This is a genomic window from Microbulbifer sp. A4B17 (genome assembly GCF_003076275.1).
Taxonomy (GTDB): domain Bacteria; phylum Pseudomonadota; class Gammaproteobacteria; order Pseudomonadales; family Cellvibrionaceae; genus Microbulbifer.
Genome location: NZ_CP029064.1, coordinates 4,865,172 through 4,980,514 on the forward strand (window position 1 = coordinate 4,865,172; position 115,343 = coordinate 4,980,514).

A 115,343-nucleotide genomic window follows, 5' to 3' on the forward strand; every position below is an offset into this window, starting at 1 on the left:
AACTCGTCTGGTCGATCACCCCAAACATCAACTCTGCGCACACCGGAAATCAGGTTGAGCTTATCGCGCAAATCCAGGGTGGTTTCCTTGAGCTGACGCTCAGAGACTGGCCCACCGATGGCGATCATCATTAACTCGGCGTTAGCTTCAATCAAGCGAATAATGGGACGCTCAATACCGTCGGGAAAGGTATTGATACTATCTACCTGAACCTTAATATCGTTGAGCAATCGCAACTCGTCGTAGCCATCCATCGCCTGGATTTCAATAGAGGCACTACCTCGTCGGGAAGCGGAGTTTACTTCCTTAATACCCTTTACTTCGGAGATAGCCTCCTCAACCCGAACGGTTACCTGCTGCTCCACCTCTGCCGGACCGGCGCCGGGGTAAGAGATATTAACCTCTACAATCCCCAACTGCAGCGTGGGAAACACCTCCCGGTCGATACTCATAAGGCCAAAGATTCCGCCGATGATTATCATAATCATCAGCAGATTTGCGGCTTTACTGTTGCGCGCAAACCACGGGATGATTCCGCTCATTACTTGCCTCCCAGGGAAGCATTGCTAACACCGCCGGCATCACCAGCAGCGGATACTGCAGAAGGCTCTGCGGAATCCTCCGAGAGACTCCCCAGGCCCGCTGGCCGCTCATTGAGGGGGTTAGCGGTGAGTATCATACCCTCACGGGAGTAGCCCAAGCTTGAAACAATCACTCGGTCACCCATAGCGATATCACCGCGGAGCCAGATTCTGTCACCTATGGTTTGTAACAGCTCAACAGTTTTGTAGATCAGCTGACTCTCGGCATTCAGCACCAACAGGTGATCCCCTTCATGCAGTGCCTGACGGGGCAACTCCACAACATCATCAAAGGTTCTGCCGGCAATATCTGCCTCAACAAACAGGCCATTCATCAGCGGCACATCCCCTTCATAGGGCTTCTGTACCTGGGCAACAGCAAAAATAAAGCGACTGTTGGGATCGATACTGGCTTCAGTTCGCACCAATTGCGCACGCCACTCGTGTTCACGTCCAGCCACAACAGCTTTCAGACGCACAGCGGGACCATTCTCAATAGTTTTACCCAGGGGAAGATCGAGCAACGCCAGCTGCTGATCGGTCAGAGGGAGACGGACTTCAGCGATACCGGTGCTGTGAATTTTTGCCAGAGGGGTACCGGGGGTAATGTACTGTCCCAGGTCGACAAAAGTCTCAACTACACGACCTGCAAAAGGGGCTTTGAGTGATGTGCGTTCCAAATCCAATTTTGCCTGGTCGCGGTCAGCCCTTGCTGCTTCCACTGCAGCCTGGGCAGCTTCGAGATGGGGTTTGCGCAGGAACAGGGCATTGGCAGCTTCAGATCCCAGGTCACGCCACTCGCGCTTAGCTTGCTTGGCATGGCCCTGCTCCTGAGCCAGGGCGGACTTGGCATTTGCCAGTTGCGATTCCGCGCGAGTGACCTGGTAGCGATAGTCTGCTTGCTCGAGCTGCAATAAACGGGCGTCTTTATTGAAGAAGCCGCCGGGAACAAATGCCTCATCGACGCTTTCGATCACACCGCCGACTCGCGCAATCACATCGATTTCATGGCGGGCATGAACGGTTCCCTGGCTAGGTACCAACAGTGTCTGGCGACTGGGTTCTATATAGAGAACATCGGCCATTGGCGGTACCACCACCTCTGGCGGTTTTTCCTCCGGCTTCGGTTTCAATACAACCACCGCAGCAATAACAGCCACCCCGACTAACAATACAATGAATAACAGCTTGTTTTTACTCGAGACTTTCACAGGTACCCTCTACCCCGTTCCCTGACCTGAATTGGTCAAATTTTAGTTAGCACGCATTCTACTGAAGTTCGACGCACATAAGAGGCAATTTGGATGCAGACTGCCGCACAAGTTTGTGTCCTGCCGCAAACCTTCCTCGCTGCGCTCGGGTAACGCATAATGCCGACCCAAAATTACTCCTGTAAGGGCCCTCTCGTTTACCCGCCAAATACCACGGAAACTGAAAGGCTACTTACTGGTCCAACATCGCCCTTAACGGTACGAAATTTCCCGGAAAACGGATGTAAACATCAAATGCTGGATATCAACGTTCGCATCGCCGAAGAACTCAATGTCAGACCACAACAGGTTACCGCCGCAGTATCCCTGCTCGATGAAGGAGCCACAGTCCCATTTATTGCGCGCTACCGGAAAGAAGTGACAGGGGCCCTGGACGACACCCAGCTGCGCACCTTGGAAGACCGACTGCGCTATCTGCGCGAACTGGAAGAGCGCCGCGCTGCCATCCTGAAAAGCATCGATGAGCAGGGCAAGCTGACTCCAGAGTTGTCACAACAAATTAACAGTGCCGACACCAAGAATCGCCTCGAAGACCTCTACCTCCCCTACAAACCCAAGCGCCGCACCAAAGGGCAAATCGCCATCGAGGCTGGCCTGGAACCGCTGGCCGATGCACTGATCAACACCCCCTCCCTCGACCCCGCAGCTGAAGCAGAGCAATACCTCAACACCGACAACGAAGACGCCACCCTTCACGTCAAAGACATCAAAGCCGCTCTGGATGGAGCCAAATTTATCCTGATGGAACGTTTTGCCGAAGACGCCGAGCTGCTGGGCAAGCTGCGTGAATTCCTCAAGCGCGACGGACAGGTGAAATCCAAACTGCTCGAAGGCAAAGAAGAAGAAGGGGCCAAGTTCCGCGACTATTTTGAATACGCCGAAGACTGGTCCAAGGTGCCCTCCCACCGTGCACTGGCTATTTTCCGCGGCCGCAACGAAGGCGTACTCGCTATCAGTGTGGGCCTCGCCGAAGAAGAGGGGACCTCCCCAACCTCCAGCCATCCCTGCGAAGCCATGATCGCCCGCCATGTGGATATCACCGATGAAGGTCGCCCTGCAGACAAATGGCTCGGCGAAGTAGTGCGCTGGACCTGGCGAATCAAGCTGCTGACCGCACTGGAAACTGACCTGATGGGTGAGCTGCGCGAGAAAGCAGAGGAGGAGGCCATCAAGGTATTCTCCCGCAACTTGAAAGATCTGCTGCTGGCAGCTCCGGCTGGGCAAAAAGCCACCATCGGCCTCGACCCGGGCCTGCGCACCGGGGTCAAAGTCGCCGTGGTGGATGCCACCGGCAAGATACTCGATCACACCGCTATCTTCCCCAACCCGCCACAGAATCGTCACCAGGAGTCTGCAGCGGTTATTGCCGCCCTGTGCAATAAATACAATGTGGGCCTGATCGCCATTGGCAACGGCACCGCCAGCCGCGAAACCGACAAATTCGTCGGGGAAACCATTAAGCAATATAAGCTGACGGCTCAAAAAGTTGTGGTTAACGAAGCCGGTGCTTCCGTTTACTCCGCCTCTGAATTCGCTGCGCGGGAATTCCCGGATCTTGACGTGACTATCCGTGGAGCCATCTCCATCGCCCGCCGTCTGCAGGACCCGCTGGCAGAGTTGGTGAAAATCGAACCCAAATCCATTGGTGTTGGCCAGTATCAGCACGACGTTTCCCAGACTCAGCTGGCTCGTTCACTGGACGCCGTAGTCGAGGACTGTGTAAACGGTGTCGGCGCTGAGCTGAACTCCGCCTCTGCACCGCTGCTGGCTCGGGTTTCCGGCCTGACTGCATCTATTGCCAACAATATCGTCAGCTACCGCGACCAGAACGGCGCATTCAAAAATCGCAAGCAGCTAATGGAAGTTCCGCGTTTGGGCCCCAAGGCATTCGAACAGGCCGCCGGCTTCCTGCGTATTAATAATGGTGAAAATCCGCTGGATAAATCCGGGGTACACCCCGAGTCCTATATCGTGGTTAAACGCATTGCCGAGAAAAATAGCCGTGAAATTAACAGCCTCATCGGCGACTCCGGCTTCCTGCGCCGACTGAATCCGGCAGACTATACCGACGAAAAATTCGGTGTACCTACCGTTACCGATATTATTGCCGAACTGGAAAAGCCCGGCCGCGACCCGCGCCCGGAATTCCGCACGGCGAAATTTGAAGAGGGCGTAGAGGAAATCAAAGACCTGCGCCCGGCAATGGTACTCGAGGGGACCGTCACCAACGTTACCAACTTCGGTGCCTTTGTGGATATCGGTGTTCACCAGGATGGCCTGGTACATATCTCTGCACTCTCAGAGAAGTTCGTTAAAGACCCTCACGAAGTCGTAAAAGCCGGTGATATTGTCAAAGTTAAAGTGATGGAAGTGGACGTTGCCCGCAAACGTATCGGCCTTTCCATGCGTTTATCTGACGAGCCCGGTGAGCAGGGTAGTGGCGGTATTAAAAAAGGTGACCAGCGCGAAAACCGCCAAGCCCAGCGCTACAACAAACAGCAGGGCAACCGCTCCCAGAAAGGGGGCCAAGGTAATGGCCGTGGCAGCATGGGCGATATTTTGATGGCGGCGATGAAGAATAAAAAATAACCGATAAAAAGGGCGGCTAAGTGGCCGCCCTTTTTATATATCTTTGACAACCCCTATTGTCACCTTATTCAATTACAAATTCTCCGGGCAACTCGCTAGTAAAGAATAGCGCTTCTCCGCTTGTAGGGTGAGAAAAATTCAATTCGCTGGCATGTAATAATAGCCTCGAAGCTCCCTTCAACGCATCGGGGTGGGCATAAAAGGGGTCTCCCAGTATCGGATGTCCTATTGCCTGCATATGCACACGGAGTTGGTGGGAGCGTCCAGTAACTGGCATAAGTCGAATTAAACTACTGTTTTCAGAGCTGGAGACTCTCTCCCAACGAGTCAGGGATGGCTTGCCCTCGGAAAAATCCACTTTTTGCCTTGGCCTATTTGGCCAGTCACAAATAAGCGGTAAATCCACTTCACCACTTACATTTTCAGGCACACCCCATACTCGCGCATAGTAGATTTTCTCAACTTCACGATTTTGAAATAAAATACTCAGCGCCTTGTGCACCTCGGCACTGCGCGCCATTACGATTAGTCCTGAAGTATCCATGTCCAATCGATGGACAGTTAATGCATCTGGATATAGTGATTGCGCTCGACTAGCTAAGCTGTCTTTATGATCAGCGCTTCTTCCCGGAACACTGAGAAGCCCGCTAGGTTTTTCTAAAACCAGTAGTGCTTCATCCTCATACAGTATTGAGAGGAATGGTTTCAGGGGGGGATTATAATTCCGCACTTATACCAACCTACCGGAATTTAAAAATATTTCAGATGGCCCAGAAGAGATGTTAAATCTCCAGCCAGTAAACTCTGAACAAACGATATGAAAATTTCAGACAATGTTTCATAAACAGAAAACTCGAAAGCAATAGCTTTCGAGTTTTCAATTAAAGCTTGAGGCTTTTCAAAATCTTAGTAACGATTGCATCCTGATTCATTGTGTAAAAATGTAAACCCGGCGCCCCCCCTTCTAATAAGGTCTCGCAGAGGTCGGTAACAACCTCTAATCCAAGCTTTCGAATGTCTTCAGGATTACGGAAGCTTTCCATGCGCTTAACCAACCACCTCGGAATTTCCGCACCACAATTGCGAGAGAAACGCACAAGGTTGGCAAAATTAGCTATCGGCATAATGCCTGGATAAATGGGCGCATCGATACCCGCCTTTTCACACTGATCAATAAAGTAGAAATAGGAATCTGGGTTATAGAAATATTGAGTCAGTGCGCTATTAGCACCTGCCTCAAATTTACCTTTTAAATACCGAATATCATCATCGTAGCTATTCGACTCCGGGTGGATCTCTGGATAGGCAGCTACTTCAAGATGAAATTGATCGCCGGTATGTCGTCGAATAAAGGCGACTAATTCATTCGCATAAACCAGTTGCGCCACTGCACCCATGCCCGATGGCATATCACCGCGCAGTGCAACTATTCGATTAATTCCCGCCTCTTTATATTCATTTAACAAACCCAGTATTGTCTCTTCATTATCACCGCCGAACGATAAATGAGGGGCAATTGAAATACCATCCCGTCGCATATTGGTCACAATACTCGACGTTGTCTCTCTTGTGGTACCACCGGCACCATAAGTTACAGAGAAGAATTCAGGGTTAAATGCCTGCAGCGCTTCACGAGTTTTATATAGTTTCTCGCGACCCTCTGGCGTTTTGGGAGGGAAAAATTCGAAACTTATGCGAATGGAGTCTTTCATTATATTTCTCCAACCCCGCACAATTCAGGTGCCGGCCATGCCGACACCTTTTAGTTAGGGGTGATTAGTACTTATAACTTTCAGGTTTGAACGGACCTTCAACTGAAACACCGATATAGTTAGCTTGCTGCTCGGTCATACGGGTAATAACACCACTAAAACCCTCAACCATATAGCGTGCAACTTCTTCATCCAGGTGCTTGGGCAGTACTTTTACATACAGCGCTGAAGTTTTTTGATCTGCTGGTAAGTCAGCAAACTTTTCTTTGAACAAATGGATCTGGGCGAGAACCTGGTTGGCAAAAGAGCCATCCATAATGCGGCTCGGGTGGCCAGTAGCGTTGCCAAGGTTTACCAGGCGGCCTTCAGACAGCAGCAGCAAGTGATCATTGGTTTCGCTATTGCGAACCACCTTATGTACCTGCGGCTTAACTTCCTGCCACTCCCAGTTTTCACGCATAAAGGCGGTGTCGATTTCATTATCGAAGTGACCAATATTACAAACCACCGCACCACTCTTCAGGGCGGAAAGCATGTGGGCATCGCAAACATTCACATTACCGGTTGTAGTAACGATCAGGTCTGTATTGGCCAGCAGCTGTTTGTTAATACCCTCAGCAGTACCGGTATTAACACCGTCGATATAGGGGGAAACCAGCTCGAAGCCGTCCATACAAGCCTGCATCGCACAGATCGGGTCCACTTCAGAAACCCGTACGATCATGCCTTCCTGGCGCAGGGATGCTGCAGAACCTTTACCTACGTCGCCGTAACCAATAACCAGCGCTCGCTTACCAGAGAGCAGGTGGTCAGTGGCGCGCTTGATGGCGTCGTTAAGGCTGTGGCGACAGCCGTATTTGTTGTCGTTCTTGCTCTTGGTCACAGCGTCATTAACGTTGATCGCAGGAATCTTCAGGGTGCCTTCGCGCAGCATATCCTGCAGGCGGTGTACGCCGGTGGTGGTCTCTTCACTCACACCGTGGCAAGCATCGAGAAGTTGCGGGTATTCGCGGTGCAGCAACTCGGTGAGGTCGCCACCGTCATCCAAAATAATATTGGGTTGCCAGCCTGCAACATCGGCACCAATAGTGCGCTCAAGGCACCACTCGTACTCTTCTTCAGTTTCACCTTTCCAGGCAAATACAGGGATTCCGCGCGCAGCAATGGCGGCAGCGGCGTGATCCTGGGTGGAGAAAATATTACAGGAGGACCAGCGAACTTCAGCACCCAGTGCGACCAGGGTTTCGATCAGCACCGCAGTCTGGATCGTCATATGGATACAGCCCATGATACGGGCACCCGCCAGCGGCTGCTCTGCACGATATTTCTCACGCAGAGTCATCAGCGCCGGCATTTCACCTTCTGCAATTTCAATTTCACGGCGCCCCCACTCGGCCAGGGAAATATCCGCGATTTTGTAATCTTTAAATTCAGTGCTCATTTGATTCATCGTTTTTGAGTCCAAAAATTATCTGCTTGCCGAGTGGTACCCAGCATATTTTGTGTGCCCGCGCTTTTGGCGCAGGCATGAATATTTATTTCTGAAACTTAGAGGCCGGCTTGGGAGCAAAGCTCATCCGCTTTATCGGTTTTCTCCCATGGGAAAGCAGTAAAGCTCTCACTGCGTTCCTGACCGTTGCTGTCGACCCAGTTGTAAGTGTGGGTAAACGGGTCGCGACCAAAGTGACCGTAAGCTGCGGTCAACTGATACATCGGGTGCAGCAGGTCGAGGGATTTGGAGATGGCGTAAGGGCGCAGGTCAAAGTTTTCGCGTACCAGCTCTACCAGCTTATCCTCTGGTACCAAACCGGTTCCAAAAGTATTAATTGCTACGGAAGTCGGCTCGGCGACACCGATGGCGTAGGAAACCTGAATCTCACAGCGCTTGGCCAGGCCTGCCGCGACAATGTTCTTAGCCACATAGCGACCCGCATAAGCGGCAGAGCGGTCAACCTTGGAGGGGTCCTTACCGGAAAATGCACCGCCGCCATGGCGAGCAGAGCCACCGTAAGTGTCAACGATAATCTTGCGCCCGGTGAGACCGCAGTCTCCAACGGGCCCACCAATAACAAAGTTGCCCGTCGGATTGATATGGAACTTGGTGTCTTTATGCAGCCATTCCAGCGGCAAGGTGTTGTGAACAATCAACTCCATCACTGCATCGCGCAGATCTTTTTGGCTGACATCCGGGTTGTGCTGAGTTGAAAGAACAACCGCATCGATCGCACAGGGGCGACCTTGTTCGTCGTAACGGAAGGTCAGCTGGCTTTTTGCATCGGGACGCAACCAGGGGAGCAGGCCGGATTTACGCACTTCAGCCTGACGCTCAACCAGACGGTGGGAATAGTAGATCGGCGCAGGCATAAAGGTGGGGGTTTCATTGGTCGCATAACCAAACATTAACCCCTGATCCCCAGCACCCTGATCTTCCGGCTTAGCACGGTCTACACCCTGTGCGATATCCACAGATTGTTTACCAATCACATTGATAACACCGCAAGTATCTCCGTCGTAGCCCACATCGGAAGAGGTATAGCCGATATCGGTAATAACTTTGCGCACCAGCTCTTCCAGATCAACCCAGGCAGAGGTGGAAATCTCGCCGGCAATAACAGCAATACCGGTTTTCACCAGGGTTTCACAGGCAACCCGCGCCTGCTTGTCACGGGCCAGTAGAGCATCCAATACAGCATCGGAAATCTGGTCGGCAATTTTATCCGGGTGTCCCTCAGATACGGATTCTGAGGTAAACAGTCTGTATTCACTCATTTTGAGGTCTCCATTGTCCCGCCGCAGCGGTTGAATATCTTTTAACTTCAGGCTGTGCCTGACAAACCCCCGTCAGGGCTTAATAAACTCTCTTATCTGAATCTGAAAGCCGTTGCGCAGGGCACTATAAATACTGCGCCCATCTTGCAGGCCGGCAGTCGCGGCCCAGTCACTCAACTGCTCTGGAGCAAAACCCAGCCATAAATCTCCGCAGGCCTCTCTGGCCCAATCCTGGCTGTGTTCTTGCAATTCTGCGATTAAAAGCTGCCCGCCCTTTTTTAGGGCGCCGTGCAAATCGTGAAAAATTTGTGCCGGGTCAGGAGTGTGGTGCAGCACCATGTTCACCACGATGGTGTCGGCACTGGCCGGCCGCGCTGCAGCTGCGCGAGTATCGCTACAGACAAACTCGATATTTTTAATACCCTGTTCATCGGCAAAAGATTGGGCCCGCTCCAACATTGCAGAAGACAGATCCAGTGCTGTCACTGTCGCGAAACGCTGGGCCAACTCCTGTAGAAATTCACCTTCTCCAGGACCAACTTCCAAGGCATGACGACCAGGTTTGAGCAGCTGGGCCACCTGTGGTCCGTATACGTCATAGCTGGCAATCAATTCCTGCTGCTCGCGAAAGCGGTTGCCGTAATCGGCAAAGAAACGTCGCGATGCTTCCGCTCTCTCTTCAGAAATCCGGGATACCGCCTGCACACGCACATCGGCCAGAGGCAAATGATCCAGGTTTGTAAAAAGCTGTGCCAGCAGTGGAGTAGCTGCAGTGCGCCGGTAGAAAAGGTTATTACCTTCGCGGTGCTTGTTTACCAGACCTGCCTGGGCGAGCACTTTCAAGTGATGACTCAAGGCAGGTTGGCGCAAATCAAAGATTCGGCACAGCTCTAAAACACTGTAAGAGTCCTGGCTGAGCAGGCGCAATATTTCGAGCCGCAGGGGATCTCCGGCGGCTTTCAGGGTCAAGGCCAGCTGAGGAATTGCCTCGGCTGGGCTCAGTTCGGGAGCTGGCTCATTTTCAGACATGGGACGAAGTCTAGCAGGGGAGCACACCTATATCAAAATGTTTTGATATAGCTTTATTAAATATTTTTGATATAGATGTTAATGGCGCCGCCTGATGCATAGAATTGGAAGTTTGTTGCTGCACTCAACAACAAATCCCCCACCAAAGCTTTGCGCAGGGCCGCCCTTTACGGGAAAATACGCCACCATTTTCGTTGTTGCGGGAATCTGCCGGCAGAGCAGCGCCGCACCCTAGCTAAGAAACCAGAGAGCTCTTCTTATGTCTTCTACTCCCTCTCGCACTGAAAAGGCCAACGCCATTCGCGCCCTGTCTATGGACGCGGTCCAGAAAGCCAAAAGTGGCCACCCCGGTGCGCCCATGGGTATGGCGGATATCGCCGAGGTGCTGTGGAATGACTACTTAAAGCACAACCCAGCCAACCCCAACTGGGCCGATCGCGACCGCTTTGTACTGTCCAACGGTCACGGCTCCATGCTGCTTTATTCCCTGCTGCACCTGTCCGGCTATGACCTGCCGATAGAAGAGCTGCAGAACTTCCGCCAACTGCATTCCAAAACTCCGGGCCATCCCGAATACGGTTATGCCCCTGGTGTAGAGACCACCACCGGCCCACTGGGCCAGGGCATCACCAACGCTGTTGGTATGGCAATGGCAGAAAAGATAATGGGTGCCCAGTTCAATCGCCCTGGCTACGAGCTGGTAGACCATCACACCTATGTATTCCTGGGCGATGGCTGCCTGATGGAAGGTATCTCCCACGAAGCCTGCTCCCTGGCCGGTACCCTGGGCCTGGGCAAGCTGGTCGCCTTCTATGACGACAACGGCATCTCCATCGATGGTGAAGTGGAAGGCTGGTTCACCGACGACACTCCCAAGCGCTTTGAATCCTACGGCTGGCACGTAATTCCCAATGTGGATGGCCACGATTCCGCCGCTATCAAAGCCGCTATTGAAGAAGCTCGCTCTGTTACCGATAAGCCCACCATTATCTGCTGCAAAACCGTGATCGGCTTCGGCTCCCCGAACAAACAGGGGCGCGAAGAGTGTCACGGTGCACCGCTGGGTGACGAAGAGATCGCCCTGGTTCGCGAAACCCTCGGTTGGGCCCACGGCCCATTTGAAATCCCCGAAGATATCTACGCTGGCTGGGATGCCAAAGCCAAAGGTGAAGCCCAGGAAGACGAATGGAAAGATATCCTCGCCGATTACCGCGAAGAATTCCCGGAGCTGGCAGCTGAATTTGAGCGCCGTATGAGCGGTGAACTGCCCGCAGACTTCCTCAGCAAAGCAGATGAGTACATCAAAGCCTGCCAGGAAAATGCAGAGAAGATCGCCTCCCGCAAAGCCAGCCAAAACGCACTGAACGCCTACGGCCCGCTGCTGCCCGAATTCCTCGGCGGCTCTGCCGACCTGGCCGGCTCCAACCTCACTATCTGGTCAGGCTCCAAAGGCATCAGCGCCGAAGATGCCTCCGGCAACTACATCTATTACGGTGTGCGCGAATTCGGTATGAGCGCCATTATGAATGGTATCGCTCTGCACGGTGGTTTCGTGCCCTACGGTGCTACCTTCCTGATGTTTATGGAATACGCCCGCAACGCTGTGCGCATGGCCGCACTGATGAAGCAGCGCGTGATCTTTGTCTACACTCACGACTCTATTGGCCTGGGCGAAGACGGCCCAACTCACCAGCCGGTGGAACAGCTCAGCGCCTTACGCGCCACTCCGAACCTGCACACATGGCGCCCCTGTGACGCCACTGAATCCGCAGTGAGCTGGAAGATGGCTATAGCGCGCAAAGAAGGCCCCAGCACCATGGTCTTTAGCCGTCAGGGCCTGGCTCCTCAAGATCGCGACAGCGCACAGCTGGCTCAGATTGAGCGCGGTGGATACGTACTATCCGACTGCGAAGGTACTCCTGAAGCCATTATTATTGCCACTGGCTCCGAGGTAGAGCTGGCGATGGCAGCCCAGGAAAAACTGGTTGGCAAGAAAGTTCGCGTTGTTTCCATGCCCTGTGCCGAGTTGTTTATGGAGCAGGAAGAAGCTTATCGCGAGTCCGTACTGCCTTCTTCTGTACGTGCACGAGTAGCGGTAGAAGCGAGCCACAAAGACTACTGGTATAAGTTTGTCGGTTTCGATGGCGCTATTATCGGTATGGAAACCTTTGGCGAATCTGCCCCTGCCGGCGACTTGATGCGCTACTTTGGTTTCACTGTGGACAATGTGGCTGAAGCGGTAGAAAAACTGCTGAAGTAATACTGTTCTCTCCACCGAATATCGTTTAGGTATCAACCCCGTGCGGCTCTGGCTCGGCGCCGCGCGGGGACCCTTAGCTGACATTTTCTCCTGCCTAAAGTTGTGCTATGACCACTAGAATTGCCATCAATGGCTACGGCCGTATCGGCCGCTCCGTTTTACGCGCACTCTATGAGTCTGGCGCCCGCGATAGCTTACAAATAGTCGCCATCAATGAACTGGCTGACTGCGACACCATTGCACACCTGACAAAGTATGATTCTGTCCACGGCCGCTTCTCAGGCGAAGTTTCCGTGCATAAAGATGTCCTTGTGGTTAACGGAGATTCTATTGCCGTAACTCATTGCGAGCGGTTAGAAGATCTGGATTGGCGACGGGATCAGGTAGATATCGTACTGGAATGCACCGGCAGCTTTAAGCAACGGCAGGGCGCTGAGTTACACCTTGCCGCAGGAGCCAAGAAAGTATTATTTTCCCAACCCGCCAGCCGCGATGTGGATGCCACCGTCGTGTATGGGGTAAACGACCATATTTTAACGGGCAAGGAGCGTATTATTTCGGCAGCCTCCTGTACCACTAATTGCAGTGTGCCAGTTATCGCCGCCCTGGATAAAGCCTTCGGTATTGAAGCTGGAGTCATTACCACCATCCATTCAGCAATGAACGATCAACCGGTAAGTGATGCCTATCATCATACTGATTTAAGAAAAACACGTTCAGCAATAACCTCTGTTATCCCGGTTGATACTGCTTTAGCACGAGGTATTGAGAGAATACTTCCCCACCTGTTTGGAAAGTTTGAAGCACAAGCCCTTCGTGTACCCACCGTCAATGTTTCCGCTATTGATTTATCCGTCTCCCTAAGCAAAGCGGTAAGCCAGGAAGAAGTTAACTTCGTACTTAAAACTGCTTCCGAAAAGGAATTTAACGGTGTGCTTGGCTTTACCCGAGAACCTCTCGCATCCTGTGACTTTAATCACGACCCCCGTTCCGGCGTCATTGATGCAGGCCAAACTCGTGTAGCGGGTGATCGATTAGCCAAGATTTTGATTTGGTTTGATAATGAGTGGGGATTTGCCAATAGGATGTTGGATGTGGCGAGACTGCTTTCTCACTAAAGGCAATAATATAGTATTTGGGGAATATCTAATTCCCACCAGATTAGAGCGCAATAAAATCAGCCCTAGAGGTGGCAGCGCAAATAGATACCACCTCATTATTTTCTTACATACAATTTTATTTAAAGGGCTTTATATTCCTGGAACCTCAAATGGTCTTTCGGATATTTTTTCCATTTTTGAGTTATAAATATAAGCATTTTCTACCGGCAGCTGCCCAGTTATACTTGACATATCAGAAAAGTGTTTTAAGGTTTTTTTCATATAAAACCTATTTTCACCATCAACACGATAGAGATTCCACTTATACTCTCTAGCGAGCTGACATCCTGAAATAGTGCCAGGATCCCATAAGCCTGGAATACAGTCCTCTGATTCCTGAGAGTAATGTCTAATAGTTAACTCACCACTTTCATCCAGTCTCCAAAGGCCAGGGGTTAGATTAATCTCGCTGTTGTCAAACTGTCCATCAAGATTTAAATCCAATCCACGCACTGTATTTACTGATCCATCGGTATCTAATTCAACCCAGTAATGGTCCAATACGGTTGAGAAAGACCAGCTAGGATTAGGGATATAATACATCCCAGGTATTTCCTGTCCTTTCCAACCATCTAGTTCTTGACCAAAGAAAGAGCTGAGCTTTGTTAGTCTTATTTCATAGGACTCATCCATAACAAAGACTCGATTATAATCATCAGACTTATAATCCAAAAAAGTATAAGCAAAGCTTTTATTATTTGTGACTTCAACCCTAAGTTGATTATGATCATTTACAAACCAAATTCCTGCCAACTCGGTTTCAAATGAACTTCCATCGGTGTAGATTTCAGGAACAATAATGTCAACCTTTCCACCATTTTCGTAGTCACCATAAAAACGCATTTCCAACACCATTACAGCATTAACTGGCGATAACTCTTCACCGGGGTCGACAATGTCACTAACTGTTGATGCAATAGGCAAACTATATGTTTTTCCCAACTCAATAGCATTGGATACAGCTAATTCCGCGGAAGATCTCACTGCGAAACTCATTAAAGTTTGTTCTATGAATTGACTACCTTGATACTCTCCACCAGGGTAGTGCTCATATTGAACCGAATTGAGAATAACAGAATCGACAGAAGCCGTATTTGAAACCCAATTTAATTTAGTAATTCTGATGTGAGTTTCTACGAAGGCTAAATCATACTCGTTATAATAATAACCTGTAACTAGATCCGCCCCTTCAATAATAAGTCCTTCATCGGATTGTGACCAAGTAATCACCGCACTATCCATAGCACCAATCACTTCTCCTGTGCCATCAGCCTGAAGTGTTAATCTCAAATTATCCCCAACAAGATAATAAGTGTCTTCAATGTCGGATAGAATCGATGGTGAAGCACTAACAAGATTTTGGTTCTTGGAAATAGAAGTTTTCGTTGATTCAAATTCTTCCAAAAAGTTTTCTTTAATTTGTGAAATATATAAAGCCATCAGGCTAAAGTTTGTGGCCAACTCATATACATCATCAAATTCATCAGGTACGCCAAATCTAGCTTCCTGGGGATTATTGATCAATAGACTAATATATGCAGCTATATCAAATACTGTGTAGGGGTTTACCTGTTGGTATGCTGCCTCATACTGAGAGTCAGACATTAACGCACCATTATTTTCAACCTCTAACAGAGCAGATAGTGCCGTAGAAATACTCGTGATATTTACGTTCAGCAGTTCAGAGCGGACTAATATTCCATCGTCTCCGGATTTCTCTAAAAGATCTTGAAATGAGCCTAGGGTGCTAACGAGTTTTACACCGCTACCAGTAGGAAAGTTTGCCTCTGCCTGTACAAAAGAGTCAACTTCTAACTCATGGACTTCCAATTCTACGATATAGTTTCCATACATATCCAATTCAGCATTAAAAACTTCATTCTCAACTCGGAATATCACTTCCACGCCACTATAGTTGCCAGCCTCAATATAACCTTGAACAGTTAAACTTTTTGTGACTTCAGGGTGGGCATCATCCGTCTCTTTTTTATTATTAGACGACTCTCCACTGCAAGCGGATATACATTGAAAAAAAACCAAAAGAAACAGTTTAGAAAATAGATTAATATACATCTTAGTACTTGATTAACTGGAAAGAAATCAAAAGAATGATAAAGAAACAATAATCGTTATACACATTTTTAGAAAAGTTGGCAGCATATTATATATTGCAAAAAACCAACCAATCTACTCCAAATGAAAAGCAAGTCACCAAACGATAAATATCGTTGCGCCTAAATAAAATAGAAGCTTAGATTAATTTTGATCAGTAGATTTACTGAATCTGCTACATCATCTAAAGCATACACTCCATAACCAATATAAATAACATTTAAATTATTTATTTAGATCGAAGCAGGGTTCTTATCAAGAGTTTTATGGCGGGCAAATAGAATTTCAATTCAGGAAAAATTTATACCTTAAAAATTAGAAAAAGATTCAATCAATAAAAAGCGGTATTTTTAATACCGCTTTACCAAGAAAAACAACTGGTTTATACAGCTTGTTAGAAAATTTAGATTATTCTTCTGGCGCATTCACAGGTCTTTCTGAAACTTTAGATAAGCCGACATGATAAAGTCTACCAGAGCTGAGTATATGACCATTAATTTCCACATCCTCATTATCACTATCAAAATAATAATCACTAAAAAGATTCAGGTGATAGCTAAACCAATATTTATTAGTTTGATCTACTTGATAAAGGTCCCAATCACGCTCAAGATAAAGAGCACAATCCGCATCATATGCAGGATCCCAAGAATCAGGCATGCAATAACCGTCTTCAGACCTGTAGAATCTAATAGACAAATTACCATTATTTTTTATCTGCCAGAGTCCCTCTCTCTCCTGATATTCATTTCTCTCAATAGAGCCATTGCCATCTAAATCATCAACATAAATTGTTGAAACAATACCATCTGTCGAAAAATCAAAAAAATACTTATATAGCGGAGTTAAAAACTCCTGTGGATATACATAGACACCAGCGATATCTCTTTCATACCAATTTGTGGCATCTTTCAAGAGGATAGTTGATACTGCAGAAGAATTTAATCCATCAGAGGTTTCCTCTTCAACAAACACTTCAAGAACCTCGTCATTATTTAATTTTAATAATGAATAGACTAACATTTCATCTTCAGATAAGTTCACCACAAGCCGGTGTGAGTCATCAATTTTCCAAGTCGCTGAAAGATCGTTTTCTATTAATTCTCCATTTCCTGAAATAGCAGGAAGTTTAATATTTACCGTGCCCCCACTTTCAAACTCACCAAGAAAACTCATCTTTAGTGAAGATATCTCAAAATTGGAATAAGTGCCCTCAATTGGATTTATTACCTCTCCATCCCTATTAGGAATAGGCATACTATATGATTTTCCAATCACCAGTACATCTCTTGGATCTAACAGACCGGATGGACGAACACTATTCGTAGCGAAAAATCCTATTTCCAATGTGTCAGGCAAGCCGCTATAGTCTGGATATTTAATAGTATCAGTAAATTCAATTACCAACATTCCTTGATTTTTATCATCAAGCATCCAGAGCATTCGATTAAGTACTTTTTCTTTATCTACATAGTAATACTCACCATCAACCTCCATGTAATAACTTTCAATTATAGGTTCTTCAAGCTCTAGAGAAATTCCTTCGGGTGCTTTAGACCAAGTTAAATTTATGAGACCACTATCCGTTAGATATTCACCAGTTCCGTTTGAATATAAAGTTATTCTGTCACCTTCGGATAGAAGGTAATAGGTTCCTTCAGTTTCATTAAATCCATTCGTTGAAATGCTAAAAAGATCTGGAATTTGACCCATATCATTTTGTACTTCATTAAATAGATCTTCCATCGTTGTGGAAAATAAATTTACATACTCAGAAGAAAGATCATAATCTGATGCAAATAGATAAGTATTTTCTACCTCTTCAGGTATTGATATTCCCTTGTCTGAGTAATCGATAAAGATTTTTATTGCTGTAGCCACAGAGAAAGTTCTTTCGGCATCTACCAATTTTAAAGCTTTTTCCCACTCTTCAAAAGATTTACCTATAAAATCATTTTCCGCTTCTAATATCGCAGAAACAGCTGTTGATACGCTGCTAATATTTACGGAATAACTCTCTGAAGACTCAAGGACACCATCATCTCCTGCGTATTTGATCAAGGAGCTGAAAGGCCCCAACGTACTGGCAAACTTAATTTTGCTGTTATCTTGAGAGGTGGCAACTATTTTCACCACATCTTCATATTGAGTTTCATCCAAATCAATTTGTACAGAATAAGTACCATCAGGACTGGAGTTAGTCAAAACCAGAGAATCACCGGCAAATACTTGTATTATTGCATTTGTCGTGGGGCCATCAATTAGCCTCCCCTGTACAGAGAGAGAAATTATATCTGGCTCTGGTAGTACATTAGTGCCGCTACCTTTATTTCCCCCACTTCCTCCGCTACACCCAACCAACAAACCTATAACGCAAGCCCCTAAAAGCATTGATAATCCGTATCTATACATTCTTCCTCACACCTTTACATTACTTAACAAAACTGAATAACTATAATTTTTTTAACAAAAAAAATCCATTTTCATCATAATTAGTAAGTGAGCACGATCGACAAAAAGGATAAACATGACAAAATATTAAATTAATTCTTTTGCATGCTTCCTAACACTGTAATAATCAGGTAACGTAAAATAAAAACAGAAAAGATTAAATTGTAGGCAAAGAAAAAAGCATCAACTATCTAATAAAAGATAATATAAGTTATAATACAGACAGCAAACTATTAGTTATTTATAATCTGAAGAGCAATTCGATAGACCAAACAACAATTTATATATTAATTTCATCTTAATATATCATCCTGCATACAGACTTCGACATCAAAATTAATTTCTTTTTCGGGATTATTATTTTCCTGCCTATATTCAGTAGCCAGCCTCAACAAACTCTGCTCTCTATCTTCCTTGTTAAGTTCACCCAATCTCTCAGCTGCATTATAAAAATCCTCCCAACCATTACTATCAAGATAAAGTTGGCGAAAAGCAGGAACCAAAGATTCATACTCAGCAGCTAGTGCCAAAGTAGCATTATTAGTTTTCTCTATATAAGCCTGGTAGCGTGCCGGGTAAGACCACTCTGCTGCCATACGCCAATAACAACGTCTTAACCGGCTTAGAACTTCTTCTTTCTGTTGGCGCTTTTCTTCGTCCGGTAAATTGGACTGATAAACTGGCTGAAGCTCCTTGCGTGTCGCCGTCATTAATTGTCGTACAGCTAATGCTTGTGCTTTGGTTTCCTCAGCTGAACTCGAGAGCCCCTGGCTACGAAGCCAATCTGGCAAGGCAATTTCAGAAACCGCTGTAGCAAAACTTTCATTGAAACGTGTGTCACCCGCTACATAGACTCTTCTATGTGCCAATTCATGGAATAAAAGCCCGGCCAATCTCTCCGGTGTCCAATTCACAAAACTTGATAGTACAGGGTCATTAAACCAACCCAAGGTGCTATAGGCAGGTACCGCCCCCAGATAGACATCATAACCCTGATTGCGCAGGCTATTGGCCTTGGCAATGGCCGCTGATTTTCGGAAGTAACCCCTGTAACTGGCACAACCGGCTATGGGATAGCACCAGCGTTTTGGACTGAGGGAAAATTCTGGCGCAGCCAAGACATTCCATATCGGATAATCATCCTCAAGCTGAACATAGGAGCTGTAAGCTTCTCCCACTGGCAACTTTAACTCCTCTGCTGCATAAGCGCGTATTTCCTGGACAAGCTGTAACTGCTTTTGCAACTGGTCGCTGGCATTGCCATTCTGGATCAGCTCCTCAATTGGCTGGCGAGAGGAAAGTATACGGAATTGACCGGTTGCCGCTTGAAAGTAGTAGCCCGCAGTCTCACAACCATAGAGAACCAACAATACGATCGCGAGCAGCCAAATCCGGGGGCGCGCCAAAAACCTGAGGTCAGAGATACTGATATACACTCTTTTGCCTATTAGTATTTTTCCTAGAGAAACCCATCAGTCAAACTTTTCCATGCCTCAAGGGTCATTCCATGACACCAGTTGCAGCCGTTTTGACAATATTTGCGCTGGTGTTAGGCACTATTGCCTGGTTACGGTTGATATTTATTGGTTTTAACCGCGATGCCTTATCGGGGTTGATCGCTCTATTCTTGCCACCTTTGGCACTATTACTGCTTCTGCCCGATAGACGTGAAAATAGCGACCTCTACCTAGTATGTGGGGCAGCCTTGCTATGTCTTCTAGCTGCTCTGATACTCCGTTGACCGGGCCGCCAGAGCTACAAAAACTCGACCCTGCTTGATTTAGGTCAAGAAATTTCCATTACAGCTCCATAAACTGCATAGGTGAAGCATTGGCCTATCTGGAGAGAAAAATGGATGCTTTAATTGACCTGTTCACTAGCTTTTCTGGCCTTCTCAGCTTGGCCGTAATTGCCTTTATATTCCTGATGGCAGCGTTTTTCGTTCGCCTGGTTCGCAACAATGTTGAAAAAGCCGTTGCAGAACAGGATCGTATTGCCGCTCAGGCAACCGGTACCGATAAATAACCAAACGCCCATCATTGTTGAAAGTATTCAGGTTCAGCGTAGTTTAGTGTTTATATATCGCTTTGGTGTCTATTAGCAGGCTTTCTGCAGCTACCAGGTTGAGACCAACCTTACAACGTTAGCGGAAATTAGCGGGGTATGGGGCATAAAGCTTCTGGCAGGCCCACTCAGACAGGAGAAGTTCGGGTATTGAACTACTGAGAGAGTATTGCGCCGACCTATTTAGACAGCGCTCTCAAGTGAGGGAGCGCTGCTGTAATTTTCTAATATTGATGCAAAGTTAAGCACAGAAAACACAGCAGTACCTTCTTTAAATTCAGGTAGCGGGCTTATCTTTGGGTGTAGATTTCATCCAGCGCCCAAATATGATACCGATCTCGAACAATAACCACATAGGTAGAGCTAATAGAGATTGGGAAATCACATCCGGCGGTGTCAGCAACATGCCGACCAAAAAGCACCCTACGATCACATAGGGGCGCTTACTTGCCAGAGTCTTGGCATCCACCACCCCACTCCAGATCAGTAAGACTGTCGCAATGGGGATTTCAAAAGCAAAACCAAATGCAAAGAACAACTTCAGTACAAGATCCAGGTAACTGCGCATATCCGGCATAACCTTGATATCCGCATGAGCAGAGCCTACAAAGAAATCAAACAAGACCGGAAAAATAACATAATAGGCAAATGCAATGCCGATATAGAAAAGTGCAACACTACTTACTAGCAATGGAATTGCTATGCGTTTTTCATTTTTATACAACCCAGGGGCAATAAATGCCCAGGCTTGATAGAGCACATACGGAATTGCGATAAAAAATGAAACGATAAAAGTCGTCTTAAACGGGGTAATAAAAGTGGATGTTACCTCTGTAGCAATCATCCCTGCATCACCGGCTAAACGCTCCTGTAGTGGATCGGCAATAAAATTATAAATTTCAGAGGCAAACGGCATCAGGCAGGCAAAAATAACTACAACAACCAAAACAATTCGCAATAGACGATCGCGCAGTTCGATCAGGTGGTCGATAAAAGGCTGATGTTTATCTTGGGACTGATCGCTCATGGTTGGTTATCTTTTTCCTGCTGCGATACTTGTTTGTTGTCTTGCTCTTCTTCGTCTACATCGATATTTTCCGGGTGATCCGGATTTAAGTCGGGGTCCCCAAAATCATGCCAATGTTCCGGATATTCGGGGTCCTGCTGTTCCTCGGCAGTTTCATCCTGCTCTGGCAGATAGTCTTCCTGCTCTGCACGGGGGTGAGCGGGCTCCTCTATTGCTTTATCTGACTTCTGTGCCTCCAGCTGACTCTGTCCAGCAACCTTTTTTTCCACCGGCGTCTCTGCCGCTGTGGCTTGAGTTTTCTCCGGCTGGTTAAGGGCACTGTTAACTTCCTTATTGGCTTCGTTAAAGGTTTTCTCCATCTCTCGGCGACTCTCCTCAATCTCACGCATAATGCGCTCATTGTGAAGTTCGCGCCGAATATCATCGGCTCCAACCTCTCGCTCCAGTTCCTCCCGGGCACTGTGCAGGGTACGCTTCAAGCTGGACCACCAGCGGGAGGTGGTGCGCACAGCATCCGGAAGTCGCTCAGGGCCGACCACCAACAGGGCCACTACAGCAACCACCAATAGTTCCAAAAAGCCAATATCAAACACAGAGGGACACTCGCCTTAGCCGTTGCCGATTACTTGTCCTGGGACTGCTTATCTTTATCTTTGACCGTGCTGTCCTGGCCGGGCTTTTCTTCTTCATCGTGCTTGAGGCGCTCGACATCTTTGTCTTCATCCGTATCCTTCGACTTGTCTTCGTCCTTAACCGCCTTGCGAAAGCCCTTAATCGCTCCGCCCAAATCACCGCCAAGATTCTTAAGACGCTTGGTTCCAAACAACAGAAGGATAATCACCAGAACAATCAACAACTGCCAAATTCCAATATTACCCATATCTTTTATCTCCATTTCATCGAATATCAAAGCCAACTTCTTCGGGAAGCCCTGGCCACTAGAACAATATCTTAACTCTTGATATTCCCTCCCCGACTCAACAGTTCTCAGGAAGAGAAAATATCTTCACTTATTTTGACCGCGCGGCTTTCTCATCCAGCCCAGACAAGCCAAAACGGCGCCCGAGTTCGAGAACGACATCCTGAGAATCGGCACCCAAATGAGAGAGCATTACCAAAGAGTGGAACCACAGATCTGCTGTCTCGGCAATCAGATCTCGATTATCACCGCTGCTCTGTGCGTCTTTTGCTGCAAGAATAGCTTCAGTGGCCTCTTCGCCCACTTTTTCTAAAATCTTATTCAGACCCTTACTATGTAAACTGGCCACATAGGATTCGGATGTATCACTGCTATTTTTACGACTTTCCAATACCGCATCGAGCTGTTGCAGCACATCTTTCATAATTGCTTCACTTATAAATGGACTTCGGGTCCTGAATCACCGGCTGATTCACCTGCCACTCTTCATCTTGAAGGAGGTGATAGAAACAACTACTGCGCCCGGTATGACAGGCGATTCCACCTTCCTGCTCGACCAACATTAATACGGTGTCACCGTCACAATCCAGGCGCAATTCACGCACCTTCTGCAGGAAACCAGAGGTTTCTCCCTTGCGCCACAGGCCCTTACGGGATCGGGACCAGTAGACTGCGTAACCCTCACTGGCAGTGAGCGCCAGTGATTCGCGGTTCATCCAGGCCATCATCAACACGCGGCCGCTTTTGAAGTCCTGGGCAATCGCGGGTACCAGGCCATCATTGTTCCAGCTGACCTTATCGAGAAAGCCGACCTTTTCTTGAGTCTGAGTCAATGTCTAACAATCCTTAGAAGTTCCAGTGTAGGCAGAAGCATCCTAGGGCCACAGCAGTAGCACTATCGCAGCAATGCCCAATAACCAACCGGAGGGCGGCAACTGAGTCAGCCATTCCGGTTTACTGACGGCGATGGCGCCTACGCCCAACACAACACCAACGACCCGCCGAATATATTGGCGCAGGCCACGGCGTTGCGAGCCCGCCAGCTGTTCGCCAATTATCTCTAACTGGGGCGCCAGTTCCCGTGACTGCTCAAGTGCTGAGTACACCAGCTGTGGCATCTGCGGGAATTTCTCAAGCCACTCCGGACCGTAGCGCTTTATCTCACCCACAATTGTTTTGGGGTGGATTCGATCACGCATCCAGCGCTCTAAAAATGGATGAGCAGTCTTCCACAGATCCAGCTGCGGATAAAGCTGTCGACCCAAGCCTTCGATATTCAACAGGGTCTTCTGTAACAGTACCAGCTGTGGCTGCACCACCATATCGAAACGGCGTGCTGTCTGGAACAAACTGATCAGAACCCGGGCGAAGGAGATCTCTCCCAGAGGTTTTTCAAAAATAGGCTCGCATACCGAGCGAATGGCGGATTCAAATGCGTTAATTGGCGTATCAGGCCGAACCCAACCACTTTGCACGTGCAGCTCCGCCACCATACGGTAATCGCGGCGAAACATCGCCAGGAGATTGCGCGCCAAATAGTATTGGTCTTCCCGCGTCAGGCTACCGACGATTGCGGTATCAATCGCAATATATTGCGGGCGTTGCGGGTGCTCCCTGGAGACAAAAATGTTGCCCGGGTGCATATCCGCATGGAAGAAGTTGTACTCGAATACCTGCTTAAAGAAGATCTCAACACCGCGCTCAGCCAGCAGCTGCATATTGGTGTCCTGGGCGCGAAGCTGGGCCAGGTCGGTGACGGGGATACCGTCGATGCGCTCCAACACCAGGACATTTTCGCGGGTGTAATCCCAGTGCACTTCGGGGATATACAACAGCGGGGAGTTGGTAAAGTTGCGGCGGAGCTGGGTGCCGTTGGCCGCTTCACGAGTTAGGTCCAATTCACCTTCAATCGTGTGCCGATAGTCCTCAACCACCTCCACCGGGCGCATGCGGCGCCCTTCGGGCACAAAGCGTTCAATTCCACGAGCGATCACCCCCAGGAGCTTCAAGTCTTCCTGGATTACCTCATCAATGCCCGGGCGCAGTACTTTGACGACTACCGATTCGCCGCTCTTTAATTCAGCCGCATGCACCTGTGCAACTGAAGCCGCTGCCAGTGGCTGCTGATCAAATTTGGCGAAGACCTCATCCACCTTGGCACCAAGGGCTTCTTCGATCAGAGCCGTGCACTGGTCACTGGGGAAGGGCGGCACCTTGTCCTGTAAATAATCTAACTGCTCGACAATATCTGGCGGTAGCAGGTCGGGACGAGTGGAGAGAAGTTGGCCGAATTTAACGAAAATGGGGCCCAGCTCTTCCAAGGCTCGGCGCAGCCTTTCGCCCCGTGGCATCTTGGACTGCGGCAGCAACTTCACCGGAAGCAGTAATCCCCGCAACCACAGTGGGCGCTCCTCGGCTGGCAATAATTGATCGAGACGATAGCGCAGAAAAACCCGCGCAATTGTGAGACTTCGACGAACTGGCAAAACTACTCGGCCTCCCTGCGGGAAAACTTTTCTTCCAGCAAGCGTACGCGCGCCTCGAGCCGTTCAGCAGCTAGAGAGGCCTCGGCCAGGTCTTCGACAAATGCCTCAAACTGGGCCTGGGGCGGAGTCAGCTGCCACTCCTCACTGATAGCCTCTGCCGCCACTTCAGGCGCCCGATTCAGGTTGCCTCCCAACCAGCGGGCAGCATCGCGCAGGACATTGCCAATTGAGTGGGCGGGAATATCGCCAACCACTTGTGCCAACGGCGCTTCCCAATCGATATCCAGGTCACTCAAGATCCATTGCAGTTCTGCCAGCAGGGCACTGGAACCGCTCACTGACACCCCCAGTCCGGCAGGAGTTGCATCCGGGTCTTTGATCAGGCGTACAAAAGACAGCGCTGAGCCGCTCAACTGGGTGGTAACTTCCCCCTCCCAGTGCTGGCGCACCCGCACCTGGTCACCCTCAATACACAGGCAAAACTGTAGTTGCGGGGCGGTTAAATTCAGCGCCATGATTTTTCCATCCAGTGCGGAAAGGCGCTCGCGTGTCGCCGGGTCATACTGGAGAGCAGCATTAATTGTGGTTTCCAGCGCGGCATCAAAGCCCGCGCGAAAAGTGGGGTCGCTCATGGCGGTTTACGGCCTCGTGCCTGCGCTCAGAGAAAAAATAGGCTTATGCAGTTTTTCAGGGCTTGATGCCCCGATGCAAAGCGACAATTCCGCCGGTCATGTTGTGGAATTCACAATCGACAAAACCGGCATCCGCCATCATCCCCTTGAGGGTTTCCTGATCTGGATGCATGCGGATACTCTCCGCCAGGTAGCGATAGCTGTCCGCATCATTGGCAACCAGCTTGCCCATAAATGGCAACAGGCGGAAAGAGTACTGATCGTAGACTTTCTCCAACAGCTTCGACTGGGGCTTGGAAAACTCCAGCACTAACAGTCGGCCACCGGGTTTCAACACGCGCAACATGGAGCGCAGTGCCAGGTCCTTATCGGTGACATTGCGCAGGCCGAAAGCGATCGTGATGCAATCAAAGGTATTGTCCGGGAAGGGCAGGTACTGGGCATCCGCCTGCACCGGCACCACGTTGCCGGCGATTCCCCGATCGAGCAGGCGATCGCGACCCACTCTCAACATAGATTCGTTGATGTCCGCCAATACTACCTGGCCGCTGGCACCCACAATGCGGGAGAAGCGCGCGGTGAGGTCACCGGTACCCCCGGCGATATCGAGAATACTTTGGCCCCGTCGGGCCCCGGACAATTCGATAGTGAAGCGCTTCCAGAGGCGATGAACACCTCCAGACATCAAGTCGTTCATTACATCGTAACGGGCTGCTACAGAGTGGAACACTTCTGCCACACGACCGGCCTTTTCTTCCACCGGCACTTCCTGGTAGCCGAAGTGGGTGGTCTTGCGATCCTTCATGCTATGCCTGCTGAGCGAAAACTTTAAAAGGCCATTGTACATTGCCGGAGCCAGTGGGGCACCGCTTGAAATCAAGCAGAGCGGAAACCACTAAAATTTAGTGGGATCACCCGGGACTGTTCTATGAGCTATCAATTCCAATGTGACTCTCCTTTTCCCGAGCAAATCAAATCTATCGCCCAGGCAGAAGTAACGGCGGCAAACGGATACTTGCTCCGCAACGGAGGGGAAACTGCCGTCCACGAACTGCGCAAACGCTGCAAGAAAATTCGCGCGCTACTGCGCCTGGTCCGTAAGCCAATCGGTAGCGCTTTTCAGCATGAAAATAGCCACTATCAAAATTTGGCAAGCACTCTGGCCCACACCCGAGACCTCACTGCCCTGCGTGTCGCTTTATTGAGCTTGGCGCCACCACATCATTTTCACAGGTTACACCACCTGCTGAACGAACTGATCCAGTCAGAGCAAAACCACTCAGCGGTAAAGGTGGCATTGAGGCTCCTCGAAAAAGGACAGGGGCGAATCCCATCATGGCCCCTCGAAAACCTCGATTGGAGTGATGCGGAACAGGGTTACCTGTACGGCTACCGTAAAGCTTTAAACGCATGGCACAAAGTGCGCAGGCACAAAAATGCGGATCGCCTGCATCTGCTGCGTAAAAGAGCCAAGGATCACTGGTACCAGAGCCGTTTATTAAAGAGGCGCTACCCACTTACCCTGGGCGAGCGATGCAAATCATTAAAGGCGTTGGGGCAGGCGCTGGGTGACTGGCGTGATCTACACCTGCTGGCACGGCTGGTAATCGTTCAGGGGGATAAACTGCAAAGTGAATTCGGCACAGTGTTAAAAATTATCCGGCACCGGCAAACCTTGCTAATGAAAGAGATCGAAGCGCTCTGTGAGGCGCTTTTCTCCAAGCCACATTTCAAATTTTGACTGAAAGAGATGAACGGTGTGGCTGAATAATTTCACCCACACCGACAGCAACGCTTACTGCTCCAATAATCCACCAGCACGCGCCATTACATGGAACAGGAAATTCTGCTCGTTAGTGCCGCTCACCAGGTGCGCACCCGGTCCGCGCGCCCAAACACCCACATCTTCACCGGCGTGGGACTCACTGCTCATGGGAATCAGGGCATCCTGCTGGTAATCCAGTGCGGCAGTGTCTGTGCTGACCAGGCTCGGACGTGCTCCGCTGTCACCGGCGCTGTAGCCCGGGCCATTGGCATAGCTCAGAGTGGTGTAGGGCAGTCCATCTTCGGCCAGGGCATGGGAGGTTTCCGCTTCGCCACTACCGTCATTGCCAATCACTTTACCGAGAATCGGGTTACCGCGGGTGGGGTAGCCGGCGATAGTCATCACGTGGCTGTGATCCGCAGTAACAACAATCAGGGTATCTTCTGCACTGGTATTATCCATGGCGTACTGGATCGCTTCGGCAAATTCCACCGCATCGGTCAGCGCGCGATAGGCGTTGCCGGCGTGGTGACCGTGGTCGATACGACCCGATTCCACCATCAGGAAGTAGCCGTCCTCATTTTTCTGCAGCATCTCGAGACCTTTGGCGGTCATCTCTGACAGGGAGGGCTCACCGGCTTTATCGTCCTCGCGAACGGCTTCATATTCCATGTGTGAGGAATTAAACAGACCGAACAGCTTGTCGGTTGCGGAGGCATCTACGGCTTCAAAAGCGGTGGTGTCTTCAACGTAAGCAATATTGTTTACACCGTCGTCGTAACGGACCTTCCATTCATCCACCAGGTTGCGCCCATCTTCACGGCGCCCCGCTTCACCTTCAATATCGGTAATATCGGTGGGCAGGAAGTTGCGACGACCACCGCCCATCACCACATCGATACCATCACCGGCTTCAAACTCTATCAGTTGAGCGGCGATATCGGTGCAGCCATCCGGGGCTGCTTCCTCCCAGCCGCGCTCAGGCACCTTGGCATAAGTAGCCGCCGGGGTAGCGTGGGTGATACGCGCGGTGCTAATAATACCGGTGCTCTTGCCCAGGTCTTCAGCCAGCTCAATTGCCGTCGTCAGCGGGTACTCGAGGCTGGCAGCACAATCGCCGCGCGCAACATTTTCGGCAACGCTCAATACACCGGCCTTGGTTTTAACACCGGTTACCAGTGCAGTCATGGTGCCGGCAGAATCCGGGGTCTGCTGGTTGGTGTTGTAAGTTTTGACCAGACCGGCAAACGGCATTTTCTCAAAGCTCAGCTGGTATTCCTCACCGTCGAGGCCCTGCTGCTGACCTGCCAGGATACGGGCGGCGGTCACTGTGGAGATACCCATACCATCGCCAACGAACAGGATAATGTTCTTGGCGGCACCGGGGGTGTTATTGATTTCTACAGCGCTCGCTTCTTCGATCGCCTGCTGGGCTTCCTGGAACCAGCTACTGTTGCTCTGAGCAGAGGAAACACCGACATGCTCCTCCTCGGGTAATTCCACTACGTCGTCAGAGTTTGAGTTGTCGTCGCTACAGGCGGTGGCCAGTAGGGCGACAGAGAAAGCCAGTACTGTTTTCTTAAAATGTCTCATGGTGAATTACCCCCAGTTATTCTTCTGTCAGCGACAGGTCGGTCGCAGCAGTCATCACGTGGAAGACTGCACTCTGCTCCAGGCTACCTTGTACCCGCTCGGCGCCGGCGCCGATAGCGTGTAAGCTGATATCCTCGCCTGCATGGCTCTCAGACTCCAGGTGCACCATTGCTTCCTGGTGGAAGCCCGGCGCTTCGGTATCCACGCCGGAGAGATCCTTACGTCCGGTATCGGCGGCGATATCGTAGCGCTCATCCGCGTCGGTATTTTCACCTAAATCGGCATAACCCAGGCCATTGGCATAGCTCAGGGTGGTGTAAGGTTTACCGTCCGCGGCAAGACCTTCTTCCGCTTCTGCGGCACCGCTGCTGTCATTCTCAACCACTTTACCGAGTATCGGGTTACCGCGAGTCGGATAGCCGGCGATAGTCATCACATGGCTGTGGTCGGCGGTCACCAGGATTAAAGTATCTTCAAGATCCACTTTATCCAAAGCAACCTGTACCGCATCCGCAAAGGCAATGGCATCGTGCAAAGCGTTGTAGGCATTGCCGGCGTGGTGGCCGTGGTCGATACGCCCGGACTCTACCATCAGGAAGTAGCCATCGCTGTCTTTTTCCAACAGCTCGATGGCGGTATCGGTCATCTCGGCAATGCTCGGCTCATCGCTGTCCTTGGCGATGCGATCCGCATCGTAACTCATGTGGCTGCTGGTGAAGAGCCCCAATAATTTATCAGTGGAGGCAATATCGACGCCCTCCAGCTCGGAGCCACTCTCCACGTACACAGCAGTCTGCTCACCGTCATAGCGCTCCAGCCATTCACTGGTCAGGTCGCGGCCGTCTTCTCGCTTGCCATCGTTGTCGGTGGTAACAAAGTTGCGGCGGCCACCGCCGAGCATGACATCGATACCGTCGCCGGCAGACATCTCAACCATCTGCGAGGCGATATCGGAACAATCACCCTCGGCGGAATACTCCCAGTTGCGCTCCGGGCTGCGCGAGTAAGTAGCTGCGGGCGTGGCGTGGGTCAGTCGCGCAGTGGAAACAATACCGGTGGCCTTGCCACGGCTCTCCACCATTTCCAGAAAGGTATTTAATTCCTTACCCTCGGTGCTGGCGCAATCAGCTCGCAGTGCATCGCCGTCGATATTAATTACACCGGCGCGGGTTTTTACACCGGTCATCATGGCGGTCATGGTACCGGCAGAATCCGGGGTCTGCTGATTGGTGTTGTAGGTTTTGATCAGTGCGGTATACGGAAACTCTTCAAAAGAGAGCGCATTTTCTTCGCCGCTCTCACCGACTAGCTGGCCTTCAAGGATACGGGCGGCAGTTAAAGTGGAAATACCCATTCCATCGCCGACAAACAGAATCACATTCTTCGCAGTTTTTTCCTCGCGGGAAAGCGAAGCACGCTCTTCCAATCTGTCAGCACTTTCCGTGTACCAGGCACTGTTGGTTTGGTAGTCGGGCAGGGTTGCCGCTGAAACAGCGGAAGCGAGAGGAATCAGACAAAAGGCGCTGAGTGCGCGGACAATTGTTTTTGCCACGGGGACCTCCGGGACTCGTTAATTTGGCGAGCATTAGAGTCCCGAAATATGACAAAAGAATTACGCGCCGGTTAAGTTGTTAAAATCTTTAACTACCAAGTCGCCAGATATCAATGAAATACTAAAAATCGACGACATTTGGCGCAGATGTACCAAAAATAAATTGTTTAAACGACAAGTTATGGTTAGAAGTGGAGGAGGGAGGTACCGCCCCTGAGGAGCGGTTTTCATTACCGATCAATTTGCCACTAGCCGATAAACTTCACCACACTCTCATCCGGGTCGCGGCCCTGGCCAGCATCGCGCAGACGCTGGAGGTAAGCCTCCCAGTTAGCAGCGTAGTTTTCAGCTAAGTCGTGCAAATACTCCCAGGTAAAAATACCGGTGTCGTGGCCATCGTCGAAATCGATTTTTAGTGCATAGCGGCCAGCCGCCTCCACCGTATCAATACCCACATGCATTTTGCCACTGACCAGCACCGGTTCGCTGGCACCGTGGCCACGCACCTCAGCGCTGGGGGAGTAGACGCGCAGATACTCTGCCGGCAAGGTAAATTCAACATCGCCAAATACCAGGTGCAGACTTTTCTCTGCGCGATTTAGTCGGATTTTTTGCGGTTTCATTGATCTACAAGATAAAGCGCGACAGGTCTTCGTTCTGGCTCAACTCGCCCAGATGGCTGTCCACATAGGCGGCATCAATGTTCAGCGAAGTATTGCCATCGCCCGCATCAAAGGAAATTTCCTCCAGCAAGCGCTCCAGTACCGTATGCAGTCGGCGCGCACCGATATTCTCGGTGCGCTCATTCACCTCGAAGGCCACTTCCGCGATGCGGCGAATACCGTCTTCACTAAATTGCAGTTCCAACCCCTCTGTGGCCAGCAATGCTTTTTGCTGCTCGGTAAGGGAAGCGGATGGCTCGGTGAGGATGCGCTCGAAATCTGCGGAGCTCAGCGAATTCAATTCCACGCGAATGGGCAGACGACCCTGCAACTCGGGAATCAGGTCCGAGGGCTTGGACAGGTGGAAAGCGCCGGAGGCAATAAACAGGATATGATCGGTTTTGATCATGCCGTACTTGGTATTAACCGTGCTGCCTTCAATCAGTGGCAGCAGGTCGCGCTGTACCCCTTCGCGGGAAACATCGGCACCGCCGCTCTCCTGGCGCTTGGCAACCTTATCGATTTCATCGATAAATACGATGCCATTTTGCTCAGCAGCGCTGATCGCACGGGTCTTAACGTCTTCGTCATTGACCAGCTTGGCCGCTTCCTCGTCGGTAAGCTGTTTGAGGGCCTGTTTCACCGGCAGCTTGCTCTTGCGGGTCTTGCCCTGGGACATATTCGAGAACATGCCCTGAAGCTGGTTAGTCATCTCCTCCATGCCGGGAGGGGCCATAATCTCAACGCCCATGGGCGCAGCGGCCAGATCCACCTCAACCTCTTTGTCATCGAGATCACCTTCCCGCAACTTCTTGCGGAACAGCTGGCGAGTACTGGAATCCTTATCGGTGGGCTCGGTGGAGCGCGCCGGTGGCAGCAGGGCATCAAGGATGCGCTCTTCTGCGGCGTCCATGGCGCGCTGTTCAACACCAGCCATGGCCTGCTCGCGTTCCTGCTTCACTGCCATCTCAACAAGATCGCGGACAATAGACTCTACATCCCGACCGACATAGCCCACTTCGGTAAATTTAGTCGCCTCTACCTTGATAAAGGGCGCGTTCGCCAGTTTGGCCAGGCGGCGGGCAATTTCCGTCTTGCCCACGCCGGTAGGGCCGATCATCAAAATATTTTTTGGCGTGATCTCGGCACGCAGGTCTTCACTAACCTGCATACGGCGCCAGCGGTTGCGCAGCGCAATGGCTACCGCACGCTTGGCCTCCTGCTGGCCGACAATATGGCGGTCGAGTTCGTGGACAATTTCTCTGGGTGTCATCTGGGACATACAAATTCCTGCAAAAATTCTTGCGGGGGCTTAAACAGCCCGCCAGCCGGTCACTCTAGGGTGTACCCGGTAATCAATAAGCCAGTTCTTCAATGGTGTGGTTCTGGTTGGTGTACACACAGATATCACCGGCGATCTTCAGTCCCTGCTCCACAATAGAGCGGGCATCCATATCGGTATTGTCCAGCAGCGCGCGGGCTGCCGACTGGGCGAAGGGGCCACCGGAACCGATAGCAATCAGGTCGTCTTCCGGCTGAATCACGTCGCCATTACCGGTCACAATCAAACTGGCAGTGGAATCGGCAACCGCCAGCAGGGCCTCCAAGCGGCGCAGGGCGCGGTCGGTACGCCAATCTTTGGCCAACTCCACAGCGGCGCGGGTCAGCTGGCCACCGTGGGCCTCAAGCTTGGCTTCAAAACGTTCGAACAGGGTGAAAGCGTCTGCAGTACCACCGGCAAAACCGGCAATAACCTTATCTTTGTACAGGCGACGCACCTTGCGCGCATTGCCTTTCATAACGGTGTTGCCCATGGACACCTGGCCGTCGCCGCCAATCACAACTTTGCCGTTGCGGCGACAGGATAAAATAGTAGTTCCGCGATACTGTTCCAATGGAGACCTCTCGGATTGCGCGTGTACTCTGGCAGCGGGCATCGAAGTGCCCGCGCCGGGGAATTGTCTTCAGACTAGGTAAGTGAGGACGGTGCGCGCCGATTTCAATAAGAGAGGTCACAATTACTGAGTGGGGCAACACACCTTAATAAACGGAATTGATGGTCACTGGGTCGCCGGGCGTTTTAGCACCAGCGGCATCAGGCGATGCTCAGCCAATGTTTGGCGCGCTTTGGCCATCCGGGAGCGGTTGCTGTAAGGGCCCACCAATACCCGGTGCCAGGTACCCCGGTTATCGGTGGCCGATTCCACTTTGACATCCAGGTTGGCCAGGGTCAGCTCAACGCGCAGGCGCTCCGCTTCAGAGGCATCGCGAAACGATGCCGCCTGCAGGATATATACCTGTGCCGGGGTGCTGCGATCGGGTTCCGATGAGCTACTGCTCTGGGAATTGTTGGTGGAGTCACTGCGGCGCGCCGGCTGTGCCACTTTGGGCGGGGGTACCGTGACTTCGTTTTCTTTTAATTTTGTATAAAAGTCAAAACGCGGTTGAGGCGATGTTTCCTCTCGCTGCTGCACCGCCTTTGGCTTAATACTGCTTATTGCCCGGCTGTCCTTGTCCATGCCCTGGAGAAACAGTACGGCCACCGCAAAGCCACCGACAAAATTCCCCAGGACAAACCAAACCCATGCGGGTTTGCCTGCGGCTTTTTTACTGCGGCGATTACTGGTGCGACGGCTCATCGAAAATTTCTTCCCTGCAAGGTTTTAACGGTTTGTGAATTGTACCGCCAATTTAGTGCCAGGCGCGTAACCCAGCGCATATTCACGATAATTCCTGCGCATCCATATCCACAGCCCAGCGCAGGCGGCGATTTTTATTGCCCTCCGCCCAGGCACACACTCGCGCCAGCAGCGGCTGTAGGTGGGCTCGGTTTTGTGCGGTGACCTGAATATAAAACCGGAAGCGCCCGGATTTACGTTCCAGTAGTGCCGGCACCGGCCCCAGATATTGGATCTGTGGCGATGGGGGTGCCAGGGACTGCATAAAGAGTCGCGCATTTTGTAAAAACTCTTCGGCCCAACCGGGCTCTTCACACTCCGCTCTCACCAGCGCCATAGCACTCGCAGGGGGCAACTGTGCAACCGTGCGATCCCTCAGCAACTGGCGCGCAAAAGCGCCATAACCTTTTTCCAGCAGCAATTGTAAAAGCGGGTGCTCGGGAAAGCGGCTCTGAACCAATACCCGCCCACTGAGACTGCCGCGCCCCGCACGACCCGCCACCTGTTCCAATAACTGGCCGGTACGCTCTGGCGCGCGAAAGTCTGCACTGAACAAGCCGCCATCGGCATCCTGGATTACTACCAAAGTGACCTTGGGCAAATGGTGCCCCTTGGCCAGCATCTGGGTTCCCAACAACAGGCAGGGCTCCCCCTCCCGCGCCGGTGCTAACAATTTATCCAGCGCCTGTTTGCTCGCCGTGGTATCCCGGTCCACACGTATCACCGGGTAGTCGGCAAAGCGACGGGCCAACAGTTCCTCGCTGCGTTCCGTGCCAGCACCCAGGGCCGAGATCGAACGGCTGTGACATTGTGGACAGCTATCAACTAGCGGGCGGCGGTAATCGCAGTGATGGCAGCGCAACTGGCGTTGCCGCCGGTGCATAGTCAGCTTGCTCGAGCAGTGCGGGCAATCCGCCAGCCAGCCGCAATCATCACAAGTCAGCGCGGGGGCAAAGCCGCGCCGGTTGATAAACACCAGGGCCTGCTCACCTCGCGCAAGTGTATCGCCGATATGGCGCAGCACCTGGGGAGAAAATCCCTCTTCCAAAGGCTCCCGCAGTGTCGGTACTACGTGAATTTGCGGCGGCTTGGCATCACCGGCGCGATAGCGCATACGCAGGTGTTGATAGCGCCCATTCAGAGCGTTGTGCAAGGTTTCCAGAGAGGGCGTGGCCGAACCCAAAACCACCGGTACATTATTGTTCCGGCCCAAAACCACAGCCAAGTCCCGGGCCGAATAGCGCACACCGTCCTGCTGTTTAAAAGAGGCATCGTGCTCTTCATCGACAATCACAACGCCGAGCCTGGGCAGGGGAGTCATAATGGCTGAGCGGGTGCCGATCACAATATCTGCCTGCCCGCCCGCGGCCGCCAACCAGGATTGAGCGCGCTCACCGTCGGCCAAGCCAGAGTGCAGCGCTGCAATACTGTGCTTGGGAAATCGTGCGGCAATACGCCTCAGCGTTTGCGGCGTAAGTCCAATCTCCGGCACCAGTAACAATGCCTGGCGACCGCTATCCAGAACCCGCTGCATCAGGCGCAAATAAACTTCGGTCTTGCCACTGCCGGTGGTGCCCTCCAGTAGTGAGGCAGAAAAGCCGCTGCAATCGATACTGTCGAGCACCTGTTGCTGTTCGCTGTTCAGCTCCGGAGCCGGTGTACTCTCTGCTGCGGGTAGCGGCGCAGGTACGGTAGGGCCTGGAATCCACTCCACCAGGCCGCGATCCTGTAGGGCGCGGATCACGGGGGTATTGTGGCCGAGGGTCTTAAGGTGGGTTCGGCTCTGCTTGCCATCACTCAACAGCAACTGGAATAGAGCCTGCTGCTTGGGGGCGCGCGCCAGTGCAGTTTCCGGTAAGCCCTTTCCCTCTGTCGTGAGCTGAAGCCACTGCTCCGCCCAATGATCAGACGGCTTGCCTTTGCGCAGTGCCACGGGCAGGGCAGCGGCGTAGACCTCGCCGAGGGGCGCCTGGTAATAGTCGGCAATCCAGGACAGCAGCTTGCGGCTGCCATCACCAAACAGAACCTCCGAATCCACCAGTTCCAGCGCTGGCTTCAAACTGCTGTGCGGCGACTCCTGCACTATATCCAACAGTACTGCCACTAACTTGCGCCCGGCAAAGGGCACCCAGAGGCGCTGGCCGGGCCGCAGTGACTCCGGCGACAGTCCCTCTGGCGGCAAATAGTCAAACAAGCGCCTCAGGGGCACGGGCACTGCCAGCCTTAAAATGACTCTTTGTTGGACTGACTCCTGCACCTGGCCCCCACTCACTCAAACAAAAGGCGCTAGTGTAATGGCAGATGTGGCAAGTTGCAGGGCTTCGTCGGGGATAATGACTGTTAAGGAGCCTCTGAATAACTCCGTGATACCTCTGGCATGCAGAGCGGTCCACAATCAAGGCGCGGCTTCGCAGGAATGTCTAGACCTTTCAAGAAGTCGCAACGCGGAGTGTGAATCGCTCTGCAAGCCCCGAAGGGCGGGCCTTGAAGGCCACAGCTGCTGCGTTGCAGCTCTTGCCAAGGGCTACGGCCATTCGCGGCGAGCTGCGCCTAACATCTGCAGCCTTCAAGACCCGCAGAGGCATTACGGAGTTATTCAGAGGCTCCTTAAGGCCGAATTGGCGACTTAGGCGTCACAGAGGAATTAGTGAGGTCAATTGTTATCAAAGCTGTTGTGCAATGCTAACAAGTGGCCATCCTCAGTTATTTCACCACCCAATTGTGCTTGAACCGCGACATTAATCTGATAGTATGCGCCGACTTTTTAAACAGCCTGGAACCATACTGGTTCCTGCACCAATGACGATGCCGTGCTCGGCAAAAGATCGAGTGGCGGTTTCGAAAAGAGGCAATCATGAAAGCAGATATCCATCCTAACTACACCGACATCTCCGCTACCTGTTCCTGCGGCAATGTTGTAAAAACCCGCTCCACTCTGGGCAAAGACCTGCAAATCGACGTTTGCTCCCAGTGCCACCCTTTCTACACTGGCAAGCAGAAGCAGGCTACCACTGGTGGTCGTGTTGACCGTTTCAAGAAGCGTTTCGGCAGCCGTATCGGCAAATAATCCGGGCTCTTCGCTCGAGTGGGCCCGCCGCTTGTGGCAGGGTCCATTCCAAAAAGGCATCTCGCGCTGCGATGGTGCCTTTTTTGTATCTACTCATTCCCCACCATATCCAGCAGCCGCAAGCGTCTGTGTGCAAAATCAAAATCGACTTGAATCGCTTAACCTAACCGCTATTAGCGACAATTTTATCCTTATAAATCAAAATATTGCGGCTATTTATCCCGAAAATCATCAATAGGCACGATAAAAATAGAAGTCCGTAACATATACTGCAGAATTTCACGCTTGTAGCGCCAAGCTTCCCTCGGTTATTCTCTGGCCCCCGCAGTAACCGGGATAACACTTAAGTGTTGCCCACAGTATTCGAGAGAAAAGCCCCCAAATGACGGATTCATTGCGCCAGGCAGCGCTCGATTACCACGCGCTCCCCAGTCCCGGCAAACTTTCAGTAGAACTGACGACCCCTGCCGAAACCCAGGAAGACCTGTCCCTGGCTTACAGTCCCGGCGTCGCCGAACCAGTGCGAGAAATCGCCAAGGACCCAGAAGCAGCCTATCGATACACCGGCAAAGGTAATCTGGTAGCAGTCATCTCCAATGGCAGTGCCATTCTCGGTCTCGGCAATCTGGGCCCGCTGGCCTCAAAACCCGTGATGGAAGGCAAGTCACTGCTGTTTAAACGCTTTGCCGATATCAACTCAGTAGATATCGAAGTTGATGCCAGCAGCCCGGAGCAGTTTATTCAGACCGTGGCCTCAATCGCCAACACCTTCGGCGGTATCAACCTCGAAGATATTAAGGCGCCAGAGTGCTTCCATATTGAAGAGACCCTAATCGAGCGCTGCCCGGTACCAGTTTTTCACGACGATCAGCACGGCACCGCCATTGTGACCGTTGCCGGTATGCTCAATGCTCTGGAAATTCAGGGTAAGAAAATTAGTGAAGTGCATATGGTCTGCCTGGGCGCAGGTGCCGCTGCGACCGCCTGCTGCAAACTGCTGCTGGCTGCCGGAGCGCGCAAAGAGCAGATCACTATGCTCGACAGCCGTGGGGTTATCCACTCGGGGCGAACGGATATCAACGCCTACAAAGGTGAGTGGGCGCGGGATACCGATATGCGCACCCTCGACGATGCCATCGCCGGTGCGGATGTATTCCTCGGGGTATCCGGCCCGGACCTGCTCTCCGCCGAGCAGCTACAGCGCATGGCCCCAAAACCGGTGGTCTTCGCCTGCTCTAACCCCAACCCGGAGATTAAACCCGAGCTGGCTCACAGTGTGCGCGACGACCTGATTATGGCCACAGGCCGTTCCGACTACCCAAACCAGGTTAACAACGTGCTCTGCTTCCCGTTTATTTTCCGGGGTGCCCTGGATGTTCGCGCTGCGCGCATTAATGAAGAGATGAAGCTGGCAGCGATCGAGGCGATCCGCAAAATTGCCCACCTGCCGGTACCGGATTCAGTGCGCGAAGGTTATGGCGGTATCGAGCTCAGCTTCGGGCCCAACTATATCCTGCCCAAGCCAACCGACCCGCGTTTACTGCCTGAGGTGGCTTCGGCCGTAGCTCGAGCAGCCGTAGACAGTGGCTGTGCGCGCCTGCCCTACCCGGACAACTATCCCCTGGAAACCCTGTAAAGATCACAGATTTCCTCACTTAACCCGTTAGAGCAGGCATTTACCGCTTTCGCTCTAACGGAGTTCTTGAGCCATAAAGCCCCCGTCGCTAAACTGCCTTTCTGTCACAGCATCAAAGTTGCCCAACATAATGAGTCATGTGTACGTGCTGACCAATCAGCACCAGCAGTTCCTGAGCAAAAGCGGCGAATGGACCGATGGCCGCGAACCGAACAAACTGTTTCGCAGCGAGCACAAAGATGTCGCTATCAACCAGATGTTCGAGGCCAATACTCGCAATGTGAGCCTACGCATTGAATTGTTGCTTTGCGAGCTCAGCATTAAGGGGCAGCCCCAGATTCCCGAGGAGGCTCTGGCTTCAACTGAAGATGACCAGGGTGACCCTGAAATCGCCCCCTCAACACCCGAGGAAATGCCGGAACAGGCCACCCCGGAGCTGGAACCCCAGCCTGCACCTGAGATCGCGCCAGAAGAAGCGCCTGAGGTTGCCCCGGAACCAGCGCCCGCTGAAACGCCCGCACAGCCCGACGAAAATAAATCTGAATCCGCCGCCTGAGCGCCAGACCATTCAGCACCGGCACAGAGAGTCGCCCGAAATGGCAGCGATAAAGAAGCGTTCCGGTAGTACCAAGGAGATTCGAGTGCCTATTTCCCACCTGGCCGCACTATCGCAAGCCAAACCAGCCCAACTGCTCAAAGGCATTCTTCGCGGCGTCGAGAAGGAAAGCCTGCGCGTCGCTCCCGATGGCACCCTTGCACAAACGCCGCATGCGACAGCATTGGGCTCCGCACTGACTCACGAGAGTATTACCACCGACTTCTCTGAGGCACTGCTGGAATTTATTACGCCCCCGGTGGCAACTCCAGAAGAAGCTCTACAGGTCCTGGACCGCATCCACCGCTATACCTACAACCAAATCGGGGATGAGCGTCTCTGGGTCAACAGCATGCCCTGTGCGATTGGGGCAGATAAAGACATCCCTGTAGCCCGCTATGGGAGCTCCCACAGCGGCACCATGAAAACTATTTACCGCCTGGGTCTCGGACTGCGCTACGGCCGCGCCATGCAGACCATTGCCGGTATCCATTACAACTTTTCGCTACCCGAGGAGTTCTGGCTGTGGCTGCATGAAATCGAAGGCAGCAGTGAGGATTTAAAGAGCTTTAAAACCCGTCGCTACTTCGACCTGATTCGTAACTTCCGCCGCAATTACTGGTTACTGATTTATCTGTTTGGCGCCGCGCCTGCGGTGTGCGCCTCGTTTGTCGAAGGACGCGAGCACAAACTGCAAGCCTTTAACGGCGACGGCCATACCTTACACGTACCTCATGCCACCTCCCTGCGGATGGGCGACCTGGGTTATAACAGCAACGTGCAACAATCACTGGTGGTTTGCTACAACGACCTGCGCAGCTATTTATCGACGCTCTGTTCAGCGATCAGCAGCTCTTACGGCCCCTATCAGGAAATGGGGGTTAAAAATGAAGGCGGCGACTATCAGCAATTGTCGACAGGCGTACTGCAGATCGAGAATGAGTTTTACTCACCGATTCGTCCCAAGAACCCCGCCAAACGGGGGGAAACAGCGCTGTCCGCCCTGGATAATCGCGGTGTCGAATATGTTGAGGTGCGCTGTCTCGACCTGAACCCCTTCGCCCCCCTGGGAATCGACGCCCAGCAGATGCGTTTTCTCGATAGCTTCCTGTTGCACTGCCTACTCACTGACAGCCCCAAAACCAGTGACGCTGATTACCGCAGTACCCAGGAAAACCAGCAGCGTATCGTATACCGGGGCCACGAGCCGGAACTGACACTGCTCGACAACGGTGGCGAGCGAAAGCTGAACGACTGGGCCACCCAGTTATTGGGCGAAGTCGACTCAGTGGCAGAATTGCTGGATAGCGCCTGGGGAGGCTCGCAGTACCGCAGCTCGGTGGGTGTGCAGAAGGCTAAGGTGAAAGGGGATATCCTCACACCGGCACAGCAGATTCTGGCAGAGATGCGCGAACAAAATATCACCTTTTCCCAGTGGGCTATGGATAAAGCCGAGCAGCATCGTCGCTACTTCCTGGAGCGTCCCCTGGATAGCGACTCTCTACAGGATTTTCTACACCAGGCGGAAACTTCACTGCTTAAGCAAAAAGAAGTTGAAGCGCAGGACAGCGGCACTTTTGAGACCTTTCTGAGTCGTTACTATGCCCAGTACAACTGCTGCCAGGACTAGCGGCTGATACAGTGCCGCAAAAAGAGGCCTGAGCGAGGCTTATGAACTATCTGGCACACCTGTTACTGTCCGGGTCCAATCCGCGCTGGCGGCTGGGCGGGCTTTTGGGAGACTTTGTCAAAGGCCCCCTGGGCGACAGTTGGCCGACGGATATTGAGCGTGGCATTCGCCTGCACCGTCGCATTGATGCCATCACTGATACGCACCCCGCCTATCGGGATGCTCTGGCACAATTGGACCCGCGCTGGCGCCGCTATGCCGGGATTGCGTTGGATATTTGGTTCGATCACCTGTTGGCACAAAACTGGCAGCAGTGGCATTCCGAAGCTCTGGACGATTTCTGCCGCACCTGTTGGAAAGACTTTCATTCCGACAGCCGGTATATTCCGCCCCGCGCAAAGGCATTTATTGAGCGCGCCGAGCAAATTAAACTGCTGCAAAGTTACCGCGAGGAACGGGTAATCGAGCTGACCCTGGAGCGGGTTGGGCAGAGGCTGCGCCGCCCGGTAGCGCTGCAGGAATTGCTGCCGGAACTTATTGCCGGGCGGAACAATCTGGAAAGCAATTTCAATAAACTATTAACCGACTTGAATCTCGAAGCGAACCGCTTTCGACAGCACTATTCAGGATCCGAATTACCATGACCCTACCCAACCCGCGCATCACTTTTCTTCTGGTATTTCTAATGGTGGCCTTTTTACTCGGCGCCGCCTTTTATCTCGAGTACGTGCAAGGCCTGGAGCCCTGCAAGCTGTGTATTACCCAGCGGGTAATGCTGTTGGGTGTCGGAGTGGTTTCGCTGATCGCATTCCTGCACAACCCGGCAACTATCGGCCGGAGGGTATACGGCCTGCTGGTATCCTTATGGGCAATGGGCGGCCTCTACTTTGCCGGTCGACAACTCTGGCTGCAAAGCCTGCCGGAAGACCAGGTGCCGGCCTGCGGTCCGAGCGTCAGTTATATGATTGAAGTGTTCCCTATGGCCGATGTACTCAAGGCACTGCTGAGCGGCGATGGCAATTGCGCCGAAGTACAGTGGACAATGATGGGCCTGAGTATCCCCGGTTGGGCCGCTATTGGTTTTGCCGGCCTGATCCTGTTCGGCGGCTGGCAAGCATTTCGCAAGGGCTAACAATCTCCGGCGGCTTTAGTGGCCGCCGCTCCCTCCATGTCAAAATCCACACTGCGCAAAATATCTCACTGGCTGGGCGGGGCTGCCATTCTGGTTGCCGGTAGCTGGCTGGGAAATCTCACCAGCTCAAGCCTGTCGCTGCCCATTCCAGGGTCTGTCGTGGGAATGCTGGTATTGCTGTTGATCCTCGTACTTTATGGCGGGGTTCCCACCGGTCTTTCCAGAGTCAGCTCACAACTGCTTTACCTGTTGCCCCTGCTGTTACTGCCGGCGGCTGTCGGAGTATTTTTTTTTCAGGGCCTGACCCTGTCAGACTGGCTCGCTCTGATCGCCGCTATTTTTATCGGCACACTGGTCAGTATTGCTATCTGCGCACTACTACTTAAAAAAATGCTGATTGGTTCCGGGGGTGGAGAGGATGAGTGAGCTCCTGGAGAGCCCGGTCTTTGTATTGCCCTTAAATGTCACGGCTTTTCTTATCGCAGTTACCCTTTACCGGCGCTACCAGACTGTACTGCTACACCCCATCATCAGCGCCAGTATTCTGGTCACAATAACACTGAGTGTTCTCCGGATTCCCTATGGGAGTTACCGGGACTCCAGCACAGTGCTGTACAGCTTGCTGGGACCCGCTGTCGTTGCCCTGGCCGTCCCCCTCAAACAAAACCTGGTAATTATCCGCAAAGCCGGCTGGCCACTGCTTGTGACTATTTTTGTCGGCGCAACCCTGGCTCCTATCATAGCGGTGCTAATCGCACTGGCGCTCGGCGCAGGCAAGTCGGTGTTACTGGCGCTGAGCGGCAAATCTATTACCACACCCATCGCACTGGCCCTGGCGGAGACAATCCACGCTTCTCTCAGCCTTACTGCGGCCATTGTGGTTTTAACCGGGGTTGTCGGAGCTATCGCTGGCCCATTTTTAATGAGTCGTCTCAATATTCACGATGAGCGCATTGTCGGTATCGTACTCGGCATCAATGCCCACGCGGTAGGAACGGCGCGGGCATTAGAAATCAGTGCCTTATGCGGCGCCTGTGCAGCGTTGGCGATGGGTACCTGCGGTGCGCTCACAGCACTGATTTTGCCGCTCATTATCAGTGGATAAAACACCTCTAATTTCCTCCACAAGAGATCGCCGCAAGCATCGTTGTATTATGGCGTAGATCACACTCTGCACCTTGCCGTCGGCGGGGGAATCTCCTATCTTCTTAGGGCCTTCTGGATCAGCAATAAAGCTGGCTATCACGGCAACAGTAACCAAAGGATTCCTGGAGATGCTGGAAAATTGTAAATCTGCGCGCGAGCGCTGGGGTGGCGTCAGTGAAATCATTGACCGCTGGCTACAGTCCCGACAAATCCTGCTGGTGAGTTACTACCATCTATCAGAAAAAAAAGAGTTTAACGAAGGTGACTCGGAGACCGAGAACGGTGTGCGTCATCTTTGCCAGTTACTCGTAGACTACGTCTCTGCAGGACACTTTGAGGTATACGAACAGCTGATACTGGAAGGCCAGGCTTTTGACGATAAGCAGGGGCTGCAACAGGCGCGGGAACTCTATCGGGATATTGATGTGACCACTGATGTCGCAGTCGATTTCAATGATAAGTACCAGGAAACCGACGATCTATCCAGCCTGAATCCGGATTTGTCACAGCTGGGGGAAGCATTGGAAACCCGCTTTAGTTCCGAAGATCGAATGATCGCACTTTTGCACACGGCCCATAAAAACCAGCTGGTCTAAAAAACTGAATTCATCACTATAAAGGCGATGGGAAGCCAGCGCCTTTAATCGAATATTTTTGCTGTTGATTTTTCACCCTGAAAAATAAAGGCGCCCATTGGGCGCCTTTATTGAATCCAAAAGAGTAAATTTAATTACTCACTTTTGGGCTCTTCTTTTTTCTCTTCTTTTTTCTCGGCGCCATCTTCCTTGCCAACATTAGCTTTATGCAGCTCCACTTCAAAAATCAACGTTGCGTTAGGACCGATCTTACCGCCTGCACCACCCGGGCCATATGCCAGCTCGGAAGGAATGTAAAGCTCCCACTTGGAACCTTCTTTCATCAGTTGCAACGCTTCGGTCCAACCCTTGATAACACCATTAACCGGGAACTGAACCGGCTCCCCACGGGCGTAGGAACTATCAAATTCTTCACCATTGATCAGGGTACCTTTGTAGTCCACCTCAACAGTGCTGTTTTCACTGGGCTTAGTGCCGGAACCTTCAGTAATCACTTTGTACTGCAGGCCAGAGTCTGTAGTAATAACGCCTTCTTTCTTGGCGTTCTCTTCGAGGAAAGTTTTACCTTCCTGCAGATTTTTGTCAGCGGTCTCTTTAAACTCTTTTTCCTGCTCGGCCAGCATCTCCTGCTGTTTCTTCTGCATTTGCTCCTGGAAGGCGGCAATAGTTTGCTGCTTTTCTTCATCAGACAAACGGGATTCACGACCGCTGGAAACATCGTTGAGAGCCATCAACACCACTTGAGGATCCAGCTTCACATCTTGAGCCTCAAGGCGCTTAGCCATATCTTCGGCAATGATGTAGCTGACCTTCTTCTCCTGGGTGTCCAGGGAAACTTCTTTTTCCTGCTTAGATCCCTGTTCGTTACAGCCGGTCAGCGCCAGGCCAAGGGCAATTGCTGCAGCCAAAGGGTATTTATTCATGGGTGTTGTCTCTTTGTCCGTATTGCGTTGAATGATTCGCGCTTGACCCTGGGTCAATGCCTGCGGCGGCTTCTCAAGTAATCCTGATTACGGCCTTAGCCTCCAGGCGCACCTTTTCCGCCAGTCCGCTCAAGTCTAACCCAAGGCGACTGCAAGTGCATACCGATGACGCGCACACTGTGCAGGACACCACATTCCCCCACAAGGTTCCAGAGACAAGCGAGAAAAAAATATCAGTACAGCACTGTTTTCACTGCTTACGGCATACATTTTTTTTAAAAACAGCGCTATTATCGACCCGTCGCCGGTTATTGTTCCGGACTGTTTGATGTGCTTTTCAGTTTTGGAACAATTTACAGTGTTCAGATCCCCGATTTAAATATGTCGTTTTCATATAGATCTGATCCGTACACTGTCCGGATGTTCCAATTGATAATAAACGTCAGGACATTTACTCATGGCTGCCAAACAAAGAGCTGTCAATCCGGTCGCAGAACTGGAAGCACAAATTTCCAAGCTAACCATCAAGCTGGACAAAGCCCGCAACAAGAAAGTTACCGATACCGGCAAAAGTGTTTTAAAAGCCGGAAAAGCACTAACCTCTGCAAAAGATAAATTGGCCAAAGCTAAAGCCAAGCTTGTAGACGCTAGAACTGCAGCCAAGGCACGAAAGACAGCTGCAACCAAGAAACGTGTTGAAACGGCCAAAGCCAATGTAGAAAAACACAACGAAGCTCTCCAGCAAGCCAAGGCTATACACGCCGAAGCAAAGAGTGCCGAGACTCAGGCAAAGGCCGAGTTGAAGGCTGCCGAGACAGTACGCAAGGCTGGGATGAAAGCAGAAAAGCTCTTAAACAAAACCAAACCGAAACCCCGTAAAGCGGCCAGCACCAAGAAAGCGGCAACTGCTAAGACCACCGCAGCCAAGAGCCGCACTAAAGCGAGTGCCGCAAGTGCTGCAAAAACCACAAAAAAGACCGCAGTAAAAAAATCCACTGAAAAGAGAACCAGTGCCAAGAAGGCGCCGGCAAAAACCGCCACTGCCGCCAAAACTGTAAAGAAAGCACCTGCTAAGAAGGCTTCCTCAGCAGAGAAGAAAACCCCCGCAAAGAAAGCTCCTACGAAGAAGGCTGCTAGCGCTGAAAAGAAAACCCCGGCAAAAAAAGCTCCAGCTAAAACCGCTGCAGCCAAGAAGCCAGCGGCCAGCAAGCCCAACGCAGAAGCCAAGCCTGCAGTAGCAGCTGTAAAACCAAAAGCAGAAGCTCCGAAGATTGAGGCCACTAAGCCTGAGGCCACCCAAAAACCCAACGACGATTCAAAAGCAGTGGCCCAGGCCAAGCAGCAAAAGCCGGTGGAAACTCCGCCTGCTGCAGCGACGATTACTCCCAGTACTCCCGCAAACAGCCTGTTTTCTTCGGAGCAACCTAGCGGCGAATAGTCCCAGGCAGCGGGGCTCGGAACAACCGATCCCGCTGTAATACTGACAACTTGGTTTTCGCTAATTGAACCTTGTGCTTTTCACGACTGTATAACTGGCGACATCAGAAAAGTACAGCAAGTCCAGTACGTATGGCAGCGGCTTAGCCTGCTGCCCCCCTGTGAGCCAAGTAGTTTTCGATCAGGCCCACCCAACGGGCCTGATCTTTTTGCAACAAGCCATACTGCTGGGATGCAAGCTCCAGCGCAGAGCGATCCCCCGGCCAGTCCTCAGCATAAATTTTCCATAGGGCAGCCAACTGCATTTGTTCCAGTTTCAACTCATAGCGTTTACACAGTGCATAAGCCCTTTGAGTATGGGGACGCAAACGCCCCAGCCAACGACGCAGGTGTCTCACACTGCTAATCATTCGCCTGCGCGGTGCAATTCCTCGATCTGCAACTCTCCAACCCTCCTCACTGATCTCCTTGCCACAAACGGTTGTATAACTCGCCCACAACAGAAGACACACATCAGCGCCATTTCTGTCCTGGCAGTCGAGCAGGAATTGCTCGACATCCTGATAGGCATAAAAGTCCAAGCTGAACTGCCAGAGGGGGTTTTCCTTGGGGGAAGATGGAGGTGAAGTATTTGTCACGTTAGAATCCCGACCCTTTGCTGATCGGCATAGTACCCCAGTCTCTGTGGAGTCCGGGTCTGTTCAATAGCCTAGCATTCATCGGCCTGTTCATAAGAGGTTTTTCCAGTGATCAATTTACAAGGGGTTTCCCTGCACCGTGGTGAGCGCGACCTACTGGACAGCGCAGATTGCAGAATCTTCCCCGGCCACAAAGTGGGAATTATCGGTGCCAACGGCTGTGGCAAGTCAACTCTGTTCAAATTATTACTCGGTCAGCTGGAGACCGACGCCGGGCGGGTCGACCTGCCCAGTACCTGGCGTATCTCCCATATGGCCCAGGAGGTAGAAGCCAGCGAGCAGTCGGCCCTGGATTACGTTTTGGACGGCGATAGCGAGCTACGTCTTTTACAAAAGCAACTGGCGGAAGCCGAGGCCAGCAGTAATACCGACGGTCACAAGCTGGCGGAGCTGCACGAGCGCATGGCCAGCATCGACGGCTACAGTGGCCCAGCACGCGCCGCACAGCTCCTCGATGGACTGGGCTTCTCCCATGCAGAACAACAGCGCCCCGTGCGCAGCTTTTCCGGTGGCTGGCGTATTCGTCTCAACCTCGGCCGCGCTCTGATGTGCCCTGCAGATCTTATGTTATTGGATGAGCCCACCAACCACTTGGACCTGGATGCCACCCTTTGGCTGGAGCAGTGGCTGCAACGCTTTCCCGGCACCCTGCTGATTATTTCCCACGACCGGGATTTCTTGGATGCGGTAGTCGACGGCATTGTCAGCTTTGAACAGCAAAAACTGGTCTTGTACAGTGGCAACTACAGTGCCTTCGAGCGCGCCCGTGCCGAGCGCCTGGCCCAGCAACAAATACAGTTTGAAAAGCAGCAGGCTGAACGCGCGCATATGGAAGATTTTGTGCGACGCTTTCGCGCCAAGGCGAGCAAGGCCAAGCAGGCACAGAGCCGTCTGAAAGCCCTGGACCGAATGGCTCTGATAGCCCCGGCCCATGTGGACTCTCCCTTTCACTTTACTTTGCCGTCCTCAGATAAAACCTCTAATCCGTTAATCGACCTGCGCGAGGCAGATATCGGCTATACCGACAGGGTGGTGGTGAAGGATGTCCAGCTGGGCATTCAACCGGGGCGCCGTATCGGCTTGCTCGGGCCAAATGGTGCGGGCAAATCCTCCCTGATCAAAACCCTGGCCGGCACACTGGCGCCCCTCAGCGGGGAACGTCAATGTGGCGAGCATCTGGCCATCGGCTATTTTGCCCAGCACCAACTGGAGGCACTGGACAGTAACGGCTCACCCTTACTGCACCTGCAAAGATTGAGCCCGGATGCCTCGGAACAATCACTTCGGGATTTTCTCGGCGGCTACGGTTTTATCGGCGACCGGGTATTCGAAATAGTAGGCGGCTTCTCCGGGGGCGAAAAAGCCCGCTTGGCCCTGGCGCTGCTGGCCTGGCAAAAGCCCAACCTGTTACTTCTCGACGAGCCGACAAACCACTTGGATTTGGAAATGCGCCACGCCCTGACCCTGGCATTGGCAGAATTTCCCGGCGCCGTCATATTGGTTTCCCACGATCGCCACTTACTGGCCAATACCGCCGACGAATTTATCCTGGTAGCCGATGGCCGGGCCGAACCCTATAGTGGCGATCTGGACGACTACAAACAGTGGCTGCTCGGTTTTAACCGGGATAAGAAACGCAAGGAGGAAAAGTCTTCTACGGTTTCTGGCTCTGAAGAAAAAGCCCCAGAGGATAAGAAAACCCAAAGACGCGCCGCCGCCGCACTGCGCGAGCAACTGAAGCCCCTGACCAACAAGCTCAAGAATATAGAGCGACAGATGGCTGCGGCAGAAAAGGCATTGGCTGCGGTACAGGAAAAACTTGCCGATGAGGCACTTTACAGTGGCGGCCAGCAGGAAGAAATAGCACGACTTAACAGGCAGCAATCGGAGCAGCAGGAGTTAATGGAAGAACTGGAAATGGACTGGCTGGAGATTTCTGAAACGTTGGAGGATATTCGCAGCGAGTAACTTTATGGAGTACCACCCAACATAAAGCATTCAGGTGGGCGGTAGAGCTTTTCGGCCGCCCACTGAAAAACTCGGTTCGTTTACCCTTTAACGAATACAACCGTATTCATCCACCGCAATACCAATCGGTGTATTTGGACATTGATCTATATAACTGGGCACCCCATCAAAGTCCGTATCCAACGGGCAGCCATCTAGCTGCACATCAATTCCCACAGGGGTTTGCGGGCATTGATCAGTGGCATCGATAATGCCATCCGCATCTTCGTCATACCAAAAATCCGGATATTCAAGCCATTGATAGCCAACCGCCAAACTGGCGAAGCCATCAACACCTCCCTCTTCGACCCCTTGGAAAACCCGAAAATCTGCCCGAGCCTGCCAGCGTGGACCAAGGTGATATTTAATCCCTATTCCCGCATTCACCATAGTTTGCCGGTCGTGCCAATCGCAGTGGTAGGGCGGATAGGGGTAATAGTGGCCGTCTGGGCGATCTTCAGGAACATAGAACTTCTTACGGCAATCCCAAGGGTAGGGATAATATGGGTCGTAAGGATTATCAGGGTCGTAAGTATAATCTGGGTCATCCGGATGCCAGTGTTTTTTGCGGTAGCGCCGATCGTAATTTATACGTAATTCGCCCAGGCCGAATGCGACATAAGGTTGCCAACAAAAGTTACCGCAGAACTGCCCACCAAACTGATACAGCAAATCTAAGCGGTAGTTATATACATCTACCTTCTCAGGGGTATCTGCAACACTCACAACGAAATAATCAACCACTCCCTCCATCGCCCAGTGATTCGTCATATTGAAACCAAAGCCAGCACCGACACCTGAAGTGTTCCGCATTTCAAAACCGCGAAATGGTGTGCCTTGTAGACGGTCGCCATCAAACCAGTGCTTACCGCCATTGACATAGAGGTTCAAGGTTCCAACAAAGTCGGCTCGGGCTTCATAACCGATAAATATTGAGAAAGGCAAAAGACCAATAAACATTGAAAGCAGAGCGCGACGCTTTCTCATCAGAAACACCGAAATTCCTTTTCTAATCAGCCCCCCAATTTTTATTAACATCAACTTCAAGAAATTAAAATTCTATCGATTTTATTTTCGTGGCTTTTCCTGAATTTATCGTTGAATTTGTTTTTTAATTACACTTTCACAGCGGTATTAGAATCATAGACTGCTAAAAGGAAAGAATAGTAATAAAGACAGAAGAGATAACCCGTGCTGGCGCCCAATATTGATAGCTATGTAAGGAACTTAGTTCATCCGGAGAATATACAAACCACCTGCTATGTACCCAAAAGCATCCGCGAGTACGCGCATGAGTTTCAAAATAATTCCAGTAGCCAAAGCAGTTGACACCACAAGCGCAGTAATGACGGGTTAACCCGGATTGATCAACTAGTTGTCCAGGCACTACAAACTCAGTCAGATGACTATGGGGGAATTACGCGCGTAGCCAAAACCCTGGTAGAAAACCTGTATGCCTGGCTTACTGGCTTTGATCCCTCCAATCCCACCAAGCAACTGAACCCAAAGGGAATATCGCGCCGCAAGAACGCAATCTTAGCTCTGCTGGATGGCGCCTACTGCTGGTACCGCCAAGCCAGTAAGGCCTTCAACTCTGAGAGGTGAGCGATATCCTATATCGAGAATCAAATAGATGTACCCTTTTCACTCTTTAACTATCGCTTTAGCCACAGCGGGTTTAATCTTCACACCGTCACCACACTCCTCTATCGGGGTGACACCCGCTCTCCACAGGTGTTGCGTCAAGCCGGGGGGGTCTTCCCTTGGATGAATCAAAACGGCCGATTTGATCCCCACCTGGGCACTGGTGCTTCCAAGCAGGTTATTTCAACGACGACCAATTTACAGAAAGTGGTGGATTTTGCCTGGCACGACAAGGTCTATTGCCCCGTCAAGTTTCACTACATACACGATACAGATGATGGAGATTTAGCGGTTACTGGCTTCATCTATGAAATCGATAAAAGAAACCACCAGTGTGTGGAAGTTGCCTCAGTTCCCCAGAGGCGTGAAGCGGCATTTATGGCAATACCCAATCAATATATTCGCCGTTTCCGCATGCGTTACTACGCAGGTAAACAAAGCACAATCGAGTTGTCAGACTGGATGAATTACGACGACAACACCATCCGTAACCTGAATGTTTTTGAGGACAAACGCCGCTGTGAAGCTGCCAGGAAAAACTGGAATACAGTTTTTTAACTGGGGCCTTGGCTTATTGTTGTCCATTGGTGCTGCTATAGCACCAATGGACATCGTCGACGTCAGTATGAGTTATTCGCCCTTTGACTCTTCTGCGGGATGAGTATCATCGTCTGAAGTGCTAAGCGGCTGAGCCTCACCTGGCAACCGGCTGTATACCAGGTCCCAAACACCGTGTCCCAATCTCTGCCCCCGACGTTCAAACTTGGTCTCTGGGCGCCACTCTGGCCGGGCAACGTAATCACCATCACTGGAGGTATTTTCTAACAGGTTTTCCCCCTGCAATACTTCCAGCATATGCTCGGCGTAATTTTCCCAATCTGTCGCCATATGCACAAGACCGCCAGTTTTTAACTTGCTGCAAATCAGGCGAACAAATTCCGGCTGCACTATCCGGCGCTTGTGGTGCTTCTTCTTGTGCCAGGGGTCAGGGAAGTACAGCTGGAAACGATCCAGGCTTCCATCGGCAATACAATCATTTAGGACATCGACCGCATCGGCCATATAAACACGCAGGTTTCTGATACCTGCCTTGCCGACATTATTGATCAACCGGCCAACGCCCGGTGGGTGTACTTCAATACCAATAAAATCCTTATCTGGCTCGGCTTCAGCCATGGCCAGCAGGGAATCCCCCATACCGAAACCGATCTCTAACGCCAGTGGCGCCGCCTCGCGGCCAAAGACCTGTTGGCGATCCAGAGGCCCATCAAATAGGGAGAGCCCATACTGCCCCCAATAATTGTCAAAGGCATTGCGCTGCCCCTCTGTCATTCGCCCCGCGCGAATCACATAGCTGCGGATAGATTTCTTCTTAAATTCTGTGCGGTAGGGAAAATCTTCCGCAGATTCGTCTTGCATTGTTCGCGACCTCTTATGCGAAACGGTTTATATCTTGATGTTCTGTTCGGGCTCGGTATCAGAGTGTAAGCCCAGTAAAAGTGGCTACTTAGAGAAATTAAATGCGGCAAAAAACAGGACTACCCAACCGGCAATCATCATCAACCCGCCGAGAGGGGTGATTGGACCTAACCATCGGGGGCCTCCTAGTGCCAGGGCATAGAGACTGCCGGAGAAGAAGATAATGCCGAGAGTAAAAAGAGCACCGCTCAGGGTCAGCGATAAACGGTTTCCCCAATTTTGCATTAGTAGAACCACACCAAACAGCGCCAGGACATGGATCATCTGGTACTGGACTCCGGTTTTATAGGCCTCTAACAGGTTCTCTGCCACCTTACCGCGCAGGCCGTGAGCCCCAAACGCCCCCAGAGCCACGCCACTGGCGCCAAAGAGTGCACACAACAGCAGATAGAGTTTTGCCATTACCTTCCCTTTTTGTTTTACCCAGTAGTGACAGGTATGTCTGTAACAGGCGGGACAAAAAAAACCGCGCTACTGCGCGGTTTTCTACCCGTGTACCAGAACGCCGATTTAGGCTTCCATAGCAACACGCACTTTTTTCATGGCATTTTTTTCCAGCTGGCGAATTCGCTCAGCGGAAACACCGTACTTATCAGCCAACTCATGCAATGTGGATTTCTCCTCACTGAGCCAGCGGGCCTGAATAATATCGCGGCTGCGATCATCCAGTTGTGCCATGGCACTGGCCAGGCTGGTCAAGTTGGTTTCCTGCCAGTTATCCCGCTCAAGCTGAGCAGCCGGATCAAAACTGCGGTCTTCCAGGTAGTGAGCCGGTGCCTGCCAAGCAGTATCGTCATCGTCATCGACGCCCGCATCAAAAGCTGCATCATGTGCAGCCAGGCGGCCTTCCATTTCATGGACCTGGGTGACATCTACATTCAGGTCTTTGGCGACTGCTTTAGCTTCAGCATTGGTCAACCAGGCGAGTTTTTTCTTCTGACCGCGCAGATTGAAGAATAATTTGCGCTGCGCCTTGGTGGTGGCAATTTTGACAATACGCCAGTTGCGCAGAATAAATTCGTGGATTTCAGCTTTAATCCAATGTACCGCAAAGGATACCAGGCGCACTCCCTTTTCGGGGTTGAAGCGTTTGACGGCCTTCATCAAACCGACATTACCTTCCTGAATCAGGTCGGCTTCATTGAGCCCATAGCCGGAATAAGATTTGGCGATATGCACTACAAAGCGCAGGTGTGACATGACCAGCTGGCGTGCAGCATCGAGATTTTCGCGGTAATAGAGGTCTTCTGCCAGGTGCTTTTCCTGTTCAGCGGTCAGTACGTCAAAACCGCTGACGGTCTGGATATAAGCTCCCAGGTTGGCGCCCGGAGACAGCGTATGCACTGGCTGTAGGCTGGTTCCCATTCAGGTCTCTCCTGTCATTATTAGTCGGCCGATCCTACCGGCCGCTGCCGGCGGATACTGTATCCGGCGACAAGCTGGACTCAGTGTAGCACTTGCACGGGCAGATAAGAAAGCCCGCCAACAACTACCGTATTCTGTTGTATTTCGCGGGATTAGAGGGGCTTTTTACGCCTCAGGTTCCCTTTGTCAGAACACTTTACCCTTCTTGATCAGACTCACTGGTCAGCGGGGTTCTATCTTGCGAGTGTGTCGCGCTACCGCAAGCCAGGCCCCTAACAGGCCCAGCGAGGAGGCCCCCAGCGTTAATTGAAAGAAGTAACTGGCTCCCGGCCCTCTCAATTCAAAGCTGCTGCCATAACTTGATGACAGACTCTCAACTGGCCCAGACAACATAGCCACACCACCTGCCAGCAACAGCCACGCCAACAGCCCGCCAAATAGTCCATAGCAAATGCCACTGTAAAGGAACGGCCGCCGCACAAACGCGTTAGTGCCGCCGACGAGCTTTACTACCAGAATCTCCTCCCGGCGACTTTCGATATGCAGTCGTATGGTATTGATCACCACCAATACCACTCCCAGCGCCAATAACAGGGCTAGACCTGCGGAGAGACGCTGTCCCAGTTCGGTGATCTGGGCTAGGCGCTGGACCCAGGCGAGATCCAAGACCACTGAATCCGTCAGTGCCTGGGCTCTCAGGTTCTCCACCAAAGCCTGCAGCTTATCGCCGTCCTTCGCATCCCTTGGCCGCAGCAACAGCACTGCCGGCAGGGGATTGGCATCCAGACCAACCAATACATCCCCAAGCCCCGAGGCCTGTTCAAACTCTGCCAGGGCATCTTCCGGGGAGACATAAGTGACCTCCGCGATAGCGGGGTCACTGCGCAATTTGTCGGCCAGGGAATTAACTGCAGCCTGTCTCGCATCTTTGTGCAGAAAAACAGAAATTTGCGGCTGCCCATCCCAACCGGCCACCGCGCGCTGGAAATTCAACAGCCCCAATTGCAATGCCGCCGGCAGGGCCAGGGCAATAGCAATCACCAGCGCCGTCATTGCACTGGCCATGGGTGCGCTAAAAAATCGACTGACAGAGTCGGCGGCCATCTCACGGTGATGCCCCAACCAGCTATTCCATCGATCGCCCAGCCCTGTTTGTGCAACAACAGCGCCGGTGCTGCGCACACGCTTGTCGGCGGCAGGGTTGGCCTGCCGTTGCGCTTTAGCTTGGGTGTACTTCACGGCTCGGAACTCCGTCGTATATCAGTTGGCCAGCCTGTAGGGTCAATACCCGTCGGCGCATCCGTGCAATCAGTTCCAAGTCGTGGCTCGCCACAAGCACCGTAACTCCCACTGCGTTAAAGTCGGCGAATAACTGCATGATTTCCTGAGAGAGTGTTGGGTCCAGGTTGCCGGTGGGCTCATCGGCAACCAATATCGCGGGTTTGTTAACGACTGCGCGGGCAATCCCAACCCGTTGCTGTTCACCGCCGGATAGCACAATGGGGTTCTGATTTTCCTTGTGCAGTAAGCCGACCTTATCCAGCGCCGCGCGCACCCTGCGCCCCACCTCGCGCTTGTTGCAACCGGCCACCGATAAGGGCAGGGCAATGTTGTCAAAAACACTGCGATCGAACAGCAGCTGGTGATTCTGGAAGACGATCCCCAGATTGCGGCGATAGTAGGGAATCTGGCCATTGCGCAGGCGGTTGAGATTCTGTCCGGCGACAAGAATACTGCCTTTAGTGGGGCGTTCAATCGCCGTCAGCAGTCGCAATAAAGTACTTTTACCCGCACCGGAATGGCCGGTGAGGAAAACCATGTCGCCACGGGGGATTTCCAGGCTGACTCGCACCAGGGCATCCTGCCCCGATGCGTAACGCTTGTTCACATTATCGAAAGTGATCACGGTTTCTGTTGTTCTTGTTATTTCCGGGAAGAATTATCAGGCCTTGTCGCGGCCAAACAGGGCGGATACGAACTCACGAGCGTGGAATGGCTGTAGATCTTCCGCCTGCTCACCCACACCGATAAAACGCACCGGGATGCCGAAACGACGGGCCAGAGCAAAGATGACGCCGCCTTTGGCAGTACCATCCAATTTGGTCAGCACCAAGCCGGTAACACCGGCCGCCTCGCGGAACTGAGAGGCCTGGTTAATCGCATTTTGGCCAGTGCCAGCATCCAGTACCAACAGCACTTCGTGGGGGGCGCTGGGGTCCAGTTTGCCCATCACCCGGCGTACTTTGGACAGTTCTTCCATCAAGTTGGATTTCGTGTGCAGGCGCCCGGCGGTATCGGCAATCACCACATCAACACCGCGCGCCTGAGCAGACTGAACCGCATCAAAAATGACTGACGCACTATCGGCGCCAGTATGCTGCGCTACAACCGGTACATCGTGACGCTGCCCCCAAACCTGTAGCTGTTCAACTGCTGCGGCACGGAATGTATCACCGGCTGCCAACATCACCGACTTACCCTCACCGAGGAAGCGGTGGGCCAGCTTGCCGATTGTCGTGGTTTTACCCACACCGTTTACGCCCACTACCAGGATGACGTAAGGCTTTTTGCTGATATCAATTTCCAGGGGAGCATCAACACTATCGAGTAAGTCGGCCAGTTCCTGCTGCAGCGCTTTGTAAAGCGCATCACCGTCGGCCAGCTCCCTGCGGGATACCCGCTCGGTCAGGCGCTCAACGATCTCGCTAGTGGCTTCAACCCCCACATCTGCCATTAACAGCTGTGTCTCGAGTTCTTCCAGCAGATCGTCATCGATCTCCTTGGCACCGAGGAACAGGTTGCCCATCCCCTCAACAAACTGGTTGCTGGTGCGGCTGAGGCCACGGCGAATACGCGCAAAGAAGCCCTCTTTCTTTTTCGCTTCCGGCTTCAGTTGTTCTTTTGCGACAGGTTTTGGTGCGGGCTCAGGCTGAACGGGAGCGGGCTTATCAGCCTCTTCCTGCACAGGCTCTGCAGCGACAGCCACTTCGGGAGCTTCAGCAACAACCTCGGTTTCATCCACCGCATTGGTATGCTGTGCCCAATTGGCATTCTCCCCTGCAGGCTCAGAGGAGGCCTTTGTCTCCTCCAGAGCGGGAGACTCTCCTTGAGCGGACAGTTCTTGAGCCGCTAAGAGTTCCTGCTCAATCGTTGAGGGCTCTTGCTCTATGACTGAGGGCTCAGATGATTCCTCCTCAGACGCAGCTGTGACCTCCGCCTGAGATTGCTGGGGCTCACTTTGTTCGGGCTTGCGCTTCTTTTTTTTGCGCAGGAAGTCAAAAATCATTCGTATGTCCGGATGTACCGCTTGCAGAAAGACGCTAATCTTAGCATCGCTAAGCCCCCAGTAGAGAGTTACCTTGGCCAGAAGTTCATCGCGAAAGCAAAGCTCACAAACCCATTCACAGTTACGCATCATTGGCGGACAGTGGCGCGGGCGAAAATTACAATTTGCCCCAGTGGAGGGTTTAAGGCCTACCGGCGACCGACTGCGGGAGGTCCTATTTAACTGGCTACAGTTTTACCTGCCCGGCTCCCGGTGCCTGGACCTCTTTGCCGGTTCTGGTGCCTTGGGCCTGGAGGCCCTATCCCGAGGCGCTGGCTCGGTGGATTTTGTCGAGCTGAATACTCGCGCCGCCCGAACCCTGACAGAGCAACTGAAACTGTTAAATGCTCCGAAAGCCAAAGTGCACAATTGCAGCGCGGATGAATTCCTCAGAAGCAACGGGAACAGATATGATCTGGTATTTATCGACCCCCCTTTCGCCGATGACCTCTGGCAGGTAACCCTCAGTGCACTGTCCAAGCATCTCGCACCGGACGCATTAATCTATGTGGAAACGCCGCGAGAAACGTTGATTGCAGCAGTACCTGGCTGGGAGCAGGAAAAAGAGAAGCGCGCGGGGCAGGTGTGCATGCGGTTGTTCCGCCGCACCGAGCTCTCCAGTTAAACGGCAAACAGATTCGGTTTTGACCTTAGCCGTAAATTGTTTACCATTCGCATCCCATTCGGCCCGCATTTAAGCCCTGGCGTATGAAAAAAGTCGTCTATCCCGGAACCTTCGATCCCATCACCAATGGTCATTTGGACTTGGTGGAACGCGCATGCCGCCTGTTTGACCACGTTATCGTGGCTGTGGCTGCCAGCAATCGCAAGAACCCCTTGTTCACCCTGGAGGAACGGGTTGAGCTATCACAGAAGGTTCTCGGTCACTTACCTAATGTCGAAGTGATAGGCTTCGATATCCTGCTGGCCGACCTGGTACGCCAGGTGGATGCCTACGGCGTACTGCGCGGTCTGCGCGCGGTGTCCGACTTCGAATACGAGTTCCAGCTGGCCAACATGAACCGGCAGTTAGCGCCGAACATGGAAAGCCTGTTTCTGACACCCGCAGAACACTTGTCCTATATTTCCTCCTCTTTAGTGCGTGAAATTGCCTCACTTGGCGGCGACGTCACTAAGTTTGTTCCATCTGCGGTACAAAGCGCACTGGAAGAGAAATTTCGCTAAGCCGGGATCTGGCTATTTCTGATACACTCGAGCGGATTTATCCACAATCCGCGGAGTGTTACGTGCGCAACCTTCTCTTCGCCTTTACACTGATCCTGAGTCCCGCTTTCGCCTTTGCCGATGAGCCACAGCCGGAGTTCGATACCGGCCGTACAGCCGTTAAGTCCTCAACGGCCAGCTTCTACATGGCAGTCACTGCCAACCCACACGCCAGCCGGGCTGCCGAACAGATACTGGCCCGGGGCGGTAGTGCCGTGGACGCCGCCATTGCCGCACAGATGGTGCTGGGGCTGGTAGAGCCACAATCATCCGGGATTGGCGGCGGAGCATTTATGCTCAGCTATGACGCCGCGGCAAAGAAGCTCAAATACTATGATGGGCGCGAGACGGCCCCTTCCCAGGTGAACGAAAATTACTTTATCCGCGACAACAAGCCGCGTTCATTTTTTGAGGCAGTGATCGGCGGTTATTCGGTAGGCGTTCCCGGTGTCGTGAGAATGCTGGAAATGGCTCACAAACGGGATGGTAAACTGCCCTGGGAGCAGTTATTCCAGCCGGCAATCCACCTGGCCAGATCCGGTTTCCAGATATCACCGCGCCTACACCAGCTGTTGCTGCGTATGCCAAAGGTGGCCGCGCGACCGGAAATTGCCAGTTACTTCTTCAACAATGATGGCAAGCCCTTGCCGGTGGGTCACAAGTTGAAGAACCCGGCTTATGCAGAGACCCTTGAAGCAATTGCACAGGGCGGTGCCGATGCCTTTTATCACGGCGAAATTGCCAGGGCGATCGTCAAAGCTGTGCGCTATGACAATGCCAATCCGGGCCTTCTAAGCCTGGAAGATATGGCCAGCTATCGGGCCAAGGAGCGCCAGCCACTGTGTTCAGAATTCCTCCAGTATCGCGTGTGTGGTGCGGATGCCCCATCGTCCGGCGGCACCACAGTGGGCGGCATCCTAGGCATGCTGCAACAATTCCCTCTACAGCGCTTCGAGCCAGGTAGTGACCTGCTCACCCATTTGTTTATCGAGGCTTCAGAACTGGCTTTTGCTGATCGCAACACCTATTCCGCTGATGCCGACTTTGTCCGCGTACCCAGCAAATCACTGGTTTCCAAGGACTACTTAGCTCGCCGCGCACAGTTGATCGACCCGGATTCCGCCACGACAGCGACCCCGGGTACCCCCGCCGAACTCGGAGTAAAGCGAGTGATGGCCCAGTCGCCAGAACTGCCCAACACCAGTCATTTAGTCATCGTCGACCGCTATGGCAATGGTGTCAGTATGACTACCAGTATTGAAACCGGATTCGGCTCGCGCCTGATGGTGAAGGGGTTCCTGCTCAACAATCAGCTTACCGATTTTTCATTTACTCCGAAAAATAGTAACGGCGAGTGGGTGGCCAATCGCATTCAAGCGCGTAAAAGACCGCGCTCTTCCATGTCTCCGACCATCGTTTTCAACGAGGACGGCAGCATGCGTCTTCTGGTGGGATCTCCCGGTGGCTCTCGTATTATCGACTACACCGCTCGCACCATTCTCTACCATCTGGGCTTAAATATGCCGATTGCCGAGGCGATTTCTGCGGGGAATATCGGCGCTATCGGTAAAAAGGTCGAGTTGGAGCCCGGCTTTTTCAGCCCTGATACTATCGAGAAACTGGAAGCCCGTGGACACGAAGTTGTCGAGCGCGGCCTCAACAGCGGTATCCACGCAATCGCCCTGAAAAACAATAAGCTCTACGGCGGGGCTGATCCTCGCCGTGAGGGCAGTGCGGTGGGCCGCTAAGCGGCCCTCCCTTAAGGCGATTAGCCCGCCAACTCATACTTGCAGACACAAACCACTGATACCCCGCCAACCCTGCCATTAACCAAGCTCACCTTAGTCCATACTTCCTCTGGTTTAATAGATTAAGAGAGCTTGGCAAGTGACACACCCAAAGACTGACTTGGGGGGGCTCAGACTCCTACACAACCCGATAACCAACAAAGGCACAGCCTTCACCGCGGCTGAGCGACAAAAATTTGGCCTGACCGGCTTAATTCCAGATGCTGTTGAAACCATAGAAACCCAAGTAGAGCGGGTGATGATGCAGCTGAGTCACAAGCATTCAGACATCGATCGCTTCGTCTACCTCACCGGGCTGCTGGACACTAATGAAACGCTCTTCTACCGCGTGGTTATGTCCGATCCCGAACGCTTTTTACCTATTATTTATGACCCCACAATTGGTGAGGCCTGCACCAAATTCAGCCACATCATACGCCGGGTAAGGGGCGTTTACCTTTGCACAAGCCACCGGGGCAAAGTTGCAGAATACCTGCGCCACTGGCCGGATCAGGAAATCCGTTTTATCTGCGTGACTAACGGTGGAAGAATTCTGGGGCTGGGCGATATCGGAGCCAATGGTATGGCCATTCCCATTGGCAAATTACAGTTATACACCGTAGCGGCAGCCATACCTCCAAAACATTTATTACCCCTATTTTTAGATGCGGGCACAAATAATCAAGAAATTCTCAATGACCCCCTGTATATCGGTTTACGAGAAAAACGCCCTTCCAGGGAAGTCCTATATCCCTTTGTCGATGAGTTTGTCGCTGCCGTTCAGGAACAATACCCTAACTGTTGCTTGCACTTCGAAGATTGGACCGGCAGCGATGCTGTGCACTTGCTGAAACGCTACCGGGACAAAGTTTGCTGCTATAACGACGATATTCAGGGAACCGCCGGAATAGTGCTCGCAGGTATGCTCAATGCACTAAAAATCAAAGGTAGCTCACTAAAAAATGAGCGGATACTTTTTGCCGGGGCAGGATCGGCAGGCATAGGTATAGCTGACTTGCTGGTTAGCAAAATGGTTGAGGATGGGCTGGATGAAGCAGATGCCCGAACTAGAATCATAATGTTTGATAAAAATGGGCTACTGGTTAAAAACCGATCTGACCTATATGATTTTCAGCAACCCTATGCCCATGATTTCTCCCCTACCGATGAGCTGCTTACTGCAGTAAATTCCCATCAGCCAACCACCCTTATCGGTGTCAGTACCGTCGGCCAGCTATTTACGCAGCAAGTAGTAGAGGCCATGGCGAAATTTAATCAAAAACCCATCATTTTTGCCTTATCCAATCCGACTGAACACGCTGAATGCACAGCGGAGCAAGCCTATCAATGGTCTCAGGGCACAGCTATTTATGCTGCAGGAGTTCAGTTCCCAAATTACAACTTTAAGGGAAAACATTATTTACCTGGACAAGCCAATAATTTCTATATTTTTCCCTCAGTTGCTCTCGCAATTTACGCAACCAAAGCAAAACGAATTCCAGATGAATTATTTATAGAAGCAGCTATTGGTGTTGCAGAGCAGGTCTCAGATGATTTTCTAAATCAAGGCTGCCTATTTCCAGCACAAGCAGACATACTCAAAGTATCGTTGCATACTGCTGCCAGAGTAACTAAAAAAATATTCAAGCTGGGCCTGGCAGAAATACAAGAACCCAACAATATATATGAATTTATTGAACAATTAACTTATAAGGCGGAGTACAAGAATTTTACATAGATACAAAATGTTCATACTTAAGCAAAGCCATTAATTTATTGCTAAAGATATTCTTAATATACCAGCCTGCCTTTATAGTAGGTCTTCAATACTTTAGTTTTATAAATTTCATCTGGATTTATTTTTAATAAATTTCTATCCAAAATGATAAAATCAGCCCACTTTCCCACTTCTAGACTTCCGGTCTCCTTTTCCAAATGATTAGCATACGCTCCTCGAATTGTGAGCATTTGAATCATGGTTTCAACAGGCACTTTATACATGGTTCCAGTATGTATTATAGAAATTGGACCTCGCACTCCATTTAACTTTTCTGCCTGACCATCTAGCCTCCTGTTGCCCGCAAAATATAAAATTTTATTTCTCATTACAGAACTTCCACTTCCTATTAGTTTATCAACATTATAGGTTGGCATCTTATTCTCATAAATAATTGCTGCCGTATTCTCCCGAACTAACAAAGCATCCAGCAAACCTTCAGGGATATTCGATATAATATTACGCAATCCTTGTTGGTCGTTTTTTATTAGCTTATCAAGCTGATCTTTTAATATACCTTCGCTGTAGTCCTCTACAGGAACACTAAAGTGCACCTGGAATTTGTGAGAATTTGCTTGAGAAAATAGATCGGCGAGTATCACAGAGGCATCTTTTAGCGTTAGTCCCAACTGATTTTGGGCTGAATGGCTATTAGTTAAGCCAGTGGCTGGCATCACGATACTAATCGCATTAATTTTAAAGTTATCTGAAGAAATATTATCGGCATAATTTCTGAGCAATTTAAACCGTTCCGGAGATATATCTATAGGGACTCTTACAGATGCCCTAATACGTACATCTAAATCTTTTGAAGACATATATTTTTTATATTCTTGAGTTTTATTTTCAGATTCATAAAAAGGAATATAAACTGTGTATAAAGTTGTAACCCCCCTAGGAATGACAAATTCCTCAAGATCGCCAATATCAAGGTACTCCTCTTTCACCGGCTTTTCCGGTATTAAATTATTAAAAATATTTACTGCTTTTCTGCCCTGGAATAAACCAACAGGTATTCCATCTTCACTTTTCTTTATTAGATTCTCAGTCGAACTCTGTGTATTCATATCTATGCCAGCCGCCGCTATAGCCTCAGAATTGGTCCATACATAAGATTGATCGGCTGAAAACATAATAATTGGAATTAAATCATTAATCTGATCCAGTATTGCTTTATGAGGCTCCCCTGCACCAAATACTTCCATTCGCCAACCACGACCGACGACCATTTGGGCCTCAGGGTTATTGAGAATGTAGTCCTGTATTTTATTTTGATAGCCTTCAATTGATTGAAATGGAAACAAATCCAAACCACTATAATCAGTACTATTTGAAATTGACTGGATGAAACCGGGCAGTACTAACCTTCCTTTCAAATCATTAATCTGAGTTTGTACTCCGATATACTTATTCACTCCATGTTCAGTACCCACATAGACGATACGACCATCGCGAATCGCCATTGCCGAGGCGATACTTCTTGCTGGGTCGACAGTGTAAATATAAGCATTCTTTAAAATAAGCTGGGCGGGTTCAAAGGTGGGAGAACCCGAGAGCACGGTCTTTTCATCCCGCTCACAGGCTATCAGCATCAGGCAGACAACAATACATGCCAAGCGCATAGAATCACCTCTCAGCTTTTCACCACTCATCGCACATAATCTGTTCAAGAGGAGGGTGAAGCCGTTGAAAAACCTGGTTTTGAGAAAAAGTGTAGAAAATCTCGACAATTTTGAATGCCAGTTATCAGTGCCACAACCAGTGATACCCAAATGACCCTCTGGTACAGGGCCCCAGGCCACACTCAAGTAAAACTACAACCAAGTTGGCCAACACCACGGTAAAGAACGAGAGGACAATACACTTTTCCAGAAAGCTGAATTCCCTCGTGATAAAACTCCGCCGCTTAAACCCAAACATCAACGCAACGCCACAGTAAGCCAATATGGCAAAGAAGATTAGCGCGGACCAAGTGTATAAATGCAAACCGAATATCGGGCTGCCGAACCCAGGATCACCCGGCATGATATATAGCAATATCTGCCTTGTTGCAGTACCAAGACCAGCGAGACTAGAGAGAATAGCGACTCCATAGTGCTCTGCACGGGTACTGAAACGCAGATTCATCATCAACCCCACCCCAGTCATAACAAAGGCAAGCCGTTGTAAATGACACAGAGGACAGGGGTGTTGGTGGAGAATCAACTCCAATATGAAGGTAATCCAGAGAACTATGGTCACTGCCAGAAGCACCAGGCTGTCCAGCTTTCGCACCATAAACACCATCATAGGTGATACCCCTAGAAAGACAGGGTGAGTTCTCGTGTCATGTGGTATCCACACCATGCGATGAAGATCACCATGGTCAGCAGCCACCACCCTATCGCAGAGCGACGGCGACCGTTCCAAACGGCCCAAACCGACAGAGTGACCGTGAGAAAAGGCAACATCATGACCACTGAGCAGCTCCTTATCGACAATACGATGATATTAGTATTGCCTAAAGCTGCCCGAAGGATGTGACTTAACGTTGGCAGCTGGAGCAGAAAAAAGTACTTCGCTGGCCCAGCACTATGTCCCGAACCGCTCGACCACAAGAGGGGCAGGGTTCACCTGCTCGCCCATAGACATTGAGCTGCTGGGCGAAATAGCCCGGTTTTCCATCGCCACCAATAAAGTCTCTCAAGGTCGTACCGCCCTGGGCGATCGCCCGGCTCAGAACCTGCTTTATGGACTCTGCCAAGCGCTGGTATCGGGTACGAGAAATAGAGCCCGCCTGCCGATCGGGGCGAATGCCCGCCAGGAACAAGGATTCGCTGGCGTAGATATTACCCACCCCCACAACGATGCGGCCATCCATAATAAGTGTTTTAACCGACTGCTTTCGCTTGCGCGAAGCTTCGAACAAATAGTCACCGCTAAGCTCTTCTGACAGAGGCTCCGGGCCCAGGTGAGTGAGTAAATCGTGGGCTAAAGGATCCGCCGCCGTCCACAGCAGGGCACCAAAACGACGCGGGTCGCGATAGCGCAGTGTGAGGCCGCTATCCATGCGCCAGTCGATATGATCATGCTTTTCCGGTGCCAGTGCGGCCTCAACCATACGCAGGCTGCCAGACATTCCCAGATGCCAGATAGCGCAGCCCTTATCTGTATGCACCAGCAGGTACTTGGCACGGCGCTCCAGCTTCAATATCCGGGCATTGCGGATACGACGCTCAAAATCTGCTTCCACGGGCCAACGCAACCGGTGCTGACGCACCTTTGCGGAGCGAATTTTGTGCCCCTCAAGGTGAGGTTGCAGACCTCTGAGAGTGGTTTCTACTTCCGGGAGCTCTGGCATCGTCTGGAATTACCCTGTGTAAACTGGCTGCTCAATTTCCAATACGCACAAAAAAGCCCGGTTAAGACCGGGCTTTCTGTACAGTAGCGTTAGGCAATTACTTAATTTTGCCTTCCTTGTACATTACATGCTTGCGTACAACGGGATCGTACTTTTTGATCTCCATTTTCTCAGGCATGTTGCGCTTGTTTTTGGTAGTGGTGTAGAAGTGGCCAGTACCGGCGCTGGAATTCAGACGAATCTTCTCACGCATTGCTCTATCTCCAATCTATTAGCTGGGCTACAGCTGTTACACTTTTTCGCCGCGGGCGCGCAGCTCAGTCAGGACAGCGTCGATACCTTTCTTATCGATAACGCGCATGCCTTTCGCGGAAACACGCAGCTTCACAAAACGCTTCTCGGATTCAACCCAGAAACGGTGGCTGTGCAGGTTCGGCACAAAGCGACGCTTGGTGCGGTTCTTAGCGTGGGATACATTGTTTCCGGTGACCGGACGCTTACCGGTTACCTGACATACCTTGGACATCTGTTGGCCTCTTCAAAACGCTTGTGCCCGCATGGCGCCAATCCTGAAGAGGAAAAGGTAGTGCGGGAACATAAAAATCGGGATTCTAATCCGGTTCCTGGATGGCGGCGGAACCTGTGCAGAATCTGGCCCGGCCGCAAAGAGCGGCGTTTTATACCAAAAGAGCCCGTAGGGAGCAAGTTTTGTACAACATTTCAACGCCGAGAAACGATGCCTTCACATCAGGCCCTGCTCAGCAAAGGATAGCGCCTTGCCCTCACCAACGATCAAATGGTCCAAAACCTTGATATCCACTAATTCAAGCGCCTGGGTCAAGCGCTCAGTAATCCAGATATCCGCCTGACTGGGTTCACTGACTCCGGATGGGTGATTGTGCGCCAAGATAACAGCGGCAGCGCCCTTCAACAGCGCCTGCTGGACCACTTCACGGGGATAGACATTCGCAGCGTTTAAAGTGCCCTCAAATAGCTCTTCAAAGGCGATCACCCGGTGCTGGTTATCCAGATAGAGACAGCAGAACACCTCCCTGCGCCGGTGCCTGAGCTGGATCGCCAGGTAATCCCTGACCGCCCCGGGGCTGCACAGGGCGCTGCCGTGCTGTATGGTTTCCGCCAGGTGTCGCTTGGCCATTTCCAAAGCCGCCTGCAACTGGGCAAACTTTGCATCGCCAAGCCCTCGGGCGCGGCAGAAATCCTCTCTTTCGGCCTCCAATAGGGGGCGCAAGCCACCAAAGTCATTAAGAAGCCCCCTGGCAAGATCCACCGCTGAGAGGCCGGGCAGCCCTACACGCAGAAAAATCGCCAACAGCTCTGCATCAGACAGGGCCTCAGCCCCTCGCTGCAATAACTTTTCCCGAGGCCTCTCACCTGCGGGCCAGTCCTTTATCTTCATTTGTAGCCCAGTTAGCCAGTGACTTGTCTATCGCACATCTACTGAACATCTTTTCCATGCTGCACCGGTGAGGCGCTACTGCTGTCTTATAAGAAGCGACGCAGAAATGCTAATCTTACCGGCTCGCACCAAATCGGAAACAGCATTTATGTCCTCTCTGGCCGACAAACGCATACTTTTAGGTATCAGCGGTGGAATTGCCGCCTATAAGAGTGCCGACCTGGTTCGCCGTCTCAAAGAGCGCGGCGCGGATGTCCGGGTGGTAATGAGTGCCGGGGCGCAAGAGTTTGTGCAGCCACTGACTTTCCAGGCGCTATCCGCTAACCCGGTGCATACAGACTTGCTGGACTCCTCGGCTGAGGCAGCCATGGGCCATATCGAACTGGCGAAATGGGCTGACCTCATCCTGATCGCTCCAGCCAGTGCCCAGGTAATGGCAAAGTTGGCTGCCGGTATGGCAGATGACTTGTTGACCACCCTTTGCCTGGCCAGTGAAGCACCTCTGGCCCTGGCCCCGGCGATGAACCAGGCCATGTGGCGGCACGCAGCTACCTCAGCCAATGCACAGACCCTAAAGGAGCGCGGAGTCATATTCTGGGGCCCTAGCGCGGGTAGTCAGGCCTGTGGCGACGTGGGCCCCGGCCGCATGTTGGAACCGGAGAACCTAGCGGAACACACTGAAGCCCTGTTTAACACAAGCCACTCGATGCAGGGCCGCAAGGTAGTAATCACTGCTGGTCCCACCAGGGAAGCCATTGACCCGGTGAGGTTTCTCAGTAACCACAGCTCTGGAAAAATGGGCTTCGCCCTAGCTGCGGCGGCGCAGAGTGCCGGTGCCGAAGTGACCTTGATTGCCGGTCCCGTAAATCTGGATACGCCGCAAAAGGTCAACCGTATCGATGTTATCAGCGCTCAGGACATGTATGAGGCAGCCAAACGTGCCGCCGACCACTGCGATATCTTTATCAGTGCAGCAGCGGTTGCGGATTTCCGCCCAGCCCAGGTCGCTGAGCAAAAAATCAAAAAGAAAGATGGGCAGGATGATGCCGCAATTGCATTGATCAAAAACCCCGATATTGTTGCTGGCATAGCCGCGCGAACTGAACGGCGACCTTTCACCATTGGCTTCGCCGCAGAAACTGAGCAGGTTCTCGCCCATGCTCAAAGCAAGCTGCAGCGGAAAAACCTCGATATGATCATTGCCAATGATGTAAGCCAACCGGACTCAGGATTTAACAGCGATCACAACGCGGTCACTGTGATAGATACCGATGGTCAGAGCCGACTTGCTCCCGCATTAAAGACCGACCTGGCCCGACAACTCATTGAACTCATCGCCTCTAAGGCCCTGTGACAACATTAATTCGCTAAATAGGGATATCTGTGGTCTCCAGCAACAATAAGAAACCGAGCGCTACCATGCACAAAGGTCTGCTATTACCATCGCTATTAATAGTTGTCGCTTGGCTGGGTGGTGCTTATCTATTAATCCAGTATCTTGTGGCGCCACACAATCACTCTCAGGTTGAACTGGCCTCGAAGCAAAAAGCCACCGAGCTAGCTGAGGTGGTGCAATCCTACATTGCAGACTATTCCGAGCGTTTACAGGCCCTCGGAGCAAGAAAGGTCTCTGCAGCTGCGCTGCTAAAATCTGCCAACCTGCCGGAGCAGGTATCCATCCAGTCTTTTTCCTTCGAGCAGGTCCGAGTTGGCTCCGGGCAAAACCCACCCCTTAACTTTGCGCTGGTCGACTTGTTAAAACGCGGTCAGGAAAATCCTGGCCAGCCCGTGGAAGTACTGCGCACTGGTGTAGAGAACAGCTGGCAACTGCACAGTGTCATCAATTTGGAAAATGAGCAACTGCTAGCGACCCAGCCCTTTAGCGTACTGGAAAACACTTTAAAAAAACTGGGGAATCGCAGCGGGCAAATTCAGCTGATGCAGAAATTTCCCGACGCCCACCGACAAATTCTTTGGCGCGCAGGCGAGGGAAGAGGCATTACCGCTGTAGAGCAGCTTGAGGACAGCTACTTAAGTATCCAGTTCAGCCCTTCCAATTACTTTGTCAAACAGCACAGCCTGCCAACTATTTGGGTTTATATTGCCGCTGGCGTTGGGATACTGATAAGCCTCCTCGCCATGCTCAAGTTCCTGCCCCGCAACTCAAGAGCGCCATGGGAGAGAAATAAGGAGACTAGTGGCAATGAGCTGAATAAGGCACATCCGCAAAATTCGGACGAGGGAGCCTCAGAGGTCCCGGGTACAGATTTTCTGCCACAGAGTCTGGCCTCTGCACCCAGTATTTCTGGCTCAGCCCCGGAAGACTCAGAAAGTGAAGAAGAAAATAATGAAGAGAACCTGTCGAAAAGCAAGACTGACAAGTCCAATCTATCACTGGCCGCTGAATATCCTCAGCATGTTTTTCGCGCCTACGATATTCGTGGCATCGCCGGGCAGGAAATTGACGAGCCCTTTGCCTATCAGTTGGGCAGGGCGCTCGGTACCCTGGCGCAGCACGCCGGTGAACACCTCCTGCTAGTTGGTCGGGATGGGCGGAATAGCAGTGAAGCCCTCGGCCAATGTCTGATTGAGGGAATTCTCGATAGTGGCTGTAACTCTATCGATCTAGGCCTGATTCCATCGCCACTTCTCTATTATGCTTGTGCAAAAGGGAAAAACACCAGTAGCGGAGTCATTGTTACCGCCAGCCATAATCCAGCGGAATACAATGGCTTTAAAATCGTACTCAAAGGTCGCGCCCTGGCAGAGGACAAGCTCCAGGGGCTCTACCAACTAATGAAAAAAGGCCCGTTCAAGAGTGGCGAAGGCGCAAACCGGGAACAAGAGATCACCGATAAATATATCGATGAAGTTTTCAATAATGTCGCCCTGGCCGGGCAACCGCACCTGGTTGTCGATGCCGGCAATGGAGCCACCTCCAACCTGGCACCCCGACTCTTTGAGCAGCTGGGTTGTGCAGTAACACCGATTTATTGTGAAGTGGATGGCAACTTCCCCAACCATGCACCGGACCCATCCAGACCGGAGAATCTCAAGGCCCTGATCGATAAAGTACTTGCAACAGGTGCAGACCTGGGCGTGGCCCTGGATGGCGACGGCGATCGTATCACCCTGGTTTCAGGCAGTGGACGCATCGCTTGGGCAGACCAACTGGTTATGCTGCTGGCAAGGGATATCCTCGCACGTAACCCCGGGGAAAATATTGTCTTCGATGTTAAAAGCAGCCGCAGTTTGCCCCAGTTAATCAGCCAATATGGGGGCCGCCCCATTATGTGGAAAACTGGCCACTCCCCTATGAAAGCCAAGATGCTGGAGACCAAAGCCATTTTGGGCGGTGAGCTTTCAGGCCATATCTTTATCAAAGATCGTTGGTTTGGATTCGACGATGGTATCTACGCAGCGGCTCGAGTACTGGAAATTATGGCTCTGCGCGAGCAGAGCCTTGATGAACTCCTCGATACACTGCCAAAAATGCACAGCACCCCAGAAATCCTGCTTCCAGTAGATGAAGAAGAGAAGTTCTCATTGATTGATCAGCTGCGCGATAAAGGGGATTTTGGCAATGCCGATATCAACACCATCGACGGTATGCGCATAGAATTTCCCGATGGCTGGGGGCTTATACGGGCCTCCAATACCACCAGTGCGCTGACCCTGCGCTTTGAGGCTGAAAATGAGCAGGCCCTGGAGCGTATCCGTACAGAGGTGATGGGACAACTGAGAAAGGTTGCGCCCTCAATAGCAGTACCCGACTGGCAACTGCTCGATTAAGATAAAAGGCGGCACAAAAATTGCGCCGCTGGGCTCCAGCCCGTATTGCTTAGAAAACAATCCACCACATTTGCTTTGAAACTTTGGCGACTCAAGTCAGCACTCCAAATCTGCTGGCTCGTCGCCCAGTGTAAGGAATTGTCCATGTCCCTAGATCTAAACTCTGCGCTGAAAAGTGCCCAGGTTCTCAATGAAGCACTGCCCTATATTCAGCGCTTTACGGGCAAAACCATTGTGGTCAAGTTTGGCGGTAACGCCATGGTGGATGAACAACTTCAAAACAGCTTCGCCCGGGATATTATCCTGATGAAGCTGGTAGGCATGAATCCAGTGGTAGTGCACGGTGGCGGACCTCAAATTGGGCAACTGCTGGATAAACTCAGTATTGAGTCCCGCTTCGTAGACGGAATGAGAGTCACCGATAGTGAAACCATGGATGTTGTGGAGATGGTCTTGGGGGGCACCGTCAACAAGCAGATCGTCAACCTGATTAATAAAAATGGGGGCCGCGCCGTAGGTATCACCGGTAAAGACGGATTACTGGTTAAAGCGCGAAAGTTGGCTCGAAAAAATGAGAGTGCCGGACTACATGCCTCTGAAATCATTGATATCGGCCAGGTGGGAGAAGTCGAGAAAGTTAATATTGATGTGATCAATATGCTGGTTCACAGCGACTTTATCCCGGTTATCGCGCCCATTGGAGTCGACGGCAACGGGCTTTCCTACAACATTAATGCCGATCTCGTCGCCGGAAAAATTGCCGAGGAGTTGAAAGCGGAGAAGCTGATGTTGCTAACCAACGTTGCCGGTCTGCAGGATAAGGAGGGGGAGGTTCTCACCGGGCTGAGCACCAGTGAGGTAGAGGGCTTAATTCAAGATGGCACCATCTATGGCGGTATGCTGCCCAAAATTGCCTGTGCCCTGGACGCTGTTCAGGATGGGGTAAATTCTGCCCATATTATCGACGGCCGTGTGCCCCACGCCATATTGCTCGAAATATTTACAGATCGGGGCGTAGGAACCTTGATTACCAACAATGAAGCGCAAACTGTGGACCACTAGGCTCTTGGCAATTGAAGACAGCCCGGCGAATCGGTAGGATTCCGCCGCCGTCAAAATAAGACGACAAGAGCAAAACTAAATTCCGCCCCCCAAGCGGACCAAAGGCAGTCAATGAGCAGCGAAAAAATCAATCGGCGTCAACAAATCCTGGAAGCTCTGGCACATATGCTGGAAGTCAGTCCCGGCGCACGTATTACAACAGCAGCACTGGCCAAGGAAGTCGGTTTCTCTGAAGCCGCGCTATATCGTCACTTCCCCAGTAAATCCAAGATGTTTGAAGGGCTGATCGAATTTATTGAGGAGACCATTTTCAGCCGTATCGCAATGATCCTTCAGGAAGAACCTTCAGCCCTCAATCGATGCCAGAAAATTTTGCAGCTCCTGCTGGCTTTTTGTGAACGCAATCCCGGTATCACTCGTCTGCTCACAGGCGATGCCCTTACCGGCGAAACCGAAAGGCTGCACGGGCGTATCCTGCAGTTGTTTGATCGGCTGGAAACCCAGATAAGGCAGATCTTGCGCGAAGCCGAGTTGCGTGAGCACTTGCGCCCTACCCTACCCCTTGGTGGTGCTGCCAATCTGCTGCTGGCCAGCGCAGAAGGGCGTATCGTGCAATACGTACGCAGCGGCTTTAAGCGGAAACCTACAGAGTATTGGGCTGAGCAGTGGCCCGTGTTAACCGCTGGGTTCTTCCGTGAGACAGTAGCTGCGGCCAGATAACGATTTCCCAAGTGGGCTTTTAGCAACAGCCCACCTGGGAAATTTAGATACCTGGAAACTGGTTAACTCTCAGCGCTAAGTTCGGTATAGCGGGCTACCGCCTTATCGAAATCTGCTCCTATGGTATCCGCCTCAGTCGCACGTCGGTTGAGTCGCTCCTCAAGAACTTCCATTTCTTTTTGCAGATCGGCGATTCTCTGCAACAACTCGGGAGCCACCTCGCGACCGCCACGCTGTGTGCGCGCAGCAGAGGCTTCCTCTTGGGAAATTTGACGGCGCAGACTGCCAATATTTGAGCGCATAATAGCCATGTCCTGCTCGACAATAGCGAGCTTGCGCGAGCGTGCACTCTCAATATCCGCAATGCTGTTATAGCGCTTGAGCAGCTTTCGGTCCTCTTCACGCTGGGCCTCCAACTGAAGCTGGGCCCGGTACTCTTCGGGGCTGAGCTGCGGCGCAACTACTTCAACCACGCGACCGGTAAGAGTCAGAATCTCATAACCATTGGGAACATATTCCGGTGGAATAGCATCATTGATCACCAAAACACCCTGGTGATCGGTATATCGATACATAACCCGGCCATTGTTGCCATATGCTTCGATAGACACCAATAAAAAGGTGCCGATCAATAGAGGCGCTATAGGGGCGATTCGCATCGCTCTTCTCTCTGAATTAGTCGGCCCACGATCAGTGAAGTCAAAACTTATTGACCCGTAACACCGTAGCGCTGCCGGTAGTCCACGATTTTCCGCAGAGTTTCGCTGTCTTTCGACTCCTGCTCGAGAAAGCTGATCACATCGTCCAACTTCACGATGCCGACCACAGGGATATTGTACTGTCTCTCGACTTGCTGGATAGCGGAGAATTCACAATCTTCGCTGGCCTTTTCCTGGCGGTTCAGCCCGATCACAACACCTGCCGCTTCTGCGCCATGGGATTCGATAATTTCCATCACTTCGCGCACTGCAGTGCCCGCAGTAATGACATCATCGATAATCAAAACCTTGCCATTAAGCGGCGCACCCACTAAGGTTCCGCCTTCACCGTGATCCTTGGCTTCTTTTCGGTTGTAACAGAAAGGCTTATCGATCCCTTTTTGGGCCAGAGCCACAGCAGTCACCGCACCCAGCGGGATACCTTTGTAGGCCGGCCCAAAAATGACATCGAACTCCACTCCCGAAGCGATAATCGCATCGGCATAGGCCTGTCCCAGTGCTGCCAGTGCGGCACCGGTGTGGAAGCGACCGGCATTGAAAAAATAAGGGCTTTGACGGCCCGACTTCAGTGTGAAGTCGCCGAAACACAGGACCTGATGATCCAGGGCAAGTTGGATAAAATCGCGCTGATATTGCTGCATGGAAAATTGTTAACTATTGGCTAAGGTGAAGGGAGACCTCCCCGTAGCATTCCCGGGGGTAGGCATGCATATAATGTTTCTAATGATACACAGTCCGCTGGTAAGGGGCTAATAATGCGAATAGTAAGCTTGTCGGTAGACGGCGTTCATCAGGCCGCCCAACGCGGTCTCTACGACTGGTTGGCAGAGCAGGACGCAGACATCATCTGCCTTCAGGACCTGCGCTCTCTCGAGCCTGAACTGGACCACCCAATATTTCACCCCGACGGTTACTACAGTTACTTTTTCGACTCGGGGACTCCCCACGAAAACGGTGTGGCGATCTACACCCGCAGTCAGCCCAAAGCCATCATATTCGGTATGGGGTTCGCCAACGGTGAGGATATGTACGGCCGCTATTTACAAGCGGATTTCGAACGCCTGAGTATTGGCTCCCTGCTTGCGCCCGTTGCTTCCGACGAGTCATCGCTAGAGAAAAAAGTCCAGTTCTTTGAGGATATGCAGGCACACCTGCTAAAAATCAGCCGCAAGCGCCGCGACTTCATTTTCTGCGGCAACTGGGGCATGGCCCATCGTCGTGCCGACGTCCAAAACTGGCAGGACCATCAGGATTCCCCCGGCTTTATGCGTCACGAGCAGCGCTGGTTGGACCAGCTCTTTAACGATGTTGGCTATGTGGATGCTTTTCGCCGTGTAGTAAAAGATACCGACGAATTTAGTTGGTGGCCCAGTGGCACTGTCGGAGAGGGAGATGGCTGGCGTACTGATATGCAGATCGTTTCACACGGCCTGAAAAATCGTATCGAATACGGTGCTATCAATAAAAATGTGAAGTTTTCCAGTCATTTGCCGGTGATAATGGACTACGAAATCGAAGTCTGAATCACACCACTTCCGGCCCACTTCACTGAGGAGCGGGCCGGATAAGGAATAGGGAAGGCGTCTCCTTTACTCGTCCAGTGCCTGCTTCTGAAGTGCGATCAATTCATCGATACCCGCCTTGCCCAGTCCCAACATCTGCGCAAACTGCTTCTCGGTAAATGGCTCGCCTTCTGCAGTGCCCTGGACCTCAATCATGCCGCCATCTTCAGCCATTACCAGGTTCATATCCGTGTCCGCTGAGCTGTCTTCCGGATAGTCCAGGTCCAGTAACGGCTCACCGTCATAAATACCCACCGACACCGCCGCTACCATGTTCTTAAGCGGATCATCAGCAATAATTTTCTCACGCTGCATATGACGCAGAGCATCAACCAGAGCCACACAGGCACCAGTAATTGCCGCTGTCCGGGTGCCTCCATCGGCCTGGATAACATCACAGTCAACAGTAATCTGGTTCTCGCCCAGCTTCTCCAGGTCTACCGCTGCTCGCAGTGAGCGTCCAATCAAACGCTGAATTTCCACGGTGCGCCCACTCTGCTTGCCCTTGGCAGCTTCCCTGGGCATACGCGAACCTGTGGAGCGTGGCAGCATACCGTATTCCGCAGTAATCCAGCCGCTGCCCTGGCCGCGCAAAAACCTTGGGACTTCGCTGGAAAGAGAGGCATTACACAAAACTTTGGTATCACCAAACTCCACCAACACAGACCCCTCCGCATGACGGGTATAGTTGCGGGTAATTTTTACCGAGCGCAATTGCGCCGGAGCGCGGCCGCTGGGACGCTGCATAGTCCACCTCAAATATTGAATGAAAGCCCCGCATTATATACCCCAGCATGGCGATCCAAACGCTGTGTTATTATGCCGGGCCGATTAATACGCCTGTAGGGGATCAGCTATGGCCAGTCAACGGGAACAGAACAAAGTGCGCAGCATGACAGCCTTTGGACGCGCTGAGACCAATTGCGCAAGCAGCACTGCTATCTGGGAACTGCGCTCGGTCAACCACCGCTACCTGGAACCACACTTCCGTTTGCCCGAAGCGGCTCGCCCTCTGGAAACGCAGCTGCGCGACACCCTGCGCAAAACGCTGTCCCGCGGCAAAATTGAACTGACCTTGACCCTAAAGGCCAATAGTGCCGAAGATATTGGGCTGGAAATCAACCAGCCTCTTGCCCAGGCACTCATTCAGGCGGCAAAACAGGTAGCAAATGGCGAGGAAATTCAGCCCCTAAACCCCTTGCAAATTCTTCAGTGGCCCGGTGTTATCAGTGAGCCGGAGGCGGATACAGATCAGCAGTCTGCAACGATATTGGAAGCTTTTCGCGAAGCTCTGGGGCAGCTGCGAGCAAACCGCGAGCGCGAGGGCGCAGAACTGGCCAAATTTATCGAAGCCCGTCTAAAAGGAATTGAAGAACAAGTCGCCAATGTTCGAGAACTACTTCCCCAAATCCTTGAGGCACAGCGAGAAAAGCTACGCAACCGCCTGGAAGAATTGCAAGTGGAACTGGATAAGGACCGACTCGAACAGGAGATCGTCCTGCTAGCCCAAAAAGCTGATGTGGATGAAGAACTAGATCGCCTCAGTGCGCACACTTCTGAAACACGTAGGGTTTTGGCCGGCGGTGGTTCAATCGGCCGGCGGCTGGATTTCCTGATGCAGGAATTTAACCGAGAAGCCAACACCCTCTCCTCCAAATCTGTGGTCACCGATACAACCCAGGCTGCAGTAGAACTAAAAGTGCTGATCGAGCAAATGCGCGAGCAGGTCCAAAACATCGAGTAACCCTCTGGGGCACTCTCACCCAGACTGCAGATGCCTCGTTGTCCCCGGTTGGGGGGATATGCGATAGCTCTCCCCTTGAGGTAGATTTATGCGACAAAACTTGAAATGGGTCGGCGCTATTTTTTTAGTGCTGGCTGCAATTGAGATTATCAATATTCTGAGCGGTCGATCGCTCAATTATTTTGGTATTGTTCCACGCTCTATCAATCACCTCCCCCATATTTTTTCTGCACCATTACTACATGGAAGTAGTTGGCATTTCTTCTCAAACATATTCACTCTGTGCATCTTCAGTTTTTTAGTACTGCAGTACGGGGTAAAAACTTACCTGAAGGTGACTCTAACCATCGTGGTCACCACCGGACTGGCTGTTTGGCTTTTTGGTGGCAGAGGCAATCACCTTGGAGCCAGCTCGGTAATCTACGGATATTTCGGCTTTTTGCTTCTTGCAGGGTTTATCAGCAGGAAATTTAGCCGTTTACTGATTTCCATTGTCGTGGCCGTGCTCTATGGAGGGCTTATCTTTGGCGTGTTGCCACAGGGTAGATATATTTCCTGGGAGTCCCATCTATTTGGTTTTATCTTCGGCCTGATGGCTGCAAAAATATGGGCCAGGGCCCCCAGATATAGTAGGGCCAGGTAAACCAGAGCCCATCACCCACCATTCAGTTTCAAATCGCAGTAATACCGGGACAGGCCTTGGCACTAGGCGCCCCAGAGATTCGCCTACCAAGCATTCAGCCCTACTCCTGTGAGAGCCTTCCCTCTCACTTACGAAATAAATTTGAACAGCAACCTGTATAAATGCGGGTAGGGCCTCAGTAGTTATTCCTTGGAAAAGTATCTTTATTCAATCGGGTATATTTTTATATAAAAACAATCGATTACAAAGCCCTTTAAATCTTGTGAACCTTTGCGCATCCCACGAGCAAACAAATTCTCACTACCAGATTTTTTTCCCAAAATTTATAAATTTGTCGCCTAAAGCTACAAATTTATAAATTTTGCACCTGAGGATAATAATTTCACAATCGTTAAATAGAAGTACCAAACTGAAACCCTGGTACCAATTTTAGCCGAACTGACTTATCGACCTCGAGCAAGACAGTTTCTCGGCCCGCTCATTAAGCGAATTTATTTTGCTAAAGTGGGGCTATTCAGGAGTCTCCGGTCTACCAGAATTCTGATAGCCGGATTAAAAATATCTCGGAGATATAACAATAATGAAATCATCATTGAAAAGTCTTTTACAAAAGACGACTCTGGCGAGTGCGTTTTCGTTACTGTGTACAACCCCTTTTACTGCACATGCAGCAGGGGCGGACGACACGCTGGTGACTGACCGCATCATCGTAAAATACAGGGAGAGCGCTAAGGTTGGGAGAGCTGCAACTATGGCCGCAGAGACGGTCGAGAAAGCTTCCCGCCGCGCCGGCCACAAAATGCGTCATCTCCGCCGCATGGCCACTGGTGCCCAGGTAATGCGCCTGGAAGGCCGTAAAAATAGGGCCGAAGTGAACGCAATCATCAACCGTCTGAAGCAGGACCCGGATGTGGAATACGCAGAGCCGGACCTGATCATGCAAGCGATGGCCGAACCAAATGATACGAATTACCTAAGTCAATGGCACTACTATGAGTCCACCGGTGGCTTAAATCTGCCATCGGCCTGGGACGTCACCCAGGGCGATGGAGTAGTAGTCGCTGTACTCGATACCGGTTACCTCCCCCACGCCGATCTGGTAGACAACATTCTGCCGGGCTACGACATGATTTCCGACACCTTCGTCTCTGTGGATGGTGACGGGCGCGATGACGATCCCACTGACCCAGGTGATTGGTATACCGATAAGGCCTGTGGTGACGACCCTCGTATTCCTTCCGAAAGCGACAGCAGCTGGCACGGTACCCATGTAGCCGGCACAATCGCTGGTGTCACCAACAATAATATGGGCATCGCAGGCGTTGCCTATGAAGCTAAGGTTGTACCTGTACGGGTTCTTGGTCGTTGCGGTGGCTATACCTCAGATATTGCCGACGGCATCATCTGGGGCGCAGGTGGCTCTGTCAGCGGCCTGCCCACCAACTCAAACCCAGCACAGGTATTGAACCTGAGTCTCGGTGGCAGCGGCAGCTGTGCCACCACCACGCAAAGCGCTATCGACACCGCACGTAGCCTTGGCGCTACCGTTGTAGTAGCCGCTGGTAACGATGGTGCAAACGCGAGCCAATACTCGCCCGCCAGCTGTGATGGGGTCATCACCGTTGCTGCGACTGACCGCACCGGCGGCCGCTCTTACTATTCCAACTACGGCAGTGTGGTGGATGTCGCTGCCCCAGGTGGCGCGCAGAGCTTCGCCAATGATTCAGATGGCATCCTCTCCACCTATAACAACGGCTCTACCGATGCCGGCAGCGATAGCTACTATTACAGCCAGGGCACCAGCATGGCGGCGCCCCATGTTGCCGGCGCTGCAGCATTGATTTATGCCGTTAATCCCAGCGTAACCCCCGATGAGGTCGAGTCGATTCTTACCAGCACTGCGCGTAGCTTCCCCTCTTCGTGCAGCAGCTGTGGTGCAGGTATTGTCGATGCAGCCGCCGCAGTAGCCATGGCCAATGGTGGCGATACTGGAGGCGATGACGACGACGGTAATGGCACAGGCACCGGCTGGACAGAGACCAACCTCTCCGGCAGCCAGGGTAGCTGGAATGACTTCACTATCGACGTTCAGGCGGGAACTTCCACCCTCACTGTAGAAATGTCCGGTGGCTCCGGTGAAGTTGATCTCTACGTGCGCCATGGAAACTATCCCACCCTGCGCCGTTATGACTGCCGCCCCTACACTTGGGGCAATGAAGAGAGCTGTACCATCAGCAACCCGGATTCCGGTACCTGGTATATCAGTGTCTACGGCTACGAATCCTACAGCGGTGTCACTCTCGAAGCGGAAACTACAGAGTAAATAGCAACCTATTAAAGGTTCAAAAAGGCCGGCATATGCCGGCCTTTTTTGTAAATTCCAGGGTAGCGTCCCCTTCGAGAGTGACTTGCTCTTGGACTACTCAAACCTATCACCCTACGTCTGCCATTCTCTTAATTACTGCCAATCAGACCCTACTTTTTTTAAGCTCACCGTTCCCCTACTGAAAATCTCCCCGGCAAATACTGACTGATTTCAGAATCCAGGCTTCACTGGCGTTTGCGGTACAGTAGCTGTGTGGCAGAGTTCACCAGATACGCTATCTAATAATAAAAACATGGGGTTTCTGTGGACCTGCTTACTTTCGCCATTCCATTTTTTCTTATCGCCATACTAATGGAACTAGCCCTGGATCGCTGGAAAGGCTGGGGGCTCTACCGGCTAAATGACGTTATCGGTAATCTCAGTACCGGAATTCTCAATCGTATTATTGGACTGACTTATAAGAGCCTGTTCCTCATTATCTATATTCCGCTATTTACGTTGCTACAGCCTTACTATCAACTGGTTGGTTTCAACTGGTCTATCGACAACGGCTGGCACATAGCTCTGGCAGTTCTCGCATACGACTTCTGCTACTACTGGAAACATCGTATTTGTCACGAGGTGAATATCTTTTGGGCAGAACACCTGGTGCACCACCAGAGCGAGGACTACAACCTGAGTACGGCTTTGCGCCAGTCTTCGGGGGGAGTACAGTTGGACTGGATATTTTATCTGCCACTTCTATTAATTGGCCTGCCGGCAGAAATTGTTATTGTCGCCGGAGCTATTGACCTTATTTACCAGTTTTGGGTTCACACGCAAAAAATACCCAAGATCCGCTGGCTGGAGTGGTTTGTAGTTACCCCCTCTAATCACCGGGTACACCACGCCCAGAACTCCGTCTACGTAGATAAAAACTACGGCGGAATATTAATTATTTGGGATCGCTTATTTGGCACCTATCAGCAAGAACTCGAAGCGGAGCCCTGTCTTTACGGTGTGCGCAAACCCCTGAATACCTTTGATCCTGTAGCGGCCAATTTACAGCACCTAAAACGCATGGCCATTGATGCCTGGCACACGAAAAACTGGTGGGATAAATTCACCCTTTGGTTCCGCCCTACCGGCTACAGGCCCGCAGATGTGGAAAAATCCATACCGGTAGACTCAACTAATCTCGAAAATTTTCAGCGCTTTAACCCGGAGATTAGCCCTGGAGTACGCTACTACGCGCTGGCTCAGCATCTCTGCTACAGCGCGACCACCTTAACACTCCTGTGGTTCAACAGTGTTTTGAGTTTCTGGCAGCTGATGGGCACAGTAATAGCTCTGGTTATTTGCCTGGCTATCAATGGAAGGATACTGGATGGTCATCCTATTTCCAGGCAACTTGAAGCCCTAAGGCTAGTGGCCCTATTCGCCGCTATCCCTCTACTAAACAATACGTATGTACCACTCTTTATATCCTACTTGATCTTTAGCAGTTTGGTATGGTTGTGGTTGGCAATCCAGCGCAAAGAGGATAGAGTCACTTTCGTTAGCGATTAGCAACAGGGGGATAACCTTGATCACAGGTGGTTGGCGGTGGTTAAGAAACTCCCGCAAGGCTATCCCGGCCGGGCTCAGGTGTGCAGGTGGTAACGTGCCCTGAATCTCCCAACAGATACCCCCACTCCGGCCGGGGGCTAGCCTTGTCCCTTCACGACACTCTTTCATCCCGGGATACAAGCTTCGGTTATAATGGGCTCTTTGCTCGCGAACAGGATCAGTTGTGCAAACAGGAACCCTCTACACCGTCTCTGCCCCTTCCGGCGCGGGAAAAACCAGCTTGGTAAAAGCCCTGGTAGACAACGACAATCAGGTTACCGTCTCGGTTTCCCACACCACTCGAACCAAGCGCCCAGGTGAGACTCACGGCATCGACTACCACTTTGTCGAACGGGAAGAGTTTTTAGCAATGCTGGAGCGCAACGCATTTTTTGAGCACGCCCAAGTATATGGCGACAATTATTACGGTACCGCAAAAGCCGAAATCGAGGAAACACTGGCCAATGGCCACGATGTGATCCTGGAAATTGATTGGCAGGGGGCCGAACAGGTCCGCCGCCTGCGCCCCGATGCAGTCAGCATCTTTATATTGCCTCCTTCCCAGGAAGCCCTGCGCGAACGCCTGACCGGGCGCGGCCAGGATGACCAGGCAGTAATTGACCGCCGTATGGACCAGGCTATCGACGAAATGACCCATTATGTCGCTGCGGATTACCTCGTGATCAATGACAATTTCGAGCAGGCACTAACAGAGCTTCGCGCTATTATTGTGGCCCAGCGACAGCGCCTGGAACTACAACAGCAGCGCCACGGTGATCTGCTTCAAGCGCTGTTGCGCCACTGAACCAATTGATCGAATTGCATACATTTCCCGGTGCGGTAAAATAGCCGGTCCCCTGTACAGAATTTGCCTTCGGGCACAGCAAATGGAAACGAAAGTTTATGGCACGTATTACCGTTGAAGATTGCCTTGAGCATGTGGACAACCGCTTCGAGCTCGTTATCGTCGGCAGCAAGCGCGCCCGCCAGATCGCTACAGGCGGCAGGGACCCTCTGGTTCCCGAAGAAAACGATAAACCCACTGTAATTGCCCTGCGCGAAATCGAAGAGGGCCTGGTGGATACCGCTATCCTCGACGAGCCGGAGCGCGAAGAGGCACCTGCGCCCATGGCGGCCCCCAGCTACCTGACAGATCAGCAAATCTAATCGGATCGATAACTGAGTATTTTTTGAGTTTTACGAGAGGCGCGCGCGGCATTGCACACCATAGATAGTCTGGCCCACCGCCTCTCCTCATACCTCCCCCACGACCAGATCCAAATAGTCCGCCGCGCCTATTTTTACGCGGAGCAGGCTCACGATGGTCAGCAGCGCCGTTCCGGCGAGCCCTATGTCACTCACCCGCTGGCAGTTGCCACCATTCTCGCGGGTATGCATATGGACCACGAGAGTTTGGCTGCTGCCATGCTGCACGATGTTATTGAGGATACCGGTATCCCCAAGGCAGCCCTGGCCGAGCAGTTTGGTGGAGAGGTTGCTGACCTGGTCGATGGGGTTTCCAAACTGACCCAGTTTGAAACCGACAGCCCCGCAGAAAAGCAGGCGGAAAACTTCCAAAAGATGGCGCTGGCCATGGCCCGCGATATCCGCGTTATTTTGGTCAAGCTGGCCGACCGCCTGCACAATATGCGTACCCTTGGCGCACTAAAACCACAGAAGCGCGCCCGTATCGCTCGCGAGACACTGGAGATCTACGCACCCATCGCCCACCGGCTGGGTATGAACGACGTTCGTATCGAGTTTGAAGATCGCGCTTTTTTTGCCATCTACCCGTTGCGCGCCAGCCGTTTACGCGCCGCGCTGGTCGCAGCCCGCGGCAACCGCAAAGAGCTGCTGGAACAAATCCAGAATGCCATAGAGTTGCGCTTACAAAGGGAGGGCATCAGCTCCCTGGTGATCGGTCGGGAAAAACACCTGTATAGCATCTATCAAAAGATGCGCGCCAAGAAAAAATCCTTCAAGGAAATAATGGACGTCTACGCTTTCCGCATTATTGTGGACAGCGTGGATACCTGTTACCGGGTTCTCGGCGTTATGCACAGCCTTTATAAGCCGGTAATCTCCGAGTTTAAAGATTACGTCGCCATTCCCAAATCCAATGGTTATCAGTCACTGCACACAGTACTGCTGGGAATGCACGGAGTGCCTATTGAAGTTCAGGTCCGCACCAAGGAAATGGATGAAATGGCCAACAGTGGCATTGCCGCTCACTGGCTGTACAAGGCCTCCGGCGATGAGGTGATCAATACCGGTGGCACCAGCCAGGTGCGTGCACGGCGCTGGGTCCAGGGACTGCTGGAGATGCAGCAGCGCGCCGGCGACTCACTGGAGTTTATTGAAAACGTAAAAATTGACCTGTTCCCGGATGAAGTTTACGTCTTCACCCCCAAAGGGCAGATTGTCGATCTGCCCGCCGGTGCTACCGCCGTGGATTTCGCCTATTCCGTACATACAGATATCGGCAACTCCTGCGTTGCCGTGCGTATCAACCAGCGCCTGGCCCCCTTGTCCCAACCGCTGGAGAGCGGGCAAAAGGTCGAGATTCTTACCCGTAAAACTGCGCAGCCAAACCCCAACTGGCTCAATTTCGTAGTAACCGCCAAAGCGCGCAGTGCCATCCGTCACTTCCTCAAGCACCAGCGCCATCATGATTCAATCACCCTGGGCCGGCGCCTGCTGGAAAAAGCGCTCAGCAAGTTCGACACCAGTCTCGATGCCCTGACACCAGAGCAATTGGAAGCGGGCCTCAAAGAGGCCAAGTGCGCTACTTTAGACAAGCTGCTGGAAGAGATTGGTATGGGTAGCAAAGTGGCCTTCTCTGCAGCTAAATTACTCGCACCAGTCACCAGCGAAGAGACCGAAGCCAGCAATATCTCTTCTCCTTTAACGATCGATGCCCAAGAGGGCATGATGATCAGTTTTGCCCGCTGTTGCCGCCCCATTCCCGGGGATACCATTATCGGCCATATCAGCTCCGGCAAAGGCGTGGTGGTACACCGCGACACCTGTCGTAATACCGGTGATTTTCGCGAACACCCGGAAAACATCATGCTGGTGAACTGGTCGCCGGACGTAACGGGAGAATTCCTCGGTGATGTGCGAGTTGAAGTCGAGTCAGAGAGAGGAATTATTGCCCGCCTGGCCACTCGTATTACCGAAGAGGGGGCCAGTATTGAGCAAATCAATGTGGATGAAAAGGACGCGCACAACAGCGTGATCTCACTGACCCTGGAGGTCAGCGGTCGAGTGCATTTGGCGCGGGTCATGAAGCGGCTGCGCAACCTCCCTTCAGTTATCCGTATTGCCCGCCCCTGACGAGCCCAGAGAGTTCCGAGAGGAACTGCCATTCGGTGACAAAGCGCGATATATTTAAGCAGCTTCTGAAAGCCCACAGAATATTAAGGGACTATTTGGAAGCTCCGTATAGGTCTTACTTTCCAACAATATTGATAAGTAATGGAGTACCCGATGCCCAATCGAGCCGTTATTAAAACCGACCGGGCACCCGCCGCAGCCGGTACCTATTCCCAGGCAGTAAAAGTGGATAATACCGTTTACCTGTCGGGGCAAATCGCTCTGGAGCCAGAGACGCAGCAAATGATTAAAGGGGATTTTAGCGATGAAGTCCGCCAGGTCTTTCGCAACCTGAGTGCAGTCTGCGAGGCCTCAGACGGATCACTCCAACACATTGTGAAACTCAACCTCTACATTACCGATAGCAGCAACTTTGCCGCCGTAAATGAGGTAATGGCAGAGTTTTTCGAGGAACCTTACCCCGCAAGGGCGACCGTCGCCGTCAAGGAATTGCCGCTGGGAGCACTCTTTGAAGCTGAAGCGATTATGGTGACCTGAGCGAAAGAGTTACGCGGAAGGCAATTTGATAGGAGGGCTATCTAGCCCTCCGATTCCAGCAAAGCGCTGTAACCCACCTTGTAATCCGGATACTTTAATTCGTAGCCACTGGCCAGCATCAACTTGTTACTGAGTTTTTTCGAACGACGCTCACTGGTTTGCACAATCTCACGCAGATGTGCACTGGTATAGCCCATCGCTTTAACCAACCATTGCTGTAGCTCGTACATCGGCACAGGTTGACTATCTGCACCTATATAAAGTGGCTCAGGCCCCCATCCCTGCTTCTGCCTCTCGATCAGGTGCAATAAGAAACCGATGCAATCATCAACATGAATACGGTTACTGTATTGCGGCGGTTGAGGTGGGGCACAGCGGCCAGCGCGAACTTGCGACAGCAAACGATCGCGACCGGGTCCATAAATACCAGCAAAGCGCACAATGCAACTGTCTGGAATCGCATTGCGAATGAGTTCTTCGGCTGCCAGCAAACTATCTCCCTGAAAACCGCTGGGCAGAGGCAGCGTCTGCTCATCGATAAAATCGTCACCACTCTGGCCGTAGACCCGGGTAGAGGAGACCCATATTACCAAGCGCGGTGGGGTGGGAAGGCGTGGAACAACTTCAGCTATTGCCTTGGCAGTTTCCACATAGGCGCGATGGTATCCAGTTGGAGTATGTTCACCGGGAGTAAACGTGGCGAGGATGACATCCGCCCCCACAGACAACAAGCGCTCAATATCCTCTTTCTTGGTGGCATCCCCTCTACGCCAATTCACTACATCAGCGCGGCGTTTGCTCGCCAGAGCAACCAGGGGGTTGCGCCTCATTCCATAAACCGCATATTGCTTTCGGTCTATATGCAGTGCCAATCTCGCTCCGAGGTCACCACACCCAAGGATCCAAAGCTTTTCTTGTTGTGTCATAAAGTTCCCGGTGAGCAATCTCCGCTGCTCACCTTATTCCCTTGATTCAGTGCTATTCAATCCTAATGGAGGTGCTGTGATCATTCGGGCAAATATCATCATTTAAATTTTTATAATTTGCCGCCAAAACTCTACCCAACGCCTGACTAATTGCCACGCCTTTTGAACATGCGGTAGATCGCAAGGAAGATGATCGCACCAATCGTTGCCGTTATTATGTCGCCAATTCCAAAACCAGTCACTGGGCCGCCGAAACCAATCAGAGCGCCGAGCCACCCTCCAATGAAGGCACCGACAATGCCAATCACCATAGTGACTATCCAACCACCAGGATCTCTCCCGGGCATAATCCACTTTGCCAAGGCGCCAGCAATCAATCCGAGAATGACCCAGGATAGAACTCCCATGACATACCTCCTTTCAGTGTGCCCCTTACAGATATAGCAAAATTTTGCGCCTCAATCCCACATGAATTCCCAAAACTAGTAAATTTGCCCAATATTCACTTTCAGCTTACAGATTGAGACAGGGTATTGGCCAGCAGCAATTATTTATGAATAATTACTATTACTAGTGGCCATTTAATTGCCTTAACCATGACCCTGAATGAACTGCGCTATATCGTCACCCTTGCCCAGGAACAGCATTTTGGCCGTGCCGCAGAACGCTGTTATGTCAGCCAGCCAACACTCTCCATTGCGGTTAAAAAACTGGAGAAAGAACTTGGTATTGCCCTGTTTGAGCGCTCGAAAACGCGGGTGCAGGCAACACCTTTGGGCGAGAGAATTGTCGCCCAGGCCCAGTTAGTCCTGGAGCAATCAGCGGCTATCAAGGATATTGCCAGCGCCGGTAAAGACCAGTTGGCAAGCCCCCTGTCAGTAGGCGCCATCTTTACTATTGGGCCCTACCTGTTCCCCCACTTTATTCCCCAGCTACAACATCTGGCACCAGAAATGCCTCTCTACGTTGAGGAAGGATACACCGCCACATTGCGACAGCGGCTGCGCAAGGGTGAGCTGGATGCAATCATTATTGCGCTCCCTTTTACCGAGCCCGATGTTGTCACCCAACCCCTTTACGATGAACCCTTTGTCGTACTGATGCCCGCAGGGCACCCTCTTGCGCAACAGGAGATTATATCTCCGGAGCAACTCACTGAAGACAATGTGCTGCTGCTGGGCGAGGGCCACTGCTTCCGCGATCAGGTACTTGAGGCTTGTCCGCACCTGCAACTGACTATGGAAAAAGAAGCCGGCGGCGGCAGCATACGCACAGCTGCAGATGGCAGCTCGCTGGAAACACTCCGCCACATGGTGGCTTCAGGGCTTGGGATTACCGTATTGCCACTCTCAGCCGCCACCGCATCACAATATGCCAGCGGCCTGTTGGAGACCCGTCCCTTCACCGCCCCGGGCCCACGCCGTACCGTTGCGCTGGCTTGGCGGGCAAGCTTCCCCCGGCACCGCGCAATCGACATACTGAGAGAGGCTATCAGCCAGTGTCACCTGACCGAGGGGTAGATAACAACCTGGCCGAGCTGCCCGTTACCACCCTCAAAGGCGTGGGGGATAAGTTTGCCCAGGTGTTGGCCAAACTCCATATCAACTCCCTGCAGGACCTGGTTTTCCACTTACCCCTGCGCTACCAGGACCGCACCCGGGTGGTGCCCATTGCCGGCCTCACCGCCGGTATGGATGTGGTTATCGAGGGGGAGGTCAGTGCTGCAGATATCGTTTTCGGCCGCCGTCGAAGCCTGGTGGTGAGATTACAGGATGGCAGCGGCACCTTAACTCTGCGCTTTTTTCATTTTTCCGCAGCGCAGAAAAGCCGTTTTGCCCGAGGGGTCCGAATACGCTGCTTTGGAGAGGCCCGTCGCGGAGCCAACGGCCTGGAGCTTTACCACCCGGAAACAGAGATCGTCGGTATCGAAAACGCAGAGACCGCAGATACGCTAACACCGGTCTACCCCCTTACTGAGGGGGTAAGTCAGGCCCGTATGCGCGGGTTGGTGGAGCAGGCATTGGTTCTCCTTAAAAATGGCGCGGTTACCGAATTAATGCCGGCGGAACTATTACCTAAGGCATTGCGTTATCCGCTCAGAGACGCCCTGTTATATTTACACTCTCCCCCGGCTGGCACCCAATTAGACCAGCTGGCAGCAGGTATTCACCCCGCTCAGCAACGCCTGGCGTTGGAAGAGTTACTCGCCCACCACCTCAGTCTACTGGAAATTAGGCGCAATAGCGCCAAGGTGTCGGCACCGCCGCTGCGCGCGAACCAATCTTTAGAGCGGGATTTTCTATCGCGTCTGCCATTCTCCCTCACCGGTGCGCAACAGAGGGTTTGCAAGGAAATCGCAGAAGATTTATCGCAGCAAGCCCCAATGATGCGTCTATTGCAGGGAGATGTGGGTGCAGGAAAGACCCTGGTCGCAGCCATGGCCGCTTTAAAGGGCATCGGAGCTGGAGCCCAAGTAGCGGTAATGGCGCCAACGGAAATTCTCGCAGAGCAGCACCGGATCAATTTTTGTAATTGGCTAGACCCCCTTGGAATTGAGGTTGCTCAGCTCACGGGCAGTTTAAAAGCCGCCGAACGGCGCAAGCAGCTGGGCAGGATTGCCAGTGGCGAAGCGCAGCTGGTGGTGGGTACCCACGCACTTTTCCAGGAAGAGGTGGCTTTCCACAACCTGGTGTTAGTGATTATCGACGAGCAACACCGCTTTGGTGTGCAACAGCGCCTGGAACTGCGTGAGAAAGGGGCGGCAAGTGGAGCTACCGGCAGGCTGCAACCCCACCAGCTGATTATGACCGCTACACCGATTCCCCGCACCCTCGCGATGTCCGCCTTCGCCGACCTGGATTGCTCAATCATCGATGAGCTGCCCCCGGGACGCCAACCCATCAATACCGTTGCCATTGCCAATGATCGGCGTGACCAGGTTATGGAGCGGGTGCAAAGCGCCATCTCCGAGGGCCGCCAGGCCTACTGGGTTTGCACTCTTATCGAGGAATCGGAAAGCCTGCAGGCCCAGGCCGCAGAATCCACCGCCGAAGAGCTCGCCGAAATGCTCGAAGGCGCTCGCGTAGCCTTGGTGCATGGTCGCCTGAAGCCTGAGCAAAAAGAGCAGGTGATGAGCGCCTTCAAGGCCGGGGAAGTGGATTTACTGGTGGCTACCACCGTGATTGAAGTGGGCGTCGACGTGCCCAATGCCAGCCTGATGATTATCGAGAACCCCGAGCGCCTGGGCCTGGCCCAGTTGCACCAGTTGCGCGGCAGGGTGGGGCGCGGCTCCATCGCCAGCCACTGCGTGCTGTTGTACGGCACACCGCTATCGCAGAATGGCCGAGCCCGCTTGCAAGCGCTGCGTCAACACAGTGATGGTTTTGCTATTGCGGAGGAGGATTTACGTCTGCGCGGTCCCGGTGAAATCCTCGGCACCCGCCAAACTGGGGAGATCCAGCACCGTATCGCAGACTTGCAGAGGGATGCTGAGCTGCTGCCGCAAGTGCAAAAAATTGCTATTTCCCCTCAATTGACAGAGGGGATGCGACAGCAGTTGATTAAACGCTGGTTACAGAACAAGCCCCGATTCGCCGAGGCCTGAGGAGAGCGCCCTAGTGGGCGCCTACTGTGTTGTTGTCGTTAATGCTGACACTCTTGTAATTGGCATCGTAGTAAGTCTCTTCGTCCAGTGCGCCTTCACTCTTCGCCACCACACTACTCACTACCGCATCACCGGTAATATTGACCGCCGTACGCACCATATCCAGCAGGCGATCAACGCCAATCACAATGGCAATCCCCTCAAGCGGCAGACCCACCTGCTGCAATACCATACCCAACATAATCAGGCCGACGCCGGGCACCCCAGCAGTACCAATAGACGCCAGAGTTGCTGTCAGGATCACCGTCAGAAAGCCGGTCAGGCCGATCTCAATTCCAAAGAACTGAGCAATAAAGACCGTAGCCACACCCTGCATAATCGCGGTGCCATCCATATTGATAGTCGCACCTAGGGGAACTGTGAATGCAGCAATTTTATTATCCACACCCAGGCGCTTCTCTACCGTCGACAAAGTCACCGGGATAGTGGCAGCAGAGGAAGCGGTACTGAAGGCGAATACCATAGTCGACCACATTTTCTTCAGTAGCTCTAAGGGATTGAGCCCACTCAGCAGCTTCAGAATCACCGAGTAAGTACCCAATGCATGCAGAAGCAGGGCACAGAGCACGACCAGGAAATACTTTCCGAGTTGTATCAAACCTCCAAACCCAAGGTCAGCAAAGGTTTTCGCCAGCAGCGCAAAAACGCCATAGGGGGCAAATACCATCAATACACCAACCATGCGCAGTACAACGGAGTTGAGGTCATTAAAGAAAGCGGCGATACGCTGGCCCGGCTCACCGCAACGGGAAATCGCATAGCCCATCAACAAAGCAAATACGATAATCTGCAGCATATTTCCCTCAGCCATAGCGGCTACAGGGTTGGTCGGGAATATATTGACCAGCACCTCGGAAAGCGGTGGGGACTCCTTCGGCACAAATGTTGAAGCGGCTTCAGCTGCAGTCTCATTAACACCAACTCCGGGCTGGAAGATCAATGCCAGACACAATGCCAAAGTAATGGCGATGGCCGTTGTCACCATATAGAGAAGGACAGTTTTACCCGCCAGCGGCCCAATTCGGCTGCCCTCCGATAGGGCACAAGCACCGCTGATCAGCGAGACCAGGACCAAAGGTACCACCATCAACTTCAGCGACGCGATAAAGATACGGCCGATAACATCGAACAGACCTTCGGTCAGGTAGAGATTAATAGCACTGTTCACACCAGCACCGAACAGCTGGCTCATATTCAAGTAATTAAATAAACACCCCACGGCAATGCCCGTAAGCATTCCCACTAAGATTTTAGTCGTAAGCCCCATAACAAGCTTCTCTTTATGAATCGTTGTTTTCATTGCAGTGAGCACTATATCCATTGCCGTGCTGGGGAGCAAAAATGCAACAGGGAGAGACCTGCTGCACCGGCCGGGATACAATGGGGCCTTTATCCATACTGCGGAGTTATCGTTGCACCAATCACCATTTGTGCCCTCTGGCGATTGGCAGAGTTTGCCTCTTGAAACCCAGCAGCAACCACCCAAACCCCTGGTGCCCTGGCTGACCTATTCTGGATCACTCACCGCCGCTCTCAAGCAGCAAAGTAGCGGCGACTTTTACGTTCGGGTGCTTTATCAAGGCTGGCAAGCACCCCGCTGTGAAGAAAGCCTCGTATTGGGATTGCACCATGGTAACCGGGCCCTGATTCGGGAAGTTTTGCTCTACGGCTGTGGACAACCCTGGGTGTATGCCCGCAGTGTTTTACCCGAGCGCAGCCTGCAGGGGAAATCTCGCAACCTGCGCAGCCTGGATACCCGCCCACTGGGAGAGCTGCTGTTTAGTGAGCCGGGCATTCGCAGAGGGGAAATCACCCTAAACCTGTTGCAAAAATCCCCGGAGAGCCAGTATTGCGAACTTGGGGGTAAAAGTCCCGAGGTCTGGGGGCGCCGCTCAGTATTCTGGCTGCGGGACAAGCCACTTTTGGTAGCGGAGGCTTTTCTCCCCAACTTCCACCCGACAGGTGCCCCCATGCCACAGGAGGCAGTCAATTACATAGCAACTGAGGATTCACTGTGATCAGCCAACAGATCGCTCAACGCTGGCCCACTGTGCTGCCCTACTGGCAACTGGCACGAATGGATAAGCCTATAGGTTCACTGCTGTTGCTCTGGCCCACTTGGTGTGCACTGTGGCTGGCCGCTGAAGGGTGGCCGGGATTCCACCTGTTTATCGTATTTACTCTCGGTGTGATTCTGATGCGAGCAGCAGGCTGTGCCGTGAATGACTTCGCCGATCGCAAAATTGACGCCCATGTAAAACGCACCGCAGGGCGCCCCCTGGCCACCGGCACACTGACACCAAAATCTGCATTGGCACTCTTCGCCGGGCTCAGTATCACCGCCTTTCTGCTGGTGCTTACCACCAACAAACTCACTGTTCTCCTTTCATTTTTAGCCCTGGCACTGGCATTCGGCTATCCCTTTGCGAAACGCCACACGCACTTGCCCCAGATGGTGCTGGGTGCCGCTTTTAGCATTGGAATTCCCATGGCTTTCGCAGCGGTTACGGGAAGTGTGCCTCCAGAGGCCTGGCTGCTCTACACTGCCAATCTGGTTTGGACCCTTTGCTACGATACTTTCTATGCGATGGTGGATCGCGATGACGATGTTCAGATCGGTGTAAAGTCCACAGCCATTTTGTTCGGAGAAATGGACCGGGTCATAACTGGAGCTTTACAACTTATAGTTCTAATAGCCTTGCTAGTTATTGGGTCAAGGTTCTCACTCGGCATTTTTTACTACTTAGCATTATTACCAGTTAGCGGCTTATTCGTTTATCAGCAGTGGCTTATTCGAGACAGGGGACGAGAGGGCTGCTTTCAGGCTTTTATCAACAATAATTGGGTAGGATTTGCCATTTTCGCCGGCATATCGCTGCATTTTCTGCTGAATTGAGGGCTGAGTAGGCACCGGGTGTGGAGCGTCATATATTTGTCATATAAATCCCGTTTAATCCTCGGCCATAACTGGGGAAACCCTGACAACAGCGCGGGTATGGCAGGCAAATGCATAGTAAAACGATCCTGATTGTCGATGACGAATCCGCAGTGCGCGATATGCTGCGGGTCGCACTGGAAATGGCAGATTACCGCTGCCTCGAGGCAGAGAACGCCCAGGAAGCTCACGCCCTGATAATCGACGAAAAGCCAGACTTGGTGCTGCTCGACTGGATGCTGCCGGATGTCTCCGGGGTAGAGTTGGCACGGCGTCTCAAGCGCGATGAACTCACCACCTCGCTGCCGATCATCATGCTCACGGCAAAAGGTGAGGAAGACAATAAAATCAAAGGCTTAGAGACCGGAGCCGACGATTACATCACCAAGCCTTTCTCCCCCCGGGAGCTGGTTGCACGCCTAAAGGCCGTATTGCGCCGCGCGGGCCCGGCAACGCCGGAGGAGCCCCTCAGCGCTGGCGCTTTGATCTTGGACCCTCTGAGCCACCGAGTCACTATCAAGGGACAGCCGGTGGATATGGGACCAACAGAATTTCGACTGCTCACTTTCTTCCTATCCCATCAGGAGCGCGCCTATACCCGTACCCAGCTCCTCGATCACGTCTGGGGCGGTAATGTCTATGTGGAGGAGCGCACCGTGGATGTCCATATCCGTCGCCTGCGCAAAGCCTTGGCCATTGATGGCCACGACCGCTATATCCAGACAGTTCGCGGCACCGGGTATCGGTTTTCTGTGCAAACCGCAGAAAAAGTGTGACAATCCTCTCTGGATCGGTACCGATCCCTGCAGAATCAAACCTCCGCACTTAACGGCTGCGGGCCTGGTTCCATGAGGTATTGAATGCGGGCGGAAGAGGCTGTGCCACTGCCGCCATCTATCAGGCAACACGGCAACTCTATGTTGGATCGCAGTATTGGCGAGTTCTCGCGTTTCGTAATTATAGCCCTGGGGTGCACCATTCTCGGTGTCACCTCCGGCAGCTGGTCTCTCGCCCTGATTGCGGGATTGGCCAGCTACCTGATCTCAGTGCTGTGGCAACAGCAACGTTTCAACCGCTGGCTGGCAAACGGCAGACGCGGCCCAGCCCCCACCGCCTTCGGTATCTGGGGCGAAATCTACGACGACTTTTACCGGATGCAGCGGCGCCACCGCCGCGAGAAGCAGAAGCTGCACGTGATGTTGCGCCGGGTGCAAGACAGCACCAGCGCCCTGCGCGAAGGAATTGTAGCCCTGGAAGACGGCGATAACCTGGCCTGGTGGAACCCCGCTGCCGGTGAACTGCTCGGATTGCAGGCCAGTGACTCTGGCCAGTCATTAGTCAACTTTGTCCGCGACCCTGGCTTTGTCAGCTATATGCACGGTGACAACAATGGGGAACCTCTCACTTTGCCCGCGCCCGGCAATGAAGCCCGTATGTTACAACTGGAGGTCACCCGCTACGGTAAAGATGAGGCATTGGTCATTGTTCGCGACATCACCCGTTTACACAATCTCGAGCAGATGCGCCGGGATTTTGTCGCCAATGTTTCCCATGAGCTGCGCACTCCACTCACGGTAATTGCCGGCTACCTGGAAACACTGCAAAGCAGTGATATGGCACCGCCTCCCTGGAAGAAGCCCCTGGCACAGATGGAAGAGCAGGCAGCCCGGATGAGCACGCTAGTAAATGACCTGCTGCTGTTGGCCCGACTGGAGACTTCTGAGCGCAAGAGCGGGGATATAGCGGTAGCAGTGCCAGAATTGATTGAACGGGTAGCTCAGGAAGCCCGCAGCTTCAGTGGCGGCCAGCATCATATCGAAGTCCAGTGCGATGGGGGCTGCTACCTCAATGGAGATCCCGGCGAGTTGCACAGTGCTTTCGCCAATCTGGTTTTGAATGCGGTGAAATACACTCCCGAAGAGGGTGAGATTCAGTTGCGCTGGTGGCAGGATGACAAAGGCGGTCACTTTTCAGTAGAAGACAACGGTATCGGTATCGATCCGATCCATATTCCCCGCCTGACGGAGCGCTTCTATCGGGTTGATCCAGGCCGCTCACGGGATAGAGGCGGCACCGGTCTCGGGCTAGCAATCGTTAAGCATGTGCTGCTGCGGCACAATGCAGAAATGAGTGTAGAAAGTACGCCCGGGCAGGGCAGTCTCTTCACGCTTCACTTTCCATCAGTAAAGCTGGCTCTAAAGCCAGTATCCAGGTTGAGTTCTGAAGCCGCTAATTAAAGCGGCTTTCGATTACTCCAGTTCCTGCAGCTCTACTTCTTTACCGTCTTTGATATAGCTGGCCGTGCCCTCTTTACCCAGAGCGTTTGCTTCCCGGCGCAAAACCAAATGGTGCAGCTGCAAATCACCATCGCTCAGAAGTAGGTGCTCGTTACCCTCATCGTCGGTAGGCAGGGCCTTAACACCAATGAGAGCATCACGCAGAGCGCGCAGCTTGGGTACATCGCGATAGCGATTCAAGTCATTCGACAAACGGGCTTTCATGCGCTCACTCTCATGCAGTGCCGCCGCTGTCTCGCGATATTTGGCAAAAAAGAATACCGCTCCAATGGCAAAAGCCACGATTACCACTATTTCCAACCACTCGGGCATGGTTACTCCTTATTATCACTTTTGCGCCAGACCATTAATTGGTTATTGGCTGGCAGGTAATTTAGTTCTGCGCGACTGAACCCCGCACTCTCCGCCAGCTGATCGAGCCATTCGAGATCGCGAATCCCCCGCTTGGGATCATGCTCCTTCAACTGGATGTCAAAATCAGCATTAGTAGGGCCAATAAACTCTCCTGCAATTTTCACGGGACCATAAACGATCAACAAACCTTCCGGCTCCAGAACATCGGCACTATGCAGAAAGAACTTTTGCACCAGTTCAGCCGACATAATATGCAAGGTGTTTGCAGTGAAAATAGCATCAGCCGAAATCTCGGGCCAAGAATCACCAACATCGAGCGCCAGCGGTTGCGGCAGGTTGCTATTGGGTATCTCCGCCAGCCAGGACTTTACTGCCTCCAGCTGTTGCGATCGCTCTGAAGTTTGCCACTCAAGATGCGGTAATTGCGGAGCAAAATATACTGCGTGCTGACCAGTACCACTGCCAACCTCAAGCACTTTACGACTTGAAGCCAGCAGGCGAGTCAGTTGCTGGAGAATCGGCTCTCGATTGCGCCCGCAGGAGGGCGCATCGGGCAACTCTGTACTACTCACTGCGGCTCATCCCGGGTAAATACCCAATCCCACTCAGTGGACATCTCCTGGTTATAGCCATAACCAGCCACATCAAAACCTTTCAGCTCTTCCGACTTCTTTACCCTCTGATCAATGGCCCAGCGACTCATCATGCCTCTGGCTTTCTTAGCGAAGAAACTGATCATCTTATACTGACCATTTTTCAGGTCTTTAAAGTGCGGAGTGATCACCTGGGCATCGAGCTGCTTGGTTTTGACTGATTTGAAATATTCATTGGATGCCAGGTTTACCAACTCGCGACTCTTCACGCCCTGCAACTGCGCATTCAATGCTTCGGTAATCTTATCTCCCCAAAATTCATAGAGATTCTTACCCTTGGCATTTTCAAATTTAGTGCCCATCTCGAGGCGATAGGGTTGCATCAAGTCCAATGGGCGCAGCAAACCATAAAGGCCAGAGAGCATACGTAAGTGCTTTTGCGCATAGGCAAAGTCCCGCTTACCCATAGTCTCCGCCTCCAATCCGGTATAAACATCACCTTTAAAGGCGAGCAGGGCGGGGCGCGCATTGTTATCGGTAAACGGGCGCTTCCAAGTGTGGAAGCGATCGTAATTTAAGACTCCCAACTTATCTGAAATCTTCATCAAGCTGGAAACCTGCTGCGGGCTCAGTTCGCGCAGCTCTTTGATCAGGGCTGCTGATTCTTTCAAAAAGTCCGGCTGGGTGGTTTCCAGTGAAGGAATATCACTTTCATAGTCCAGGGTTTTCGCCGGTGAAATAACTATTAACATCGGGTGCCTTCTCGCTTCGCTATCGCCTCAACCACACACTACCAAGCTATTGTGGCTGGCCCAAATATATCGTGGATGTTTACTCCGGCTTTAGAACGTCCTGCCACCAGTTGAGCGGTGTCTGCCCATCTTTGGGGTCATAAACATTGCCGTAATACCAGACGCTGTTAGCCCCATCGCAGGCACTGTTGAGGATTTCCTCAATCTTATCGAATCCACAGCTGACATGAATGCTGTAGACCAATACGCGCGGTGCCTCGAGATCCAACTCACCCCCGAGTTTTTCCAACTGTGGGGTCAACTTATCTGACAGTTCCGTGCTATCGCCGCGACAAAAAATACGCACTGCCAAATTGCCCGAGCGCTTTACCAACTCAAATTGCTGGGTATCTTTATCGACTTTAATGTAATCCCCACTGGCGATTCCCTTAATAAAGACCGGGGATCGCACCAGCTGGCAGCTATCATCCTCGCTCACACGAACCTGCAGCCGCTCTACCACAGGCTCACCTTCGGGATTGTTGCCCGCAAATAACTCAATGACTTGAAGTGCCGTCATAAACCTCAATTCCCGTACTGTGTACAATGAGTAACCATTCTAATGACTCAACATTATACAGGGAGGAAGGCAATGATCTCGCGTACCCAAGCACTCACGGCATGTGTCGCGTTCTGGGCAACGACCATTCTCGTAGGATGCGTTGTCAATCCAGTCACCGGCGAGAAACAGGTATCGCTAATATCTGCGCAGCAGGAAGTTCAACTGGGGCAACAGCACTACACAGCCACCCAACAACAACAGGGCGGCCAATACATCATTGATCCCGCCCTGCAAAACTACGTCAGTGAGGTTGGCCAAAAACTCGCTCGGGTCTCAGACCGCCCCCAGCTACCTTACGAGTTTGTGGTTCTCAACAATTCGGTGCCCAACGCCTGGGCTCTGCCCGGAGGCAAAATCGCAATCAATCGCGGCCTGCTGGTTCTACTGGATGACGAAGCTGAACTCGCCGCCGTACTGAGCCACGAGATAGTTCACGCCGCCGCACGCCATTCCGCAGCTGCGGTGTCACAACAACAATTACTCGGTGCAGGCTTGGCAATTGTTGGAGCTGCCACACAGAACACGGGTTACTCTGATTTGATCGCAACCGGAACTCAGATGGGGGGCTCTGCCTATATTGCCCGTTACAGTCGCGGCAATGAGTTAGAGTCAGATCAATACGGTATGAAATATATGGCCGCTGCCGGATATGATCCCCAGGGGGCCGTGCGTTTGCAAAGAAAATTTGTTGAATTGTCGAAAGGGCGGCAAACCGGTGGACTGGAAGCGCTCTTTGCCAGCCACCCCCCTTCCCAAGCCCGTGTCAGCGCCAATATCAAACACAGTCAATCCCTACCCAAAGGGGGAACCACCAACCGGGCTGCCTACCAAAAAGCCATAGCGCAATTAAAGCGCGATGCCGATGCCTACAAGAATTACGACGATGCGGTTGCCGCAGCCAATAATAAAAAATTCGATTCTGCACTAACGCTAGTAAGAAAAGCCCAAAAACAACAACCAAAAGAAGCCGCCTTTTTTGCTTTAGAGGGTGATTTACTCAGCCAAAAAAAACAATATAAAAATGCCCGAAAAGCATACGATAGTGCCATTCAAAAAAATCCATCGCTGTTTTCTTATTGGTTGAAACGGGGAATCACTAATATCAAATTAAAAAGTTATAGTTCTGCAGAAGGCGACTTAAGCAGATCGCTACGCTATCTGGATACAGCTTACGCTCACTACTATCTCGGTCAGACATATGAGAAACAGGGAGATAAGCAAAATGCCTACAAGCACTATCAGGAGGCTGCCGGGGCTGGTGGGGAAATTGGCACTATGGCACAAAATCGAATAAAAGCCATCGCCAACAAGGGATAAATAAATCCGATTAAAATAAAAAGGGCTATCTGAGATAGCCCTTTTAAGCTTGCTTATAACTGAACTGTTAGGCTAAGTTCAAACTTCTCAACATCAAGTTCAATAAAGGGAGTCAGAAGGCTAAGCACGGTATCATTTTCAAGATCCGGTATAACATCAAGCGTTGAGGTAGATCCTGCACGATAGGTATCACTACCAAAGCTGCGAATATTAATATTATCATCTGCCTCCATAGTACTATAAGCAGCCTCTAAAGCAATATTCCGACTAAAGAAGTGGGTGAAAGCCAGCTTCATATCGTCTTTCTCGTCCAGTTTCATACCAAACGAGCTGCTTTGGGTGAAGAAATATTCTGCACCGATCTGCCAATAATCGTCATCACCTTCATAGTCGGCATAGGAAAGTTCAGCGGTCAAATACCTTCCCCCTCCCAGGTTAGTGAAATATTTGGAAGAGAAAACACCCGCATCAAAATCATCATCGGTAACAAAATCAAAACCGATATAATCAGAACCATTCAATGAATAATTATAGCGAAAATCAATGTAACTCTCTTCATCAGACTCAAAATCAGTATGGGAAAGTTCTAGCAAAAAGTTTGGGGTGAACAAATAGCCAAGAGAAACCGTGTCGATATTACGATCATTAACTTCAGTAAAGTTTATACCAAGAATAAGGCCATTTTGAGCGAAGTACTCTCCAGCTAAAGCGTAATTATCGGCATTATTATCTTCTACTTCATTGTGAAAAAAGGCAGCCGATATATTGCTAAGTTTGTTAATGTATTCAAACTCTTTTAAGGGTCCTACAGTTTCTTTTCCAGAAAAGTAATAGGTAGTTTCAACCAAAAACTGATTGCCATCTAAATCGAACTCACCACCAAAAATATCGAGATCGTAATCCAAACTGGAATAGCTCGCTGTAGTAATTGATTTATATTCCTCTGCGTTAGCAGTTACAGAGAGAAGCAACAGCGGAAGAACAGCGAGCCTAAATCTCATTTCCAAAACCTTTCGTTAACATAGTGATCTAAATTTAGGTGCGAATTCTAGCAAGAATTTTTCAAAGCGCAACAAACGCTATTTGTAAGGGATAAAATCAGCACTCACATAAAAAAGAACTATGCGATAAATCCACTATTCTCATCAAACCTTGATGATTCAATTCACACACCAGATTTTCTATACTTCTTATGCTTATATGGCTCTATTGTACTAACAAGCAACTTTTCGTTAGAGACATCTATCAATAAAGACCTTTTCACTCACTGGTTTTTACGAAATATTCGAATCGCCAACGTTCCCTACAGTAAGCCCACACATGAAATAAGCTAAATTTCGGGAGGAATATCTCTCAACAGGAGGAGATTTAAAGAGGTTTCAGAGTTATTTAGAGATCGTATACGATCACATATAAAAGAAAGATCGGCGAAGTACCTACTACCATTACATAGAAAAAGTTGGATCCAGAAGGAAATTGGTACCAAGGTATCGAACAGGATTAAAGCAATAAAGCTAAGTTGCCCTGAGCTTACCCAAGATATACGTACAAATTAAAGGGCTATCAATGATAGCCCTTTAATTAGGCTAGCTTACAATTGAACGGTTAAGCCCAGCTGATAGATATCAAGATCACCACTAAAATCATTATTAGAATGATAAGCCACTTCAACAGCAATATTGCGGTTAAAGAAGTGAGTCATACCCAGTTTATAATTTTCTTGCTCATCATAGTCAAATTCAACCGAACTGCGCTGACTGAAGAAAAACTCAGTACCCAGCGCCCAGTAGTCATCGTATTCGTTTCTGCTGTTGTAAGCTAATTCTGCTGTCAGGTACTGCTCTCCACTCAGGTGAACGAAGTACTTAGAGGAGAGAACGCGATTGTCAGACTCCTCATCCACAGAAAGATTGAAACCAACGTAATCAGTTGAATTCAGCTGATGATTGTAACGAGCTTCCATCGAAAACTCATTATCACTATCGTTATCAACATGATTCAATTTAACCAGAAAATCTGGAGAGAAGAGATATCCGATAGACTGATAATCTACATTAGACTCCCAAAGGTCATATACACCGGCACCAACAATAATTCCATTGGAAGCGAAATACTCACCACCCACAGTGAAAATGTCTATATTCTCACTATCGAAATTAGAATGAGAAAAGCCGGCGGAAACATTACTCACCTTGTTGATATATTCAAACTCTTTCAAGGGGCCAAGGGTTTCCTTACCACCAAAATAGTAAGTAGTACCAAGATCAAAATCATCTATATCAAAGCTTTTATACTTAGTAGGCCCAGAACTACCAGTAGTAGAGTATGTATAATCAGTACTAGTGTATATGGCATTAGTGAAAGAATTATATTCCTCAGCACCTGCAGTTGTGGCGATAAACATCAGGGGGAGTGCAATAAACTTGAATCTCATTTGATAAATCCTTTTTTAACGTAGTGATCCAAATTGGGCTGCGGATTGTAACAAAAAGTTTCAGGTCATAAAAATAGTAAATTACAAGGAAAATAAATCGACCTCTGAACTGTTTAGAGAGTGAGTTCACCCATTATTATTTCTACCAGACTATCAGCATGCTAAGTGCTCGCAAGCAGTATCTGGACAGTCGAAAGTGCGAGAGGAAAACTGGAAAGGTAGTACAGAGAGAATAGAGACAAATAAAGGGCAGTAAAGAAAGTTCAAGTTATGAACTTTTAGTTAAGCCATAAAACAAAAAGGGCTATCAGGGATAGCCCTTTGTCAAACTCGCTTACAGTTGTACTGTTAAACCCAGCTCGAACTTATCTACTTCAATATCAGCACCGCCAGCCTCGAAAACTTCATTGCCGAAGCTACGAATATTCAGACCATCAGCAAACATGGTACTGTATGCAGCTTCAACAGCAACATTGCGATTTAAGAAGTGAGAGAAGGCCAGCTTCACATCTTCATTCTCATCCAATTTCAGGCCAACTGAAGTGTTCTGAGTAAAGAAGTAATCTGCACCAATCTGCCAAAAATCACCGCCGCCATCGTAGTCAGCATAGGCTAATTCGGCAGTCAAATATTGGTCTCCACCCAGATTAGTGAAGTACTTGGATGAGAAAACACGCGCATCAAAATCATCGTCGGTGATGAAATCAAACCCAATATAATCAGAACCACTTAATTGATGGTTGTAACGGAATTCAACAAAAGTTTCATCACCGTAATCAAAATCGGTGTGAGATAGTTCCACCAAGAAATTAGGGGTGAACAAGTAACCGATAGAAGCTGTGTTAACACTCTCATCATCTACTTCAGTTAAGTTCGCTCCCAAAACCAAACCAAAGCTGGTGAAGTATTCACCTGCGACAGCAAAGTTATCAATATCTTCGCTGGATACATCGTAGTGAGAGTATGCTGCAGATACATTACTAGCTTTGTTGATATATTCAAATTCTTTCAGGGGACCCAGTGCTTCTTTACCGGAGAAATAGTAGGTGGTCTCAGCAGTAAACTGATTGCCATCAGTACCATCAAAATCCAGATTGGAGTAATCAACAGTTGTAATTGAATTATATTCCTCGGCACCAGCAGTTGCGGCGACAAGCATCAGGGGGAGAGCAGCAAGCTTGAATCTCATTTGATAAATCCTTCGTTAACGTAGCGATCCAGATTGGGCTGCGGATTGTAGCAAAAGTTTTTTTGTGCGCAACAACAGCAAATTACACGAAAAGCAATTAAGGACAAATTTGCGATGAGATGAAGGTTTTTTTTCGACGAAAAACTTTTTTAAATAGAAAAAATAAAATATGTAATTGCCTGTAATGTACTAACTGAAAAAGTTCCCAATAAAATAAAAAATTTATTTTTTAACCAACCTCTATTTATTCAGGATTCATTCAGGTTCAATTGATTATCATCAATCACTATTTATATTTACGACCCATTGCGGATCATGAAATTCCCCTATTAGGTGAATTTTTACAAAAGGTGCCACACTGGCGATGATTTCATCAATTTCTTTACTGTGCTCCGCTTGCATTGCATCCCGGTCTTCTTTACATCGCCAGCTAGCAACGGCTATCAGCACATTAGGATCATCGATTTTTCGGTGAAGCTCAGTACCCATCGCTCCAGGGGAACGCTGGATAATTTCGGAAGCGCGCACCCAGGCATCAGCGTAGTCCTCAGCCTTAAATCCATCCTGTAAATGAACTTCGAAGATAAATTTCATTCCCTGAATTACCTAACGACTCAAAATTAGATTTCAGTAAAAAAAAAAGGCCGCACTAGGCGACCTTTTTCGATTAACAAAACACCTTAAGACTTCCTTAAGTTCTCTTGATGTCCGTGCCGGATATCAGCACCTTCCACCAAGTAAACAACCTGTTCACAAATATTCTTCGCATGGTCGCCGATCCGTTCCAATGAACGAAGGGTCCATAACACATTGATGACCCGGGAAATACTACGCGGGTCCTCCATCATGTAAGTCACCAACTCACGTACAGCCGTACGGTAATCCATATCAACCTGCTGGTCCTCAGCAAGAGTTTGCAGAGCCGACTGCACATCGAAACGAGTATAGGCATCCAGCGCATCATTGAGCATTTTGCGTACTGCATTGGCAATATGACGGATTTCGGTATATCCGCGCGGCGACGTACCTTCATCAGTAAGCGCAATAGCCATCTTGGCAATCTTGCTCGCCTCATCTCCAATTCTCTCGAGGTCTCGGGCAATTCGAATGACAGACAGCACCATACGTAGGTCGGATGCGGCCGGTTGGCGCTTGGCGATAATTAGCGTGGCATGCTCATCCAGAGCCATCTCGCTCTTATCGATGATTTCTTCAATACGCAGCACTTCCTCAGCCAGCTCACTGTCGGCATTGGCCAGGGCATCAACCGCATCGGCAACCTGGCGGGCGACCATGCCGCCCATTTCCAGCATCTCTGTCTTTAAGCTTTCCAGGTCTTCATTAAATTGGCGTGAGATATGTTGATCGAAATGCATTTCCATAGTTTTCCCTCCGAGCAGGAACCTTAGCCGAAGCGGCCGGTGATATAGGCTTCAGTGAGTTCGTGCTCGGGGTTGGTGAACACCGTTTCAGTATCGTTAACTTCCACCAAATGCCCTAAATGGAAGTAAGCTGTACGCTGACTAACCCGCGCTGCCTGCTGCATCGAATGAGTGACAATAGCGATAGTGTAGTTCTGACGCAGCTCATCGATCAGCTCTTCGATTCGCGCTGTTGCAATGGGGTCCAGGGCAGAGCATGGTTCATCCATCAGGATAACTTCCGGGCTCACCGCAATAGCGCGGGCAATACACAGACGCTGTTGCTGACCACCAGACAGACCCGTACCCGGCTTGTCCAAACGATCTTTCACTTCATTCCACAGGCCTGCGCGGCGCAGGCTGTTTTCTACAATCTCATCCAGGTCGGCACGGCGGCTGGCAATGCCGTGGATTTTTGGGCCGTAGGCAACATTTTCGTAGATGGACTTAGGGAAGGGGTTTGGCTTCTGGAATACCATGCCGACGCGAGCGCGCAGGGGTACCACATCCACTTTGGGGCCGTAGATGGGATCGCCATCCAGGCTCAGCTCGCCCTCAACGCGACAGCCTTCAATGGTGTCATTCATCCGGTTGAGACAACGCAAAAACGTCGACTTACCACAGCCGGAGGGGCCGATCATGGCAACCACTTCATTCTGGCCAATATCGAGGCCAACAGAGTGGATCGCCTGGATTTCACTATAGAAAACATTCACATTGCGCATGCGCAACTTGGCGGTGTCACAGAACGGTTGGCCAACGGTTTCTCTCACATCAGCCCGATTATTCATCATTTGCCCACCCGCAACATCGGATTGCGCCGCATCAGTTCGGCTGGCGGCATCCAGGGTCATGGTACTCATATAATATTCCGCTTTCTGATAATCCGCGCTCTGTTACCAGCGGCGCTCAAGTTTCTTGCGCAGCAATACCGCGCTGGTATTCATCACGATCAGCACACTCAGCAGCACCATAATGGCTGCGGAGGTTCGCTCAACAAAGGCGCGCTCAGGGCTGTCCGCCCACAGAAATATCTGTACAGGCAGCACGGTGGCTGGGTCAGTTACTCCAGCTGGTACATCGACAATAAAGGCGACCATACCAATCATTAATAAGGGGGCCGTCTCCCCCAGAGCCTGAGCCATACCGATAATCGCGCCGGTCAACATACCTGGCATCGCCAGGGGCAGCACATGATGGAAAACTACCTGCATACGCGAGGCCCCCATACCCAGTGCCGCCTCGCGAATTGAGGGCGGTACGGCCTTCAAAGCCGCGCGGCTGGAAATAATGATCGTGGGCAGGGTCATCAGTGTCAGTACCAAACCACCGACCAGAGGTGCCGAACGCGGCAACTCAAAGAAATTGATAAATATCGCCAGGCCCAGAAGACCGAAAACAATCGAAGGTACCGCCGCGAGGTTATTGATATTCACCTCAATCAAATCGGTCCAACGATTTTTGGGCGCATACTCTTCAAGGTAAATCGCCGCCGCCACACCGATGGGGAATGACAGTGCCAGGGTTACCAGCAGGGTAAACAGGGAGCCCATCAAGGCTGCGCGAATGCCCGCCTGCTCTGGCTCGCGGGAATCGCCATTGGTAAAGAAGATGGTGTTGAATCGCTTCTTCAGTTCACCACTATCCAACAGCTGCTCTATCCATCCAGCTTTCTGGTCGGAGGTGCGACCACGAAAACCCTCTTTAGAATCCTTCAGGCTTTTGACGAAAGTATCCACATCGTCATCGACTGACAGCCAGACTTTCTCTGACTTGCCCAACAGTTCCGGATTGTCCGCCAAGCGATCGCGCAGGGTAAAAGGTGCCCCAGAGGAAACCAGGGTATAGAGCTCACGTTTGTCACTTCGACCTGTCACCGTAGGGAAACGTTCGCGCAAAGCCTGGCGAATGACACCGGTGAAGTTTGCCCAGGTCAGGCTTTCATCATCAACCTTGTCGATGCCCAGAATCTGCTCGTCGTAATGAACTTCCAACTGGATCGCCGTCTGGACAAAGGCACCACTTCCTTTGCTGATAATGTCAGTGAACAGAATCAGTACAGCGAGTACACCAAAAGCAATACTGCCAATACCCAGTCCACGAAACAGCTTTTCTTTGCGATGACGGCTGGCGAGACTCTTTTCGATACGCTCGCGAACCTGCGCCTGAGTAAGATCAGTCATACTGCTCCCGGTATTTTTTCACTACGTGCAAGGCAATAAAGTTCAGCACCAGAGTGGAGATAAACAACATCAGGCCCAAAGCAAAAGCGGCGAGAGTCTTGGGACTGTCAAATTCCTGGTCGCCAACCAACAGGGTCACTATCTGCACCGTCACGGTCGTGACAGACTCAAGCGGGTTGGCGGTTAGGTTCGCCGCGAGTCCGGCGGCCATCACCACAATCATGGTTTCACCAATTGCGCGGGAAACCGCCAGCAATACACCACCGACAATACCGGGCAGTGCCGCAGGAATCACAACCTTGCGCACTGTCTCGGACTGGGTGGAACCCAAACCCAGGGCACCATCGCGCAGGGACTGGGGCACCGCATTGATCACGTCGTCGGATAGAGAGGAGACGAAGGGAATAATCATGATTCCCATCACCAGGCCAGCGGCCAGTGCACTTTCACTGGATGCCTGTAGGCCCATGGAGGTGGCCAGCTCGCGAATAAATGGAGCAACGGTTAAGGCTGCAAAAAAGCCGTATACCACGGTGGGTACACCGGCGAGAATTTCAAGCACAGGCTTGGCCAGGGAACGTACGCGCTTACTGGCATACTCGGCCAGATAAATAGCCGCCATCAATCCCACAGGTACCGCCACAAACATGGCGATCGCCGATACCATCAGGGTTCCGGTAAACAGGGGGACAGCACCAAAGGCGCCACTCGACCCCACCTGGTCTGCACGCAGGGCCATTTGTGGACTCCAGTGCAAACCAAACAGAAATTCACTCACAGGTACCGACTGGAAGAAGCGCAGAGACTCAAACAATACCGATAGCAAAATACCGACAGTGGTCAGAATTGCTGCGCAGGCACAGGTGATCAATACCGTACGCAATACTTTTTCAACTTTTTCACGAGCGCGCAGCTTCGGAGAAAAGCGCAGCAGTGCAAAAGCGGCAAGCCCACTGGCCAATACCAAACTCAGGAAAGCCTGTAAATTATTGGAGCTGGAGCGCAGCTGGCTGAGGTAGTCCGCAGCACTCTGCAATTGCGGGGACTTTTCACCAATCAGGTGGCCCGCCGCGAGATTCTGGATCTGCGCGTAGAGAAGGTTTTGCCCGGAGATGCTCTCCGGCTTATCGGCAATACTATTCATAACCATCGCGCGGATGATCGCATCATCAAACACCAACCAGGCGCCGAGTAATAGAAGCGCTGGCAAACCACACCAAAGGGCGGTGAGCAATCCGTAGTAGCTGGGCAGGGCGGCCAGATTACGCACGCCGCCAAGACTGCGAGCAGCGCTTACTGCACGGCGAAAGCCAGTGCCGTAGGCCACTAATATCAGGAGCAGCAAAAGTGCGAACAGTGTGGGGGTTTGCATTGAATTACCGTACTAAAAATATCGTCGCTGGCATTATCCAGACTTTCTCCCGAGGTTCCATCACTGGGAGTGCGACAATTTGTGAGTCTTCTTATAAAGAACGGCCAAGCCCTTTCGAGCTTGGCCGTCAATTCCCTTTGACAGTACTACTCCAGAATTTTTTTACTTGGCTGCGAGATTACTCAGGGCATTCAGCTTGCGCACATCAGTAGCAATCTTCTGACGCTTCTCAGTGGGCAGAGGAATCATGCCTTTGTCAGCCAGATAGCCATCTTCGCCCCAAGCACGCTCATTGGTGAACTCAGCCAGGAACTGTTTAACACCGGGAACAACACCTGCGTGCTGCTTCTTAACGTAGATAAACAGCGGACGGGAAACCGGGTAGCTCTGATCAGCAATGGAGTCGAAAGTAGGGGACTGACCTTCGATCAGAGAGCCCTGTACCTTGTCAGCATTCTGGTCGAGGAAGCTGAAGCCGAAGATGCCCAGGGCGTTCGGGTTGGCAACCAGCTTATTTACGATCAGGTTGTCGTTCTCACCAGCTTCAACATAAGCGCCGTCTTCGCGAACGTTGTGACAGATCGCTTTGTAAGCGCTCTTGTCTGTTTTCTTCATGGCTGCAATCCAGCCAAACTTCTTACAGCCACCTTCCATTGCCAGCTCAGCGAAAGCGTCGCGGGTTCCGGAAGTCGGGGGTGGGCCCAGAACTTCGATTTTGGTGTTGGGCAGAGCTGGGTTTACGTCTTTCCAGGTCTTGTAAGGATTGGCTACCAGGGTTTCAGAACCGTTCGGGTTAGGAACTTCCTTAGCCAGTGCCAGGAAGATGTCCTTGCGGGTCAGCTTGAAAGGAGCGGCTTTCTTGGAGTTTGCGAGAACAATACCGTCGTAACCGATTTGTACCTCAACAACATCGACACCATTGCCGTTACACATCTCCAGCTCTGACTGCTTGATGCGACGGGAAGCACCCGTGATATCTGCCGTGCTTTCACCAACACCCTGGCAGAACAGCTTCATACCACCACCAGTGCCAGTGGACTCAACTACCGGAGTTTTAAACTGGGTAGCGCGGCTAAAGCGCTCCGCCACAGTAGTAGTAAACGGGTAAACAGTAGAGGAACCGACAATACTAATATAGTCGCGCGCAGCCATGGCTACCTGTGAAGTTGCCAGGGTCAAAGCTGCCAGAGAAGTCGCCAGAATTTGCTTGTTCATTGTGTAACTCCGATGAGTGTTTATATTTCACGCGGCGATGCTAGGAACAACGGGTGACGATTCTATGAATAAAAGATTACAAAAAGGTTACAGCTGTATTTTTACCCTGCTGGTATGAGGGAGGACAAAGGGTTAACCTTCAAGCAACATAAATAACAATAAGATGTAAAGAGAGAAGCCCCCAATGCGTTATCTGCTGTTCGGTGCGCAGGCACTTGAGCGCCTGACCAGTCATACGGGGCAACTGCTGTCCTGGTTCACCTGGGCCATGGTCCTGTTACAAAGCTTTGTTGTGGTGATGCGTCACGGCTTCAACACCGGCTCTATCGCCTTACAGGAATCTGTGATTTACCTGCACGGTGCCGCCTTTATGCTGGGGCTGGCATATGCACTACAAACCGACTCCCATGTCCGAGTGGATGTTTTCTACCGCAGGATGAGCGCCCGGGCCAAAGCCTGGATCAATGCAATTGGCTATCTGGTGTTCCTCTTACCCGTCTGCGCCTTTCTATTTATAAGTAGCTGGCACTTTGTACTGAATAGTTGGTCAGTTTTTGAAGACAGTGCAAATGCCGGTGGCCTACCGGGAGTGTTTTTACTGAAAAGCCTGATTCCTCTATCTGCCGTCACTCTGGCCCTGGCGGGACTGGCCCAATTTATTCGTGCACTGGTGCAATTGATGCTGCCCCAACAACAGCCCACCCCAATGTCATCATCAAAAACAGTATTGAAGCAGGTAGAAGGGGCCGAAGTGTGATTGAGCTAATTCCCTTTCTGATGTTTGCAGCCGTCTGTGCCCTGCTTATGTTCGGTTACCCTGTAGCTTTTACTCTCGCAGGTACAGCCTTGCTATCAGCGGGCCTGGGTATTGTGTATGGCCTATTCGATGCCGAGTTATTGCGCGCCTTCCCCGATCGCCTCTACGGCATTATGCAAAACGGCACTTTGGTTGCCGTTCCGTTATTTGTGCTTATGGGAGTGATACTTGAGCGAGCCAAGATTGCCGAGGATTTGCTGGTTAATCTGAGCAAAGCCTTTATGGGCGCCCCCTCGGGACTCGCCATTTCCGTGGTTGTAGTGGGCGCACTACTCGCCGCCAGCACTGGCATTGTCGGTGCAACTGTAGTCACCATGGGGCTGATGTCACTGCCCACCATGTTAAAAAACGGCTATTCCCCCAAACTGGCCACCGGCACTATCTGTGCCACCGGTACCCTCGGGCAAATTATCCCCCCCTCTATTGCCTTGGTTCTACTGGGTGACACCCTCTCCAATGCCTACCAACAGGCACAACTGTCTGCAGGTATTTTCAATCCCAAGCCGGTCAGCGTGGGGGATCTGTTTGTGGGGGCAATTATTCCCGGCTTACTGCTGGTGGCCGCCTATATCATTTATCTATTATTTATCGCCCGTCGCCCCAAACCCACGGAGACCAGTGAGCCTCCAGAAGTGGATAAGGCCCAACTGATTCGCAGCCTTTTGCCCCCGATTGCCTTAATGCTGATTGTGCTTGGGTCAATCATCGTTGGCGCTGCCACCCCCACGGAAGCAGCAGCCGTCGGCGCGCTGGGGGCGGCGTTACTGGCATCCAGTCGCGGAGCTCTAAGCTTTAAGCGCGCCGGGGAAATCGGCCGCAGTACACTTCAGGTCTCGGCAATGGTTTTCGCCATATTGATTGGCGCTTCATTATTTTCTCTGGTATTTCGCGGTTACAACGGCGAAGAGCTGGTGACAGGATTTTTCCACAGCCTGCCCGGGGGGGTAATCGGTGCGACACTGTTGGTGATGCTGGTAATCTTCCTGCTGGGCTTCATCCTCGACTTTATCGAAATCACCTTTGTAGTGGTACCAATTGTGGGCCCGGTACTGCTGGCAATGGGCGTCGATCCGGTGTGGCTCGGCATTATGATTGCCATCAATTTGCAAACCTCTTTCCTAACGCCTCCATTTGGGTTTGCTCTCTTTTACCTGCGCGGGGTGGCCCCCAGTTCTGTGGCCACATCGGCCATCTATCGCGGGGTAGCGCCTTTTATTGCCATCCAACTTTTACTGCTGTGCCTGCTGGCGATATGGCCGGCCCTGGCCACTTGGTTGCCGGGGGTGGTTCAGCAACAGTGATCTGCGACATGTGGAGAGCCGTCCATAGACTGAGAGGCAGCACCAACGGCCAAAAACGCGTCTACGGCCGACTAAAGGCCGAAATTTATTCTGGTCAATTACTGGTCAAATTGTGCTAGAATGCGCCACCATTCCAGTAGTGGAAACCAATAACTCTAACAATCTGTGAGTACCCGATGTCCGCACTGTCAGCTCTCGATGAAGATCCGCAACCCACAGGCACGCTAACCCTGCAAACCCTGGCTATGCCCCGCGATACCAATCCGCAGGGGGATGTTTTTGCCGGTTGGCTGATGTCGCAGATGGACCTCGCTGGCGCCATTCTCGCGCAAACCATGGCGCGCGGCCGTGTCACAACTGTTGCGGTGGGCAGCATGGTTTTCCTGCGCCCGGTTCCGGTTGGCTCAACAGTCAGCTGCTATGCGGAAGCCATTGAAGAAGGGCGCTCCTCGATTCGTACCATGGTTGAGGTTTGGCTGACGCGGGTGGATTCCGGTGAGCAGGTCAAGGTCACCGAGGGTGAGTTTGTATTTGTCGCTATCGACGATGCCGGCCGTACCAGACCGCTGCCCTGATTGTAGGTTTCGAGTTTGCCGGCTGTAGTGCAACACAGCCGGCAATATCATCGGCCCAGTAGTTGGCCGCTAATCTTCCTTTAACTCTCTCGCCTGGTAGTAAGCCTCTTCACTGATCTCGTGGTAGGGCTTCACATCCCGTTCAAATTCCTTAAAGGCTTTGTAAACACGGGCAAACTCCGGGTCCTGCTGCGCCGTCTCCTGCATAATTTCGTTGTTGATCTTCTTCAGGTGAGACAGAACATCCTCCGGCAAGCGCTCCACTTTTACCCCGTGCTCTTCTACCAGCTCCTTGAGGGCCCGGTTATTACGTGCCGTATATTCGTCCAGCATATCCTGGTTGGCTTCGCGGGCGGCGACCCGCACTATTTCCTGCAAATCAGCAGGCAGTTTTTCGAATGCCTTTTTATTAACGATAAATTCCAGGATAGAGCCCGGCTCATGCCACCCTGGGTAGTAGTAATACTCGGCGACCTGGTGGAAACCAAAAGCGAGATCGTTGTAAGGGCCCACCCATTCGGTGGCATCAATCACTCCAGTCTGGAGGGCGGTGTAGAGTTCTCCACCGGGAATGGTCACCGCAGTGCCGCCAGCGCGGTTTAAAACCTCACCACCCAGGCCAGGAATACGCATCTTTAGGCCCTTTAAATCCTTCACCGACTTGATCGGTTTGTTAAACCAGCCCGCCATCTGTACACCGGTGGAGCCCCCCGCAAGTGGGATCAGGTTAAAGGGCTCGTAGATCTCCTCCCAGAGTTCGAGACCACCACCGTGGTGCAACCAACCATTCATTTCCTGGGCATTCAAGCCAAAAGGCACCGCGGTAAAAAACTGGGCAGCAGGCACCTTGCCTTTCCAGTAATAGGCCGCGCCATGCCCCATCTGCGCGGCGCCTTCCGATACAGCACCAAATACGCCAAGGGCAGGCACCAACTCACCGGCACCGTACACTTTGATCCTGAGACGCCCGGCTGACATCGCCTCGACTTTCTTGGCAAAACGCTCCGGCGCACTGCCGAGGCCAGGGAAGTTCTTGGGCCAGGTAGTAACTAATTTCCACTCGAACAGCTCTTTATTACCCTCTGCGGAAAAGTGCTGGGCAGGACCCATTGCTGCACGGGAAGCTACCAGGGCGGCGAAGGTAATGGCGAGCAGGGCTAAGAGCCCGAGAATGATGGCCGGGTACCAATTGAGTTTTTTCATTGCTACTAATTTATCGTTATTTTTGTATTGTACAAATTATCGGCAGACGCTTTGGTCGCCATCTTAGGTCTTCAGGGGAGGTCCTCTGTGATTTGACCCTGGTATTTTGAATGGATTCCCGCTACCGCTGGAATCCATTCACCACCATCTAACTTTCAATTCTGCATGTCTCTCAGTACCGACATGCTCCGGCACTCAGTATTTAACGCTCAGTGCCAGCTCAAGCCATCACTTAAAGCGGCTGCAACTTGGCCATTGAAAGTATCAGCCTCTTGTCGCCAACATCGTCAAAATTAACCAGCACCCGCATTCGAGGACCCGTTCCCTCAAACTCAATGACAGTTCCTTCACCAAACTTGGCATGGTCCACTCGCCCTCCCAGAACCAGCGGGGGCAAATCATCGAAGTCTGGCGCCGGGTCGGAAAACTGGCCTACCTTGCCGTAGTCCGCCTGATAGAGAGGGCGGGAAATTTCGGTCTTCAGGCGCACTTCTTGTACAAACTTGGACGGAATTTCGCCGATAAAGCGGGAAGGGCTGTTATAGGTTTCGCTGCCAAACAGACGCCGGTTTTCCGCGTAGGTAATGTATAGCTTGCGCATGGCGCGGGTGATACCCACGTAGCAGAGGCGTCTCTCCTCCTCCATGCGGCCGGGCTCCTGCGCCGACATCTTGTGGGGGAACAGGTTTTCTTCCACACCCGCCATAAATACCAGGGGAAACTCCAGACCTTTGGCGGAGTGCAGGGTCATCAGCTGGACGGCATCCTCAAACTCATCCGCCTGGCCTTCACCGGCATCAAGGGCAGCGCTGTCGAGGAACTGGTTAAGAAGGGGAATTTCCTCCTCATCTTCCTCTCCCTCGGGCAGGCCTGCACCGGTAAAGCCGCGACAGGCAGTGACCAGTTCCTGCAAGTTCTCCACCCGTGTTTGGCCTTTCTCGCCTTTCTCTTTGCCGTGAAACTCCAGCAAACCGCTGTTTTCGATCACATCCTCAGCAATAGCATCCAACTCTTTATCTTCTGCATTCGCTGCCAGCTGGTTAATCAGGTCCAGGAAGCTCTGCAGGGCATTGCCGGCGCGAGCAGCCAATACCCGTTGCTGCAACATCAGCTTGGCCGCCTGCCACAGGGAGCAGCCCTGCTCCCGGGCATAAGAACGCACCATCTCTACAGTGCGCGCACCGATGCCACGGGTGGGCGTATTCACCACTCGTTCAAACGCAGTATCATCATCGCGGTTGGTAATCAGGCGTAAATAAGACAGGGCATTCTTGATTTCCAGGCGCTCGTAGAAGCGCTGGCCGCCATAGATACGGTAGGGCACCTGCTCGCGCAAAAGCCCCTCTTCAAGTACCCGGGATTGGGCATTGGAGCGGTAGAGGATAGCGATGCTGTCGCGGCGATTACCGTCGCGCACCCAGTCATTGATGCGCTCGACAATAAAGCGCGATTCATCCTGTTCGTTGTAGGCCGCGTAGACGGCGATGGGCTCACCCTCTTCGCCCTTGGTCCACAACTCCTTGCCCAAGCGACCACTGTTATTAGCGATCACCGCATTAGCCGCGTTCAGAATGGTGGAGGTGGATCTGTAGTTCTGCTCCAGTCGCACCGTCTGCACTTCTCGTAAATCTGTGGAAAAGTGCTGGATATTCTCGATCTTGGCACCGCGCCAGCCGTAGATGGACTGGTCATCGTCACCCACGGCGGTGATATGGCACTGCTCACCGGCAAGTAGGCGCAGCCAGGCATATTGAATCGTGTTGGTATCCTGGAACTCATCCACCAGGATATGGGGGAAGCGCCGTCGGTAGTGGGCCAGAATAGCGTCGTTATTCAGCCAGAGCTCGTGGGCGCGTAGCAGCAGCTCACCGAAATCCACCAATCCACCGCGCTGACAGGCCTCTTCATAGGCGAAGTAGATTCGCACCATGGTCTGCAACCAGGGATCGGCGCCGGCATTGATATATTGCGGACGCAGACCTTCATCTTTCTGCGCGCCAATCCACCACTGGGTTTCACGCGGTGACCACTTCTTATCATCCAGCCCCAGATCTGCCTGTATCCGCTTGATCAGGCGAAGCTGGTCATCGGAATCCAGAATCTGGAAATTCTGCGGCAACTTGGCTTCTTGCCAGTGAGCCCTGAGCAGGCGGTGAGCCAGGCCGTGGAAGGTGCCCACCCACATGCCAAAGGTATTCACCCCCAGCAGCTCTTCGATACGGGCGCGCATCTCGCGGGCCGCCTTGTTGGTAAAGGTTACCGCCATAATGGAGTAGGGCGAGGCGCCCTCCACCTGCATCAGCCAGGCGATGCGGTGTACCAGCACCCGGGTCTTGCCCGAGCCGGCACCGGCCAGAACCAATTGATTGCCGGGCGCGGCAGCTACTGCTTCGCGCTGGGCGTCGTTGAGGGGGTCTAAAATCTGAGATACGTCCATGGGCGAAGATTGTACCAGAGCTGATGCACAAGACCTGTGTAAATAAACAGGATTTTGCCCTGCCTGACAATGTAATGTCGCTCGCCAGCGGAGGGCACAGCAGCTAAACTGCGCCAACTGGCATAGAGAAGGAAGTCCTGTGAAACCGGCGGAAGTAACGCAACGAATCAGTGAACAACTGTCATCCATGCGCAAATCAGAGCGCAAGGTGGCGGAGTATATTCTCGCCAACCCCGATGAAATCATTCATATGCGTATCGTCGACCTGGCCACTGAAGCCCAGGTGAGTGAACCTACTGTGGTGCGCTTTTGTCGCGCCGTGGGCTGCTCCGGATTCCAGGAGTTCAAGCTGAACCTGGCGCAGCAGCTGGCTTCCAGCCCCAGCTTTGGCCAGATTGCGGTTACGGAAACGGACACCATTGCCGAGTACAAGCGCAAGGTTTTCGACTCCACGGTGGATACCCTGCTGAAAGTTCGCGATAGAATTGACGACCGCGCCCTTGAGGCCGCAGTCACGGCAATGGCCGCCTCCAAGCGGGTGGAATTCTTCGGTTTTGGTGCCTCCGGTGCTGTCGCCGCCGATGCCCAGCACAAGTTCTTCCGCCTGCAACTGGCCACCGCCGCCCACTCGGACCACCACATCCAGAATATGTCGGCCATGTCCATGCAACCGGGAGACGTAGTCGTGGCTATCTCCCAGAGCGGTCGCACCAAGGCGCTGCTTCGCTCCATGAGCATGGCAAAAGAGCAAGGTGCTCTGGTGGTTGGCCTGGCGCCCAGCGGCTCGCCGGTGGCACAACAAGCCAGCATCCCCCTGGAAGTGGATGTGGAAGAAGATATCGAGATCTACACACCGCTGTCCTCACGCATTGCTCACCTGGTGGTGATTGATGTGCTCGCCATCGGTGTAGCCCAGCGCAAAGGCCCTCAGCTACAGGAGCACCTGTTGAAACTGAAGCAGGGACTGTACACATTGCGGGAAGACAAGCACTAAACTCCCACTTATCCAAGGTGGGCACTGGATAGTTGCCCGCCCGTCTCCACCATAGCCTTTTCCCGCCAATTGCGTTTTCGGGGAGATCCCTCCAGGCTGTACCAGAGCAACAAGATGACATCCACCGCTTCGACCACGGAAGACAAAGCACCGCGCTGGCTGGTGGTGTGGCTTGCCGCCCTCGTTTCCCTGACACCTTTTTCGATCGATAGCTACCTGCCCGCAATTCCGTCGATGGCTGCAGCCCTGGATACAGAAGTTGAGCGGGTGCAGTACTCGGTATCCAGCTTCCTGCTGGGCTTTGCCCTCGGGCAGCTGTTTGGCGGGCCGCTATCGGATCGCTGGGGGAGGCGTTTGGTAGGAACTATCGGCCTCAGCATTTATATGGTCAGCTCCCTGTTGGTCCTGTTTACCGATCATGTAGACCAACTGATTATCCTGCGCTTTTTCCAGGCGGTCGGCGGCGGCTTTGCCACAGTGATCTGCGCCGCCATAGTGCGCGACCTGCACAGTGGCCGTGAAGCGGCAAAAATAATTTCCTTGATCAGCACCATCATGCTCATTGCACCGCTGATCGCCCCGGTGATCGGTTCTGCATTGCTAGCCGTGGGCGGCTGGCAGAGTATTTTCGTCTTTTTGTTACTGTACGCTCTGGCAATGCTCGTATTAGTGCAGCTGCTACTGCCGGAGACCGTCTCCCGCTTTACCCGAGCGCGCCGTCAGTTAATGCCGCTAAAGTCTCTCGTAGGCAGCTACGGCCAGGTTTTGCGCAACCCCCGCGCGATTGGGTTCCTGATTGCACAGGCCTGTGTCAGCGGTTCGATGTTTATCTACATCACCACCGCGCCCTTTGTGTTTATGGATTATTTCGGTGTTAGCGCGAATCAGTTTCCGCTGTTTTTCGGTATCTGCGTGCTCGGACTAATCTTTATGGTTCAGGTGAATATCCGCCTGCTGAACTTTTTCGAGCCGCGCAATATCCTCTTGGCGGGTATTGCCTTGCAGTTATTGGGGTGCGGACTGTTAGTTCTGGGTACCATGACCGGGGTTAAAGAGTTAACCCTGTGGATGATTCCACTGGTTTTGGTAATGAGTTCCATCGGAATTACCGGGCCCAACGCCGCCGCCTGTTACCTGGAGTTTTTCCCGAAAATCAGTGGCAGCGCTAATGCACTCTATGGCGCCACCATATTTATCA

At 51.8% G+C, this 115,343-nt stretch carries 109 protein-coding genes (2 of these 109 cut by a window edge); 47 read left to right on the plus strand and 62 right to left on the minus strand.

Annotated features, from left to right (window positions below; genetic code table 11):
- Nucleotides 1-542: the start of an efflux RND transporter permease subunit gene (locus BTJ40_RS21315; RefSeq protein ID WP_108734968.1), read on the minus strand. 2,590 nt of this gene lie to the left of the window's left edge; 542 of the gene's 3,132 nt are visible here — the first part of the coding sequence; it begins with the start codon at nt 540-542; its stop codon lies beyond the left edge, outside the window.
- Nucleotides 542-1,792 carry an efflux RND transporter periplasmic adaptor subunit gene (locus BTJ40_RS21320; protein ID WP_108734969.1) on the minus strand — a complete coding sequence of 417 codons (1,251 nt, stop codon included), beginning with the start codon at nt 1,790-1,792 and terminating at the stop codon, nt 542-544. The genes BTJ40_RS21315 and BTJ40_RS21320 overlap by 1 nt, the downstream gene beginning before the upstream one ends.
- Nucleotides 1,793-2,086: 294 nt before the next feature.
- On the opposite strand from BTJ40_RS21320, the gene BTJ40_RS21325 reads away from it, so the two are divergent.
- Nucleotides 2,087-4,441 carry a Tex family protein gene (locus tag BTJ40_RS21325; RefSeq protein ID WP_108734970.1) on the plus strand — a complete coding sequence of 785 codons (2,355 nt, stop codon included), beginning with the start codon at nt 2,087-2,089 and terminating at the stop codon, nt 4,439-4,441.
- 64 nt (nt 4,442-4,505) lie between these two features.
- On the opposite strand, the gene BTJ40_RS21330 is transcribed toward BTJ40_RS21325, so the two are convergent.
- The 5 genes from BTJ40_RS21330 to BTJ40_RS21350 form a co-directional block, all read right to left on the minus strand.
- Nucleotides 4,506-5,171 carry an RluA family pseudouridine synthase gene (locus BTJ40_RS21330; RefSeq protein WP_108734971.1) on the minus strand — a complete coding sequence of 222 codons (666 nt, stop codon included), beginning with the start codon at nt 5,169-5,171 and terminating at the stop codon, nt 4,506-4,508.
- Between the two features lie 151 nt (nt 5,172-5,322).
- Entirely contained in the window at nt 5,323-6,153 is an 831-nt protein-coding gene (metF, locus tag BTJ40_RS21335) for a methylenetetrahydrofolate reductase [NAD(P)H] (RefSeq protein WP_108734972.1), read from the minus strand.
- A gap of 64 nt (nt 6,154-6,217) precedes the next feature.
- Entirely contained in the window at nt 6,218-7,594 is a 1,377-nt protein-coding gene (gene ahcY, locus BTJ40_RS21340) for an adenosylhomocysteinase (RefSeq protein WP_369974263.1), read from the minus strand.
- Between the two features lie 107 nt (nt 7,595-7,701).
- A complete protein-coding gene (gene metK / locus BTJ40_RS21345; protein WP_108734974.1) occupies nt 7,702-8,922 on the minus strand; it encodes a methionine adenosyltransferase in 1,221 nt (406 codons plus the stop codon).
- A gap of 72 nt (nt 8,923-8,994) precedes the next feature.
- Nucleotides 8,995-9,951 (minus strand): metalloregulator ArsR/SmtB family transcription factor, encoded by a 957-nt coding sequence (locus tag BTJ40_RS21350; RefSeq protein WP_108734975.1) that lies wholly within the window; start codon nt 9,949-9,951, stop codon nt 8,995-8,997.
- A 259-nt stretch (nt 9,952-10,210) separates the two neighbouring features.
- Here BTJ40_RS21350 and tkt point away from each other — a divergent pair, with 259 nt between their 5' ends.
- Nucleotides 10,211-12,211, plus strand: coding sequence for a transketolase (gene tkt / locus BTJ40_RS21355; RefSeq protein WP_108734976.1), 2,001 nt, complete (start codon nt 10,211-10,213; stop codon nt 12,209-12,211).
- Nucleotides 12,212-12,318: 107 nt separating this feature from the next.
- Nucleotides 12,319-13,329 carry a type I glyceraldehyde-3-phosphate dehydrogenase gene (locus BTJ40_RS21360; RefSeq protein ID WP_108734977.1) on the plus strand — a complete coding sequence of 337 codons (1,011 nt, stop codon included), beginning with the start codon at nt 12,319-12,321 and terminating at the stop codon, nt 13,327-13,329.
- Nucleotides 13,330-13,461: 132 nt separating this feature from the next.
- Here the strand turns inward: BTJ40_RS21360 and BTJ40_RS21365 are convergent, their stop codons facing one another.
- The 3 genes from BTJ40_RS21365 to BTJ40_RS21375 all read right to left on the minus strand — a co-directional run bounded on the left by BTJ40_RS21365 (nt 13,462) and on the right by BTJ40_RS21375 (nt 19,370).
- Nucleotides 13,462-15,444, minus strand: coding sequence for a hypothetical protein (locus tag BTJ40_RS21365; protein ID WP_108734978.1), 1,983 nt, complete (start codon nt 15,442-15,444; stop codon nt 13,462-13,464).
- Between the two features lie 447 nt (nt 15,445-15,891).
- The gene (locus BTJ40_RS21370; RefSeq protein WP_157954188.1) at nt 15,892-17,895 is read right to left on the minus strand and encodes a hypothetical protein; all 2,004 of its coding nucleotides are present in this window, start codon (nt 17,893-17,895) and stop codon (nt 15,892-15,894) included.
- Nucleotides 17,896-18,227: 332 nt separating this feature from the next.
- Nucleotides 18,228-19,370, minus strand: a complete 1,143-nt coding sequence (locus BTJ40_RS21375; RefSeq protein ID WP_238152088.1) for an aminopeptidase — start codon at nt 19,368-19,370, stop codon at nt 18,228-18,230.
- Between the two features lie 71 nt (nt 19,371-19,441).
- Here BTJ40_RS21375 and BTJ40_RS22435 point away from each other — a divergent pair, with 71 nt between their 5' ends.
- Both BTJ40_RS22435 and BTJ40_RS21380 read left to right on the plus strand, forming a co-directional pair.
- Nucleotides 19,442-19,675, plus strand: coding sequence for a hypothetical protein (locus BTJ40_RS22435; protein WP_157954189.1), 234 nt, complete (start codon nt 19,442-19,444; stop codon nt 19,673-19,675).
- Nucleotides 19,676-19,785: 110 nt separating this feature from the next.
- Complete coding sequence (locus BTJ40_RS21380) at nt 19,786-19,959, plus strand: DUF3149 domain-containing protein (RefSeq protein ID WP_108734980.1); 174 nt, start codon at nt 19,786-19,788, stop codon at nt 19,957-19,959.
- Nucleotides 19,960-20,275: 316 nt separating this feature from the next.
- Here BTJ40_RS21380 and tatC read toward each other — a convergent pair whose 3' ends face one another.
- From tatC to ubiE, 8 genes are all read right to left on the minus strand, one after another.
- Nucleotides 20,276-21,025 carry a twin-arginine translocase subunit TatC gene (gene tatC / locus BTJ40_RS21385; protein WP_108734981.1) on the minus strand — a complete coding sequence of 250 codons (750 nt, stop codon included), beginning with the start codon at nt 21,023-21,025 and terminating at the stop codon, nt 20,276-20,278.
- The gene (tatB, locus tag BTJ40_RS21390; protein ID WP_108734982.1) at nt 21,022-21,618 is read right to left on the minus strand and encodes a Sec-independent protein translocase protein TatB; all 597 of its coding nucleotides are present in this window, start codon (nt 21,616-21,618) and stop codon (nt 21,022-21,024) included. Before tatB ends, tatC begins: the two co-directional genes overlap by 4 nt.
- 29 nt (nt 21,619-21,647) lie before the next feature.
- On the minus strand, nt 21,648-21,905 hold the full coding sequence (tatA, locus tag BTJ40_RS21395; RefSeq protein WP_108735386.1) for a twin-arginine translocase TatA/TatE family subunit: 258 nt from the start codon (nt 21,903-21,905) through the stop codon (nt 21,648-21,650).
- A gap of 130 nt (nt 21,906-22,035) precedes the next feature.
- Complete coding sequence (locus BTJ40_RS21400; RefSeq protein ID WP_108734983.1) at nt 22,036-22,368, minus strand: phosphoribosyl-ATP diphosphatase; 333 nt, start codon at nt 22,366-22,368, stop codon at nt 22,036-22,038.
- A gap of 7 nt (nt 22,369-22,375) precedes the next feature.
- Nucleotides 22,376-22,777 carry a phosphoribosyl-AMP cyclohydrolase gene (gene hisI, locus BTJ40_RS21405; protein ID WP_108734984.1) on the minus strand — a complete coding sequence of 134 codons (402 nt, stop codon included), beginning with the start codon at nt 22,775-22,777 and terminating at the stop codon, nt 22,376-22,378.
- Between the two features lie 42 nt (nt 22,778-22,819).
- A complete protein-coding gene (gene ubiB, locus BTJ40_RS21410; RefSeq protein WP_108734985.1) occupies nt 22,820-24,430 on the minus strand; it encodes a ubiquinone biosynthesis regulatory protein kinase UbiB in 1,611 nt (536 codons plus the stop codon).
- A 2-nt stretch (nt 24,431-24,432) separates the two neighbouring features.
- The gene (locus BTJ40_RS21415) at nt 24,433-25,062 is read right to left on the minus strand and encodes an SCP2 domain-containing protein (RefSeq protein ID WP_108734986.1); all 630 of its coding nucleotides are present in this window, start codon (nt 25,060-25,062) and stop codon (nt 24,433-24,435) included.
- Between the two features lie 55 nt (nt 25,063-25,117).
- Nucleotides 25,118-25,867, minus strand: coding sequence for a bifunctional demethylmenaquinone methyltransferase/2-methoxy-6-polyprenyl-1,4-benzoquinol methylase UbiE (ubiE, locus tag BTJ40_RS21420; RefSeq protein ID WP_108734987.1), 750 nt, complete (start codon nt 25,865-25,867; stop codon nt 25,118-25,120).
- A 123-nt stretch (nt 25,868-25,990) separates the two neighbouring features.
- Here ubiE and BTJ40_RS21425 point away from each other — a divergent pair, with 123 nt between their 5' ends.
- Nucleotides 25,991-26,803, plus strand: coding sequence for a CHAD domain-containing protein (locus tag BTJ40_RS21425; RefSeq protein WP_108734988.1), 813 nt, complete (start codon nt 25,991-25,993; stop codon nt 26,801-26,803).
- A 54-nt stretch (nt 26,804-26,857) separates the two neighbouring features.
- On the opposite strand, the gene BTJ40_RS21430 is transcribed toward BTJ40_RS21425, so the two are convergent.
- The 7 genes from BTJ40_RS21430 to BTJ40_RS21460 form a co-directional block, all read right to left on the minus strand.
- Nucleotides 26,858-28,420: an alkaline phosphatase gene (locus BTJ40_RS21430; protein ID WP_108734989.1), complete on the minus strand. Its 1,563-nt coding sequence runs from the start codon at nt 28,418-28,420 to the stop codon at nt 26,858-26,860.
- A 16-nt stretch (nt 28,421-28,436) separates the two neighbouring features.
- The gene (locus BTJ40_RS21435) at nt 28,437-29,972 is read right to left on the minus strand and encodes an alkaline phosphatase (protein WP_108734990.1); all 1,536 of its coding nucleotides are present in this window, start codon (nt 29,970-29,972) and stop codon (nt 28,437-28,439) included.
- A 248-nt stretch (nt 29,973-30,220) separates the two neighbouring features.
- Nucleotides 30,221-30,595, minus strand: coding sequence for a gamma-butyrobetaine hydroxylase-like domain-containing protein (locus BTJ40_RS21440; RefSeq protein WP_108734991.1), 375 nt, complete (start codon nt 30,593-30,595; stop codon nt 30,221-30,223).
- 4 nt (nt 30,596-30,599) lie between these two features.
- Nucleotides 30,600-31,916 carry an ATP-dependent protease ATPase subunit HslU gene (gene hslU, locus BTJ40_RS21445; protein WP_108734992.1) on the minus strand — a complete coding sequence of 439 codons (1,317 nt, stop codon included), beginning with the start codon at nt 31,914-31,916 and terminating at the stop codon, nt 30,600-30,602.
- A 73-nt stretch (nt 31,917-31,989) separates the two neighbouring features.
- Nucleotides 31,990-32,529 (minus strand): ATP-dependent protease subunit HslV, encoded by a 540-nt coding sequence (gene hslV, locus BTJ40_RS21450; protein WP_108734993.1) that lies wholly within the window; start codon nt 32,527-32,529, stop codon nt 31,990-31,992.
- Between the two features lie 165 nt (nt 32,530-32,694).
- Entirely contained in the window at nt 32,695-33,273 is a 579-nt protein-coding gene (locus BTJ40_RS21455; protein ID WP_108734994.1) for an SPOR domain-containing protein, read from the minus strand.
- Nucleotides 33,274-33,355: 82 nt separating this feature from the next.
- Complete coding sequence (locus BTJ40_RS21460; RefSeq protein WP_108734995.1) at nt 33,356-35,569, minus strand: primosomal protein N'; 2,214 nt, start codon at nt 35,567-35,569, stop codon at nt 33,356-33,358.
- Nucleotides 35,570-36,166: 597 nt separating this feature from the next.
- Here BTJ40_RS21460 and rpmE point away from each other — a divergent pair.
- From rpmE to rsd, 9 genes are all read left to right on the plus strand, one after another.
- Nucleotides 36,167-36,379, plus strand: coding sequence for a 50S ribosomal protein L31 (gene rpmE / locus BTJ40_RS21465; RefSeq protein WP_108734996.1), 213 nt, complete (start codon nt 36,167-36,169; stop codon nt 36,377-36,379).
- A gap of 382 nt (nt 36,380-36,761) precedes the next feature.
- Complete coding sequence (locus BTJ40_RS21470) at nt 36,762-38,015, plus strand: malic enzyme-like NAD(P)-binding protein (protein ID WP_108734997.1); 1,254 nt, start codon at nt 36,762-36,764, stop codon at nt 38,013-38,015.
- A 130-nt stretch (nt 38,016-38,145) separates the two neighbouring features.
- Nucleotides 38,146-38,571, plus strand: coding sequence for a hypothetical protein (locus tag BTJ40_RS21475; RefSeq protein WP_157954190.1), 426 nt, complete (start codon nt 38,146-38,148; stop codon nt 38,569-38,571).
- 40 nt (nt 38,572-38,611) lie between these two features.
- Entirely contained in the window at nt 38,612-40,240 is a 1,629-nt protein-coding gene (gene gshA, locus BTJ40_RS21480) for a glutamate--cysteine ligase (RefSeq protein ID WP_202862840.1), read from the plus strand.
- A gap of 41 nt (nt 40,241-40,281) precedes the next feature.
- Nucleotides 40,282-40,884 carry an ACP phosphodiesterase gene (locus BTJ40_RS21485; protein WP_108734999.1) on the plus strand — a complete coding sequence of 201 codons (603 nt, stop codon included), beginning with the start codon at nt 40,282-40,284 and terminating at the stop codon, nt 40,882-40,884.
- On the plus strand, nt 40,881-41,372 hold the full coding sequence (locus tag BTJ40_RS21490; RefSeq protein ID WP_108735000.1) for a disulfide bond formation protein B: 492 nt from the start codon (nt 40,881-40,883) through the stop codon (nt 41,370-41,372). The genes BTJ40_RS21485 and BTJ40_RS21490 overlap by 4 nt, the downstream gene beginning before the upstream one ends.
- Before the next feature lie 36 nt (nt 41,373-41,408).
- On the plus strand, nt 41,409-41,798 hold the full coding sequence (locus BTJ40_RS21495; protein ID WP_157954191.1) for a CidA/LrgA family protein: 390 nt from the start codon (nt 41,409-41,411) through the stop codon (nt 41,796-41,798).
- Nucleotides 41,791-42,477, plus strand: coding sequence for an LrgB family protein (locus BTJ40_RS21500; protein ID WP_108735002.1), 687 nt, complete (start codon nt 41,791-41,793; stop codon nt 42,475-42,477). The genes BTJ40_RS21495 and BTJ40_RS21500 overlap by 8 nt, the downstream gene beginning before the upstream one ends.
- Before the next feature lie 169 nt (nt 42,478-42,646).
- Nucleotides 42,647-43,114 (plus strand): sigma D regulator, encoded by a 468-nt coding sequence (rsd, locus tag BTJ40_RS21505; RefSeq protein WP_108735003.1) that lies wholly within the window; start codon nt 42,647-42,649, stop codon nt 43,112-43,114.
- 134 nt (nt 43,115-43,248) lie between these two features.
- On the opposite strand, the gene BTJ40_RS21510 is transcribed toward rsd, so the two are convergent.
- The gene (locus BTJ40_RS21510) at nt 43,249-44,037 is read right to left on the minus strand and encodes an FKBP-type peptidyl-prolyl cis-trans isomerase (protein WP_108735004.1); all 789 of its coding nucleotides are present in this window, start codon (nt 44,035-44,037) and stop codon (nt 43,249-43,251) included.
- Between the two features lie 457 nt (nt 44,038-44,494).
- On the opposite strand from BTJ40_RS21510, the gene BTJ40_RS21515 reads away from it, so the two are divergent.
- The gene (locus tag BTJ40_RS21515; RefSeq protein ID WP_108735005.1) at nt 44,495-45,475 is read left to right on the plus strand and encodes a histidine kinase; all 981 of its coding nucleotides are present in this window, start codon (nt 44,495-44,497) and stop codon (nt 45,473-45,475) included.
- Between the two features lie 142 nt (nt 45,476-45,617).
- Here BTJ40_RS21515 and BTJ40_RS21520 read toward each other — a convergent pair whose 3' ends face one another.
- Nucleotides 45,618-46,112 (minus strand): TIGR02444 family protein, encoded by a 495-nt coding sequence (locus BTJ40_RS21520; protein WP_108735006.1) that lies wholly within the window; start codon nt 46,110-46,112, stop codon nt 45,618-45,620.
- A gap of 108 nt (nt 46,113-46,220) precedes the next feature.
- Between BTJ40_RS21520 and BTJ40_RS21525 the strand changes: the two genes are divergently transcribed.
- A complete protein-coding gene (locus BTJ40_RS21525; protein ID WP_108735007.1) occupies nt 46,221-48,140 on the plus strand; it encodes an ATP-binding cassette domain-containing protein in 1,920 nt (639 codons plus the stop codon).
- Nucleotides 48,141-48,227: 87 nt separating this feature from the next.
- Here BTJ40_RS21525 and BTJ40_RS21530 read toward each other — a convergent pair whose 3' ends face one another.
- The gene (locus BTJ40_RS21530; protein ID WP_108735388.1) at nt 48,228-49,166 is read right to left on the minus strand and encodes a thrombospondin type 3 repeat-containing protein; all 939 of its coding nucleotides are present in this window, start codon (nt 49,164-49,166) and stop codon (nt 48,228-48,230) included.
- A gap of 780 nt (nt 49,167-49,946) precedes the next feature.
- Here BTJ40_RS21530 and BTJ40_RS21535 point away from each other — a divergent pair.
- The gene (locus BTJ40_RS21535; RefSeq protein ID WP_108735008.1) at nt 49,947-50,381 is read left to right on the plus strand and encodes a hypothetical protein; all 435 of its coding nucleotides are present in this window, start codon (nt 49,947-49,949) and stop codon (nt 50,379-50,381) included.
- Nucleotides 50,382-50,453: 72 nt separating this feature from the next.
- Here the strand turns inward: BTJ40_RS21535 and trmB are convergent, their stop codons facing one another.
- The 6 genes from trmB to ftsY all read right to left on the minus strand — a co-directional run bounded on the left by trmB (nt 50,454) and on the right by ftsY (nt 55,560).
- The gene (trmB, locus tag BTJ40_RS21540) at nt 50,454-51,242 is read right to left on the minus strand and encodes a tRNA (guanosine(46)-N7)-methyltransferase TrmB (RefSeq protein ID WP_108735009.1); all 789 of its coding nucleotides are present in this window, start codon (nt 51,240-51,242) and stop codon (nt 50,454-50,456) included.
- An 84-nt stretch (nt 51,243-51,326) separates the two neighbouring features.
- On the minus strand, nt 51,327-51,704 hold the full coding sequence (locus BTJ40_RS21545) for a DUF423 domain-containing protein (protein WP_108735010.1): 378 nt from the start codon (nt 51,702-51,704) through the stop codon (nt 51,327-51,329).
- A 108-nt stretch (nt 51,705-51,812) separates the two neighbouring features.
- Nucleotides 51,813-52,667: an RNA polymerase sigma factor RpoH gene (rpoH, locus tag BTJ40_RS21550; RefSeq protein WP_108735011.1), complete on the minus strand. Its 855-nt coding sequence runs from the start codon at nt 52,665-52,667 to the stop codon at nt 51,813-51,815.
- 222 nt (nt 52,668-52,889) lie between these two features.
- Nucleotides 52,890-53,906: a permease-like cell division protein FtsX gene (gene ftsX, locus BTJ40_RS21555; protein WP_108735012.1), complete on the minus strand. Its 1,017-nt coding sequence runs from the start codon at nt 53,904-53,906 to the stop codon at nt 52,890-52,892.
- Nucleotides 53,887-54,573, minus strand: coding sequence for a cell division ATP-binding protein FtsE (gene ftsE, locus BTJ40_RS21560; RefSeq protein WP_108735013.1), 687 nt, complete (start codon nt 54,571-54,573; stop codon nt 53,887-53,889). Before ftsE ends, ftsX begins: the two co-directional genes overlap by 20 nt.
- 36 nt (nt 54,574-54,609) lie before the next feature.
- Nucleotides 54,610-55,560 (minus strand): signal recognition particle-docking protein FtsY, encoded by a 951-nt coding sequence (ftsY, locus tag BTJ40_RS22870; RefSeq protein WP_238152234.1) that lies wholly within the window; start codon nt 55,558-55,560, stop codon nt 54,610-54,612.
- 466 nt (nt 55,561-56,026) lie between these two features.
- Here ftsY and rsmD point away from each other — a divergent pair, with 466 nt between their 5' ends.
- From rsmD to BTJ40_RS21585, 4 genes are all read left to right on the plus strand, one after another.
- Complete coding sequence (rsmD, locus tag BTJ40_RS21570; protein ID WP_108735015.1) at nt 56,027-56,617, plus strand: 16S rRNA (guanine(966)-N(2))-methyltransferase RsmD; 591 nt, start codon at nt 56,027-56,029, stop codon at nt 56,615-56,617.
- Nucleotides 56,618-56,700: 83 nt separating this feature from the next.
- Nucleotides 56,701-57,177, plus strand: a complete 477-nt coding sequence (gene coaD / locus BTJ40_RS21575) for a pantetheine-phosphate adenylyltransferase (protein WP_108735016.1) — start codon at nt 56,701-56,703, stop codon at nt 57,175-57,177.
- Nucleotides 57,178-57,239: 62 nt separating this feature from the next.
- Nucleotides 57,240-58,964 carry a gamma-glutamyltransferase gene (gene ggt / locus BTJ40_RS21580; protein WP_108735017.1) on the plus strand — a complete coding sequence of 575 codons (1,725 nt, stop codon included), beginning with the start codon at nt 57,240-57,242 and terminating at the stop codon, nt 58,962-58,964.
- A gap of 139 nt (nt 58,965-59,103) precedes the next feature.
- Nucleotides 59,104-60,741, plus strand: coding sequence for an NAD-dependent malic enzyme (locus BTJ40_RS21585; RefSeq protein ID WP_108735018.1), 1,638 nt, complete (start codon nt 59,104-59,106; stop codon nt 60,739-60,741).
- Nucleotides 60,742-60,794: 53 nt separating this feature from the next.
- Here BTJ40_RS21585 and BTJ40_RS21590 read toward each other — a convergent pair whose 3' ends face one another.
- The 7 genes from BTJ40_RS21590 to radC all read right to left on the minus strand — a co-directional run bounded on the left by BTJ40_RS21590 (nt 60,795) and on the right by radC (nt 65,537).
- Nucleotides 60,795-62,432, minus strand: a complete 1,638-nt coding sequence (locus BTJ40_RS21590) for an amidohydrolase family protein (protein WP_108735019.1) — start codon at nt 62,430-62,432, stop codon at nt 60,795-60,797.
- Nucleotides 62,433-62,526: 94 nt separating this feature from the next.
- Nucleotides 62,527-63,069 carry a disulfide bond formation protein B gene (locus BTJ40_RS21595; protein ID WP_157954192.1) on the minus strand — a complete coding sequence of 181 codons (543 nt, stop codon included), beginning with the start codon at nt 63,067-63,069 and terminating at the stop codon, nt 62,527-62,529.
- An 11-nt stretch (nt 63,070-63,080) separates the two neighbouring features.
- Nucleotides 63,081-63,233: a DUF5993 family protein gene (locus BTJ40_RS22875; protein WP_369974291.1), complete on the minus strand. Its 153-nt coding sequence runs from the start codon at nt 63,231-63,233 to the stop codon at nt 63,081-63,083.
- 71 nt (nt 63,234-63,304) lie between these two features.
- Nucleotides 63,305-64,120, minus strand: coding sequence for a bifunctional DNA-formamidopyrimidine glycosylase/DNA-(apurinic or apyrimidinic site) lyase (gene mutM, locus BTJ40_RS21600; protein ID WP_108735021.1), 816 nt, complete (start codon nt 64,118-64,120; stop codon nt 63,305-63,307).
- Nucleotides 64,121-64,217: 97 nt separating this feature from the next.
- Nucleotides 64,218-64,373: a 50S ribosomal protein L33 gene (gene rpmG, locus BTJ40_RS21605; RefSeq protein WP_020413983.1), complete on the minus strand. Its 156-nt coding sequence runs from the start codon at nt 64,371-64,373 to the stop codon at nt 64,218-64,220.
- 36 nt (nt 64,374-64,409) lie between these two features.
- Nucleotides 64,410-64,646: a 50S ribosomal protein L28 gene (gene rpmB, locus BTJ40_RS21610; protein WP_020413982.1), complete on the minus strand. Its 237-nt coding sequence runs from the start codon at nt 64,644-64,646 to the stop codon at nt 64,410-64,412.
- 216 nt (nt 64,647-64,862) lie between these two features.
- Complete coding sequence (gene radC, locus BTJ40_RS21615; RefSeq protein WP_108735022.1) at nt 64,863-65,537, minus strand: DNA repair protein RadC; 675 nt, start codon at nt 65,535-65,537, stop codon at nt 64,863-64,865.
- A gap of 148 nt (nt 65,538-65,685) precedes the next feature.
- Here radC and coaBC point away from each other — a divergent pair, with 148 nt between their 5' ends.
- The 4 genes from coaBC to slmA all read left to right on the plus strand — a co-directional run bounded on the left by coaBC (nt 65,686) and on the right by slmA (nt 71,111).
- Nucleotides 65,686-66,891 carry a bifunctional phosphopantothenoylcysteine decarboxylase/phosphopantothenate--cysteine ligase CoaBC gene (gene coaBC, locus BTJ40_RS21620; protein ID WP_108735389.1) on the plus strand — a complete coding sequence of 402 codons (1,206 nt, stop codon included), beginning with the start codon at nt 65,686-65,688 and terminating at the stop codon, nt 66,889-66,891.
- A 65-nt stretch (nt 66,892-66,956) separates the two neighbouring features.
- Nucleotides 66,957-69,329 (plus strand): phosphomannomutase/phosphoglucomutase, encoded by a 2,373-nt coding sequence (locus BTJ40_RS21625; protein ID WP_202862841.1) that lies wholly within the window; start codon nt 66,957-66,959, stop codon nt 69,327-69,329.
- 144 nt (nt 69,330-69,473) lie between these two features.
- A complete protein-coding gene (gene argB / locus BTJ40_RS21630) occupies nt 69,474-70,391 on the plus strand; it encodes an acetylglutamate kinase (RefSeq protein ID WP_108735024.1) in 918 nt (305 codons plus the stop codon).
- A gap of 111 nt (nt 70,392-70,502) precedes the next feature.
- On the plus strand, nt 70,503-71,111 hold the full coding sequence (slmA, locus tag BTJ40_RS21635) for a nucleoid occlusion factor SlmA (protein ID WP_108735025.1): 609 nt from the start codon (nt 70,503-70,505) through the stop codon (nt 71,109-71,111).
- Nucleotides 71,112-71,173: 62 nt separating this feature from the next.
- Here the strand turns inward: slmA and BTJ40_RS21640 are convergent, their stop codons facing one another.
- Entirely contained in the window at nt 71,174-71,770 is a 597-nt protein-coding gene (locus BTJ40_RS21640) for a hypothetical protein (RefSeq protein WP_108735026.1), read from the minus strand.
- A 47-nt stretch (nt 71,771-71,817) separates the two neighbouring features.
- Nucleotides 71,818-72,471 (minus strand): orotate phosphoribosyltransferase, encoded by a 654-nt coding sequence (gene pyrE / locus BTJ40_RS21645; protein WP_108735027.1) that lies wholly within the window; start codon nt 72,469-72,471, stop codon nt 71,818-71,820.
- Nucleotides 72,472-72,585: 114 nt separating this feature from the next.
- Between pyrE and BTJ40_RS21650 the strand changes: the two genes are divergently transcribed.
- Nucleotides 72,586-73,353: an exodeoxyribonuclease III gene (locus BTJ40_RS21650; protein WP_108735028.1), complete on the plus strand. Its 768-nt coding sequence runs from the start codon at nt 72,586-72,588 to the stop codon at nt 73,351-73,353.
- Nucleotides 73,354-73,419: 66 nt separating this feature from the next.
- Here the strand turns inward: BTJ40_RS21650 and rph are convergent, their stop codons facing one another.
- Nucleotides 73,420-74,139 (minus strand): ribonuclease PH, encoded by a 720-nt coding sequence (rph, locus tag BTJ40_RS21655; protein ID WP_108735029.1) that lies wholly within the window; start codon nt 74,137-74,139, stop codon nt 73,420-73,422.
- Between the two features lie 109 nt (nt 74,140-74,248).
- On the opposite strand from rph, the gene BTJ40_RS21660 reads away from it, so the two are divergent.
- The 8 genes from BTJ40_RS21660 (at nt 74,249) to BTJ40_RS21695 (ending at nt 83,565) form a co-directional block, all read left to right on the plus strand.
- On the plus strand, nt 74,249-75,136 hold the full coding sequence (locus tag BTJ40_RS21660; RefSeq protein ID WP_108735030.1) for a YicC/YloC family endoribonuclease: 888 nt from the start codon (nt 74,249-74,251) through the stop codon (nt 75,134-75,136).
- An 88-nt stretch (nt 75,137-75,224) separates the two neighbouring features.
- The gene (locus tag BTJ40_RS21665) at nt 75,225-75,779 is read left to right on the plus strand and encodes a rhomboid family intramembrane serine protease (RefSeq protein WP_108735031.1); all 555 of its coding nucleotides are present in this window, start codon (nt 75,225-75,227) and stop codon (nt 75,777-75,779) included.
- 580 nt (nt 75,780-76,359) lie between these two features.
- Nucleotides 76,360-78,102, plus strand: a complete 1,743-nt coding sequence (locus BTJ40_RS21670; RefSeq protein WP_108735032.1) for a S8 family peptidase — start codon at nt 76,360-76,362, stop codon at nt 78,100-78,102.
- Nucleotides 78,103-78,408: 306 nt separating this feature from the next.
- A complete protein-coding gene (locus BTJ40_RS21675) occupies nt 78,409-79,653 on the plus strand; it encodes a sterol desaturase family protein (RefSeq protein ID WP_108735033.1) in 1,245 nt (414 codons plus the stop codon).
- 223 nt (nt 79,654-79,876) lie between these two features.
- Nucleotides 79,877-80,497 carry a guanylate kinase gene (gmk, locus tag BTJ40_RS21680; protein WP_108735034.1) on the plus strand — a complete coding sequence of 207 codons (621 nt, stop codon included), beginning with the start codon at nt 79,877-79,879 and terminating at the stop codon, nt 80,495-80,497.
- Between the two features lie 98 nt (nt 80,498-80,595).
- A complete protein-coding gene (gene rpoZ / locus BTJ40_RS21685; RefSeq protein ID WP_108735035.1) occupies nt 80,596-80,859 on the plus strand; it encodes a DNA-directed RNA polymerase subunit omega in 264 nt (87 codons plus the stop codon).
- 51 nt (nt 80,860-80,910) lie between these two features.
- A complete protein-coding gene (gene spoT / locus BTJ40_RS21690; protein ID WP_108735036.1) occupies nt 80,911-83,028 on the plus strand; it encodes a bifunctional GTP diphosphokinase/guanosine-3',5'-bis pyrophosphate 3'-pyrophosphohydrolase in 2,118 nt (705 codons plus the stop codon).
- Nucleotides 83,029-83,181: 153 nt separating this feature from the next.
- The gene (locus BTJ40_RS21695; RefSeq protein ID WP_108735037.1) at nt 83,182-83,565 is read left to right on the plus strand and encodes a Rid family detoxifying hydrolase; all 384 of its coding nucleotides are present in this window, start codon (nt 83,182-83,184) and stop codon (nt 83,563-83,565) included.
- Nucleotides 83,566-83,606: 41 nt separating this feature from the next.
- On the opposite strand, the gene BTJ40_RS21700 is transcribed toward BTJ40_RS21695, so the two are convergent.
- On the minus strand, nt 83,607-84,491 hold the full coding sequence (locus BTJ40_RS21700) for a sugar nucleotide-binding protein (RefSeq protein ID WP_108735038.1): 885 nt from the start codon (nt 84,489-84,491) through the stop codon (nt 83,607-83,609).
- Between the two features lie 146 nt (nt 84,492-84,637).
- A complete protein-coding gene (locus BTJ40_RS21705) occupies nt 84,638-84,898 on the minus strand; it encodes a GlsB/YeaQ/YmgE family stress response membrane protein (RefSeq protein WP_108735039.1) in 261 nt (86 codons plus the stop codon).
- Nucleotides 84,899-85,087: 189 nt separating this feature from the next.
- Here BTJ40_RS21705 and BTJ40_RS21710 point away from each other — a divergent pair, with 189 nt between their 5' ends.
- Both BTJ40_RS21710 and recG read left to right on the plus strand, forming a co-directional pair.
- Complete coding sequence (locus tag BTJ40_RS21710; RefSeq protein ID WP_108735040.1) at nt 85,088-86,011, plus strand: hydrogen peroxide-inducible genes activator; 924 nt, start codon at nt 85,088-85,090, stop codon at nt 86,009-86,011.
- Entirely contained in the window at nt 85,990-88,095 is a 2,106-nt protein-coding gene (gene recG, locus BTJ40_RS21715; protein ID WP_108735041.1) for an ATP-dependent DNA helicase RecG, read from the plus strand. Before BTJ40_RS21710 ends, recG begins: the two co-directional genes overlap by 22 nt.
- Nucleotides 88,096-88,105: 10 nt before the next feature.
- Here recG and BTJ40_RS21720 read toward each other — a convergent pair whose 3' ends face one another.
- On the minus strand, nt 88,106-89,422 hold the full coding sequence (locus BTJ40_RS21720; RefSeq protein WP_108735042.1) for a dicarboxylate/amino acid:cation symporter: 1,317 nt from the start codon (nt 89,420-89,422) through the stop codon (nt 88,106-88,108).
- Nucleotides 89,423-89,459: 37 nt separating this feature from the next.
- Between BTJ40_RS21720 and BTJ40_RS21725 the strand changes: the two genes are divergently transcribed.
- From BTJ40_RS21725 to phoR, 4 genes are all read left to right on the plus strand, one after another.
- Nucleotides 89,460-90,173, plus strand: a complete 714-nt coding sequence (locus tag BTJ40_RS21725) for a chorismate lyase (RefSeq protein WP_238152089.1) — start codon at nt 89,460-89,462, stop codon at nt 90,171-90,173.
- Nucleotides 90,170-91,051: a 4-hydroxybenzoate octaprenyltransferase gene (ubiA, locus tag BTJ40_RS21730; RefSeq protein WP_108735043.1), complete on the plus strand. Its 882-nt coding sequence runs from the start codon at nt 90,170-90,172 to the stop codon at nt 91,049-91,051. The genes BTJ40_RS21725 and ubiA overlap by 4 nt, the downstream gene beginning before the upstream one ends.
- Before the next feature lie 110 nt (nt 91,052-91,161).
- Complete coding sequence (gene phoB, locus BTJ40_RS21735) at nt 91,162-91,866, plus strand: phosphate regulon transcriptional regulator PhoB (protein WP_108735044.1); 705 nt, start codon at nt 91,162-91,164, stop codon at nt 91,864-91,866.
- 84 nt (nt 91,867-91,950) lie between these two features.
- Nucleotides 91,951-93,327: a phosphate regulon sensor histidine kinase PhoR gene (gene phoR, locus BTJ40_RS21740; RefSeq protein WP_238152090.1), complete on the plus strand. Its 1,377-nt coding sequence runs from the start codon at nt 91,951-91,953 to the stop codon at nt 93,325-93,327.
- Between the two features lie 12 nt (nt 93,328-93,339).
- Here the strand turns inward: phoR and BTJ40_RS21745 are convergent, their stop codons facing one another.
- The 4 genes from BTJ40_RS21745 to BTJ40_RS21760 all read right to left on the minus strand — a co-directional run bounded on the left by BTJ40_RS21745 (nt 93,340) and on the right by BTJ40_RS21760 (nt 95,645).
- Entirely contained in the window at nt 93,340-93,699 is a 360-nt protein-coding gene (locus BTJ40_RS21745; RefSeq protein ID WP_108735045.1) for a hypothetical protein, read from the minus strand.
- A 2-nt stretch (nt 93,700-93,701) separates the two neighbouring features.
- Nucleotides 93,702-94,313 (minus strand): DUF938 domain-containing protein, encoded by a 612-nt coding sequence (locus BTJ40_RS21750; RefSeq protein WP_108735046.1) that lies wholly within the window; start codon nt 94,311-94,313, stop codon nt 93,702-93,704.
- The gene (yaaA, locus tag BTJ40_RS21755; RefSeq protein ID WP_108735047.1) at nt 94,310-95,086 is read right to left on the minus strand and encodes a peroxide stress protein YaaA; all 777 of its coding nucleotides are present in this window, start codon (nt 95,084-95,086) and stop codon (nt 94,310-94,312) included. Before yaaA ends, BTJ40_RS21750 begins: the two co-directional genes overlap by 4 nt.
- 79 nt (nt 95,087-95,165) lie before the next feature.
- Nucleotides 95,166-95,645, minus strand: coding sequence for a DUF4265 domain-containing protein (locus BTJ40_RS21760; RefSeq protein WP_108735048.1), 480 nt, complete (start codon nt 95,643-95,645; stop codon nt 95,166-95,168).
- A 72-nt stretch (nt 95,646-95,717) separates the two neighbouring features.
- On the opposite strand from BTJ40_RS21760, the gene BTJ40_RS21765 reads away from it, so the two are divergent.
- Nucleotides 95,718-97,004, plus strand: coding sequence for a M48 family metalloprotease (locus BTJ40_RS21765; protein ID WP_108735049.1), 1,287 nt, complete (start codon nt 95,718-95,720; stop codon nt 97,002-97,004).
- Between the two features lie 53 nt (nt 97,005-97,057).
- Here the strand turns inward: BTJ40_RS21765 and BTJ40_RS21770 are convergent, their stop codons facing one another.
- From BTJ40_RS21770 to BTJ40_RS21810, 9 genes are all read right to left on the minus strand, one after another.
- Entirely contained in the window at nt 97,058-98,005 is a 948-nt protein-coding gene (locus BTJ40_RS21770) for a putative porin (RefSeq protein WP_108735050.1), read from the minus strand.
- Between the two features lie 590 nt (nt 98,006-98,595).
- Nucleotides 98,596-99,438 carry a putative porin gene (locus BTJ40_RS21775; RefSeq protein WP_108735051.1) on the minus strand — a complete coding sequence of 281 codons (843 nt, stop codon included), beginning with the start codon at nt 99,436-99,438 and terminating at the stop codon, nt 98,596-98,598.
- Between the two features lie 334 nt (nt 99,439-99,772).
- Nucleotides 99,773-100,627 carry a putative porin gene (locus BTJ40_RS21780; RefSeq protein ID WP_108735052.1) on the minus strand — a complete coding sequence of 285 codons (855 nt, stop codon included), beginning with the start codon at nt 100,625-100,627 and terminating at the stop codon, nt 99,773-99,775.
- A gap of 279 nt (nt 100,628-100,906) precedes the next feature.
- Entirely contained in the window at nt 100,907-101,221 is a 315-nt protein-coding gene (locus tag BTJ40_RS21785; protein ID WP_108735053.1) for an antibiotic biosynthesis monooxygenase, read from the minus strand.
- Between the two features lie 86 nt (nt 101,222-101,307).
- Nucleotides 101,308-102,009, minus strand: a complete 702-nt coding sequence (phoU, locus tag BTJ40_RS21790) for a phosphate signaling complex protein PhoU (RefSeq protein WP_108735054.1) — start codon at nt 102,007-102,009, stop codon at nt 101,308-101,310.
- Nucleotides 102,010-102,032: 23 nt separating this feature from the next.
- Nucleotides 102,033-102,773: a phosphate ABC transporter ATP-binding protein PstB gene (pstB, locus tag BTJ40_RS21795; RefSeq protein ID WP_369974292.1), complete on the minus strand. Its 741-nt coding sequence runs from the start codon at nt 102,771-102,773 to the stop codon at nt 102,033-102,035.
- A 171-nt stretch (nt 102,774-102,944) separates the two neighbouring features.
- A complete protein-coding gene (gene pstA, locus BTJ40_RS21800; protein ID WP_108735056.1) occupies nt 102,945-104,231 on the minus strand; it encodes a phosphate ABC transporter permease PstA in 1,287 nt (428 codons plus the stop codon).
- Complete coding sequence (gene pstC, locus BTJ40_RS21805; protein ID WP_108735057.1) at nt 104,224-105,603, minus strand: phosphate ABC transporter permease subunit PstC; 1,380 nt, start codon at nt 105,601-105,603, stop codon at nt 104,224-104,226. The genes pstA and pstC overlap by 8 nt, the downstream gene beginning before the upstream one ends.
- A 162-nt stretch (nt 105,604-105,765) precedes the next feature.
- Entirely contained in the window at nt 105,766-106,818 is a 1,053-nt protein-coding gene (locus BTJ40_RS21810; protein ID WP_108735058.1) for a PstS family phosphate ABC transporter substrate-binding protein, read from the minus strand.
- Between the two features lie 184 nt (nt 106,819-107,002).
- On the opposite strand from BTJ40_RS21810, the gene BTJ40_RS21815 reads away from it, so the two are divergent.
- From BTJ40_RS21815 to BTJ40_RS21825, 3 genes are all read left to right on the plus strand, one after another.
- Nucleotides 107,003-107,575 (plus strand): TRAP transporter small permease subunit, encoded by a 573-nt coding sequence (locus BTJ40_RS21815; protein ID WP_108735059.1) that lies wholly within the window; start codon nt 107,003-107,005, stop codon nt 107,573-107,575.
- The gene (locus BTJ40_RS21820; RefSeq protein WP_108735060.1) at nt 107,572-108,936 is read left to right on the plus strand and encodes a TRAP transporter large permease subunit; all 1,365 of its coding nucleotides are present in this window, start codon (nt 107,572-107,574) and stop codon (nt 108,934-108,936) included. Before BTJ40_RS21815 ends, BTJ40_RS21820 begins: the two co-directional genes overlap by 4 nt.
- 185 nt (nt 108,937-109,121) lie before the next feature.
- Entirely contained in the window at nt 109,122-109,511 is a 390-nt protein-coding gene (locus BTJ40_RS21825) for an acyl-CoA thioesterase (RefSeq protein WP_108735392.1), read from the plus strand.
- 69 nt (nt 109,512-109,580) lie between these two features.
- Here the strand turns inward: BTJ40_RS21825 and BTJ40_RS21830 are convergent, their stop codons facing one another.
- Nucleotides 109,581-110,714, minus strand: a complete 1,134-nt coding sequence (locus tag BTJ40_RS21830; protein ID WP_108735061.1) for a TRAP transporter substrate-binding protein — start codon at nt 110,712-110,714, stop codon at nt 109,581-109,583.
- Nucleotides 110,715-110,946: 232 nt separating this feature from the next.
- Complete coding sequence (gene uvrD, locus BTJ40_RS21835) at nt 110,947-113,151, minus strand: DNA helicase II (protein ID WP_108735062.1); 2,205 nt, start codon at nt 113,149-113,151, stop codon at nt 110,947-110,949.
- 139 nt (nt 113,152-113,290) lie between these two features.
- Between uvrD and hexR the strand changes: the two genes are divergently transcribed.
- Nucleotides 113,291-114,145 carry a transcriptional regulator HexR gene (hexR, locus tag BTJ40_RS21840; RefSeq protein WP_108735063.1) on the plus strand — a complete coding sequence of 285 codons (855 nt, stop codon included), beginning with the start codon at nt 113,291-113,293 and terminating at the stop codon, nt 114,143-114,145.
- A 114-nt stretch (nt 114,146-114,259) separates the two neighbouring features.
- Nucleotides 114,260-115,343, plus strand: partial view of a multidrug effflux MFS transporter gene (locus BTJ40_RS21845; RefSeq protein WP_108735064.1) — the 5' portion only. 176 nt of this gene lie beyond the right edge of the window; 1,084 of the gene's 1,260 nt are visible here — the first part of the coding sequence; its start codon is at nt 114,260-114,262; the stop codon falls past the right edge of the window.

Bases quoted from the DNA above. Each gene is read 5' to 3' on its own strand.
- coaBC (WP_108735389.1), top strand. From the start codon at position 65,686: ATGTCCTCTCTGGCCGACAAACGCATACTTTTAGGTATCAGCGGTGGA.
- gshA (WP_202862840.1), top strand. From the start codon at position 38,612: ATGGCAGCGATAAAGAAGCGTTCCGGTAGTACCAAGGAGATTCGAGTG.
- BTJ40_RS21650 (WP_108735028.1), top strand. From the start codon at position 72,586: ATGCGAATAGTAAGCTTGTCGGTAGACGGCGTTCATCAGGCCGCCCAA.
- phoU (WP_108735054.1), bottom strand. From the start codon at position 102,009: ATGGAAATGCATTTCGATCAACATATCTCACGCCAATTTAATGAAGAC.
- BTJ40_RS21440 (WP_108734991.1), bottom strand. From the start codon at position 30,595: ATGAAACCGCAAAAAATCCGACTAAATCGCGCAGAGAAAAGTCTGCAC.
- BTJ40_RS21325 (WP_108734970.1), top strand. From the start codon at position 2,087: ATGCTGGATATCAACGTTCGCATCGCCGAAGAACTCAATGTCAGACCA.
- BTJ40_RS21665 (WP_108735031.1), top strand. From the start codon at position 75,225: ATGCGACAAAACTTGAAATGGGTCGGCGCTATTTTTTTAGTGCTGGCT.
- BTJ40_RS21770 (WP_108735050.1), bottom strand. From the start codon at position 98,005: ATGAGATTTAGGCTCGCTGTTCTTCCGCTGTTGCTTCTCTCTGTAACT.
- BTJ40_RS21830 (WP_108735061.1), bottom strand. From the start codon at position 110,714: ATGAAAAAACTCAATTGGTACCCGGCCATCATTCTCGGGCTCTTAGCC.
- pstB (WP_369974292.1), bottom strand. From the start codon at position 102,773: ATGCGCAATGTGAATGTTTTCTATAGTGAAATCCAGGCGATCCACTCT.
- BTJ40_RS21815 (WP_108735059.1), top strand. From the start codon at position 107,003: ATGCGTTATCTGCTGTTCGGTGCGCAGGCACTTGAGCGCCTGACCAGT.
- rpmB (WP_020413982.1), bottom strand. From the start codon at position 64,646: ATGTCCAAGGTATGTCAGGTAACCGGTAAGCGTCCGGTCACCGGAAAC.
- metF (WP_108734972.1), bottom strand. From the start codon at position 6,153: ATGAAAGACTCCATTCGCATAAGTTTCGAATTTTTCCCTCCCAAAACG.
- phoB (WP_108735044.1), top strand. From the start codon at position 91,162: ATGCATAGTAAAACGATCCTGATTGTCGATGACGAATCCGCAGTGCGC.
- BTJ40_RS21425 (WP_108734988.1), top strand. From the start codon at position 25,991: ATGAGCTATCAATTCCAATGTGACTCTCCTTTTCCCGAGCAAATCAAA.
- argB (WP_108735024.1), top strand. From the start codon at position 69,474: ATGTCCCTAGATCTAAACTCTGCGCTGAAAAGTGCCCAGGTTCTCAAT.
- BTJ40_RS21495 (WP_157954191.1), top strand. From the start codon at position 41,409: ATGTCAAAATCCACACTGCGCAAAATATCTCACTGGCTGGGCGGGGCT.
- BTJ40_RS21455 (WP_108734994.1), bottom strand. From the start codon at position 33,273: ATGAGCCGTCGCACCAGTAATCGCCGCAGTAAAAAAGCCGCAGGCAAA.
- BTJ40_RS21515 (WP_108735005.1), top strand. From the start codon at position 44,495: ATGGCTGCCAAACAAAGAGCTGTCAATCCGGTCGCAGAACTGGAAGCA.
- BTJ40_RS21590 (WP_108735019.1), bottom strand. From the start codon at position 62,432: ATGAGTGGTGAAAAGCTGAGAGGTGATTCTATGCGCTTGGCATGTATT.
- BTJ40_RS21720 (WP_108735042.1), bottom strand. From the start codon at position 89,422: ATGGGGCTTACGACTAAAATCTTAGTGGGAATGCTTACGGGCATTGCC.
- BTJ40_RS21765 (WP_108735049.1), top strand. From the start codon at position 95,718: ATGATCTCGCGTACCCAAGCACTCACGGCATGTGTCGCGTTCTGGGCA.
- BTJ40_RS21785 (WP_108735053.1), bottom strand. From the start codon at position 101,221: ATGAAATTTATCTTCGAAGTTCATTTACAGGATGGATTTAAGGCTGAG.
- BTJ40_RS21775 (WP_108735051.1), bottom strand. From the start codon at position 99,438: ATGAGATTCAAGTTTATTGCACTCCCCCTGATGTTTATCGCCACAACT.
- BTJ40_RS21510 (WP_108735004.1), bottom strand. From the start codon at position 44,037: ATGAATAAATACCCTTTGGCTGCAGCAATTGCCCTTGGCCTGGCGCTG.
- BTJ40_RS21380 (WP_108734980.1), top strand. From the start codon at position 19,786: ATGGATGCTTTAATTGACCTGTTCACTAGCTTTTCTGGCCTTCTCAGC.
- rpoH (WP_108735011.1), bottom strand. From the start codon at position 52,667: ATGGGAACCAGCCTACAGCCAGTGCATACGCTGTCTCCGGGCGCCAAC.
- BTJ40_RS21365 (WP_108734978.1), bottom strand. From the start codon at position 15,444: ATGTATATTAATCTATTTTCTAAACTGTTTCTTTTGGTTTTTTTTCAA.
- BTJ40_RS21780 (WP_108735052.1), bottom strand. From the start codon at position 100,627: ATGAGATTCAAGCTTGCTGCTCTCCCCCTGATGCTTGTCGCCGCAACT.
- BTJ40_RS21745 (WP_108735045.1), bottom strand. From the start codon at position 93,699: ATGCCCGAGTGGTTGGAAATAGTGGTAATCGTGGCTTTTGCCATTGGA.
- ahcY (WP_369974263.1), bottom strand. From the start codon at position 7,594: ATGAGCACTGAATTTAAAGATTACAAAATCGCGGATATTTCCCTGGCC.
- slmA (WP_108735025.1), top strand. From the start codon at position 70,503: ATGAGCAGCGAAAAAATCAATCGGCGTCAACAAATCCTGGAAGCTCTG.
- mutM (WP_108735021.1), bottom strand. From the start codon at position 64,120: ATGCCAGAGCTCCCGGAAGTAGAAACCACTCTCAGAGGTCTGCAACCT.
- BTJ40_RS21705 (WP_108735039.1), bottom strand. From the start codon at position 84,898: ATGGGAGTTCTATCCTGGGTCATTCTCGGATTGATTGCTGGCGCCTTG.
- BTJ40_RS21625 (WP_202862841.1), top strand. From the start codon at position 66,957: ATGCACAAAGGTCTGCTATTACCATCGCTATTAATAGTTGTCGCTTGG.
- BTJ40_RS21470 (WP_108734997.1), top strand. From the start codon at position 36,762: ATGACGGATTCATTGCGCCAGGCAGCGCTCGATTACCACGCGCTCCCC.
- coaD (WP_108735016.1), top strand. From the start codon at position 56,701: ATGAAAAAAGTCGTCTATCCCGGAACCTTCGATCCCATCACCAATGGT.
- BTJ40_RS21535 (WP_108735008.1), top strand. From the start codon at position 49,947: ATGAATCAAAACGGCCGATTTGATCCCCACCTGGGCACTGGTGCTTCC.
- BTJ40_RS21545 (WP_108735010.1), bottom strand. From the start codon at position 51,704: ATGGCAAAACTCTATCTGCTGTTGTGTGCACTCTTTGGCGCCAGTGGC.
- rph (WP_108735029.1), bottom strand. From the start codon at position 74,139: ATGCAGCGTCCCAGCGGCCGCGCTCCGGCGCAATTGCGCTCGGTAAAA.
- phoR (WP_238152090.1), top strand. From the start codon at position 91,951: ATGCGGGCGGAAGAGGCTGTGCCACTGCCGCCATCTATCAGGCAACAC.
- BTJ40_RS22435 (WP_157954189.1), top strand. From the start codon at position 19,442: ATGACACCAGTTGCAGCCGTTTTGACAATATTTGCGCTGGTGTTAGGC.
- BTJ40_RS21500 (WP_108735002.1), top strand. From the start codon at position 41,791: ATGAGTGAGCTCCTGGAGAGCCCGGTCTTTGTATTGCCCTTAAATGTC.
- ubiE (WP_108734987.1), bottom strand. From the start codon at position 25,867: ATGAAGGATCGCAAGACCACCCACTTCGGCTACCAGGAAGTGCCGGTG.
- rsd (WP_108735003.1), top strand. From the start codon at position 42,647: ATGCTGGAAAATTGTAAATCTGCGCGCGAGCGCTGGGGTGGCGTCAGT.
- trmB (WP_108735009.1), bottom strand. From the start codon at position 51,242: ATGCAAGACGAATCTGCGGAAGATTTTCCCTACCGCACAGAATTTAAG.
- yaaA (WP_108735047.1), bottom strand. From the start codon at position 95,086: ATGTTAATAGTTATTTCACCGGCGAAAACCCTGGACTATGAAAGTGAT.
- rpmE (WP_108734996.1), top strand. From the start codon at position 36,167: ATGAAAGCAGATATCCATCCTAACTACACCGACATCTCCGCTACCTGT.
- pstC (WP_108735057.1), bottom strand. From the start codon at position 105,603: ATGCAAACCCCCACACTGTTCGCACTTTTGCTGCTCCTGATATTAGTG.
- BTJ40_RS21370 (WP_157954188.1), bottom strand. From the start codon at position 17,895: ATGTATAGATACGGATTATCAATGCTTTTAGGGGCTTGCGTTATAGGT.
- BTJ40_RS21700 (WP_108735038.1), bottom strand. From the start codon at position 84,491: ATGACACAACAAGAAAAGCTTTGGATCCTTGGGTGTGGTGACCTCGGA.
- pstA (WP_108735056.1), bottom strand. From the start codon at position 104,231: ATGACTGATCTTACTCAGGCGCAGGTTCGCGAGCGTATCGAAAAGAGT.
- BTJ40_RS21670 (WP_108735032.1), top strand. From the start codon at position 76,360: ATGAAATCATCATTGAAAAGTCTTTTACAAAAGACGACTCTGGCGAGT.
- BTJ40_RS21710 (WP_108735040.1), top strand. From the start codon at position 85,088: ATGACCCTGAATGAACTGCGCTATATCGTCACCCTTGCCCAGGAACAG.
- BTJ40_RS21400 (WP_108734983.1), bottom strand. From the start codon at position 22,368: ATGAAAGATGTGCTGCAACAGCTCGATGCGGTATTGGAAAGTCGTAAA.
- uvrD (WP_108735062.1), bottom strand. From the start codon at position 113,151: ATGGACGTATCTCAGATTTTAGACCCCCTCAACGACGCCCAGCGCGAA.
- rpoZ (WP_108735035.1), top strand. From the start codon at position 80,596: ATGGCACGTATTACCGTTGAAGATTGCCTTGAGCATGTGGACAACCGC.
- rpmG (WP_020413983.1), bottom strand. From the start codon at position 64,373: ATGCGTGAGAAGATTCGTCTGAATTCCAGCGCCGGTACTGGCCACTTC.
- BTJ40_RS21430 (WP_108734989.1), bottom strand. From the start codon at position 28,420: ATGAGACATTTTAAGAAAACAGTACTGGCTTTCTCTGTCGCCCTACTG.
- BTJ40_RS21485 (WP_108734999.1), top strand. From the start codon at position 40,282: ATGAACTATCTGGCACACCTGTTACTGTCCGGGTCCAATCCGCGCTGG.
- BTJ40_RS21660 (WP_108735030.1), top strand. From the start codon at position 74,249: ATGGCCAGTCAACGGGAACAGAACAAAGTGCGCAGCATGACAGCCTTT.
- metK (WP_108734974.1), bottom strand. From the start codon at position 8,922: ATGAGTGAATACAGACTGTTTACCTCAGAATCCGTATCTGAGGGACAC.
- BTJ40_RS21360 (WP_108734977.1), top strand. From the start codon at position 12,319: ATGACCACTAGAATTGCCATCAATGGCTACGGCCGTATCGGCCGCTCC.
- BTJ40_RS21595 (WP_157954192.1), bottom strand. From the start codon at position 63,069: ATGATGGTGTTTATGGTGCGAAAGCTGGACAGCCTGGTGCTTCTGGCA.
- BTJ40_RS21695 (WP_108735037.1), top strand. From the start codon at position 83,182: ATGCCCAATCGAGCCGTTATTAAAACCGACCGGGCACCCGCCGCAGCC.
- BTJ40_RS22875 (WP_369974291.1), bottom strand. From the start codon at position 63,233: ATGATGTTGCCTTTTCTCACGGTCACTCTGTCGGTTTGGGCCGTTTGG.
- BTJ40_RS21760 (WP_108735048.1), bottom strand. From the start codon at position 95,645: ATGACGGCACTTCAAGTCATTGAGTTATTTGCGGGCAACAATCCCGAA.
- tkt (WP_108734976.1), top strand. From the start codon at position 10,211: ATGTCTTCTACTCCCTCTCGCACTGAAAAGGCCAACGCCATTCGCGCC.
- hslU (WP_108734992.1), bottom strand. From the start codon at position 31,916: ATGTCCCAGATGACACCCAGAGAAATTGTCCACGAACTCGACCGCCAT.
- BTJ40_RS21640 (WP_108735026.1), bottom strand. From the start codon at position 71,770: ATGCGAATCGCCCCTATAGCGCCTCTATTGATCGGCACCTTTTTATTG.
- tatC (WP_108734981.1), bottom strand. From the start codon at position 21,025: ATGAGCGATCAGTCCCAAGATAAACATCAGCCTTTTATCGACCACCTG.
- radC (WP_108735022.1), bottom strand. From the start codon at position 65,537: ATGAAGATAAAGGACTGGCCCGCAGGTGAGAGGCCTCGGGAAAAGTTA.
- BTJ40_RS21415 (WP_108734986.1), bottom strand. From the start codon at position 25,062: ATGAGCGACCCCACTTTTCGCGCGGGCTTTGATGCCGCGCTGGAAACC.
- BTJ40_RS21810 (WP_108735058.1), bottom strand. From the start codon at position 106,818: ATGAACAAGCAAATTCTGGCGACTTCTCTGGCAGCTTTGACCCTGGCA.
- BTJ40_RS21350 (WP_108734975.1), bottom strand. From the start codon at position 9,951: ATGTCTGAAAATGAGCCAGCTCCCGAACTGAGCCCAGCCGAGGCAATT.
- pyrE (WP_108735027.1), bottom strand. From the start codon at position 72,471: ATGCAGCAATATCAGCGCGATTTTATCCAACTTGCCCTGGATCATCAG.
- tatA (WP_108735386.1), bottom strand. From the start codon at position 21,905: ATGGGTAATATTGGAATTTGGCAGTTGTTGATTGTTCTGGTGATTATC.
- BTJ40_RS21530 (WP_108735388.1), bottom strand. From the start codon at position 49,166: ATGAGAAAGCGTCGCGCTCTGCTTTCAATGTTTATTGGTCTTTTGCCT.
- BTJ40_RS21475 (WP_157954190.1), top strand. From the start codon at position 38,146: ATGAGTCATGTGTACGTGCTGACCAATCAGCACCAGCAGTTCCTGAGC.
- BTJ40_RS21490 (WP_108735000.1), top strand. From the start codon at position 40,881: ATGACCCTACCCAACCCGCGCATCACTTTTCTTCTGGTATTTCTAATG.